This is a genomic window from Bradyrhizobium sp. BRP23 (genome assembly GCF_020194135.1).
Taxonomy (GTDB): Bacteria; Pseudomonadota; Alphaproteobacteria; order Rhizobiales; family Xanthobacteraceae; genus Bradyrhizobium; species Bradyrhizobium yuanmingense.
In genome coordinates this window covers 57,191-169,572 of the sequence record NZ_JADYVW010000010.1, presented here as the reverse complement: position 1 = coordinate 169,572, position 112,382 = coordinate 57,191, and the positions used below count along the sequence as shown (strand labels likewise).

The following is a 112,382-nucleotide window of genomic DNA, read 5'->3' as shown; positions in this document are numbered from 1 at the left end:
TTGACGCCGAAAGCCGGCAGCGCGAACGCATGGATGACGTCCGCACCCGTGGTCTGGACGCGAATCACCTTGTTGACCGGCACCACCATCTCGTTGTCGACGCCGAGCAGACGGGGCTGCTTGTCCTGCGCCATCAGCGAATCGAATTCGAACTTGCCGTTATCCGGATAGGCATAGGACCAGTACCACTGCTTGCCGGTCGCCTTCACGGTCAGGTCCGCTTTCGGAATGTCGAGCTCCAGGAACAGCAGCCGGAACGACGGCACCGAAATGCCGACCAGGATCAGCACCGGGACGAGCGTCCAAGCCACCTCGATCAGCGTGTTGTGGGTGGTCCGCGACGGCACCGGATTGGCCTTCGCGTTGAACTTGACGACCACGATCACGAGCAGCGCCAGGACGAACAGCGTGATCAGAGTGATCAGCACGAAGAGGAAGTTATGGAACCAGACGATGTTGTCCATCACCGGGGAACCGGACTGCTGAAGCGTCCACTCCCACGGCGCCGGCTGCCCGAGCTCGGCCAATGCCGCACCACCCGTCGCCAGCGTGACTCCAGTCGCCACCAAGGCGATGGTGGCCAATCCCAGCAATTGCCGGCCCACCCGACCCATCGACATCCTCATGTCGTTCGCGCTCCCCTTCCGAGATCACCCCACGTGCATTCCCCTGCTTGCGGGAAACGCTTATTCGATCCGCCAGTCCGACAAACCGCCACGCAAGAATACCTCTAAGAGGAATTGGGGCCAGATCGCTAGAACGCGAAATCAAGCCTCTCAAACCATAATTCTTGATCTATCGCAATGCAGTCTTGAGCCCCGCCTGCCAGCCATCACCGGCAAGATATTTCCCAGCAAGATCAGACAAAAATACCGTTTCCCGGGACGCTGCGGCTTGACAGCGGAATTGCCCGCGGTAGGCACTGGAAGACTGCCACGCGGCAGCCTGATTCGTGCGGGCAATGGCGGTGTGGGCGGCGCGGAATTTGCTTGGGAATCGCCTTCAAGACGCCGTCATTCCGTATCAGTCCGCCAGATCAGTCCGCCAAGCGCGAGCAACCCAGGCGAGCAGAGGGACCGACCCGATGGGGCTTTCGAGATCGATGGCAAGGCCGGCGAACGGCCTCCCGGCGCTCGCCGGCCTCGTGGCTGCGATGGTCCTGCTGGCGCTGCCGGGGCTCGCCCATGCGCAGGGCGCGGTGCGCTCCGTCCATGGCGACTGGCAGATCCGCTGCGACACCCCGCCCGGCGCCCAGACCGAGCAATGCGCCCTGATCCAGAGCGTGGTGGCCGAAGACCGCTCCAATGCCGGCCTGACCGTGATCGTGCTCAAGACCGCCGACCAGAAGAGCCGGCTGATGCGCGTGGTCGCTCCGCTCGGGGTCCTCTTGCCCTCCGGCCTCGGGCTCAAGCTCGACAACCAGGACGTCGGCCGCGCCGGCTTCGTCCGCTGCCTGCCCAATGGCTGCGTCGCCGAGGTCGTGCTGGAAGACAAGCTGCTCGGCCAGCTCCGCAGCGCCAAGACCGCGACCTTCATCATCTTCGAGACGCCGGAAGAAGGCATCGGCTTCCCGCTCAGCCTGAACGGACTGGGTGAGGGCTATGACAAACTGCCGTAGCAGCGGCTAACCTTGACAATCCTTTTGTTTCCGTAATGTGAGGCTTCGCGCTCTCGCGGAACCGATCCGAAACCATTATCTTGCCCCACATCCCCGGCTAATGGACGGACGCATGACCAATCCTGCCACGACCTCCCTGCTCGACCGTGCCAATCTCGATCGCGACCAGGTTCGCAGCGAGGTCGCGCGTGGGCTTTCCGGCGCCGACGACGGCGAGCTGTTCCTGGAATACAGCCAGACCGAAGCGCTGATGTTCGACAATGGGCGGCTCAAGCAGGCGACCTACGACACCTCGCAGGGTTTTGGCCTGCGCGCCGTCAAGGACGATGCGGTCGGCTACGCGCATTCCTCCGACGTCTCGCTGCCGGCGCTGATCCGCGCTGCCGATGCGGTTGCCGCCGTGCGCGGCGGCTACTCCGGCAGCTTCTCGGCGCCGCCGCCGCATACCAATGTCCGCCTCTATGGCGACAACAATCCCCTGGATGCCCCAGGCTTCGAGACAAAAGTAAAACTGCTCGCCGAGATCGACGCTTACCTGCGCGACAAGGATCCACGGGTGCGGCAGGTCAGCGTGAGTCTCGGCGCGACCTGGCAGGTCGTCGAGATCCTGCGGCCCGACGGTGAGAGCTATCGCGACATCCGTCCGCTGGTGCGCGTCAACATCTCCGTCGTCGCCGGCCAGGGCGACCGCCAGGAGAGCGGCAGCAAGGGCTATGGCGGCCGCGCCGGCTATGCCGAGTTCATCGAGAGCAGGAATTGGCGCGAGGCCGCCGACGGCGCGCTGCGCGAGGCGCTGGTCAATCTGGAGTCGATTCCGGCGCCCGCCGGCGAGATGGACGTCGTGCTCGGCGCCGGCTGGCCCGGCGTGATGCTGCATGAAGCGGTCGGCCACGGCCTCGAGGGCGACTTCAATCGCAAGAAGACATCTGCTTTTGCGGGCCTGATGGGCCAGCAGGTCGCGGCCAAGGGCGTCACCGTGGTCGACGACGGCACCATCGCCTCGCGCCGCGGCTCGCTGTCGATCGACGACGAGGGCACGCCGACCAATCGCACCGTGCTGATCGAGGACGGCATCCTGGTCGGCTACATGCAGGACCGCCAGAACGCACGGCTGATGAACATGAAGCCGACCGGCAACGGCCGTCGCCAGGGTTATGCCCATGTGCCGATGCCGCGCATGACCAACACCTACATGCTCGCCGGCGACCGCGATCCGGCCGAGATCATCGCCTCGGTGAAGAACGGCGTGTTCGCCGCGAATTTCGGCGGCGGACAGGTCGACATCACCTCGGGCAAATACGTGTTCCAGTGCACCGAGGCCTACAAGATCGAGAACGGCAAGATCGGGGCGCCGCTCAAGGGCGCCATGCTGATCGGCAACGGACCGACCGACCTGCATCGCATCCGCATGATCGGCAACGACCTCGCACTCGACACCGGCATCGGCACCTGCGGCAAGAACGGCCAGGGCGTGCCTGTCGGCGTCGGCCAGCCGTCGCTGCTGATGGAACGCATCACCGTGGGTGGAACCGGCGCATGAGCGTTGAAGACAAGGTCACGGTCAGCCCCAAGCGCAAAAGCAGCGGCTGGGGCGGACAGATCGCTCAGCTCGCCGGCATCGTCGCCGCGGTCTTCATCGCCAAGGGCGCGCTCGCCGAGCCGTTCTACGTGCCGTCGGGCTCGATGGAGCCGACGCTCCTGATCGGTGATGCGCTGCTCGCCTCGAAATTCCCCTATGGCTACGGCACCTCGTCGCTGCCGATCCAGATCAGCCTGCCGGAAAGCGGCCGCGTGTTCGCGGAGACGCCGAAGCTCGGCGACGTCGTCGTGTTCCGCTGGCCCGGCGATCGTTCGCAGGCCTGGGTCAAGCGCGTCGTGGGCCTGCCCGGCGACCGCATCCAGATGCGGCAGGGCCAGCTCTTCATCAACGACCGTCCGGCCGAGCTGAAGCCGGACGGCGTCGGCGCCGCCGAGAACGACAGCGGCGGCAGCGAGCCCGCCTATCGCTATGTCGAGACGCTGCCGAACGGCGTCTCGCATCTGATCTTCAAGATGCGCGACAGCGGTCCGCTCGACAACACGGCCGAGGTGACGGTCCCGACCGGGCATCTGTTCGTGCTCGGCGACAACCGCGACAATTCCGCCGACAGCCGCGTGCCGCTGCGCTCCGGCGGCGTCGGCCTGTTGCCGATCGATAATCTGATCGGCCGTGCGGACGCCGTGGTCGGCTCCTGGGACCTCGGCATGCGCAGCCAGCCGGTATGGACCTGGCTGTCCGGATTCAGGCTGTCGCGGTTCTTCACCGCCGTGCACTGACCGGTCGCAGGTGAGCAAGGACGAATTCCTCGCGCTCGCCTTACGCAATCCGGTCAACGCCGCGATCGTCCACGAGCTGCACCGGCTTGCACTACGGGATGCGTGGCTGGTGTCGGGGTGCCTGGTGCAGACGGTGTGGAACGTGGTCACGGGGCGCCCGATCGACCACGGCATCGCCGATTACGACGTGTTCTATTTCGACGCCGACACATCGTGGGAGGCCGAGGACGCGGTGATCCGCACCCTCCATGCGCGCCTCGCGCATCTCGGCGCCAAGATCGAGGTCCGCAACCAGGCCCGCGTGCACATGTGGTACCGGCCAAGCACGGCCTGCCGTATCCGCCGCTGAGAAGCTCGAGGGAAGGCATCGACCGCTTCCTCACGCAGAACACGCAGGTCGGCGTCAGGCGCGCAAGCGATGGCCACGAAGTCTACGCACCGCGCGGGTTTGACGACATTGCGGCACTGATCGCGCGGCCAAATCCAGGACCCAATTTTTCCGCGGCGAACTACGAAGCGAAGGCTAAGCGCTGGAAAGCGCTGTGGCCGGAGATCACGGTGATCGCGGCGGAGTGAGGTGCCTCCCGTGTCCCGTCTCTGCAGTGCGGCGCTGAAGAAGCGCCGCCATAGCGCGTCGAAGACGCGCGTAAACGCGCTGATGGCGTCCGGGGCACGAGTATGGATGCTACCGCACCACGCCCGACGTGAACCCCGCCTTCCTTCGCGGCGGCTTGATTTCCTTCTTCAGGAAGCAGCGCGCCTCGCGCCCGGTGTAGCCGGGGCGGGCATAGGTGAAGGCGCGGCATTTGTTGTCGGCGGTGCAGGCGGCCTTGCAGGCCTCGACGCTTTCGCCATCCTTGAGTTCGAAATTGCGCAAGTCGCCGCCGGGACGGTCGATCGACGTCTCGACGCCTTCCACGCGCGGCTCGATCACGCCGGCGCCGCGCACGCCCGAGATACAGCAGCTACCCGGCACGCGGGCCGGCACGGTGTTCTTCAGCCAGCACACCGCCGAGCCGCCTTCGACATCGGGATAGTTGAAGCTCCAGGAGCGGCAACGGCGATCGCGCTCGCACAGCAGCGCGCAATCCTCGGGATCGCCGGAGGTGACGGGCGTACTGAAATAGTCGCCGCCGGGCCGGTCGAACGCCGTCTGGGCAGGCGCCGGCGCGCTCGCAAACGCAAGCGAAAGCAGCGTGACACATGCCGCGGCGCTGGCCATGATGGCCCCGGACAGGCGGCCCTTCCACATCGGAACAGCTTTCGAGTTATTGACGACGCTCAGGTTTTTCAGCCGGTCATTTGATCGCCGCAAACCTGTATGGGCGATGAACGACTGAATCCTGGGTGCCCGGCTTCAGAGGTCTAGAACGCGTATTCCGCGTAGGCCGGTTCCACCGAACCCTTCCAGGGTCCGTTGAATTTATCCAGCATCTCCTCGGCTGGCGTCCGGCCGGAATCGATGATGCGATCGAGCGGTTCGAGATGCCGGGTTTCGTCGCGCCCGAGCTGGTCGATCCGGCCGCGCCGGCGCAGGCCGGCATGGGCAAGGACCAGGCATTCCTTGGCGACCTCGAACAAATATCGGTCCTTGATCCGCGCCTTGAAGCCGAGGCGTGGCACGTCGTCGCGCAGCGCCTGGCGCTCATGCGAGGTCCAGTGCTTCACCAGGTCCCAGGCGGCATCGAGCGAAGCGTCGTCGTAGAGCAGCCCGACCCAGAACGCCGGCAACGCCGGCAAGCGGCCCCACGGGCCGCCGTCGGAGCCGCGCATCTCGAGATAACGCTTGAGCCGCACTTCCGGGAAGATCGTCGAGAGGTGGTTGGCCCAGTCCGACAAGGTCGGACGCTCGCCGGGAAGGTTGTTGTTGCGGCCGTCGAAGAAGGCGCGAAACGAGGAGCCCGAGACGTCGATATATTCCTCGCCGCGCTTGACGAAATACATGGGCACGTCGAGCGCGTAGTCGACATAGCGCTCGAACCCCATGCCGTCCTCGAACGCCCACGGCATCATGCCCGCGCGAGCGTTGTCGGTATCGCGCCAGATTTCGGAGCGGAACGAGAGGAAGCCGTTCGGCCTGCCCTCGGTGAACGGTGAATTGGCGAACAGTGCAGTTGCGACCGGCTGAAGCGCAAGCGAGACGCGCAGCTTCTTGACCATGTCGGCTTCCGAGGAGAAGTCGAGATTGGTCTGCACCGTGCAGGTCCGGTACATCATGTCGAGGCCGTATTGACCGACCTTCGGCATGTAATTGGTCATGATCTTGTAGCGGCCCTTCGGCATCATCGGGATGTCGGCGCGGGACCAGGACGGCGTCATGCCGAGACCGAGGAAGCCGATGCCGAGCGGCGTTGCGATCTCGCGCACCTGCGCCAAGTGCGCCATCAGCTCGCTCTGGGTCTGGTGCACGTTCTCGACCGGCGCGCCGGACAGCTCGAACTGTCCGCCGGGCTCGAGCGAGATTGCGCCGCCGCCGGTGACGTCGTAGAGGCCGATGATGTTGCCCTGCTCCATGATCGGCTCCCAGCCGAGCAGGAGCTTCATGCCTTCGAGCAGCGCGCCGATGCCGCGCGCGCCCTCGTAAGGCACCGGACGATGGCCGTCGAGCGTGAACGGCGTTTTCTCGTGCTCGGTGCCCATGCGGAACTCGGACGGGTCCTTGCAGCCTGCCTCGAACCATGCGACGAGCTCGTCGCGTGATTGCAGCGGCGTCATGTCGATCTGGTCTCGCGCCATATCAAACTCTAATCAAAAGCGCTTCGACCGAACGCGCGCGGGTGACAGGGACGGCCCGCGAACCCACCGGTTGCACGGGCGAGCGGGATTGCCGCGCGATCATCGCGACGGCATGGTTTCGTTGGCGGCCGCGGGCGGCAGTTTCATCTCGCCGCACGAGCAGCCCAGGCGATCGAGCAGATTGCTGAGCTTGACGGCGTCGGCGTCCGACAGTTTCGAACCGACATATTTCTCGATCGCGGCCGAATAGGCGCCCCACATCCGCTTCTGCAGCTCGCGGCCGGCTTCGGTGATCTCGACGAACTGGCCGCGCTTGTCGATCTTGCATTCGCGCCGCGAGGCGAGGCCCTCGTCGACCAGGCGATCGATCAGGCGCGAGGTCGAATACTGCGGGATCAGCATCTGCCGCTCGAGCTCGACCGGCCGCAGCTCGCCCGAGGGCGCCCGCGACAGTTCGAGCAGCGCGTCATACCAGGCCAGCGGTGGGAAGCCGGCCTTCTTCAAGTCCTGCTCGACGCAATCGAGCACGCGGCTCTGCACCCGCATCAGGCGGATCCAGGCGGCGGTTGCCTCGGTCGATGGTTTGCGTTTCATGGTCCCGCTCAAGCTCGTCGCCCGTCTCTTACTCCATTCGATGCACCTGCATCAATCTTGACTATTTCAAGCAGGTGCATGTAGTCGTTCTTTCGGCCGAGCCAAGCGTCAGGGGAAGGAAACTCCTCGAAACCGGATGGTTTCCCCGGTGTGTGCCCGCCGTCCCCGCCTCGTGCTCCTGGAGGCCAGCCCGCTCTGTGGCCTGGTCGAGGTCGATAGCGGCGCAAAGAAGCCCGAAATGGTGAGGATTATCTGAAGTTAGGGCCTCCTTCGGGCCAAGCCCCTGCGCTGGGCCTCGACGGCAATCAGATCGTGACGGAAGGCCAAGTGATTGTCCAGATGATCGCCGATCAGCTCTGGTCCGCCGTTCGCGAAGCGTGACGGGCGGGGTCGACGAAGAGCCGGACCGATGATTCGGCTCTTTGCTTGCGTCATTCGCTAATCCGATGATTCGCGATGCGCTGACGGGGATTTTACGAGCATTGTCCGGGTTAACAATAACTCCGCCTTTTGCGCTCCGCGGACGTCGCCATCCTTGTGAGAGCAGTCCTCCTGTGCCTCAACTTCAGCGCGGGACAGGACGCTAACCGTCGGACCGGAAAGCTATTGTGACGACTGTAATCCTCCTCCTGCTCGCGAGCGCAATCACCGGCTTGGCGACGGGTCTATTCTTCCGAGTCTGGACTCTATTGCTGGTCTCGCCGGCGACTGCGATCCTTGCCGCGACGGTGCTTCAGACCTCGGGCTTTGGATTCTGGACGGGCGTTCCAATCGTCGTCGGCTGCCTGATTGCCGGCCAGGTCGCCTATTTGGCGGCGACGTTCTACGTGCACAGAGGTGAGCTTTCAGTGCAGGACGAGATCGACGGCGAACCAGGCAAGCACGGCCAGCGCAACATCAAAGACGAGGACGAGTAAGACCAGGCCAAACCACGAAGGAATTTTTCTGCGCCACCGGAGGAGCCTGCGGCGGCGCCACGGCCGATCCAGCAGCAACAAGGGGGCGTATCTTACCGCAACGCCGGCTGCGCTGTCTTGAGACACCGTGGGGATCATTGCGGGACACCTTCAATGCCAATGGGCCATCCGGCGGATCATCAGCAAGAGCGGTGCCAGGGCGAAGCGAGCGTGGCCGGGGTGGAGGATTGGGTGCTGGGGTGAGACGAAAGCGCATCAATCGATGTGACAAGGCTCAAGGCAGAGCGCCCAAGCGATGATCCAGCCCTTCCTTTTGTGAACCATCTGATCCGCGGCGACGTCGAAGGAGCATCTCCAGGAGACAATTGCCTCCATGAACATGATCGTCCTCATGACCGCCGCCGGCGCGCCGCTCGCGATGCTCGGGCTCTCGACGCCGGTCGCGTCGCAGCGCAATTGCATCTTCATGATCCATCCGCAGATCACCTCGGCTGTGTTCGAGAGCAAGGAAGGCAAGATCGTCTTTCCGGACCGGCCGACCGAATATCCCTGCCGCTACGCCAGGACGAAGAGCGGCGCGGACGTCGCCTTCACCAACCAGAATGGCTGGCGTTTCGAGGTGCGCATCGGCCGCGGCGACGAAGGCAGCTGGAAGGCCCGTCTCGACGACGATGTCGTCGGAGGGCGCGCCTTCTCGCCGTTCGGCGACGGAAAATGAAGAAGGCCGGATCGATGATCCGGCCTTTATTTGCGTAGCCCGGATGAAGCGAAGCGCAATCCGGGGTTCTCGCGTTGAAGGACTGCTCCCGGATTTCGCTTGCGCTCCATCCGGGCTACAAGCCTCTCGTCAGGCCGCCGCCTTCTTCGGCGCGAAGCGGCCGTAGAAGGTCTCGCCCTTCGCGGCCATCTCCTCGAGCAGCTTCGGCGGGGTGAAGCGCGAGCCGTACTTCGCCTCCAGCTTGTGGCAGAGCTCGACGAACTTCTTCGTGCCCATGAAGTCGATGTAAGACAGCGTGCCGCCGGTGAACGGCGCGAAGCCGAAGCCGAGTATCGAGCCGACATCGGCCTCGCGCGGATCGGTGATGACGTGGTCCTCAACGGTGCGCGCAGCTTCCACCGCCTGCACCACCAGGAAGCGCTGCTTCAGCTCCTCGATATCGAGCGTATCGGGATCGAGCTGCTTCGGCTGCAAGGCCGAGAGGCCCGGCCACAGGCTCTTCTGGCCCTTGCCCTTCTCGGGATAGTCGTAGAAGCCCTTGCTGTTCTTGCGGCCGAGCCGGCCCTGCTTCTCGACCATCTCCACCATCAGCTTCTTCTGCTCGGGATTGATCGCGTTGGGGCCGAGATCGGCTTCGGTCGCCTTCATGATCTTGAGACCGAGATCGAGCGCGACCTCGTCCGAGAGCGAGAGCGGGCCGACCGGCATGCCGGCCATCTTGGCGCAGTTCTCGATCATCGCGGGCGGCACGCCCTCCAGGAACATCTCGTTGCCTTCGGCGACGTAGCGGCCGACGCAGCGATTGGCGAAGAAGCCTCTGGAGTCGTTGACCACGATCGGCGTCTTGCCGATCTGGCGGACGTAGTCGAGCGCGGTCGCGAGCGCGACGTCGCCGGTGTTCTTGCCGAGGATGATCTCGACCAGCATCATCTTCTCGACCGGCGAGAAGAAGTGAATGCCGATGAACTTCCCCTGATCCTTAAAACTCTCGGCCAGCGAGGTGATCGGCAGCGTCGAAGTGTTGGAGGCGAAGATCACATCAGGCTTCAGATATTGCTGCGCCTTGGCAAAGGTCTCCGCCTTGACCTTGCGGTCCTCGAACACGGCCTCGATGACGAGGTCGACGTCCTTCAGCGCGGCGTAGTCTGTGGTCGGCGTGATGCGCGCGAGCAGCGCTTCGGCGTCCGCAGGCTTGGCGCGGCCCTTCTTGATCTGCTCCTCGATCACCTTCTGGGCATGCGCCTTGCCCTTGTCGGCGCTCTCCTGGTCGCGATCGATCAGGACGACGTCGAGGCCGGCGCGGGCCGAGACATAGCCGACGCTCGCGCCCATGAAGCCGGCGCCGATCACGGCGATCTTCTTCACCTTGGTGGCGGGCACATCCTTCGGACGACGCGCGCCCTTGTTGAGCTCCTGCATCGACAGGAACAGGCTGCGGATCATCGCAGCCGCTTCCTTCGAGCGCAGCACCGAGGTGAAGTAGCGCGACTCCACGCGCAGCGCCGCATCGATCGGCAGCTGCAGGCCTTCATAGACGCAGCTCATGATCGCCCGCGCGGCCGGGTAATTGTCGTAGGTTTCGCGGCGATAGATCGCGTTGCCGGCCGGGAACATCATCATGCCGGCCTTGGAGAACACCGGACCGCCGGGCAGCTTGAAGCCCTTCTCGTCCCACGGCGCGACGGCCTTGCCGCCGCCCTTGATCCAGTCCTTCGCCGCCTTGATGAGGTCGGCGGCGGGAACGATGGCGTGGATCAGGTTCAGCGCCTTGGCCTTGTCGACCGTGACGGGGTCGCCCTTGAGCAGGATGGTCATGGCGTCCTGCGGCGGCACCAGGCGCGGCACGCGCTGCGTGCCGCCGGCGCCGGGGAATAGGCCGACCTTGACCTCGGGCAGGCCGAGGCGCGTCTTGGGATTCTCCGCCGCGACGCGATAATGGCAGCACAGCGTGATCTCGAAGCCGCCGCCGAGCGCGAGCCCGTTGATCGCCGCCGCCCACGGCTTGCCTGAGGTTTCGATTCCGCGCAGCACCTGCGAGAAGCGCCGGCTCTGGTCGAACAGCATCTGGTTCGCCGCGATCTCGCCCTGCTCCTTGAAAACCTTCGCATAGGCCTGGTTCATGCCTTCGAGCATGGACAGATCGGCGCCGGCGCAGAACGCTTCCTTGGCGGAGGTGATGACCATGCCCTTCACCGCGGCATCCGCCGTGGTCGCCTTGACGATCGCCTCGAGCTCGTTGGTCGAGGTCTCGTCGAGCACGTTCATGGAGCGGCCCGGGATGTCCCAGGTGACGAGCGCGATGCCGTCCGAATCGGTCTCAACCTTGAAGTTCTTGTACGACATGTTGGTTGCTCCCTACCCTTAGACGCGCTCGATGATGGTCGCGGTGCCCATGCCGCCACCGATGCACAGCGTGACGAGGGCGGTGGACTTGTTGGTGCGCTCGAGCTCGTCGAGCACGGTGCCGAGGATCATTGCGCCGGTGGCCCCCAGCGGGTGACCGAGCGCGATCGCGCCGCCATTGACGTTGATCTTGGCATTGTCGATGTCGAAGGCCTGGATGTAGCGCAGCACGACCGAGGCGAAAGCCTCGTTCAGCTCGAACAGGTCGATGTCCGACTTCTTCATGCCGGAGCGCGCGAACAGCTTCTCGGTGACGTCGACCGGACCGGTCAGCATCATCGCCGGCTCTGAGCCGATGTTGGCGAATGCGCGGATCTTGGCGCGCGGCTTCAGGCCGTACTTGCTGCCAGCTTCCTTGCTGCCGAGCAGCACGGCGCCGGCGCCGTCGACGATGCCCGAGGAATTGCCGGCATGGTGCACGTAATTGACGCGCTCGATCTCCGGATGCGACTGCACCGCGACGCCGTCGAAGCCGCCCATCTGCGCCATCATCGTGAACGACGGCTGCAGCTGCGCCAGCGACTGCATCGTCGTCGAGGGGCGCATGTGCTCGTCCTTGGCGAGGATGGTGAGGCCGTTGATGTCCTTCACCGGCACCACGGATTTGTTGAAGCGGCCTTCGTCCCAGGCCTTGCCGGCGCGCTGCTGGCTCTGCACGGCGTAGGCGTCGACGTCGTCGCGCGAGAAGCCGTACTTGGTGGCGATCAGGTCGGCCGACACGCCCTGCGGCATGAAGTAGGCAGGCACCGCCATCGAGGGATCCATCGGCCAGGCCCCGCCGGAGGCGCCGATGCCGACGCGGCTCATGGATTCGGCGCCGCCGCCGATCACGAGCTCATGCTGGCCGCTCATGATCTGCGCCGCTGCGAAGTTCACGGCATCGAGGCCGGAAGCGCAGAAGCGGCTGATCTGCACGCCGGGCACGGCCTCCCCAAGGCCGGCCTTCAGCGCCGCGAAGCGCGCGATGTCGGAGCCGGCTTCGCCAACCGGATCGACCACGCCGAGCACGACGTCATCGACCGAATCCTCAGGCAAATTATTGCGGTCCTTCAGCGCCTTCAGCGGCACGGTCGCGAGCGCGAGGGCGGTGACTTCGTGCAGCGCGCCGTCCGGCTTGCCGCGGCCGCGCGGGGTACGAACGTGGTCGTAGATGAATGCCTCAGGCATGACGCCCTCCTGATGTGATGTTGTACGATTGGGAGCAGGCAGCGGAAGCAGGCTCAGAACGCTTCCGCCGGCAGTTCCATGATGGTGGCGCAACCGGCCTGGATGCGCGCGAGATTGGCGGCGGTCTCCGGCAGCATCCGCTCCACGAAGAAGCGGCCGGTGACGAGTTTTGTGGAGAGATAGGGCGTCGCCCCGCTCTCGGCAATCTTGGCATTCGTCACCTTGGCCATCCGCGCCCACATGTAGCCGAGCGCGACGAAGCCGAAGAGATGCAGGTAATCGGTTGCGGCGGCACCGGCATTGTCGGGCTTTGCCATCGCGTTCTGCATCAGCCAAGTCGTCGCCTGCTGCAGATGGCCGAGCGAGGTCGAGAGCGGCGTGATGAAGGGCTTCAGCGCCTCGTCGCCGCCGTTCTCCTTGGCGAACGCCATGACCTCGCCGAAGAAGGCCATGATGGCGCGTCCGCCGTCGCGCGGCAGCTTGCGGCCGACGAGGTCGAGCGCCTGGATGCCGTTGGCGCCTTCATAGATCATGGCGATGCGCGCATCGCGCACGAACTGCTCCATGCCCTGCTCGGCGATGTAGCCGTGGCCGCCATACATCTGCTGCGCCTGCACCGCGTTGGCGAAGCCGTAATCGGTGAGAAAGCCCTTCAGCACCGGGGTCATCAGACCCATGTGGTCGTCGGCGGCCTGGCGGTCCTTGGGGTCTTCGGAGCGGTGGGCGACGTCGCTCTTCAGCGCGGTCCACATCACGAAGGCTCGCGCGGCCTCGTTGAACGCGCGGATCGAGAGCAGCGTGCGGCGCACGTCGGGATGCACGATGATCGGGTCGGCCGGCTTGTCCGGCGCCTTGACGCCTGACAGCGCGCGGCCCTGGATGCGCTCGCGGGCATAGGCGACCGCGTTCTGGTAGGCGACCTCGGACTGCGCGAGGCCCTGCACGGCGACGCCGAGCCGGGCCTCGTTCATCATCACGAACATGCCCTGCATGCCCTTGTTCTCTTCGCCGATCAGCCAGCCGGTGGCGTTGTCGTAGTTCATCACGCAGGTCGAATTGCCGTGGATGCCCATCTTGTGCTCGATCGAGCCGCAGACGACGCCGTTGCGCGCGCCCACCGAACCGTCGGCATTGACCAGGAACTTCGGCACCACGAACAGCGACACCCCCTTGATGCCGGCCGGCGCGCCCTCGATGCGGGCGAGCACGAGATGGATGATGTTGTCGGCGAGATCGTGCTCACCGGCCGAGATGAAAATCTTGGTGCCCGTGATCTTGAAGCTGCCGTCCGCCTGCCGCACTGCCTTGGTGCGGAGCATGCCGAGATCGGTGCCGCAATGCGGCTCGGTGAGGTTCATGGTGCCGGTCCATTCGCCGGCCACCATCTTCGGAACGTAGGTCTTCTTCTGCTCGGGCGTGCCGTGCACCAAGAGCGCCGCGGTCGCGCCCATGGTGAGGCCGCCATACATCGAGAACGCCATGTTGGCAGAGATCTGGAATTCGTTGACGGCTTGCGAGAGCGTCACCGGCAGGCCCTGGCCGCCGTATTCGGTCGGCGCCGACAGGCCGAGCCAGCCGCCCTCGGCGACCTGCTTGAACGCCTCCTTGAACCCCTTCGGCGTGGCGACGCTGCCATCATCCGCGCGCTTGCAGCCTTCGAGATCGCCGACGCGGTTGAGCGGCTGCAGCACCTCTTCGGCGAGCTTGGCGGCTTCGCCGAGGATGGCCTCGCGCACGTCGCTGGACGCATCGGAGAAGCCGGCGAGATTGTCGTAGCGATCGATCTGGAAGACGTCGTTGAGCAGGAAGTTCACGTCTTCGACGGGGGCTTTATAGATCGGCATGGTGGTCTCCCGGCATGGGGCTTGAGGAGGATGTTGGGCTTATGATTGGGCGGCGGCAAGCTGCTCCGCCATCAGGCGGTGCAGCATGTTGATCGCCTTGAGCGGACGCACCATCACCTTGAAGTGGGTGATGCGCCCCTCGCTATCGAAGCTGATGATGTCGACGCCATTGATCTCGATGCCGTCGATGACATTCTTGAATTCGAGCACCGCGCCATTGTCGCTGCGCCACTCGCCGACATAGGTGAAGCCGGGGCCGCCGAGCACCTTCTCGGCGCTGGAGAGGTATTTGAAGGTGATGTCGCGGCCGCGCTGCGGCGTATGCACGACCGGGCTTTCGAACACGGCGTCGGGATGCAGGAGGTCCCAGAGCGCGGCGCGGTCGTGAGACTTCATGTAGGCGTACCAGGAATCGAGGCCGGTCATTGTCGGGTGCCTCCCTCAAGGCCAGGGCAAAAGTGCGAAAACAACCCCATGCACAGTAGCGAGGAGATTGATTTCACTTGATTATTCAGTCGGGCCTCTGGCCCGCCTGCACGCTGCCTCATATGCACATTGACGCATATGCGCCGATGCGCATAAAGTCAAGCAGCTTGGTCAAACCTAAAGAAGGGGGCCAGTCATGGCACTGGGCGACGCAATCCTCGCATGCCTGACGGAACGCCCGATGACGGGCTACGAACTCGCCAAGACGTTCGATTCCTCGATCGGCTTCTTCTGGAAGGCCGACCATCAGCAGATCTACCGCGAGCTCTCCAAGCTGCGCGACCGCGGCTACATCCAGGGCCGCGAGGTGGTGCAGTCGGGCAAGCCCAATAAACTGATCTATACGCTGACTCCCGAGGGCCGAACAGCACTGCGGCACTGGGCCGCGCGGCCAAGCACGCCGCCCTCGATCAAGGACGACCTCCTGGTGCGGCTGCATGCGCTCGACAGCATCGACATCGAGCCCATGCGCACCGACCTGATGGCCCGCCTGGAGCACCACCGCGACCGCCACGCCAATTACGAGCGCATCCTGAAGAAGCGCTTTCCCGACGGCACGGCGGAGGGACGGCTCGATCTCGGCAATCTGCTGCTGCTCCAGCTCGGCGCCCGCCACGAGCAGATGGTGGCCGACTTCTGCGAGGAGGCGCTGGAAGCGCTGTCGGCGATGAGCGGCAAGGCGACGGTGGTACCGCTGGAGGATGGCAAGCGCGAGAAGGGCTGAGGGCGCCGACGTTACGCGAGCCCTTTCCGCCTCCTCGCTGTCATCGCCCGCGAAGGCGGGCGATCCAGTATTCCAGAGACGGCGCGGCTAGAGCCGAGGAGCCGCGGCGTACTGGATGCCCCGCCTTCGCGGGGCATGACACCGGTTTGTTTCGGGACCGGATGAGCGACACAACACCGCCCCCCAGTTCCCGCCGCCCAACTTTAAGACAGCGGCTCCGCATTCCTTAACTCGTTATTTACCGTAACAGGAAAAAGTCGGTTTTCGAGGCAGACGACCCGCGCCAAATTCGATTGTCTTTGCAACCGGCACGCGTGGGGAAGCTGGAGGCGCCGGGGTGGGGTGCCGAAGTCGGAACCGGACAGAGTCATGAATTCGCGCGTATCGTGGAGTGTCGACGGCATCGATCCATCCGTCCGGGAGCGGGCCGAGGCTGCTGCGCGCCGTGCCGGCATGTCGCTCAACGACTGGCTGAACTCCACGCTCGGCGAAACTGCCCCGCCTAACTTCCGCGGATCCTACGATCAGCGTCCGCAGCACGTGCCGAGCCAAGGACCGAGTCAGGAGAGCCGCGAAGTCGCCGACATCCACCAGCGGCTCGACGCGATCACCCAGCAGATCGAGCGGATCTCGAAACCCGCGCCGCGCCAAGACTCCTCAAGACAAGACGCCTCAAGACAAGACTCCTCACGACCAGACGTCTCGCGTGAGCAGGGCGTCGCGCGCCAGCTCAACGATGCGATCTCGCGGCTCGACGCGCGCCTGTCGCAGATCTCCCGTCCACAGCGGCAAGCGCCGCAGCCGCAGGCCCCTCGCCCCACCCCGGCCGAGACGCGCCAGCGCCAGGCCGATGCCGTCGAGCGCGCCGCCGCGCAAGTCTATCGCGGCTCACCACCCCTGAGCCCGGCTTCGTTCGACGTCGCGGTCGCCGAGATCACCGCGCGCCAGAGCGAGCTCGACGGCTTTGCGCCGCGGCAGATGCCGTCGCGTGCCGCGCCGCCGCTTGCGCCAACGGCTCCATACGCGCCGCCGATGGCGCCGCCCGCGCCTGCCTATGCGCCACCGCAGCCGGGACCGGATTTTTCCTCGCTCGAGCGCCATCTGCTCAAGATCACGAGCCAGATCGAATCGCTGCAGCGGCCTGACAATACCGAACAGGCCATCAACGCCTTCCGCAGCGAGCTGGCCGAAATCCGCGCCGCCATCACCGAGGCGATGCCGCGGCGCGCGATCGAATCGATCGAGAACGAGATCCGCTCGCTGCACCGGCGGATCGACGAGACCCGCTCCAACGGCACTGACGGGCAGGTTCTTGCCGGCATCGAGCGCGCACTGTCCGACATCAAGCAGGTGCTGCGCACGCTGACGCCGGCCGAGCAGCTCACCGGCTACGACGAGGCGATCCGCAATCTCGGCGCCAAGCTCGACCTGATCCTGCGCGCCAATGACGATCCCTCGACCGTGCAGCAGCTCGAAGGCGCGATCTCCGCGCTGCGCGCCATCGTCTCCAACGTCGCCTCCAACGAGGCGCTGGCACGGCTATCCGAAGACGTACAGCTGCTGTCGTCCAAGGTCGACCAGATCACCCGCGCCTCCGGCCATGGCGACAGCTTCGCGGCGCTGGAGCAGCGCATCGCGGCGCTCACGGCGGCGCTGGAAACCCGCGAGCGGCCGCAGCCGTCCGAGAGCACCGAGCATCTCGAAGCTGCGATCCGCGCGCTGTCGGACCGTTTCGACCGCATGCAGGTCGGCAACGATTCCGCCTCGACCTTCGCCCATCTCGAGCAGCGTGTTTCCTATCTCCTGGAGCGGATCGAGGCCGCCGCCGATCCGCGCAACGGCAATTTGAGCCGCGTCGAGGACGGGCTGCACGACATCCTCAGGCACCTGGAACGGCAGCAGGCGACCTATGCGGCCCTCGCCGAGAGCCGCAGTTCCGCGCCGCCGCCCGATTCCGGCATGGTCGATCTCGTCAAGCGCGAGCTCTCCGACATCCGCTTCAGTCAGGCCGAGACCAACCGGCACACCCAGGACTCGCTCGAGGCCGTCCACAGCGCGCTCGGTCACGTCGTCGATCGCCTCTCGATGATCGAGGGCGATCTGCGCGCGGTACGCACCGCGCCGCCTCCTCCCGCCCCACAGCCGATGTCGACGCCGATGGCAGCGGCGATGGAGCCGGCGCCGATGGCGCGCGAGCCGCAGCCGCAACCGCCAGCACAGCCGCCGAAATACGATCCGAAGCCCGAGCTACCCAATCCAGCTGCCGCGCAGGCGCCGCCGGCTGCCTTCGTCGCCGCACCGCGCGAGTTCCACGCCGCCACCCCCGCCGCGCCGCCGGTTCCCCCGCGCGCGATCAGCGAGATCCTGGAGCCGCACACGGCGCGCGCTGCACTCGCGCCGGAGCTGCCGCCGGATCACCCGCTCGAGCCGGGCACACGGCCGGGCGGGCGCCTCGCCACGCCTTCGGAACGCATCGCCGCCTCCGAAAGCGCGATCAGCGGAATTGCCGCCGCACCGAAGGAGCCGGTGTCGTCGTCGAGCTTCATCGCGGCCGCCCGCCGCGCGGCGCAAGCTGCCGCCGCACAGCCGCCCGAGAAGCCGGCCCGCGGCGCCAAGGCCGCGATCGCCCGCGCCAAGGAGAAGGGCCAGGAAGGCGGCTCGACCATCACCTCAAAAATCCGCTCGCTGCTGGTCGGCGCGAGCGTGGTCGTGATCGTGCTCGGCACCTTCAAGATGGCGATGAACCTGCTCGAAGGCGGCAGCTCGTCACCGACGCCGCAGGCGATGCAAAACATCCCGAGCGAGCCGGCGCCGCAGCCAGCGGCGCCGCCGGTCGAGACCAAGCCAGCCGCGCCCGAGCAGATCACCCCGTCGATGACGTCGCCGACACCGATCGGACGGCAGTCGCAGAACAATGCCGCGCCGGCGCCTCTTCCCGGTTCCGGCGGCTCGGCCTCCGTTGAGATCCCGCAAGCGCCTGCCGCGGCGATGCCGCCGGCCTCAAGCGACGTCACCGGCGCGCTGTCGGGCACCAGTCGCGCCAAGCTCGGCGTCGTTCAGGTGCCGCCGAGCGAGAAGCTGCCTGACGGCATCGGCGGCCCGGCCTTGCGCACCGCGGCGATGAAGGGCGATGCGACCGCGGCCTACGAGATCGGCGTGCGCTTTGCCGAAGGCAAGGGCGTCGCCACCAATTACGACGAAGCAGCGAAGTGGTACGACCGCGCGGCGCAGGCCGGGGTCGTCCCCGCAATCTTCCGCCTCGGCACGCTCTACGAAAAGGGCCTAGGGGTGAAGAAGGACGCCGACATCGCGCGCCGCTACTACACCCAGGCCGCCGAGCGCGGCAACGCCAAGGCGATGCACAATCTCGCCGTGCTCGATGCCGACGGCGGCGGTCGCGGCGCCAATTACAAGAGCGCGGCGCAGTGGTTCCGGAAAGCGGCCGATCGCGGCGTCGCCGACAGCCAGTTCAACCTCGGCATCCTCTATGCCCGCGGCATCGGCGTCGAGCAGAACCTCGCCGAATCCTACAAATGGTTCAACCTGGCAGCTGCCCAGGGCGATGCGGATGCCGCCGGCAAGCGCGACGACGTCGCCAAGCGCCTCGACCCGCAATCGCTGGCGGCCGCCAAGCTCGCGATCCAGACCTTCAGCGCCGAGCCGCAGCCCGACGATGCCGTCAACGTTGCGACCCCGAACGGCGGCTGGGACAGCGCACCGCAAGCCAGCGCGAAGCCGGCTCCCAAGCAAGTGGCGACGAAACGCTCGGCCTCAGCGGCGCATTGAGCCGCATCGCATTCGATCCGACGCGGAGACACTCCCAACCCTCCCCCGCAAGCGCATGGCTAGCGCATATGACTTGTGGCAGCGGGCTGCGCGCACGCCTCGTCCTTCGAGACGGCGCTAACGCGCCTCCTCAGGATGAGGCTAATCAGCATCAGTGCTCGTTGAAACTGCTGCCGCGCACTCCGCCCTCATCCTGAGGAGCCCGCCCAAAGCGGGCGTCTCGAAGGATGGCCGCAGGAAAAAGCTCCCAAATGCGATAGCCCTGCGCAACCGGGAGACGGCTGGGGGTATTAGCTCGCAGCTTTTGCATTCTGCCGGGAAATCGCTATTTTCCGCGGCCCGGAGGCCCTTGATGTCCGTTATTGATCTAGCCGCAAACCCGAGCGAGTTGCGTGCGCTCGCCGAACAATCCAACGCCTGGCCGTTCGAGCAGGCGAAGGCCATTGTCGCGCGGCTGAAGAAAAGCCCGAAGGACGAGGTGCTGTTCGAGACCGGCTATGGTCCGTCCGGCCTGCCGCATATCGGCACGTTCGGCGAGGTGGCGCGCACCTCGATGGTGCGCCACGCCTTCCGCGTGCTCACCGAGGACAAGGTCAAGACGCGCCTTTTGGCGTTCTCCGACGACATGGACGGCTTCCGCAAGGTGCCCGACAACGTTCCGAACAAGGAGATGCTGACCGCTCATATCGGCAAGCCGCTGACGCGGGTGCCGGATCCGTTCTCCAACGAGTACCCGTCGTTCGGCGCGCACAATAACGCGCGCTTGCGCGCGTTTCTGGATCATTTCGGCTTCGACTACGAGTTCGCGAGCTCGACGGACTATTATACGTCGGGCCGCTTCGATGCGACGCTGCTGAAGATGCTCGCCGCCTACGATAAGATCATGGCGATCATCCTGCCGACGCTGGGACCGGATCGTCGCGCGACCTATTCGCCGTTCCTGCCCATCAGCAAGACCACGGGCGTCGTGCTGCAGGTACCGATGATCCGCCGCGACGTCGCGGCCGGCACGGTGACCTACGTCGATCCCGACACCAACCAGGAAGTGGAGACACCCGTCACCGGCGGCAACGTCAAGTGCCAGTGGAAGGCCGACTGGGCGATGCGCTGGGTCGCGCTCGGCGTCGACTACGAGATGGCAGGCAAGGACCTGATCGATTCCGTGAAGCTGTCCGGCGCGATCGCCAGAGCGCTCGGCAGCACGCCGCCCGAAGGTTTCAACTACGAGCTCTTCCTCGACGAGAAGGGCCAGAAGATCTCGAAGTCGAAGGGCAACGGCCTGACCATCGACGAATGGCTGCGCTACGCCTCGCCGGAATCGCTCTCGCTGTTCATGTACCGCGAGCCGAAGGCGGCCAAGCGGCTGTATTTCGACGTCATCCCGCGCAATGTCGACGACTACCAGCAATTCCTCGACGGCTTTCCGAAGCAGGACGGCAAGCAGCAGCTCGGCAATCCGGTCTGGCACATCCACAACGGCAAGCCGCCGACGGGCGACATGCCCGTCACCTTCCAGCTGCTCCTGACGCTGGTGTCGTCGTCGAACGCGGAGAACGCCGAGACGCTGTGGGGCTTCATCGGCCGCTACCGGCCCGGCGTGAGCCCGCAGACCCATCCGAAGCTGGATGCGATGGTGGGCTATGCCATCAACTATTATCGCGACTTCGTCGCGCCGACGAAGCAGTTCCGCGTACCCACGGACAGCGAGCGCGCCGCGCTGCAGGATTTGCGCGATGCGCTGTCGCAGCTTGCGCAGGACGCATCCGCCGAGGACATCCAGAACGTCGTCTACGAGATCGGCCGCCGCGAGCCGTTCCTCGACCAGGTCAAGAAGGGCAAGGACGGCCGCCCCGGCGTGACGCTGGACTGGTTCAACATGCTCTACCAGGTCCTGCTCGGCCAGGAGAAGGGCCCGCGCTTCGGCTCCTTCGTCGCGGTCTACGGCGTGCAGAACGCGGTCAACATGATCGACGGCGCCCTGGCGAGGAGTGCGTGAGCGGCGCCATCACTGGCTCGCCCAGAGGATCCGCGCAACCCAGGCGACATCGCTCGCCGCGACCGTTCGCGCCTCCTGTGACGCATCGAGGGGCGCCAAGTCCAGGGTCTTTGCCGTGCGGCGCTTCAGGGTCGCAATCGTGATCTCCTCCGTCTTGATCTTGACCACCACGCGATCACCCTTGCGGATCGGCGCCGCAGGCGAGACCAGGATGATGTCACCGTCGCGATAGGCAGGCAGTAGCGCAGCGCCGGAAATCTCCAGCGCAAAGACTTGACCGTCCTCTCCGATCGGAAGCGCGATCTCGGTCCAGCCCCTGCCGGTTGGAAGACCGGCCTCATCGAAGGCGCCGCTCATTCCGGCCTGTGCAAAGCCGAGCAGCGGCACCGAGCTGCGGCCGCTTCCACCGTCGTCATCAATCAGCTTCGCAAAGCTGTCGATCGAGGCGTCGGCCGCCGCCAGCGCTTTTGCGATCGATTCGGTCGAGGGCCAGCGCTCGCGGCCGTCGGCGGTGACGCGCTTGGACCTGTTGAAGGTGGTAGGGTCGAGCCCGGCACGCTTGGCAAGGCCGGACGGCGACAATCCGGCGCGCGCCGCCAGCCGGTCCAGCGCGGCCCAGATCTGGTCGTGAGTCAGCATCCTCTGCGCTTTGGCCTGTCTGACCATGGAAGGCCCAGCCCGTCGCAACTCAGGAAAACTGTCCTCAAATCAACCGGTTTTCCGTTTTTCGCGCAAGAGGCGACCGAGGCGGCGTTCGCAAACGAAACGGGTAGCCGTTCGCGTCAGGAAAACGCGCAAAACGGGAATCTGGAGCCCCGAGCCGATTTCATCGGCGCGGAAAAGGCTCTAAGCCTTGAGTTCGGAAGGGGCGGCCTTTACGGTCGCGCCGGGGTTTCGAGGACCCGCGAAAAGCGAAAAAACCCAAGAGACTCAAAGAACAAACAAGGCTGCGGTAGCGGTGGTCAAGATCTACAAAATCTGTCCGGCCTCGGCCTGGCGCGAGGCGGAACGGCAGGGTGTCTACCGGGGCAGCGCAGATGACGCGCGCGACGGGTTCATCCATTTCTCGACCGCGGCCCAGGTTCCCGAGACCCTGCGCAAGCACTATTTCGGGCAGCGCGCGCTGTTCCTGGTCGAGGTCGATGGCGACGCGCTCGGCAGCGAGTTGCGCTGGGAACGCTCGCGCAATGACGAGCTCTTCCCGCATCTCTATGGCGAGCTCGATCTCGGCGCGGTCCTTGCGGTGATGAACCTCAACATGCGCTCCGACGGCAGTCACGATGTTCCGGAGCTGTTGCCGTGATCCGCGCGTTCGACGCCTTTTCGCTGCCGGTGCTGCGCTGGCTCGATCCCGAGGACGCGCATCGCCTCGCGATCCAGGGCCTGCGCTTCCTGCCGCCGGTCAAGCCGCGCGCCGATGATCCCAAGCTCGCGGTGCGCGCCTTCGGGCTGAACTTTCCCAATCCGATCGGCATGGCCGCGGGCTTCGACAAGAGCGCCGAGGTGCCGGACGCGCTGCTGCGGCTCGGCTTCGGTTTCGTCGAGATCGGCTCGGTGACGCCGAAGCCGCAAGCCGGCAATCCGCGGCCGCGGCTCTTCCGTCTCGAGCGCGACGAGGCGATCATCAACCGCATGGGCTTCAACAATGACGGCGCGGAGGCGGCTCTGCGCCGGCTTGCCGCGCGCGCGCAGCACGGCGGCATCGTCGGCGTCAATGTCGGCGCCAACAAGGATTCGCCGGACCGCGTCGGCGACTACGTCAAGCTGATCGAGACCTTCGCGCCGGTGGCGAGCTATTTCACCGTCAATGTCTCCTCGCCGAACACGCCGGGCCTGCGCAACCTTCAGGAAGGCGCGCTGCTCGACGATCTGCTCGCGCGCGTGATCGAGGCCCGCGAGCGTGTCAGGCAGAAGGCCGGCGACACGCCCGTGCTGCTCAAGATCGCGCCGGATCTGAGCCTCGCCCAGCTCGACGATGTCGTGCAGGTCGCGCGCTCGCGCCGGGTCGACGGCATGATCGTGTCGAACACCACGGTCGCGCGGCCGAGCACGTTGCGTGAAGAGACGCGGGCGAAGGAGCAAGGCGGCCTGTCCGGCCGGCCGCTGTTCCGTCTGTCGACGCGCATGGTCGCGGAAACCTATGTGCGCGTCGAGGGCGCATTCCCGCTGATCGGCGTCGGCGGCGTGGATTCGGGCGGCGCCGCGCTGACCAAGATCCGCGCCGGCGCAAGCTTGATCCAACTCTATTCGTCGCTGGTCTACAAGGGCCTCGGCCTGGTCGACGAGATCAAGCGCGACCTGACGTCGACATTGCTGCGGACAGGGCGGGATTCGCTGTCGGAGATCGTCGGCGCCGACGCGGCGACGCTGACGGCGGAAGACTGGCCGGGGATGTGAGGCGTCCTTCGCCTCTCCTCGCCTGCGCAGACTTCGTAGCCCGGATGGAGCGCAGCGCAATCCGGGAAGCTATCGGCATGGACAAAGCCCCCGGATTACGCTGCGCTCCATCCGGGCTACGGTTCTTCTACGGCTTCACGAACGTCGCCCGATACAGCGCCGGATACCTCGCGCCCTGCAAGCCGCCGCGCGCGACGTAGAACGCGATCAGCGCACTCCACAGGCCGGTATTGCCGAACGATTGCAGCGCCAGCCAGGCGGCGAAGAAGATCGCGAGCGAGAGCAGCATCAGATTGCGCATCTCCCGCGCCCAGGTCGCGCCGACATAGATGCCGTCGAAACCGAAGGCGAACACGCCGGGGAGCGGCGCCAGCACGATGAAGGGCAGGAACTCGCGCGCGGCGCGGCGGACGTCCTCGCTCGCCGTCATGACGTTGATGATGTCAGGGCCGAAGGCTGCGAACAGCACGGCGACGACAATTGCGAAGCCGAGCCCCCAGAGCAGCACCAGCCTGGTCGAATCCGCAAATCCCTTGGCGTCGCGGCCGCCAAAGGCGCGGCCGCAGAGCTGCTGGGCCGCATTGGCAAGGCCGTCGAGGAAGAAGGCGCTGACCAGGAGGAAATTGTTGAGCACGGAGTTCGCGGCCAGCGTGACGTCGTCGGCCCGCGCGCCCTTGGCGGTGAAGAACAGGAACACGGCGATCAGCGCCGCGGTGCGGATCAGGATGTCGGTATTCACCGCCAGGAGCCGCATCAGCTTGTCGCGATCGAACAGCGTTGCGCGAGGTATGGCAAAACCGCCGAGTGCATGGCGCCTGCACACGATCACGCCGAGCATGAAGCCGATCGTCTCGGACAGAAGCGCGGCGATCGCCGCGCCGGCAATGCCGGTGTCGTAGACCAGCACCAGCAGGATCGTCGCCACCATGTTGATGAGGTTGATGACGACCTGGAGCGCAAGGGCCGGATTGGCGCGGGCCTGCCCCACCAGCCAGCCGAGGATGACGTAATTGGCGAAGGCGAAGGGCGAGGACCAGATGCGGATCATGAAATAGGTCTTTGCGGCCTGCGTCACGCCCTCGCTGCCGCCCATCAGGTCGAACAGTGCGCCTGCCAGCGGCAGCTGCAGCACGATCAGCGCCGCACCGATCAGGCCGGCGACGATGAAGCCGCGCACCAGGATCACGGTCTGCTCGCGCGTCTCGCCCGCGCCGAGCGCCTGCGCGGTGAAGGCGAGCGTGCTCATGCGCAGGAAGCCGAACAACCAGAACAGGCAGTCGAAGATGACGGAGGCCATCGCGACGCCGCCGAGCAGCGCGGCATCGTCGAGCCGCCCGATCGCGGTGGTCGAGACCACGCCGATCAGCGGCGTCGTGAGGTTCGCGACCATCGCCGGACCTGCGATGGCGAAGACCTGCCGGCTACCGACGCGGTGATGGACGGGTGCGTGCATCGTTCAGAACACGAGCACCATGCCGTCTTCGGCGGCGAGGTGCTCGACCTCGCCCAGGCGCGACAGCATGTCGTCACTCATATGGGTGAGGACGAGCCGCTTGGCGCCGATGTCGGGCAGATGCTGTTCCAAGGTCTTCAGGCTGAGGTGATTCTTGACCACCTTCTCGTACATATAGGCTTCGGCGATGAAAAGGTCCGCGCCATGCGCCAGCGGAATGAGCGTCTCCGTCCATTCGGTATCGGCGGTGTAGGCGAGCGTGCGGCCCTCGGCCGCGATGCGATAGGCGAGGAACGGTCCGCCTGATTCGCCGTGCACGACCGGATAGGGCGTCACATTCACCGCGCCGAAGCGCTGGCTTTGCCCGGGCGCGAGCTCGACCACGTTCAGCTCGAAGCGCGGCTTGGTGTTCGAGGAATGCTCGAACAGCGCCTCCATCACCTCGCGCAGCCGCCTGTCGATGCCTTGCGGGCCCGCGATCGTCAGCGGCCGCGTTCGCCGCGAGAATTGCGCGTCGAGCAGAACGAACGGCAGGCCGGCAAAATGGTCACCATGGAAATGCGTGATCAGGATCAGGTCGATGTCGCCCCGATCGATCTCGAGCCGCTTCAGCGCCGGCAGCGCCGACGCGCCGCAGTCGATCAGGAAGTTCGCTTTGCGCCCCGAGACGTGGAAGCAGGTGTTGAGCCTGCCGCCGGAGCCGAAGGCATCACCGCAGCCGACGAACCGCAATTGCATCGGCTGCGCACTCCCTCAGAGCATGATCCGGAAAAGTGTGAAGCGGTTTTCCGACAAGATCATGCTCAAAAATATGACTTACCTGCCGCGCGGCGCGCCGAACACGCGCGACAGCAGCCAGATCGGAATCACGATGACCGCACCGAGCAGGAAGTAGCGCCACAGCCAGTTCACCGCATCGAAGCCGAGGTCCCACAGCCGCTGGAACAACAGGCGAATGCTGTGGATGATGTTCCAGGGATCGAAGCCGATCGTCGCCAGCACGACGCCGACCAGGATCGAGAGCAGCACCAGGCGGAACGCGACCGCCAGCGGCGAGCCGCCGAGAAAGCGGTGCAGGCCGTCGCTGCGGCCGGCCGGCAAATCTCTGACGTCTTGGACCATCGCAAACTCCTGAAGCGGATTCGAACCCATTATAGGGCACGGCGGGGGACATGGGGAACCCGCAAGGGGCCGTCAATCGGGTTACGGGAGTTTAATTCGGGCGGAAGAGGGAGCGCACCGTCCTCGTGGCAACAGTTCACACCTCGATCTCTGCCGCCTCGGCCTTCAGCATCTTCTCCAGCGTCTCCAGCCGGTCGGCCTCGCGCGGCGGCTTGTCCCAGCGCAGGCGGCTGATGCGGGGGAAACGCATGGCGACGCCGGATTTGTGCCTGGGCGAGCGCTGCAATCCTTCGAAAGCGACCTCCAGCACCAGCCCCTTGTCCGCTTCGTGCACGACGTGGCGGACGGGGCCGAATTTTTCCGTGGTGTTGCGGCGGACGAAGCGGTCGATCTGCAAGAGCTCCTCGTCGGTGAAGCCGAAATAGGCTTTTCCGACCGGCACCAGCTCCTCGCCATTCTCGGTCTCGGTCCAGACGCCGAAGGTGTAGTCGGAATAATAGGAGGAGCGCTTGCCGTGACCGCGTTGCGCATACATCAACACGGCATCGATGATGTGCGGATCGCGCTTCCACTTCCACCATTGCCCCTTCGGCCGGCCCGGCAGATAAGGCGCATCGCGCCGCTTCAGCATGACGCCTTCGACGGCGTCCGCATCCTCGCCGGCGCCGGCGCTCGCAGGATCCGCGCGTGCGGCGGTCAGTGCTTCCCAGCTATCGAAGGGCACGGTAGGCGAGAGATCGATGCGGGGATCGTCGAGCTTGACGATGAATCGCTCCAGCCGCTCGCGCCGCTCGGCAAAACGCAGCTCGCGCAGATCGTTCTCGTCGTCGCCGAGCAGGTCGTAGGCACGCAGGTGAATCGGAAACTCCTTGATCAGCTTCGGCGACACGACCTTGCGGTTGAGGCGCTGCTGCAACACGTTGAAGCTCTGCACCCGGCCCTCGCGCAGGATCAAGAGCTCGCCATCGATCGCGCCCGGCAGGCGCAGCGACGGCACGAGATCCGGAAAGCTTCCCGTGATGTCCTCGCCAGTGCGCGAATAGAGCCGCGCGGTGATATGGCCGCGCTCGTCGCGCCCGGCCACCGCCTGCACGCGGATGCCGTCCCATTTCCATTCGGCGATGTAGTCGGCGGGATCGAGCGCGGCGAAATCGTTGTCCTCGATCGCATGCGCCAGCATCACCGGCCGGAACGGCGCGGGATCGCGATTGACGGGCTTGTCGCCGCGGCCTTCCAGCCAGGCGAACAGGTCGAGATAAGGCGGGACGAGCCCCGGCCAGATCAGCTCGATCTCGTGTGGGTCCTTGTCGCCGAGCGCTGCGGCCGCAGTCTTGGCAAGGCGCGCGGAGATGCCGATGCGCAAGCTCCCGGTGACGAGCTTCAGCAGCGCCCAGCGCCCGGTCTCATCGAGCTCGTCGAGCCAGCGCTCGAGCTGCCTGGGCAACTCGGTCTTGCCCAGCGTGCGCAGCGTGGTGACGACTTCGGTGAGGCTCGGCGGCGGCGGGTTGTTGTGAGCGGCGAGGGCGGCCTTCGGCCACATCAGCGCCACCGTCTCGGAGAGATCGCCGACATAATCGTAGCTCAGCCCGAACAGCACCTCATCCGTGCGTGCTGCGATGAGGTCGCGGATCAGCGCCGGCTTGGCGTGCTTGAAGCTGAGCGCGCCGGTCAGCGCAGCCAGCGCATAGCCGCGGTCGGGGTCGCCAACCTCGCGAAAATAGCCGGTGATGAGCCGCAGCTTGTTGTTGCGGCCGGGCTCATAGGCGAGGCGGTCGAGCAGCTCGGCGAAGCGGTTCATGCTTCGGCCTCGGCTTGAATCGGCGTCTCGCTCTCCTCCTCGTCGCCATAGCCGACGAGGTCGAGCGGCCGTGCCTTCAGGCCTTTGCTCCGGCACCAATGCACCAGCGCATCTTCCTGGCCGTGGGTGACCCAGATCTCGCCGGCGCCGGTCGCCGCGATGGTTGCGGTGAGGCCATCCCAATCGGCGTGATCGGAGATCACCAGCGGCAGCTCGACGCCGCGCTGCCGCGCCCGGGCGCGCACGCGCATCCAGCCGGAGGCGAAGGCGGTGACCGGATCGGGAAAGCGCCGCGTCCAGAGATCGGAGGTGGCTGAGGGCGGCGCCAGCGTGATGGTGCCGGCGAGCGCCGCCTTCTTCATGCCCTTCACTGGTTTGAGCTCGCCGAGGTCGATCCCGCGGCTCTGATAGTAATGCGTGATCGTGTCCATCGCGCCATGCAGGTAAATCGGCGCATCATAGCCGGCCTGACGCAGCAGCTTGATCACGCGCTGCGCCTTGCCGAGCGAATAGGCGCCGACGAGATGCGCGCGCTCCGGAAACAGCGCGACGGAAGCGAGCAGTTTCTTGACCTCGTCGCTCGCATCGCCATGCCTGAAGACCGGCAGGCCGAACGTCGCCTCGGTGATGAAGACGTCGCAGGGCACCAGCTCGAACGGCGCGCAGGTCGGGTCCGGCGCGTCCTTGTAGTCGCCGGAGGCGACGATGCAGGTGTCTTTGCACGAGACGGCGATCTGCGCGGAGCCCAGCACGTGGCCGGCCGGGTGAAACTTGATCTTGACGTCGCCGAGCCGGATCTCCTCGCCATAGCGGATGGCCTGGGTCGAACCGGCGAAGTTCTCGCCGTAACGCAGCCGCATCATGTCCAGCGTTTCCTGCGTCGCCAGCACCGCGCCATGGCCCGCACGGGCATGGTCGGAATGGCCGTGGGTGATCACGGCCCGCTCCACGGGGCGGACGGGGTCGATATGGAAGCCGCCGGGCTTGCAGCACAGGCCGGCAGCATTTGGCAGCAGGATGTCTTGCGGACGCATGCCTGTTATATAAGTCGAGCCATCACATCTTCGAGTCACTTACCCGTTTCGTTTCCTGGTTCCTCAATGCCGCTCCGCCTGTTCCTGACCTCCGGCGATCTCATGGCCGACCGCCGTTTCGAGTTCGCGCGTGATCTCCAGCTCAAGGGCGACCTTCCCGCCGCGGCCGACCTCCTGGAGCAGGCGATCGAGCTTGCACCTGATTTCACCTCGGCCTGGTTCACGCTCGGCGAGATTCGTCAGCAGTTCGGCGAGCGCGACAAGGCCATCGCGGCCTTTCGTGAAGCGCGGCGATGCGACCCCGGGGATCAGCACGGCGCCGGCCTGCACCTGATGCGGCTCGGCGATACCGAGATGGCGGAGATGCCCAAGGCTTACGTGCAGGCCTTGTTCGATCAATACGCCCCGCGGTTCGAGCACGCGCTGATCAACGATCTCGGCTATCGCGCCCCGACGCTGATCTTCAAGGCGGTGCTGGCGGCGCGCGTCGCCGCCAAGAAGCCTGCCTACTTCAAGCGCACCATCGATCTCGGCTGCGGCACCGGGCTCGCGGCCGCTGCCTTCGCCAAGCAGGTCGACCATTTCACCGGCATCGATTTGTCACCCGGCATGATCAAGGAGGCGCGGGCGACGAACCTCTATGCCGAACTCGAAGTCGCCGACATGATCGAGGGCCTGCGCGGCAAGGCCGACGCGAGCGCGAACCTCGTCGTGGCCGCGGATGCGTTCGTCTATCTCTCCGATCTCGCGCCGGTGCTGAGCGAAGTAAAGCGCGTGCTCGTCTCAGGCGGCGTGCTCGCCTTCACGCTGGAGACGCATGCGGGCGACGGCATCGTGCTCGGCGATGGCCTGCGTTATGCCCATTCGGCGGAATATGTGCGCGGCGCCATCGCGAAGGCGGGGATGAAGCTGCTGACGCTGGAGCCGGCCTCGCCGCGCAACGAGAACAATGAGCCGGTGCGTGGCCTCGTCGTCGTCGCCGAGAAAACTTGAGTCTAGGCGCTAACGTCTCATGATTTGAGCGTCATTGCGTCGCAAAGCTGCGACTTCCCACTTGCGAGCCGAGCTGCGATGTCAGCACAATGCGCGCATCAGGGAGAAAACAACAATGACCAAGAATCCATCGCGGCGCGATTTCAGCGCCGGCGCGCTCGCCACCATCGCCGCATCGACATTGCCCGCGCCCTACGTCTGGGCCGCGGAGAAGAAATACGATGCGGGCGCCAGCGACACCGAGATCAAGATCGGTCAGACCGTGCCGCATTCCGGCCCCGGCTCGCTCTACGGCGTGCTCGGGCGCGTCGGCGAAGCCTATTTCCAGATGCTGAACGAGAAGGGCGGCATCAACGGGCGCAAGGTCAAGTTCCTCACCATGGACGACGCCTACAGCGCGCCGAAATGCGTCGAGGCCACGCGCCGGCTGGTCGAGCAGGAGGAAGTGCTCGCATTGTACGGCTCGCTCGGCACCGCGCCGCAGACCGCCGTGCACAAATACCTGAACTCCAAGGGCGTGCCGCAGCTCCTGCTCAACACCGGCGCGTCGAAGTGGAATAATCCGAAAGAGTTCAAGTGGACGATGGCGGGCCTGCCGCTCTATCCGACCGAGGCGCGCATCCTGGCGCGGCACGTCGTCAGCGTGAAGCCGAACGCGAAGATCGGCATCCTCTACCAGAACGACGATTTCGGCCGCGACTTCCTCGGTCCGTTCAAGAAAGTACTGGCGGACGCCGGCGGCACCGCACAAGTGATCATGGAGCAGACCTACGATCTCACCGAGCCGACCGTCGATTCCCAGCTCATCAATCTCTCCAAGTCCGGAGCCGACGTCTTCTACAACATCTCGACCGGCAAGGCCTCGTCGCAGTCGATCCGGAAAGTGGCCGAGCTCGGCTGGAAGCCGCTGCACCTCCTCTCTGCCGGCTCCACCGGCCGCTCGATCCTCAATGCCGCGGGGCTCGAGAACGCCACCGGCATCGTCGCGATCCGCTACAACAAGGAGGTCGGCCTGCCCAAATGGGAGAAGGACCCGGACGTAATTGCGTTCGAGGAGCTGCGCAAGAAGTACACGCCGGCGATCGACCCCGACAACACGATCGCCTTCGCCGGCTACGGGCAGGCCGCCACGATGGCCGAGATCCTGCGCCGCTGCGGCAACGAGCTCACCCGCGCCAACGTGCTGAAGCAGGCATCGAACCTCCAAGGTTTTCACTCGCCCTATTTCCTCGACGGCGTCACCTACAGCTACACGCCCGAGGACTACACACCGATGAAGACGCTGTTCATCTCCACCTTCACCGGGAAAGACTGGGACATCTCCGACAAGCCGATGTCGGAGTAGCGAGGCGGGCCCCGTCGCCTTTTCCTTCTCCCCTTGTGGGAGAAGGTGGCGCGAAGCGCCGGATGAGGGGTATCTATCCACACGCGAGCTCGCGGAGAGAGACCCCTCACCCGTCTCGCCGCTTCGCGGCGAGCCACCCTCTCCCACAAGGGGAGAGGGTAAGACCGCACATCCACTGCAAATTAACCCAAGCGATACACAGCCTTGGCATTCACACCGAACGCCTTGTCCCGCACGCGCGGGCCGAGCCGCGCCAGGCAGGTCTCCAGCGCGGTCTTGATCTCGCCGTAGCTTCCGGCGAGCAGGCATACGGGCCAGTCCGATCCGAAGATCAGCCGGTCCTCGCCGAAACATTTTGCGGCGTGCGCGATGAACGGAAACAGCCGCTCCGCATCCCAGTCGTTCCAGACCGCCTCGGTCGCCAAGCCCGAGATCTTGCACCAGACGTTGCCGCAGGCAGCCAGCGCTGCGATGCGCTCGGCCCATTCCGCGCTCCCGCCGGCGGCAATCGGCGGCTTGGCGGCGTGATCCAGCACGAAACGCGCGTGCGGAAAGGCCTGCGCGGTTGCGACCGCGGCGGGCAGCTCGCGGCTGCGGACAAGGAAATCGTAAGCGAGATCGTGGGCGAACACGGCCGTGAGTCCGCGCTGGACGTCCTCGCGCAGCAGCCAATCCGCATCGAGCTCGTCGTGGACCTGGTGGCGGATGCCGACCAGCTTGTCGCCACCAGGCAGAGCGCGCAGCCGGTCGAGCGTCTCGCCGAGCGCCGCATCGGTGAGATCGGCCCAGCCGACCACGCCGACCACCGAGGGCGTCGCAGCCGCGATACGCAGAAACTCCTCGGTCTCCTCCAGCGCGGAGCGGCATTGCACCACGATACTGGCCTCGATGCCGTTCGCCTGGAGCAGCGGCGCGAGATCGGCCGGGCCGAAGGCACGGCGGATTGGCGCCAGCTCGTCCCCTTCCATCCAGGGATAATCGGCGCGCGCCGGATCCCAGAAATGCTGGTGTGCATCGACGATCATGCTTCAACCTCCGCCGGGAAGCGGCGCGCGCGTATCGACCAGCTTTCGTGCCCGCAGCTCCTGCCAGAATGCCGGCGGCACCGCCTTCTCGGACATCGCGATGTTGTCGGCGACTTCGGCGGCATTGCGCGCGCCCATCACGGCGACCGTCACCGCCGGATGGGCCATGCAGAATTGCAGCGCGGCGGCTTTTAGCTCGGTGCCGTGCCTGCGGCAGAGTTCGTCGAGCTCCAGCGCGCGTGCCACGAGCGCAGCATCAGCATCCTGATAGTTGAATTTCGCACTCGCCCGCGGATTGGCCAGGATGCCGCTGTTGTAGATGCCGCCGAGCAGGATGCCGATATTGCTGGCCTGGCACAGCGGAAACAGCGCATCCAGTGCGCCCTGGTCGAGCAGCGTGTAGCGGCCGGCGAGCAGGAAGCAGTCGACCGGCACGGCCTCGGCGAAGCGAGCCAGCATCCCCGACTGGTTCATGCCGGCGCCGATCGCCTTCACCGTGCCGTCCTCGCGCAGGCGCTGGAGCGCGCGGAAGGCGCCGGTGACGGCATCGTCATAGTGATCGTCGGGATCATGCACGAGCAGGACGTCGACGCGGTCGAGGCCGAGGCGCTGCAGGCTCTCCTCCACCGACCGCATCACGCCGTCATAGCTGAAATCGAACACCGGCCGCTCGCGCGGCGTGCCCTTGTAGTGCTCGTCCTCCGGCGCAGCATTGTCCGGTGCGCGCAGCAGGCGGCCGACCTTGGTCGAGATGACGTAGGAGTCGCGCCTCTGTTGCTGCAGGAAGGCGCCCAGCCGCCGCTCCGCGAGGCCGAAGCCGTAAAGCGGGGCGGTGTCGAAGAATCGGACACCGAGCGACCAGGCGCGTTCAATCGTCGCTTGCGCATCGGCATCGCTGACGGGCGAGAACAATCCGCCGAGCGGGGCTGAACCGAGGCCGATCGAGGTGACATCGAGAGCGCCGAGCCGCGACCTTTTCATTCCCATCGCCTTCCAGCAGTCGTCGTCCATTCCAAATCATCTCTCCCGCTTGCGGAAACCGCAAGCGGGAGAGGCATGCAGAAGCGCGGGGCTGGGCAGCGCTCCTACTTCAACATCTTCGCGACGTTGTCCTTGGTGACGAGATCGAGGCCGGTGTAGACGATCTCCGGCACCTTCTCGCCCTTCTTGATGGCGAGCAGCGTGTCCATCGCCTTCTCGCCCATCTCGAACGGACGCTGGCCGACCAGCGCATTGGCATAGCCGTCACGCAGCAGCTCGAGCTGCATCTTCAGCGTATCGGCGACGACCAGCGTGAACTTGCCGGAATCGATGTCCTTCTTGTTCCTGCTGGCGAAGGCCTTGAAGCCTTCGGGAGCGAACATCGGCCAGCCGCCGATCGGAACGATGGCGGCGAGATCCGGCGTTGCGGTGCGCATGTCCGTCATCTGCTGGACCGCGAGCGCGGGATCGTCGTTGCAGAAGCTCGGCGAACCCGCGACCTCGGTCCATTTCGAGCCCTTCAGCGCCTCGCGCACGCCGTCGACACGCTCGGCCAGGTTCTTTGCGCCGGGACCGCCGGAGACCATCGCGTATTTGCCGCCGTCAGGCCGCAATTTCAGCAATTCCTTGCCGAGGGCCAGGCCGAACTCCTTGTTGTTGGTGCCGATATAGGCGATGCGCTTGGAGCCCGGCGCGTCGGCATCGAAGGTGATGACCGGAATGCCGGCGGCGGTCGCCGCCTCGATCGACTTGGTCATGGCCGCGACGTCCGCGACCGAGATGGCGAGACCGTCGACCTTCTGCGTGATGAAGTCCTGGATGATCTGGGCCTGGTTCGCCGGCTCATGCTCGACCGGTCCCTTGTAGATGCACTCGATGTTGCCGAGCTCCTTGGCGCGCTTCAGGCAGCCGTCGCGCGAAAAATCGAAGAACGGATTGTTCATCGCCTTCGGCACGATGACGAAGCGGTAGTTCGCAGCAAATGCCGGCGTCGCCATCATCGCGACCGCGATGCCGGCAAGAAGCAGTTTCCTCATTGTCTCCTCCACTCTTGTTGGTGCCTATCCCCTCGAAAGCCCCCGGGAAGCGGATAGGCGACGTTTTCCTTGCCTTCCCGAGATGTCGTCATTTCAGGTCATCCGCGAGCGGACGCGGTCGACCAGCACAGCCAGAATGATGATCACGCCGACCAACGTCTGCTGCCAGTACGAGGAGACCTGGGCCAGCACGAGGCCGTTGCGGATCACCTCCAGCAGCACGCAGCCAACGATGGCCCCGAGCGGACCGCCGATGCCGCCGGCGAGATTGGCACCGCCGATCACGGCCGCCGCGATCACGTTGAGCTCGTAGGACATCGCCATGTTGGCCGGCGCCGATCCGAGCCAGCCGGAGATGATGATGCCCTGCAGGCCCGCGGCGAGCGCGCAGATCACGTAGACCTCGATCTTCACCCGCACCACCGGAATGCCGGTGAGCTCGGCCGCCTTCTCGTTGCCGCCGAGCGCAAAGACGTGGCGGCCGAACGAGGTGTGGTGCAGCACCACCGCCATGGTCAGCGCCAGGATCACGAGATAGATGAACGGCGCCGGCACGCCGAGCACGTCACCGGACGTGAGCGCATAGAAATAATCGGCGTCCGGCCCTCCCGGGAAGCTGCCGCGTCCGTTGGAGACGACATAGCCGAGCCCGCGCACGATCGAGAGCATGCCGAGCGTGGTGACGAAGGGTGACAGGCCGAGCACGGCGATGCAGAAGCCGTTAACGAGGCCGGCAATCAGCGCGGCGCCGAGGCCGGCGAGGATCGAGACAAGCAGGATCAGCCCCGGAACATTGGCGAGCACGGTCTTGCCGTCGGCCGCCATGTGCACCAGCGGCGAGCCGGGCGCCGACAGCTCGGTCATCACCATCGAGGTGATCATGGCGGAGAAGCACATCATCGATCCCACCGACAGGTCGATGCCGCCGGTGATGATCACGAAGGTGACGCCGAGCGTCGCGATGGCGATGAAGGAAAAGTTCTTCGCCACGTTCTGCATGTTGCCCTGGGTGAAGAAGTAGGGGCTGGCGAAATGCATGATCACCAGCAGCACCGCCAGCGCGAGCAGGACGTAGCCGGTCTGCGAGGCGAAGATGCCGCGCTGCCACCACCTGATCTTGCCGACATTGGTGAAGCTGATCGGGGATTCCAAGGGCATGGCCATCACGCCGCCTCCTTCGCACCGGTGATGAGGGCGGTGACCTCCTCGGGGGAGGTCTGGTGAATCGACTTGTCGGCGCGCTTCTCGCCGCGCCGCATGACGACGACGCGGTCGCATACGGCGAACACGTCGGGCATGCGGTGCGAGATCAGCATCACGGCGACGCCCTGCTCCTTGAGCCGGTGGATCAGGCCGAGCACCTGCTCGACCTGGCGCACCGAGATCGCGGCGGTCGGCTCATCCATCATTACCAGCCGCGCATTGGACAGCCGGGTGCGCGCGATCGCGACCGCCTGGCGCTGGCCGCCCGACATCTGTCTGACGAGATCGTCCGGGCGCGTCTCCGAACGCAGCTCGCCGAACAGCTCCAGCGCGCGCGATGCCATCGCCTTGTGGTCGAGCAAGGCAATCGGTCCGAACCTGCGCTTCAACTCGCGGCCGAGGAAGACGTTGGCGGCGGCCGTGAGATTATCCGCCAGCGCGAGGTCCTGGTAGACGACCTCGATGCCTACGGCGCGGGCATCGACCGGCCGGTTGAAATGCACCGCGCTGCCGGCAAAGCGCATCTCGCCATGCGTGGGACGGAAATTGCCGGCGATGATCTTCACCAGCGTCGACTTGCCGGCGCCGTTGTCGCCCATCAGGCCGACCACCTCGCCGGGCCAGATCTGCATATCGACGTCGTGCAGCGCGCGGATCGCGCCGAACTCCTTGCCGATGCCGGTGAGCTCGAGCACCGGCGTCGCGTCAGTCTTCGTCATCAGCGGCGTTTCCTCAGACATAGCGGTTGACCAGGGATTCCAGATATTCCTGCCGGCCCGAGCGCGGCTGCGGATCGAACCCGGGAGACATCGCACGGTCGGCGAGATCGGCGAGCGAGCGCTGGCCGCCGAGAATGGCGCGGCCCTCCGGGCTCGCCCAGCCCTCGTAACGTTTTGCGAGCGGCGCACTCAGCGTGCCGGCGTCGAGCATGTCGGCGGCGGCGAGGAAGGCCCGCGCACAGGCATCCATCGAGCCGACATGGGCATGGATGAGATCATCGGGATCGATCGACTGGCGGCGGATCTTGGCATCGAAATTGAGTCCACCCGTGGTGAAGCCGCCACGGTTCAGGATCTCGTGGAACACCAGCGCCAGCTCCGGCACGTTCATCGCGAACTGGTCGGTGTCCCAGCCGAGCAGATCGTCGCCGCGGTTGATGTCGAGCGAGCCGAACACGCCGAGCGCCTCGGCCAGCGCGACCTCGTGATGGAAGGAATGGCCGGCGAGGATGGCGTGGTTCTGCTCGATGTTGAGCTTGACGTCCTTGAGCAGGTCGTAGCGTTCGAGGAAACCGTAGCAGGTGGCGACGTCGAAATCATATTGGTGCTTGGTCGGCTCCTTCGGCTTCGGCTCGATCAGCAGCGGGCCCTTGAAGCCTATTTTGTGCTTGTGCTCGACGACGAGCGAGACGAAGCGGCCGAGCTGGTCGAGCTCGCGCTTGAGATCGGTGTTGAGCAGCGTCTCGTAGCCCTCGCGTCCGCCCCACAGCACGTAGTTCTGCCCACCGAGCCGGTGCGTCACCTCCAGTGCGGCACGGACCTGGCCGGCGGCATAGGTGAAGATGTCGGGATCCGGATTGGTCGCGGCGCCCGCCATGTAGCGGCGGTGCGTGAACAGGTTCGCAGTGCCCCAGAGCAGGCGGACCTTGCTCGATGCCATCTTCTGCTCGAACAGATCGGCGATGGCGTTGAGGTTGGCGACGGACTCGGCGAGCGAAGCGCCCTCCGGCGCCGCATCGACGTCGTGGAAGGTGAAGAAGGGGACGTCCAGCAGGCGGAACAGCTCGAAGGCGGCATCGGCCTTGGCGCGCGCCATCGTCATCGCGTCGGTGCCGTGGTGCCAAGGCCGCAGGAAGGTCTCGCCGCCGAAGGGATCGCCACCCGGCCAGCAGAACGAATGCCAATAGCAGACCGCAAAGCGCAAGTGATCCTCGAGCCGGCGGCCATGCACCAGGCGGTCCTTGTCGTACCAGCGGAAGGCGGGCGCACCTTCGGCCTCCTTGCCGCCGAAGGCGACGGGTGCACTTGCATCGAAGAATTTGGCTGGCGCGTTCACTTAAGGCTCCTTCAATGCGGGATAAAGCGCGCGCCATCGCCGATAGGCCTCGTCATAGGCCGCAGCGACGGACGGGCGGGGTGTGAAGCTTGCGAGCCTGCGCGGGCGCGTGCAGACGTCCGCGGGGTTCTCGCCGGTCGCGGCGAGCCGGCCGAGCCGCGCAGCGCCAAGCGCGGCGCCGACCTCGCCTTCCTCGACGCGGTGGACGGGCATGCCGAGCACGTCGGCGCAGATCTGCGCCCATAGCGGCGAGCGCGAGCCGCCGCCGACGAGATCGACCTCGCCGATCGGCCCGCTGGCTGTGCTCAGCGCCGCCAGATTGTCGCGCGCGGCAAAGGCGACGCCTTCGAGCACTGCCTGCACGATCTCTGAGCGCCCGGTCGCGCCGCGCAGACCGACGAAGGCACCGCTGGCGGCGGCATCGTTGTGCGGCGTGCGCTCGCCGTCGAGATAAGGCAGGAACTGGACCGTGCCAGGTGCATCGACGCGCTCGCCGAGCGGCGCCAGGAGCGCTGCGGCCGGCGTCTCCATCACGCCGGCCAGCCAGGCGAGCGAAGCTGCGGCCGACAGCATCACGCCCATCTGGTGCCAGAGGCCGGGCGGCGCGTGGCAGAAGGCATGCACCGCCGAAGCCGGCGCGGGGGCGAAGCGATCGGTGACGCGGAACAGGACACCCGACGTTCCCAGCGACAGGAAGGCATCGCCCGGCGCGATGGCGCCGAGCCCGATCGCGCTGGCCGCATTGTCGCCGGCGCCGCCCGCGACCACGACATTTTTCGCCATGCCCCAGCGCTGCGCGTATTCAGGCGCGAGCACCGCGCTCACCGCACTGCCCTCGACGAGGCGCGGCATGTGGTGCAGATCGAGCCCGGTGGCATGCAGCAGCAGCGCGGACCAGCGCCGCAGGCCGACGTCGAGCCACAGCGTGCCTGACGCGTCCGACATGTCCTCGACCATCTCGCCGGTGAGGCGATAGCGGACATAGGCTTTCGGCAGCAGCACCTTTGCCACGCGGTCGAAGATCTTCGGCTCGTGCCGTGCCACCCAGAGCAGCTTCGGCGCGGTGAAGCCGGGCATCGCGAGATTGCCGGCAATCGCGTGCAGCGAGGGACAGCGCCGCTCCAGCGCGGCGCATTCGGCCTGCGAGCGGCCGTCGTTCCAGAGGATGGCCGGACGCAGCGGCCGGCCGTCCTCGCCAAGCAGCGTCGCGCCGTGCATCTGACCCGACAGCCCGATGCCGCGCACCTGCGCAACCTCGCGCGGATGGCGCGCGGCGAGATCGTCGACGGCGCCGACGGCCGCATCGACCCAGGCGTCGGGATCCTGCTCGGACCACAGCGGCGCCGGGTGCGACAGCGCAAGCTCGCGCGCCGCCGTCGCGACAACCGCGCCGGCTTCGCTCACGAGCACCGCTTTCACACCGGACGTGCCGATGTCGATCCCGAGATACAAATCGTCCTCCCTTTCGCCTGCCGCGGGAGAGCGATCTTGCGTCGCTTTTCCCCGCTGGCGGTCCCGTTTCCAAGTTCAGCTGCCGCTAGGGCAGATTGTCCCGCATCACGATGTCGATCCGGATCTTCTCCTGTTCACTCAAGATCGGCTCGCCGCGGGCGAGCGCGAGCAGCACGCGGACGGCCGCGCGCGCTTCATGTCCGGGGTTCTGCGAGATCGCGGCATCCATCACGCCCTGCAGTAGCAATCGGCGGGTCAGCGCGGTGACGTCGTGTCCGACGAACACCACCTGCTTGTCACGCCCGGCCGCGCCAGAGGCCTTGTCGTTCAACGCCTTGCTGTTCAGCGCTTTGGCGACGCCCTGCGTGCCGGCGCCGACGTTGTAGAGACCGACGATGTCGCCATGCTTGCCGAGCAGCCGCGCCAGCAGCTGCTCCGAACGATCATCTTCATCGCGCCCTTCCAGCACCGGCAGCACGCTGAGATCGGGGAATTCCGTCGCCATCACCTGGTTGAAGCCGAAGATGCGCTCGGCATGGTCGCGCAGGCCCTGCGAGCCCGCGATGATCGCGACCTTGCCGGACCTCTGGCCGACCAGGCGCCCGACCAGCGCGCCGGCGGTGCGGCCCGCGGCGATATTGTCGATGCCGACATAATGGTGGCGGCGCGAGGACGGCACATCCGAGACCAGCGTCACGACCTTGGCGCCGGCATCGACGAGGTCATTGATGGCGGCGCGGACGCTCGGATGGTCCAGCGCCACCACGGCGACGCCGTCATAGTCGCCGGACAGCGCCTCGAGCGAGGCCGCGAGCGCGGCGGGCTCGAACACGTCGGTTGCGATCATCTCGACATTGAGGCGGCGGGCCGACAGCCAGCCCGCCATCTCGCCGAGATAGGCCTCGATCTGCTGCATGAACGGGTTCGAGCCCGACGGCATCACGAAGGCGAAGCGGCGGGCCCGGCCGCGCGCGAGCTCGGCGGCCGCCACATGCGGCTGGAACGAATTGCGGGCGATGGCGTCCTTGACGCGCCGGACCGTATCCGGGCGGACCCCCGGCCGGTTGTGCAGCACGCGATCGACCGTGGCGAGGCTGACACCGGCCTCGCGGGCGATGTCCTTCAGCGTCAGCACAGTCGGGGCGAGGGTCTCGGCCATGGCTGAAGGCTAGCAGAGGTGTTTTGAGGTACGCAACTCATTTGATGAGGGGATCGGTCTTTTTGCTTCCCCTTCCAGGAACGGCTTCCCCGGCGGGCCGTTGCCGGGGCGTGCGTAACGACATCACCCATGATTCCGGCGAGGGGCTGAGCCCGACGCTCGAGCGCAACATCCAGGCGCTGGTGGCGCGGCGGCGCCGCGAGCAGCAGGCGGCAAGCGGGCAGGACAAGGTCGCGGACGCGATCACGGCCTTCACCGGCAGCATGATCTTCGTCTACCTGCACCTCGCCTTGTTCGGGTTCTGGATCATTGCCAACCTGCATTGGATTCCGGGAATTCCGGCCTGGGACGAGAGCTTCGTCGTGCTGGCGATGATCGCCTCGGTGGAGGCGATCTTCCTCTCCACCTTCGTGCTGATCTCGCAGAACCGCATGACCGAGGCGGCCGACAAGCGCGCCGATCTCGATCTCCAGATCAGCTTGCTCGCCGAGCACGAACTGACCAAGCTTGCCCGCCTGCTCACCCAGGTCGCCGAGCGCCTCGAGGTCAAGCCGGACGCGGAGCGCGACCTGCAGGAGGCGGCCCGGGACATCGCCCCCGAGCGCGTGCTCGACAAGATCGAGGAGACGCGCTCCTAAGCCGATTCGTGTGCCGGCGCCGACAGGTCCAGCGTCAGGTACAGGCTGTTGGGATCCTCGACATAACCTTCGAACGGGCCGCATGCGACGAAACCGTGCGCCAGATAGAGTGCGTGCGCCGGCTTGAAATAGTCCCACGAGCCGGTCTCGAGGCTGAGCCGCGTCATCCCGCGCCCACGGGCCTCCGTGATGATGTGACGCAGCATCTGGCCGCCATAGCCGCGCCGCCGCGCGGTCTGCAGCGTGTGCATCGACTTGACCTCGCCGTGGCCAGTCGAAAGCGTCTTCAGCGCGCCGGTCGCGACCAGCGTCTCGCCGTCCCAGCCGGTCCAGAATGCGACGTCGGGTGCACGCAGGCCCGCGAGATCGAGCGCATGGGCACTGCCCGGCGCCGTCTGCGCCCGCGCAGCAGCAACGTGGTGATCGAGCAGCGCGACGACGCGCGGATCATAGGTGTCGCCGGTCCGGATCTGCATCGTGCTCGTCTCCACGCTTTGCCTTCACATCTTGCCGTAGGACGCGCCGCGCCTGACGATGATGACGTAGCGCGCGTCCTGCTTGGTTTCGTTCTCGAAGATCACGGCGCGCATCACGTCGAAATCCAGACAATCGCCCTCGCGCAGCCGCACCGCCTTGGCGTCGATATGCACGGCGATGGCGCCCTCCAGCATCAGGAGCTGCTGGGTGAAGGCGTTGCGGCCCCAGGGGCTGTAGGAGACGCGCGCGCCGGCGGGAAGGTCGACCACGATGATCTCGATGCCGCTGGCCGCATCCGGCGGCGAGGCGTGCCGCCGGCGATAGCCGCTGTCGGGGTCGCGCCAGAGCGGCTGGTCCGCCAGCCGCACCAGGCGCTCCGGCGGCTTCTCGGCGAGCGCGACGACATCGCTGAGCGTGACGTCGAGCGCCGCGCAGAGCTTGTTCAGCAGCGCCGCCGTCGCACTGCTCTGCGCCCGCTCCACCCGCCCGATCATGGCCCGGCTGACGCCGGAGCGGCCTGCAAGCTCGTTCAACGTCATGCCCGCCTGCGTCCGCAGCGTCTTCAGCCGCCGACCGATGGCGCGATCGAGTTTCTGCTGGTCCATGGGTTTCATCCGAATATGGCCCGACAGGAGGACCGCACCCCGCCAAAGCATGAGGGAGTTTAAGCCAACGAGTGGCCAATGCGGGGTCTCCAAGACCAATATATTAGAATCTTGATCCTGTTCGCGAGCGCGGCGTCATTCGCCCCTTGCTCGCCCCTGCGCGGAGGCATCGCCCATCAGCCGGTGATACTCGCGAATACAAAGGTCGAGATCGGACCGTAGGCGCTGCGCGGCTTCGATGTCGAAGTTCATATAGTTGACCGGCTCCCCTTCCGGGCCTGCATAGGCGTCGGGGCGCATTCTGAGAGCGACGAAATATTGGTCACCCTCAACGCTCTTCTTGACTCGCCATTGAAGGAAAGAGCGTGGATATCCGCCTTTGATTTCAGGCGTTTCAAACACGACGTCGCCCAGGGCCTGATTCAGGAGATTGGATTTCGCCAGAATCTTTTTGACGGATGCCCACATGGACCAACACCTTGAGGCCAGTTGCAGTTCGCCTAGCTCCGACTGCTGGATAGGATACGGCCGATGCTATCTTTTCAGGAGCTTGGAGCGGGCGAAGGGAATCGAACCCTCGTATGCAGCTTGGGAAGCTGCCGTTCTACCATTGAACTACGCCCGCGATGTGCGCTTTGCGCCCCTCTTGATTAGCCGAGACGGCGCCTGCCGCCAAGCGGTTTGGCGCGACGAGCGGGGCGGTTGTTAACGTCCTGATAAGATTCCAGGTGCGCCGGATTGTGGCGGTGTTATGATCGCTTCTCCGGGGAGAAACGTGCACTGAGTGGGGCGTGTGCATGGTGGGGCGGGCTTACGCGATATTCGATACGGCCATCGGCCGTTGCGGCATCATCTGGAGCGGCACCGGCGTGGTCGCCGTGCAATTGCCGGAGGCGCGGGAGATCGACACCCGCCGCCGGATTTTCCAGGTCCATCCCGAGGCGCGAGAGCAGCGCCCGTCCGAGAACGCCGAGCTTGCGATCGAGGGCATCACGGGCCTGCTGCAAGGTCACGATCCCGACTTCTCCGAGGTCAGCCTGGACGCCGGCGGGGTGCCCGGCTTCGACCGGCGCGTCTACGAGTACACCTGCAGCATTCCGCGCGGAGAGACACGCACCTATCACGAGGTCGCCCGGGCGCTGGGCGCCACCGGCGCGTCCTATTCCGTGGCGCAGGCGATTGCGAAAAATCCCTTCATGCTGATCGTGCCCTGCCACCGGGTGCTGGAGGCTGGCAATTACACCGACCGGCTCTCGCCCTATGGCGGCGTGATCTCCAAGCGGCGGCTGCTGGCGCTGGAAGGGGCCCATCCCATCGCCAGCAAGACGCTGTTCGAGGTGCTGCTGCCGGTTGCTCCGCCCCGCGCGCCTACCTAAATACGCGGGATGCACGCCACCACGTTCCTGACGACGCCCTCGATCACGGCTTCCGAGTTTCGCTGCGATGCGGGACCGGACGACAGGCCGTTTGCGGAATGCCGCACCGGCCATTCCATCGCCTATGTGCGCTCCGGCAGCTTCGGCTGCCATTGCCGCGCCGGCTTCTTCGAGCTGGTGGCGGGCTCGATGCTGATCGGCGCCCCCGGCGAGGAATACACCTGCACGCATGAGCACGTGTCCGGCGACGTCTGCCTCGGCTTCTTCTTCAGCGAGGACCTGGTCGACGCCCTCGGCGGGCGGCGCGAGGTCTGGCAGATCGGCGCAACGCCGCCGCTGCCCGAGCTGATGGTGCTGGGCGAGCTGGCCCAGACGGCAGCAGAAGGCAACAGCGATCTCGGCCTCGACGAGATCGGCCAGATCCTGGCCGGCCGTTTTGTCGACGCCGTCTCGGGCAAAGCGCGCAAGCCGGCCACTCCCACCGCACGCGACCGCCGCCGCGCGGTGGAGGCCGCGCTGTGGATCGACGACAACTCGCATGCCGAGCTCGACCTCGAGCAAGCAGCCAAGCAGGCGGGATTGAGCCCGTTTCATTTCCTGCGGCTGTTCTCGGCCGTGCTCGGTGTCACCCCGCATCAATATCTGGTGCGCTCCCGGCTGCGCCACGCGGCACGGCTGCTCGCTGACGAGGACATCGCCGTCACCGATATCGCCTATGACGTCGGCTTCGGCGATCTCTCCAATTTCGTCCGCACCTTCCATCGCGCCGCCGGCGTGTCGCCGACCAAGTTCCGGCAGGCGTCGAAGGGGGAGCGCAAGATTCTCCAAGAGCAGCTTGCCCTCAACTGACTAGGGTCGTCTCCGGCGCGTGCCCTTCGCGGCACGCTTCTTCGCAATGGAGACGAACATGTACGACCACATCGGATTGCGCGTTGCCGACCTCGACGCCGCCACGCGCTTCTACAGCGCGGTGCTGGCGCCGCTCGGTTTTGTCCTGTGCTCGAGCGGCGACGGTTATGCCGGTTTCGGGCCGAAGGGCGAGCCGGCGCTGTGGCTGCACCTGAACAAGGGCCGCAAGGCAGATGGTGCGCATATCGCGTTTCGCGCCAAGGATCACGACGCAGTCAAGGCGTTCCATAGCGAAGGGCTGAAGAGCGGCGGTCGCGACAATGGCGGCGCCGGCCCACGCAGGGATTACAGCCCGACCTACTACGCCGCGTTCCTGATCGACCCTGATGGCAACAATGTCGAGGCGGTTTGTGTGTGAGCGCTAGCCACTCGCTCCGTCATTGCGAGATCGCGTAGGGTGGGCAAAGCGTAGCGTGCCCACCAATTGCTCGCGACAACGCCCGATGAATGGTGGGCACGGCGCGCGAAGAGCGCGCCTTTGCCCACCCTACGCATTCCAGGAGAGATCATGGCCTCCATCCACAACGACATCTCCCTCCCCGCCTCCGCGCGCGACGTCTGGGACGCGGTGCGCGATTTCGGCGCGCTGCATCGGCGGCTGGTGCCGGGCTTCGTCACCGCGTGCACGCTCGACGGCGATGCGCGCATCGTCACCTTTGCCAACGGCTCGGTCGCGCGCGAGGTACTGGTCGATTGCGACGATACGCGGCGGCGCCTCGTCTATGCCATCAGCAACGAGCGGCTGAGGCATTACAGCGCCTCGGTGCAGGTCATTGCCGAGGGCGAGGCGAGCTGCCGTCTCGTCTGGATCATCGACATGCTGCCGAACGAGCTCGCGCCTTACGTTCAGGGGCAAACCAAGGAGGCGGTGGCCGCCATGCACAAGGCGTTTCCGCCCGCTTCGGCCTGATCATTCACTGTGAGTTGTCTCACAGAAGCCCGTCCTCGACCGCCCTAACCATGCCCCTCGTGCGTCCGGTCGGCTCCGCTCTCCCGGCGGCGCCACGCACGCGAGGAGCATGCCATGAGAGGTGCGGACAAGGTGATCTGCCAGGCGGCCGCGGTGCTGCTGCTGTTTTCAATCTCGAGCGTGCCGGCAAAGGCGCAATTCCTCGGCGGCGGAGGAGCCGGCGGCGAGGACATGATGACCCAGATGGCGCCGATGCTGGAGATGATGAAGGCGAAGATGGGCAAGCGCCGCTTCGCCATGCTGATGCAGACCATGGGGCCGATGATGAGCCGCATGATGGAGAACGGCGGCGGCGGGCTCGGCGGCTTGATGGGCGGCGGCAATTTCGGCGGCGGATTGGGTGCACCGAGCTACGGCGGCTACACGCCGATGGGCGGCGGCACCATGCCGGTCGGGATCGGCAGCATGGGCGGCGGCGACATCATGGGCATGCTCGGCGGCAGCGGCGGCAGCGACATGATGGCGATGATCCCGCAATTGATGCGTCTCGCCAATACCGGCGGCGGCCATCGCCGCCACAAGCGTCGCTAGTCCGCAGCCGAAAGCGCCGGCTTGATCGCAGGCTTCGTCTCGCGCGGTCCCCAGCGTGTCAGCACGACGCTGGAGCACGACAAGAGGCCGAGCACGACCATCGAGCTCGCGGCGAGCCAGAAGAAGCTCTGCGCGCTGGCGCCGTGCCTCGACAGCCACCAGCCGATTCCGGCGATGTAGATCAGCCGCGCGGTCTGCGCCAGCACGGGCCCGATCACCTTGGCCGCGCCTTGCGAGGAGAAATACATCGTCGTTGCCAGGCCGAAGAAGGCGTAGAACGGCCCGACCGTCGAAAGATATTGATGGCTCGCCGCGCGCACCGCCACACTGTCGGTGAACATGTTGACCCAGAGATCGGGGAAGATCGCAACGAGGCACGCCGGCACGCCGACCGCCACGAAAGCAGCAACGCTGGCGGTCCAGGCGATGCGCCGGGCCCGCGCGATGCGGCCGGCGCCGATCGCCATCCCGACCATCGGCACGCAGGCGATGCCGAACGAGAATGCGATCGAGGTCAGCAGGAATTCGAGCCGCGCGCCGACGCCGTAGCCGGCGAGGATCGCAGTGCCGAACTGCGCCAGCATGTGCGTGAAGATCGAGATCGTCAGCACCGATTGCAGCGGCGAGAAGCAGGCGATGGCGCCGACCTTGAGGATGTCGAAGAACATCGCCCATTGGATGCGCAGGCCGCGCAGCTTCAGCGTGATCCGCGCGCGGCCGGAGAACAGGTACCAGCTCATGATGCCGATGTTCATAGTGTAGGCGATCAGCGCGCCGGCGGCGACGCCGCGCATGCCGAACTGCGGCACTGGCCCGAGCCCGAGACCGAGCGTGCCGCCGAGCACGATCTGCCAGGCCGCGGAGTTGAGGATCAGGAACGACGGCAGCTTCATGTTGCCGGTGCCGCGCAGGATGCCCGCCATGGTGTTGAGCAGCCAGGGCAGCACGGCGCCGCCGAAGAACACCTGCGTGTAGGCGATCGCATGCGTCAACACATCGCCGCGGCCGCCGAGCATCTCGAGCAGCCTCGGCCCGAAGATCAACACGCCCAGCATGAAGACGAATCCGAAGCTGATGCCGATAAGCATCGCGTGCACGGCCAATGTGCCGGCGCGCTCGCGATTGCCGGCGCCGAGCGCACGCGCGATGGCCGAGGCCACCGCGCCGCCCATGGCGCCGCCGGACATCGTCATGGTCAGAATGATCGTCGGAAACACCAGCGCCATCGCCGCCAGCGCCTCGACGCCGAGCCGGCCGACATAGGAGGTCTCGGCGATCACCACGCAAATGCCGGCCGACAGACCGATCGCGTTCGGCCAAGCGAGCGAGAGCAGCGTCCGCAGGATCGGCCCATCCGTCAGAGCGCTTCTGATCGGCGCCGGAGGCGGCGGCAGCGGGCGCTCTTGCTCATCGACCGGGATTTCGGCGATGTCGGACATGTCCTCTCCCGGGCGCAGGCGCCGTTTGCAGCGCAGCAATCACTTGGTGTGCCAATGGCGTCGTTCGCGCGAATGGCGCGGCTGAGGCGTGTTAGCACGGCGTGCTCCGATTCTGCCTGCGCCCGATGCAGGCGTGCCCTGCGGCAGCGCATTTCAAGCGGTGGAATTCGTTCTTCTCCCTCTCCCCGTTCTTACGGGGCCGCGACGAGCCTTGCTCGCGCCGAGAGCGTCGGGGTGAGGGGCTCTATCCGCGAAGACGGCGAGAGCTGGACTCGCGGAGACTCCCCCTCACCCCGGATTGCATCTTCGATGCAATCCGACCTCTCCCTGCAAGCGGGGCGAGGTGAAGTCCGTTGCGGCCGTCGCCTAACCGATGGTCCACACCAGCGGCGGGCGCCCGCCTACCGCGGTGCGCATCTGCACGCCGATATGCCGTCCGCAGCCTGCGGCGAGACCCTCAAACAATCCCTCCAGCACCTTCGCGCAGGCGCGATGATAATCGGCGATGTCGTCCATCAGCTTCCAGCTCTGCTGCCGGATCTCGAACGTGCCTTCCGATTGCGTAATCTCGGCCGCATCATCCTGCGCGGCGAGCAGCGCGTTCAGGAACGATGCGAATTCTCGCGCGCCGCCGCGGGTCGTCGCCAGCGCCGCGGCGACCTCGTCGAAATATTGCATGCCGATCAGCTTGCCGGTGAGGTGCAGCAGATAGCCGGCATCCTCCGGACCGAACAGCTGCACCATCACGGGCGCGGCAGTGCGGACATATTCCATCGCGTAATTGCGATAGGCCTTTTCCAGCCGCGGTCTTGGCCAGCTCGCGACCGGCAATGCGGGCGCCGTCGTCGCATCGAACAAAGGCGCCTCCAGGTGCCGCGCGAACACCAGGCGCTCGTCGAGCTCGAGCGGATGGTCGTAAAGATGGTAATAGCCTTCGAGCCCGTCCTGGCCGTCGACGCTCTGCTTGGTGCAGACGAAGCCGAGCCTGAGATTGCCGAGCGCAACTCCGTTGTTGGCGTGCCAGCCGCGCAGCATGGCGCGGGAGACTTCGCCCGGCACACCACAGATCGCGGTGCCCTTCCAGATCCAGCGCGGCGGCGGATAGCGGATCCAAGCCTTGGTGTCGCTCTCGTACATGTATTCGACATGCACGCCGCCGATCCAGTTGGAGAGATAGTGGTATTGCGCAGCCGCGACCGCCGGCGGCAGATGGTCGATCCCGAGCTTGCTGAGCCCCGGCAGGAAACGCTCCTGCTGCTGGCGACGAAACACGCGGAAGACGAATTCTGCGGCATCCGCCGTGCCGCGGCGCGTGACGACGGTGAGGATCAGCCCGGTGAAGTAAGCGTGATAGAGATCGGCGACGGCGCGCCAGCGCTTCCATTGCGCGTGCTGCGCGAGGTCTGGTGCGATAGTCATGTTCGCTCCCTGATCATGGTTTTGATCGAGTGTGTCACCGCCGCCGGTGACAGGCAACATGACGCGCGTGCAGGCCTCCCTGCGCGGCTTTCCGTCAATTCCGCATCACGAATTTTGCGCCGCCTTGGCCGCCCGTTCGCGCTCAACGCGCTCCGTGACGTCGCGAGCCATCGCCACCGATCCCTGCACCGCGCCATCGTTGTCTCGCACCAATGCGAAGGTCATCTCGATGTAGAGCTTGCGCCCGCTCTTGTGCAGCGCGCGGGTCAGCGTCGGCTTGCCCGCAAGCTTCATGGTGCCGCTCGCGAGCGCGGCGTCGAAGCCTTTCCAGTGCGCGGCGCGAAGATGTTCGGGAATGATCAGATCGAGGTTCTGGCCGAGCGCTTCGTCGGCCGTGAAGCCGAACAGCGCGGTCGATGCGCGATTCCAGCGTGTGATCGTGCCGGAGCGATCGGAATAGATCAGCGCGTCCGCGACGTCGTTGATGATCTGTGCGTCGAGTTGGGATGGCTCAATCATGTCACCACCTTGTAGCCCGGATGGAGCAAAGCGTAATCCGGGATCGCGCCACAAGTGAGACCTTCCCGGATTACGCTTGCGCTCCATCCGGGCTACAGGATCGGGCTACACCCGAAAATGCTTCGAGAGCTTGAGGCCTTGCGCCTGGTAGTTGGAACCGATGCGCTGGCCGTACACCGCGTCGGGGCGGGCCAGCATCTTCTCGTAGACGAGGCGGCCGACGATCTGACCGTGCTCGAGGATGAACGGCACCTCGCGCGAGCGCACCTCCAGCACGGCGCGCGATCCCAGCCCGCCAGCGCCGGCATAGCCGAAACCGGGATCGAAAAAGCCGGCATAGTGCACGCGGAATTCGCCGACCAATGGATCGAACGGCACCATCTCCGCGGCGTAGTCGGGAGGCACCTGCACCGCTTCCTTGGAGGCGAGGATGTAGAACTCGCCGGGGTCGAGGATCAGGCTGCCGTCGGGACGCGCCGAGATCGGCTCCCAGAAATCCTCCACCGCGTAGCCCGCGCGGCGGTCGACATCGACGACGCCGGTGTGGCGCTTGGCGCGATACCCGACGAAGCCGCTCGCCTTCTCGCCGGAGAGATCGACCGAGACGGCAACGCCGCCCGAGAGATCGGCATGGTCGATGTCGACGAGACGCTCGCTGGCGTGCAGCGCATCGAGCTCGTCGGCATTGAGGATGGCATCGCCGGTGCGGAAGCGCACCTGGCTGAGACGCGAGCCCTCGCGCACCAGCACAGGAAACGTCTTCGGGCTGATCTCGGCGTAGAGCGGGCCGTGATAGCCGGCGCCGATCATGTCGAAGCGGCGGGTGCCGTCGGCGATGACGCGGGTGAAGACGTCGAGCCGGCCGGTCGAGCTCTTCGGATTGGCGGCAGCGACGATCTCCGGCGGCAGCGCGAGGCTCTCGAGCAGCGGCACGATGTAGACGCAGTTGGTCTCGAGCACCGCGCCGTCGGCGAGGCTGAACTCGTGCAGCTTCAGCTCGTCGATGCGCTCTGCCACGGTGGCACCGGGCCCGGGGAGGAAGCTGGCGCGGACCCGATAGGCGATGTCGCCGAGGCGCAGATCGAGGCTCGCCGGCTGGATCTGGCTCTCGACGAAGTCGTAGGTGGGCAGGATGAGACCTTCTTCCGCCATCGCCGCGATCATGCGGTCGGGCAGGATACCATTGGCGTCGGCGGCGACCGTGAACGTCAACCGGGGGTCCTCATCAGGGGCCGAATGCATCCGGACATGCCGGAAATACAAGTCTTTTACGGCTATCCGATGGACGCCTTGACGGAAAGGGCATTGCGGAATATGAGCATCACTTATCCCGTGGTGATTTGAGCCGGCCGGCTTGCAGCCACGTTAAATAAGTCGCTAAACAGGCCGGGGACCTCTGTGATCCCGGCCCGTGGAGATATCCAGGCCGGTTTTTTTGTGACCGTTTTCGCCTCGACGGTCATGTCGGAGAGGGTCCTATGTCGAAGTCGTCTGCTGCCTATCGCCCCGAAACCCGCCTGGTCCATTCCGGCACCCTGCGCTCGCAATATGGCGAGACCTCGGAGGCGCTGTTCCTGACGCAAGGCTATGTCTACGCCAGCGCGGAGGAGTGCGAGGCGCGCTTCAAGGGCGAAGATCCCGGCTTCATCTATTCGCGCTATTCCAACCCGACGATTGCAATGTTCGAGCGCCGCATGATCGAGCTCGAAGGCGCCGAGGCCGCGCGCTCGGCGGCAACCGGCATGGCGGCGGTGACGACCGCGATCCTGGCGCCGCTCAAGGCCGGCGATCACGTGGTCGCCTCCCGTGCGCTGTTCGGCTCCTGCCTCTACGTCATCCAGGACCTGTTGCCGCGCTACGGCATCGAGGCCACGCTGGTCGATGGGCTCGATCTCGACCAGTGGCAGCGGGCGCTGAGGCCCAACACCAAGACGTTCTTCCTGGAGAGCCCGACCAACCCGACGCTGGACGTGCTCGACATCCCTTCGATCGCCGAGATCGCGCACAAGGGCGGCGCGCGGCTCGTCGTCGACAACGTGTTTGCAACCCCGATCTGGCAGAGCCCGCTCGCGCTCGGCGCCGACGTCGTCGTCTACTCCGCGACCAAGCACATCGACGGCCAGGGCCGCTGTCTCGGCGGCATCATCCTGTCCTCCGAAGCCTTCATCGCCGAGCACATCCACAATTTCATGCGCCAGACCGGCCCGTCGATTTCGCCGTTCAATGCCTGGGTCCTGCTCAAGGGCCTGGAGACGCTGGGCGTGCGCGTGCGCGCGCAGACCGACAATGCCGCGCGCATCGCCGAGGTGCTGGCGAGCCATCCCAAGATCTCGCGACTGGTCTATCCCGGCCGGGCCGATCATCCGCAGGCGGCGCTGGTGAAGAAGCAGATGCGCGGCGGCTCGACGCTGGTCGGCTTCGAGGTGAAGGGCGGCAAGGCGGCGGCCTTCCGTGTGCTCAACGAATTGAAGCTTGCCAAGATCTCCAACAATCTCGGCGACGCCAAGAGCCTCGTCACGCATCCGGCGACGACGACGCATCAGCGCCTCAAGCCGGAGGACCGCGCCGCGCTCGGCATCAGCGAGGGCTTCATCCGCTTCTCGGCGGGGCTGGAGCACGCGGATGACCTGATCGAGGATCTCACCGCGGCGCTGGAAAAGGCGTGAGGGAAGCGAGGTCTCGTAGGGTGGATTAGCCGAAGGCGTAATCCACCTCTTCTGCATTCGCGGAGATAGACAGCGGTGGGTTACGGCTTCGCCTAACCCACCCTACGTCGATGACCTCTACATCGGCCGGTACGTTCTCACATCGGCGGGCACGCTCACACCGAGCTTGATCTGGCCGACGGAGCGGATGATGTCGTCGCCGAGCAGCTGGGCGAAGCAGGCATAGCCCCAATCGTTCATGTGCAGGCCGTCGGCGATGACGAAGCTCTCGACCGGGATCGACTGGTTCTCGTGCCAGTCGCGCATCACCTCGAAGCGGGGGAAAATGCCGACCTTGCGGAGCTCGGCGACGTTGCCGAGCAGCTTGATCATCTTGCCGGCGCTCTCCTTGCGCTGGTTGACGGCCGGCGAATATTGCGGATCGACCAGCACGATGTCGGTGCCGCCGGCGGCCTGAATGCGGCTGATGCCGTCCTCGACCAGCTTGGCCGTATCGGCAGGATCGAGATTGCGCAGCACGGCGTTGGTGCCGACCTGCCAGATCACGAGATCCGGATGCCTGTCGATCACCTGCGTCTGCAGACGCTTCATCATCTCGGGGGCGTCCTCGCCGCCGACGCCGGCATTGATGACGCTGATGTCGGCGGTCGGATAGTGCCGGCGCAGCTGCGCGGCGAGACGATTGGGGTAATTGAACTCCGGCGAGCTCGCGCCGAACCCCTGGGTCGACGAGGAGCCGAAAGCGACGATGACGACGGGCTGGCCGGCGACCAGCTTGCTCGCAACATGCGGCAGCGAGCCCATCGCCTTGGAGCCGCCCTTCGGCGGCAGGCAGGGCACGCGGCTGAAGATGTCGGCGGCGGACTTTGCGACCTCCTTCACCTTGTCGATGGCGCGCGAGGTGACGCCGCGCTGCTCGGGCGACCTCGCGGCGACGGTGGTCTGGGACGGCGTAGCGGGCGCGGGATCAGGCGACTGGGCGGGTGCGGGGGTCGCCGGCTGTGCAGCCGGCGTCTGCGCATGCGAGGCGGGCGTCAGCAACAACAGCACTGCTGTTGCAGGCACGGCCAGCCATGACGTCAGGCAAAAAGGGCGGAGAGAACTCATTAACGCTAGACCTCAATTTTGCTGCTGGGCCGGCTCCAGATGAGCAGCGTCAATCACGAACTGTGCCAACGCCCGGCCAAGGCAATCATGGACCTGCTTCGCCAGCTCAGGCCCGCGGGACGGGTTGAACAGGTCGAACTGACCCTGTTCATTCCACTGCCGCATGATCGCGAAACGATCGAACAGCGGGATGTCGTGCTCCTGTGCCACGACGCGCATATTATCGAGAAAAGGCTGCGCCGAGATCATGGTCTCGGTGCGCGGGCTATATTGCAAATTCATCAAGACGACGTCCGCCCCTGCCTTTTGCAACGCAACAACCCCGTCGGTCACCGCGCTACGAAATTCGTCGGGATCGATGGATCGGATAGCATCCACGGTCCCGGTCTGCCAGATGACCAAAGTAGGCGTTTTTGCTTCCATCAGCTTAACGAAGGTGGACGCGGTCTCCTCTGCCGTTTTCTTGCTCTGTATTTCTACGGAGACGTGCACCGGCTCGGAGGGCGGCAGTTTCTCCTTGAGGATCGCCTCCATGCGCGCCGGATAGGAGCTGCTCTCCGACGACGGAATCGTGGTCGAGCGGCTGCCGATCACCAGGATGTCGAGCGGTTTGCCGGCCTTGATCGCCTCGGCGACCTTGGGCAGCTGGCTTTCGCTGGTCAGCAGATAGGACGGCAGTTCGCAGGCCGCAGGCATAGGGGATGCGGCAGACGCGGCATCGCCCGCGCGCGCCGTGGGCGCGGCGAGGTTACCGCATAGCAGGACCAGGCTCAGGAGAACCTTCGCCTTCATCAGCCCCCTCCCGCCAGATCGGCGTTGCCGACGGCGTTTTTGGTTTTCGCACCGCTCTTGTCAGCCACACGCTTGTACCACGAAATGACCCAGGCCACCCCCCACATGATCAGGATTCCGGAGAGGCTAATCAACGCATGCATGACCGGCCCGCCGGAGATTTCGGCGAGGACGAAATGGCCGGCAAAGGCCAGGAAGACGCCGAGGCAGAAGATCTCGAGCGAATGCTGACCACATAGAATCAATGGTCGCAGCCAGCGCGATTTCAAGCCCGGCCAGTCGCGGGGCAGGAAGCGTACGGTCAGCGCCGCCAGCGCCAGGAAGTGCGCGAAGCGCAGCACGTCGAGGTCGGTCTTGTCGATCGGATACATCCATTGTTCGATCTGCTTCGGCATGAACTGGGAGAGCTGGGGCACGTACCAGGTCAAGGTCACGTAGAACGCCGCGATGAGATAGGCGATCGAGATCCACATCGTCACGGGCGAGGCCAGGATGCCCGACATGCGACGCGCACCTCCGAGCGCGCACCAGGCACCAAACACGAACAGCAATTGCCAGGCGAACGGATTGAAGGCCCAGAAGCCGTTCGGATAGGCCGACAGGTAAAGGTCGTACTCCCAGGTCACCGCGTAGAGCAGGACCGACAGCCCGAGCGTGACGTCCGGCCGCCATTTCATCGACCACAGGATCAGAGGCAGCGCCAGCATCAGCACGATGTAGAGCGGCAGCACGTCCATGTTGACGGGACGGAAGCGCAGCAGCAGCGCTTGCACGATGGTGACGTCGGGCTGCTTGAGGAAGTCCATGATGCCCATCTCTTCGGTGTAGAGCGGGTTCTCGAACCTGGTCGCCACATAGGAGATCTCGGCGAGAAAGATCGTGAACAGGAAGACGTGGGCGACGTAGATCTGCCAGACCCGGCGCAGGATGCGCGCGGTGGCGATGAGAACGCCGCTCTCCAGCATGGCCCGGCCATAGACGAAGGCCGCGGTGTAGCCGGAGATGAAGATGAAGATCTCGGTGGCGTCGCTGAGGCCGTAATTGCGGATCGTGAACCAGGTCAGCAGACTGGGCGGCAGATGGTCGATGAAGATCAGCCACAGCGCGAGGCCGCGGAACAGATCGAGCCGGAGCTCGCGCTCGCCGATGGCGGGCAGCGTGATGGCCGGCGCTGCGGCGCGCGCCTTGGTCCCTGCGGGCTTGGCGCCCGCGGTTCCTGCGATGGTCGATCCCGTCACTTGGTCGGCAATGGTCATCGGGGCCTGGAAACCCTTCCGCAAATCGCGACGTTGAAGCAGTGTAATGGTCCGGCTGTCGTCTCGCAAAGCGTCCGGATCACATCAGGGTGTCTCCCTCGGTGGTGTGCTTTCCCGCCAATTCTGGCGGGACGATGTCGCCAAGGCGCCCGCGGGGGTTTGGTTCCCGGGGCGGATTTCGGTATGATGACAGCCATGTACCGCGCCGTGACCCGCCAGATCGAAGTGACCGTCGAGCCGAACTTTGTTCCGGAGCAATCGTCGGCCGACCGCTCGCGCTACTTCTGGTCCTACACCATCGTCATCACCAATTCGGGCGAGGAGACCGTGCAGCTCAAGACGCGGCACTGGATCATCACCGATGCCTCCGGCCGCCAGCAGGAGGTGAAGGGCGAAGGCGTGGTCGGCGAGCAGCCGATCCTCGCCCCCGGCGAGCGCTTCGAATACACCTCCGGCGTGCCGCTCTCGACCGCCTCGGGCTTCATGACCGGCCGCTACCAGATGGTCAGCGAAACCGGCGAGCGTTTCGAGATCGACGTGCCGACGTTTTCGCTGGACAGCCCCGACAACAAGCGGGTGTTGAATTAGAGAGGCGAGTTCGCCGTAACACTCACAACTGTCATGCCCCGGCTTGACCGGGGCATCCAGTACGCCGCGGCCTCTCGTTTCGATCAGCATCGTCTCGGAGTACTGGATCGCCCGATCAAGTCGGGCGATGACACCGCGCGTGTGGCACTGCTCCACTCGACATTGCGAGTGCAGCGACGCGGGTAGGCTCAGGCGTCCTCGACGCCCGCCTCGTGCGGCGTGAACTGGTACACCGACGAGCAGAACTCGCAGGTGACGACGACCTTGTCGTCCTTGACCATGGCGGCGCGGTCGTCGTGCGAGAAGCTCTTGAGCATCGCGGCGACCGCATCGCGCGAGCAGGAGCACCGCGCCTCGAGCACCTGCGGATTGAACACGCGCACGCCGCGCTCGTGGAAGAGGCGGTAGAGCAGCCGCTCGCCAGAGAGCTCGGGATCGATCAGCTCGACGTCTTCGACCGTCTCGATCAGCGAGCGTGCCTCGACCCAGGCATCGTCTTCCGCGACGCTGTGCACCTCGGTGCCGTCGGGCGCATCGCCGGGATGCAAGTCCGCCTGCCGCGCGCGCTCCGGCGCCTTCGGCAGAAATTGCATCAGCATGCCGCCGGCGCGCCAGCGATGCTTGCCGCCGTCGCTCGAGCGCCACTCCTCGCCGACCGCGAGGCGCACGCGCGTCGGGATCTGCTCGGAGCGCAGGAAATATTCGTGGGCGGCGTCTTCCAGGCTGCCGCCGTCGAGCGCAACCAGGCCCTGGTAACGGCTCATGTCGGGGCCCTGGTCGATGGTCATGGCGAGATGGCCGCGGCCGAGCAGCGTGCCGGAATCCTTGGCCGTGCCCAGGCGCGAGGCGTCAAAGCGCGCATAGGCGCGCAGGCGGTCCGGGGCCTTGTAGTCGACCACCAGGAACGACACCGGACCGTCGGTCTGGGCCTGAAGAATGAAGCGGCCCTCGAATTTCAGCGTCGAGCCGAGCAGCGTCGTCAGCACGATGGCCTCGCCGAGCAGCTTGCCCACGGCTGCGGGATAATCGTGCTTGGTGAGGATGTCGTCGAGCGCGGGGCCAAGCCGCACCAGGCGCCCGCGCACGTCAAGCGCGTCGACCTCGTAAGGCAGCACGGCGTCATCGATCGGAACCGATGATGGCGCGCGAACCGGGCCTTCAGGCCCGGTGTTCATGTCAGGAGACTGGGAAACCATGGCGCTTTATCTGGGGTCGGAGGGCGGAAATGGAAGGGGGCGCGTTCCGGATGCGATGAGGGTGCACAACGCTACAGCAAGCTCGGTGTCGTCCCGGGGCGCGCAACGCGCGAGCCCGGGACCCATAACCACAGGACCACGTCATCGAGCGAGATGGCAACTCCGAGTCTTCGCCAAACGACTTCCTGCGGATCTGCGCGCGCTTTTGGCGCGCTTGTCCGGGACGACAATTGCGTGTGAGGCCGCAGCCGGGCTTCCAGCGCGCCTACTTCACCGCGTCGAAGCACCAGGCCAAAATGCCCTTCTGCGCGTGCAGGCGGTTTTCGGCCTCGTCGAACACGACCGATTGCGGCCCGTCGATCACCTCGTCGGTGACCTCCTCGCCGCGATGGGCCGGCAGGCAATGCATGAACAATGCGTCCGCCTTGGCCAGCGACATCAGCTTGGCATTGACCTGGTAGGGCTTGAGCACGTTGTGGCGGTGCTCGCCCTCCTTGTCGCCCATCGACACCCAAGTGTCGGTGACGACGCAATCGGCGCCGCGCACGGCGGCTTCCGGATCGGTGCCGAGCACGATCGGCGCGCCCGTCGCCTTGATCCAGTCGCGCATGGCCTTTTTCGGTGCGAGCTCCGGCGGCGTTGCGACATTGAGCTGGAATTTGAAGCGCTCGGCGGCATGGGCCCAGGACGCCAGCACGTTGTTGTCGTCGCCGGTCCAGGCCACCGTCTTGCCCTCGATCGGGCCGCGATGTTCCTCATAGGTCATGAGGTCGGCCATCACCTGGCAGGGATGCGAACGCCGCGTCAGGCCGTTGATGACGGGCACGGTGGCGTTGGCCGCAAGCTCCAGCAGCGCATCATGGTTGAGGATGCGGATCATGATGGCGTCGACATAGCGCGACAGAACCCGCGCGGTGTCGGCGATGGTCTCGCCGCGGCCGAGCTGCATCTCGGCGCCGGTGAGCATGATCGCCTCGCCGCCGAGCTGGCGCATGCCGACGTCGAACGAGACGCGGGTGCGGGTCGAGGGACGCTCGAAGATCATCGCCAGCGTCTTGCCCTCGAGCGGCCTGACCGGCTGCTGCGCCTTCTGCTTCGCCTTCATGGCGGAAGAGGCGGCGAGCATGCTCTTGAGCTCCGAGAGCGGCAGCTCGTTGATGTCCAGGAAGTGCTTGGGAGCTTTGTTGGGCGTCGTGCTCATCAGCTTGCCGCCCGCTTGGTCTGGCTGGAGGAGATCGCAGCGCAGGCGCGCTCTAACCGGCCGACGCTGTCCTCGATCTCCGCTTCCGTGACGATCAGGGGCGGCAGGAAGCGCACGACATTGTCGCCGGCCCCGACGGTGAGCAGCTTTTCGGCGCGCAGCGCCGCGACGAGATCGCCCGAGGGCACCACGGCCTTGATGCCGATCAGCAGGCCCTCGCCGCGCACCTCGCTGACGATTTCGGGATGACGATCGATCACGGAGGCGAGCTTCTGCTTGAGCAGCAGCGACATCTTCTGCACGTGGTCGAAGAAGCCGGGCTTGAGCATGACATCGAGCACGGCGTTGGCAGCCGAGATCGCGAGCGGATTGCCGCCGAAGGTGGAGCCGTGCGAGCCGGGCCCCATGCCGGCCGCCGCGTCCGCGGTCGCCAGCACCGCGCCGATCGGAAAGCCGCCGCCGAGCGCCTTGGCGAGCGACATCACATCCGGTGTGACGCCGGTGCGCTTGTAGGCAAAGAGCTCGCCGGTGCGGCCCATGCCGGTCTGCACCTCGTCGAAGGCGAGCAACAGGCCGCGCTCGTTACAGAGTTCGCGCAGCGCCCTCAGGAAGGTGTGAGGTGCAGAACGAACGCCACCCTCGCCCTGGATCGGCTCGATGAGAATGCCGGCGGTGTGCGGACCAATCGCCTTCTTCACGGCGTCGAGGTCGCCGTGCGGCACCTGATCGAAGCCGTCCATCGGCGGACCGAAGCCCTCGAGATATTTCGCAGAGCCGGTGGCGGCGAGCGTCGCCAGCGTGCGGCCATGGAAGGCACCCTCGAAGGTGATCATGCGGTAACGTTCCGGATGCCCCTTGGAGAAGTGATGGTGGCGCACCAGCTTGATCACGCCTTCCAGCGCCTCGGCGCCGGAATTGCAGAAGAACACGAAGTCCGCAAAGCTCTCATTGCAGAGGCGGCTTGCGAGCTTCTCGCCGTCAGGGCTCTGGAACAGGTTCGACATGTGCCAGAGCTTGGTCGCCTGCTCCTGCAACGCCTTGACCAGCGCGGGATGGACATGGCCGAGCGCATTCACCGCGACACCCGAGGTGAAATCGAGATAGCGATCGCCGTTGGTCGCGATCAGCCAGCAGCCTTCGCCGCGCTCGAAACCGAGGTCGGCCCTGGCGAAAACGGGGAGCAAATGCGGCGCTGCGCTGTTAGTCATGACGTCACTTGAATGTTGCGGACGGTGTGAGACATGCATTGCGCGACGCACCATCGACCGGCCCCGGAAAACGAAACGTGCCGCCTTTTAAGGGCGGCACGTGGCACTATCTTATGCCTGGCAAGACGGGTGTCAATGCCGCCCGGAAAGCCTCGCGAAACGCTGATTCCGTAGTCTTGCGGTGCCGATTTTGCGGGTTTTTCACCACGGAACATGTGGAAGCGAGTCGGCGGACTCTTGCGCGGGAGTCACGCCATATTGTAGCGTTTGGACTGTCAGATACGACATCTCGTGCAGCAGTTCTGATCCCAGAAGTCCTCATGTACCGGCGTAAACGTTCGGGCGTCTTGAGCGCGCCCGGCGAGCCTTAAGGGATTCTGACGGCACGGGTTTTTCAAGGCTAAAGCATTCGCTGCGAAGGCCCCAGGATGGCAGGCGCGCAGCGAGGGAAAGGGTGCAATGACGGTTTTGACCTGGTCCGATGATCGCGTCGAGCAGCTGAAGAAGCTCTGGGAGGCCGGACTTTCGGCCAGCCAGATCGCGGCGGAGCTCGGCAATGTGACCCGCAATGCCGTGATCGGCAAGGTGCACCGGCTCGGCCTGTCCGGCCGCGCCAAGAGCCCTTCATCGGCAGCGCCGCGGCCGCGCAAGGCACGGCCCGCGCAGCATATGATGCGGGTGACCCGCCCCGTCGCGCGCGGCAACACCGCGTTGGCGCAGGCCTTCGAGGTCGAGTTGGAAGCCGAGCCGGTTACCTACGACAACGTGGTGCCGATGAGCCAGCGGCTGTCGCTGCTGGAATTGAACGAGGCGACCTGCCACTGGCCGGTCGGCGATCCCTCGAGCCCGGATTTCTTCTTCTGCGGCGGCAAGGCGCTCTCCGGCCTGCCCTATTGTGCCCAGCATTCGCGCGTGGCCTATCAGCCCGCAGCGGATCGCCGTCGCGCAGCACCGAAACCGGGCACGCGGTGAGCTTGCGGAATTCCCTGATCGCCAAGCTTTGATCGCCAAGCTTGATCGCCAAGACTGCAGCCGTCATACGATGACGGCTCCCAATCGCCCGGTGTCATCCCCGCGAATGCGGGATCCGTAACCGCGGGGCGCAATCGTTGCGCGAGATGGTCACTCCGAGTCTTCGCCAAACCACGTCCTGTGGCTAATCGCGAAGAGCGCAAGCGCTCGCGCTGAGATCCCGGGCTCACGCTGCGCGCGCCCCGGGATGACGGCCGAGATCGGCGCCGCAGTTCGCCAAACCAGCTGTCGCTGGCGCCTTACGTCTGCTCAGCCTTCGCGAAGCGATCGTCCAGCGCGTAGCCGGCGCCGCGGACGGTGCGGATCGGGTCCTGCTCGCGGCCAAGATTGAGCAGCTTGCGCAGGCGGCCGATATGGACGTCGACGGTGCGCTCGTCGATGTAGATGTCGCGGCCCCAGACGCTGTCGAGCAGCTGCTCGCGCGAGAACACGCGGCCGGGATGCTCCAGGAAGAACTCCAGCAGGCGATATTCGGTCGGACCGAGATCGATCGGCCGGCCCGAGCGCGCCACGCGGCGCTTGTCGCGGTCGAGCTCGATATCGCCATAGGCGAGCACGGTGGCGAGGCGCTCGGGACTCGCACGCCTGAGCAGGCCCTTCACGCGCGCAAGCAGCTCCGGCACCGAGAACGGCTTGACGATATAATCATCCGCGCCGGTCGCGAGCCCGCGCACCCGTTCGCTCTCCTCGCCGCGCGCGGTGAGCATGATGATCGGCAGCTGCTTGGTCTCGGGGCGGGTCCGAAGCCGCCGGCACAGCTCGATGCCTGACAGGCCCGGCAGCATCCAGTCGAGCACGATCAGATCGGGAATGTGCTCCTTGAGGCGGGTGTCGGCGTCATCGCCGCGCATCACCGTCTCGACGTCATAGCCGTCGCCTTCGAGGTTGTAGCGAAGAAGCTCGGTGAGAGCTTCCTCGTCCTCAACCACCATAATGCGTGCGCCCATGTGGTCGTAGCTCCTTAAGTCGTCAGGTGTTCGGCACCGTCGTGGCGAAGGTCGTCATGTCGCCCTTCGGCCGCTTGTCGGTGATCGCCTGGCCCTCGATCATGTAGAACACGGTCTCGGCGATGTTGGTGGCGTGGTCGCCGATCCGCTCGATGTTCTTGGCACAGAACATCAGGTGGATGCAGAACGAGATGTTGCGCGGATCCTCCATCATGTAGGTGAGGAGCTCGCGGAACAGCGAGGTGCAGATGGCGTCGACTTCTTCGTCGCCCTTCCACACCGCCATCGCCGCCGGCAGGTCGTGCGCGGCATAGGCGTCCAGCACCGACTTGACCTGCTGCTGCACGAGGTCGGTCATGTGCTCCAGGCCGCGGAACAGCTTGAGCGGATGGAAATCCGTCTCCAGCGCCGCGACGCGCTTGCCCATGTTCTTGGCGAGATCGCCGATGCGCTCGAGATCGGTCGCAACGCGCATCGCGCCGACGATCTCGCGCAGGTCGACGGCCATCGGCTGGCGGCGGGCGATGGTGAGCACGGCGCGCTCCTCGATGCGCTTCTGCAGCGCGTCGAGCTCGACGTCGGTGGCGACGACGCGCTGGCCGAGCGCGACGTCGCGGCGGATCAGCGCGTCGACGGAATCGACGATCATGCGCTCGGCGATGCCGCCCATCTCGGCGACCAGGCGGGTGAGCTCCTGAAGGTCGCTGTCGAAAGCCTTTACGGTATGTTCAGAACCCATGTTCCGTCTCCTCAGCCGAACCGGCCGGTGATGTAATCCTGCGTGCGCCGATCGCTCGGCGACGTGAAGATCTTGCTGGTGTCGTCGAACTCGATCAACTCGCCGAGATACATGAAGGCGGTCTTGTCGGAAACGCGCGCCGCCTGCTGCATGTTGTGGGTGACGATCGCGATCGTGTAGTTCTCGGACAATTCCTGGATCAGCTCCTCGACCTTGGCGGTCGAGATCGGGTCGAGCGCCGAGCAGGGCTCGTCAAACAGGATCACCTCGGGCCGCACCGCGACGGTGCGGGCGATGCAGAGGCGCTGCTGCTGGCCGCCGGAGAGCGACAGGCCGGAGGCATTGAGCTTGTCCTTGACCTCGTTCCACAGCGCGCCACCACGCAGCGCCTTCTCGACGCGGTCGTCCATCTCGGACTTGGAGATCTTCTCATAGAGACGAATGCCGAAGGCGATGTTCTCGTAGATCGTCATCGGGAACGGCGTCGGCTTCTGGAACACCATGCCGACCCGGGCGCGGAGCAGGTTGAGGTCGAGCTTGGGGTCGAGGATGTTGGTATGGTCGAGTAACAGCTGACCGTCGGCGCGCTGGCCCGGATAGAGGTCGTACATCCGGTTGAAGATGCGCAGCAGGGTGGACTTGCCGCAGCCGGACGGGCCGATGAACGCCGTGACGCGGTTGGTGCCGAGCGCCAGGTTGATGTTCTTCAGCGCGTGGTGGTCGCCGTAGTAGAAGTTGAGGTTGCGCGCCGTGACCTTGGCGGGCGCCTCGGGCAGGGGCTGCGAGCCGGGATGAACGGACGGTGCGCTGACGGAAACAGACATTTCACTCATTTTGCAGTCCTCTCGGCGCCAAGGATGCGCGCGCCAATGTTAAGGGCAAGCACGGTCAGGGTGATCAACAGCGCACCGCTCCAGGCGAGTTGCTTCCAATACTCGTAGGGGCTCTGCACGAAGTTGTTGATGGTGACAGGCAGGTTCGCCATCGTCTTGTTCAGGCCGAGGCTGAAGAACTGGTTCGACAGTGCCGTGAACAACAGCGGCGCGGTCTCGCCGGCGACGCGGGCGGTCGCCAGCAGCACGCCGGTGATGAGGCCGGAGCGCGCGGCACGATAGGCGATGCGCTTGATCACCAGCGAGCGCGGCAGGCCGAGCGCGCTGGCAGCTTCGCGCAACGGATTCGGCACCAGCAGTAGCATGTCTTCGGTGGTGCGCACGACGACCGGGATCACGATGACGGCAAGCGCCAGCGCGCCCGCAATCGCCGAGAAGCCGCGCATCGGCACCACCACCGCGCCATAGATGAAGAGGCCGATGATGATCGAGGGTGCCGACAGGAGAATGTCGTTGATGAAGCGGATCACCGAGGTCAGCTTGTCGTTGCGGCCGTACTCGGCGAGATAGGTGCCGGCGAACAGGCCGAGCGGCGCGCCGATGCCGACGCCGATCACGGTCATGATCAACGAGCCGACGATGGCGTTGCGCAGGCCGCCCTCGGTCGATCCGGGCGGCGGCGTGTCAGCTGTGAAGACCTGGAGGTTGAGCCCGGCCAGGCCGTTGTAGAGCAGCGTGACCAGGATCAGCGCGAGCCAGGTGACGCCGAAGGCGGCGGCTGCGATGCAGAGGCCGCGAATGACGATGTCCCAGCGGCGGCGGCGCGAATAGATCGGGTTCATGGCTTCACTTCCCGGCCTTGGTTTCGAGGCGCAGCAGCATCAAACGGGCGGCAGCGAGCACGAAGAACGTCAGCACGAACAGCAGGAGGCCGAGCAGGATCAGGCCGGACTGGTGCAGGCCGTCGCTCTCGGCAAATTCGGAGGCGATCGCCGCCGAAATCGTCGTGCCCGGCGCGAAGATCGACGAGGAGATCCGGAACGAGTTGCCGATGATGAAGGTCACCGCCATGGTCTCGCCGAGCGCCCGGCCCAGCGCCAGCATGACGCCGCCGATGATGCCGACGCGGGTGTAGGGGATCACCACGCTGCGGACGACCTCCCAGGTGGTGCAGCCGACGCCGTAGGCGGCTTCCTTCAGCACCGGCGGCACCGTCTTGAACACGTCGACCGAAATCGAGGTGATGAAGGGCAGCACCATGATGGCGAGGATCAGCGCGGCGTTGAACAGGCTGAGATAGGACGGGGGCCCTGCGAAGATCGCGCCCAGCACGGGGACGCCGTCGAACACCCTGATCATGAAAGGCTGGAAGGTGTTGGCCAGGAACGGGCCGAGCACGAAGAAGCCCCACATGCCGTAGATGATCGAGGGGATGCCGGCGAGCAGCTCAACCGCCATGCCGATCGGGCGCCGCAGCCATTGCGGGCAGAGCTCGGTGAGGAAGATCGCAATGCCCAGACCGACGGGAATGGCGATCAGCATCGCGATGAAGGAGGTGACGAGCGTGCCGTAGATCGGCCCGAGCGCGCCGAGCACCGGCGGATCGGCCGAGGGCGCCCAGCGCTGCGTCCACAGGAAGGAGATGCCGAACTCCTGGATCGCCGGGAAGGCGCCGACGATCAGCGAGATGATGATGCCGCCGAGGATCAGCAGCACCGAGATCGCGGACAACCGCGTGATCCAGTAGAAGGTGACGTCGCCGAGCTTGAACGCGCTCAAGGCCTTGGCGCGATCATATGGACCGGCAGCATCAATCACATTGCTCTCAACAGCCATCTCAGCCACGCCGATCCCCTATACCCGTTTTATTTACGCTTGTTGTTGGTGGCGCGCTCCGGATGCGGCAGGAGGCCGATCCGGAGCGGAGATCTTGCAGCGTCCCGGAACCGTGTCCGGGACACATATAGCGCCTTAGCTCTTGATCTCGGCAGCCCAGGTCTTCTCGATCTGCTGGACGACGCTGTCCGGCATCGGAATGTAGTCGAGCTCCTCGGCCATCTTGCCGCCGTTCTTGAAGGCCCAGCGGAAGAACTTGATCGCTTCCTGCGCGGCCGCCTTGTCGGTGGCGGACTTGTGCATGAGGATGAAGGTCGCCGCCGTGATCGGCCAGGACTTCTCGCCGGGCTGCTCGGTCAGGATGACGTAATAGCCGGGAGCCTTGGACCAATCGGCGTTGGAGGCGGCCGCCTGGAAGGCCTCGACGGTCGGCTGCACCGGCTTGCCGGCCTTGTTGACGAGACCGGTGTGGGTGAGCTTGTTCTGCTTGGCATAGGCGTATTCGACATAGCCGATCGAGTTCTTGGTCTGGCTGATGTTGCCCGACACACCCTCGTTGCCCTTGGCGCCGACGCCGACCGGCCACTCGACCGCGGTGCCCTCGCCGACCTTGCTCTTCCAGTCCGCGCTGGCCTTGGAGAGATAGTTGGTGAAGTTGAAGGTGGTGCCCGAGCCGTCCGAACGACGGACCACGGTGATGGCCTCTGACGGCAGCTTCGCGTTGGGATTGAGCTTCTTGATCGCGGCATCGTCCCACTTGGTGATCTTGCCGAGATAGATGTTGGCCAGGGTCTCGCCGTCGAAAACCAGCTCGCCCGGCTTCACGCCCTCGATATTGACGACGGGGACGATGGCACCCATCACCATCGGCCACTGGACGAGGCCGTCCTTCTCGAGCTGCTCGGCCTTGAGCGGCGCGTCGGTGGCGCCGAAGGTCACGGTCTTGGCCTGGATCTGCTTGATGCCACCACCCGAGCCGATCGACTGGTAGTTCAGACCGTTGCCGGTCTCCTTTTTGTAGGCGTCAGCCCACTTCGAATAGATCGGGAACGGGAACGTCGCGCCGGCACCGGTGATGTCGGCCGCAAAGGCTACCGTCGTCGATGCGGCGACCAAGCCGGCAGCGACCATGGTTTTGAGGAAATTCATGCTGGTCTCCATACAGGGGAGCGAAGCGCCATCCGCGCCCGATCGCGCTCCCCGCGCCGCCGCTTTAGGGGCGGTCGGCTGTGCTTTTACGAAGGTTTCGTGACAGTTGGATGACGACACCAAGCAATTGAAATTGCTTGCGTTTCCGATCAAGCCGGAGTCTTGATCTGGGGAAAACAGGCGGTGAAGGTGGCGCCCTGCCTGGGCACGCTTTCGATCAAAAGGCGGCCGCGATGACGGTTAAGGATATGTTTCACCAGCGATAACCCGAGCCCGGTGCCGCCTTGCGAGCGGCTGTCGCCGACGTCGACCCGATAGAAGCGCTCGGTCAGCCGCGGCAGGTGCTCCGGCGCGATGCCCGGGCCGAAATCGCGGACCATGACCCGGATTTCCTGAGTTCCGTCAGCGGCGGCGCTCGAGGTCAGCGACACGATGACGCGCCCGCCGGAGGCGCCGTATTTGAGCGCGTTCTCGATCAGGTTCTCGAACAGGCGGAGCAGCTCCTCGCGGTCCCCCGCGATCATCACCGGCGGCTCCGGCAGGTGGATGTCCACCTCGACCTGACGCTCGCGCGCCAGCGGCTCGAGCCCGTCGGCGACCTGACGGATGATCGGGACGAGATCGACCAGGGTGTCGGGCCGGACATGGGCCGACAGCTCGACCCGCGACAGCGACAAGAGATCGTCGATCAGGCGCGCCATGCGCGTGGCCTGGTTGTGCATGATGCCGAGGAAGCGCTCGCGCGCCTTGGGATCGTCCTTGGCCTGACCCTGGAGCGTATCGATGAAGCCCGACAGCGCCGCCAGCGGCGTGCGCAGCTCGTGGCTGGCATTGGCGACGAAGTCGGCGCGCATCTCCTCGACCCGGCGCAGCGGCGTCTGGTCGTGGAAGGTCATCAGCATGCATTTGTCGGCGCCGCCGAAGCTGGTCGGCACCGGTACCGGCGTGATGATCAGCTCCATCCAGCGATCGACCGGAACATGATCGAGATAGGTCGCGCGCCGCGGCTCGGTGGTCGCGATGGCCTCGCGCAGCGCGGTGATGATCTCCGGCGAGCGCAGCGCGAACTGGGCGAGCTCGTTCTTGCGTAGCGCCGGCGCGAGCTGGGCGGCGGCGGCGTTGAGGTGGATGACGCGGCCGGCCCGGTCGAGCAGCACCGCCGGATCCGGCATGCCGGCGACCACCGCGGCCACCGCCGCGCTCTCGACCGGGTTGATGCGTCTGACGTCGTCGCGGGAGGTGGCGGGATCGTGCAGCCGCCACGGGATCAAGGCAGCCGCCGCGATGCAGAGGAACACGATTGCAGCGTGCAGCGCCGACAATTCGCCGAGCGAGACCACGACGGACAGCGCCAGCGCCGCGGCGATCAGGATGATGGTCGAGTGCCGCAGCCGATCGGACCAGGGCTGGGCGGAGGGAGAAGAGGGGGCGTCGATCGCCATCGGGGCGGACTTCTCCTGGGGACTGTCCTTAAGGACCTGACACCGGTCAGGCGCCGCTGTCGCTGCGCTCTCTCACATAGGCGGCTTCAGGCGCCGGGCCGGGGTCCAGCTTGAGCGCCGCCTGTTGCAAGCGCTTCGATCGGGCGCCGATTATAACCTCTCGAAACGTCAGCAAGATTACAGATAAGACGAACGGAGACAGATAATAGAGGACGCGGAACAGGAGCATGCCGCCCAGCAGCTCCTCGCGGTCCATCTGCCAGAGCCCGACCAGCATGGCGGCATCGAACACCCCCAAGCCTCCGGGTGAATGGCTGGCGAAGCCGAGCAGGGTCGCCGAGACGAAGATCACCGCGACCATCACGAAGCCGAGATTGGGCTCGTCGGGGACCAGCACATACATCGCCAGCGCGCAGAAACCGAGATCGACGATGCCGATCGCGATCTGGAGCAGCGTCAGCGGGCCGCCCGGCAGCACCACCGTCCAAGGGCCGCGGCCGACCACCCGCGGCTGGCTCCAGACCCAGATCACGTAACCGATCAGCGCCACGATGATCATCAGCGCCAGTGTCCGGTTCAGCCAGACCGGCAGCTGGTCGATCGAGGCTGCCGCCTCCGGATGGTAGGCGATGCCGAGGCCGAGCACCGCGGCATTGCCCAGCCAGAAGGTCAGGCCGGCGAGAAAGCAGATTTTTGCGACGTCGATCGCGTTGAGCCCATAGGCCGAATAGATGCGGTAGCGCACCGCCCCGCCGGTGAAGACGGAGGCGCCGACATTGTGGCCGATCGAATAGCTGGTGAAGGCCGCGAGCGCGTTGATGCGATAGGGCACATGGGCATGGCCGATCGCGCGCGTGGCGAAGAGGTCGTAGAAGGTCAGCGTGAAATAGCCCGCAGTGACGAATAGCGCCGCCATCGCAATCTGGCTCGGCTCAGTGCTCTTGATCGCTTCGAGGACCTCGTTGAAATCGATGCCGCGCAGCATGTGGTAGAGCACGTAGCAAGCGATGCCGATGACCGCGATGCTGATCACGACTCCAAGCTTATGCAGGACTTGCTTCTGGCGCAGAAACGTCGTCGCCCTGCGTATGGCTTCCAGCATCTAGACCTCGAACAACGCTTCAGCGGCCAGGGTGGCCGGCGGACAGGCGGACGCGCAGGCATTCAACGAACCCTCGCCGCCGGCGCCGGAATCGCGCATGTCCCCTGCCCCTCCACTAGCGCGTTTTCGGCCGAAGTGGAATTCGCCAATTCGAACAAAAACACGTGCCTTCAATATTTTAGGCAGGGTTGCAGCTCCCAGTGCAGAATTTGGCGCTTTCGTCGGCAAGGCTTGGCGCGAATCTCCAGGCGATCCTGCGCAGGGGCCATGAAGTTTTGATGATTTCGGCCGCACAATGTTCCGTCACGCCTTAAGCCAACGTCAATCTATGGAGCCGGCCTGCCTGTTGAAAGAGGGGTGACTGGAGCGGCCAGGTCCCGGTTTTCCAATGCGCCGAAAGGCCGCGGCGGAGCACACCCCGCCCCGCGCGTGAGGGTGCATAGCAACATCACACAGCGGCTGGCGGCGCGGTACGCGAGACCACCCGATCGCGCAGCCACGCTCCGATCGTGCCGCCGACGAGATAGCAGGCGAACATGATCAGGCCGAGGTCGAGCCAGTAGCCGAAGCGACCGGGGACCACATGGGTGAGAGAGGCCGCGACCAGGGCGGCGGCAAGCACTGCGAGCCACCGCGCAATCACCTTCGAGGTGCCGTTGCCGCGCTGGACCACCGAGATCCAGCCCATGCAGAAGCCCAGCAGCAGCGAGCCGATCAGCCAGCCCAGATGGAACGAGACGAGATAAGGCATCGTCACCTCACCAGAAATTCGATGCGGCGGTTCTGCGCCTTGCCTTCATCGGTGTCGTTGCCGGCGACGGGCTGCGTGCTGCCATGGCCGACCGCGGTGAAGCGGCTGGCAGGAAGCCCCGCCTTGACCAGATAGTCGATCACCGCCTGCGCGCGCTTTTCCGAAAGGGCCTGGTTGAAGGCATCCTCGCCATCGGCGTCGGTATGTCCGACGACCTCGATATTGGTGGTGGGGCAGCGCAGCGCAGTCTCGATGAGGCGATCGAGAATGCCGGCCGAGTCAGGATCGATGTCCGCGCGCCTGTTCGCGAAGCGGATCTTGCCCTTGGTCAGAAGCTCCGAGAACAATTGCTGGCACACGGTGCCGTCGACCGGGCCTGCGGCGGGCTTCACCGTGATCTCCGGCTTGTACTGCCAGTTCTTCGGGAAGTCCTTGCCGAGGCCTGCGCGGATCTCGTTGGCGGCGCCCTCGTAGAGCGCATCGCCCGAGAGCTTCACCTCGCGGTCGGAGACGACCAGCGTGCCGGTCGACAGCCGCGACAGCGCGCCGAGCGCGGCGATAACAGCCGAGCTGAAGGAGCCGGGGGCGCCGATGCTGGCCTTGAGATTGTCGACGACCTTTTCGGTGAAGAACTTTCGCGAGGCGCTGGTGCCAATCGCGGCGTGGACGTTGTTGTCCGGAACATAGCCGGTCAGCGTCACCGTCGCAGCCACCGGATCCTTGTAGGCCTGGAAGATGTAGGGCGGCGCCTTGATCTCGTTGGCCGCAATCGAAAAACCCTCGGGCAGGTTCTTCAGCGCAGCCGCGATCGCCTCACGGCCGCCGAGCTCACGCGCCATGCCCGACAGATTGACCTTGGTGTCGGTGATCGTGATCTTGCCGTCCTTCAGCTTGCCGATTTGATCCAGCAGCAGCATCGCGGCGGCTTCGAACCGAGGCGGCGCCCCGCGCGCCAGCCCCATCTGGTCGGCGACCTCGACGCCGCCGACTTCCTTGCGGGCCGCCTCGGTCAGCCGGGCCCTCATCGATGGCAGCGGCGCGGAGCCCGACAGCGTCACCCGCACCACGTCGCGCTCGGCATTCCACACGAAGGGCTTGGCCTCGGGAACGAGGCGGGTCCGGTCGTCGACCAGCCGCACGCCGGGCACGGTTTCGACCGCCATCACTGCGTCGCGGCGCCCCTCCTCGGAGAAGGCGTCCGCGGCCAGGCTGACGTCGCGGCCGTCGACCGCGATCCGGGTCTTGTCCAGAACGGTGTCCTTGAGCGCAGCCGAGCTGCGGGCCGACAGATCAGCCTCGACCGGTAAGGTATTATTCCAGGCCGCAAATCCCCACATGACGGCAAGGGGGATCAACCCCGGCCACCATTTGCTGGCCCACGAGAAAAGCTTCTGCATTCGACGACCCGACCTCTGGAAACGGAGACAAAACAAACCCTTGGCAGGCTGTCAAACCGGAAATGGCCCTGGTCCCAAGGCCCGGGCGGGACAATCGGAATAACTTTTTCTTCAAGGGTTCTTCCGTAAGTTGAGGCCGGAATGCCAAAGTCCCCCACCCGGTCATGAAACAACTGCGTAACAACGTCATCCGCGCCGGGCTGGGAGCACTCTATCTCAGCGGGGCGCACCACCTGTTGCGCCCGCTTTTGTCGGGCGTCGGCGCCATTTTCATGCTGCACCACGTGCGGCCGGCGCGCGAGGCCGAGTTCCAGCCGAACCGGCATCTCGAGGTCACCCCCGACTTCCTGCGCGCCACGCTGTGCCATTTGCGCTCGCGCGACATCGACATCGTCAGCATGGACGAGCTGCATGAGCGGCTGGTGCAGGGCCGGTTCGACCGTCGCTTCGCCGCCTTCACCCTCGACGACGGTTACCGCGACAATCTGGATTACGCGCTGCCGGTGCTGCGCGAATTTGACGCGCCGCTGGCAGTCTACGTCACGAGCGATTTTGCCGACGGCACCGGGCGATTGTGGTGGACGGCGCTGGAGGCCGTGATCGCCAAGGCCGAGCAGATCGACATTCAGATCGGCAATTCCGCCCTGCGGCTCGATGCGACCAGTGTCGCGGCGAAGCAAGCGGCATTCGACCGCCTGCACGACTGGCTGCGCGCGCTGCCGGGCGAGCAGGATCTTGCGCGCGAGATCGGGGCGCTGTGCAGGACTTACGGCGTCGACATGGAAGCGCTGTGCCGCGGCTTGTGCCTGTCCTGGGCCGAGCTCAAGTCCTTTGCCGCCGATCCACTGGTCACGATCGGCGCGCACAGCATCAGCCATTGCAATCTCGCCAAGCAGACGGAAGACATCGCCGCGCAGGAGATGGCCGCAAGCCGCGCGCGGATCGAGCAGGTGCTGGAGCGCCCCGTGCTGCACCTCGCCTATCCCTATGGCGACCGCGACGCCGCGGGCGCGCGCGAATTCGCCCTTGCCGCATCCGCCGGTTTCAAGACCGCGGTGACGACGCGGCCCGGCATGCTGTTCGCCGAGAACGCCGGCCACATGACCGCGCTGCCCCGCGTCTCGCTCAATGGCAATTATCAGGACGCGCGGATCCTGCCGGTGCTGACCTCGGGTGCCGCGACCGCGATGTGGAACGGCTTCCGCCGCATCGCGGCGGCGTAGGCCTCAATCTGCACTGGTCGAGGACAAGCGTGCCTTCCTTGACACCCCTCCCCGCTCCGCCCACAACCGGCGGCAACCAAGGGAGGGACGCATGTTCAACGATCTGTTCTCGCTCAAAGGCCGCATCGCGCTGGTAACCGGCGGCTCGCGCGGCATCGGAAAGATGATCGCGGCGGGATTTCTCAGCGCCGGCGCGGCAAAGGTCTACATCACCGCGCGCAAGGCCGGACCGTGCGAGGCCACCGCGAAGGAGCTCAGCGCGCAATATGACGGGGAATGCATCGCGCTGCCGATCGACATGTCCACGGTCGCCGGCTGCGAGCTGCTCGCGGGCGAATTCAAGAAGCGCGAATCCAGGCTCGACATCCTCGTCAACAATGCGGGCGCGGCCTGGGGCGCAGAGTTCGACGAATTCCCGGAGAGCGGCTGGGACAAGGTGATGAACCTCAACGTCAAGGCGCCGTTCTTCCTGACCAAGGCGTTGGCGCCGACGCTGCGCACGTCAGCGAGCGCGGAACGGCCGGCGAAGGTGATCAACATCGCCTCGATCGACGGCATCTTCGTCAATCCCGGCGAGACCTATTCCTATGCCGCGAGCAAGGCCGGGCTGATTCATCTGACGCGGCGCATGGCGGTGAAGCTCATCCCGGACCACATCGTGGTCACCGCAATCGCGCCGGGCCCGTTCAAGTCAGACATGAACCGCGCCGCGCGCGACCACGCCGACGAGGTCGCAACGCGCGTCCCCGTGGGCCGCATCGGCACCGACGAGGACATGGCGGGCGCTGCGATCTACCTCGCCTCCCGCGCCGGCGATTACGTGGTGGGAGCGACCATCGCGGTGGATGGCGGCATCGTCTATGCGAACCCGGGGATCAAGGGCAGCGGGTGGGACAGCGATTGATGCGGCGATCTCCCGTCACGTGCATCGGGACTCAAAACCAAAACGTCGAAAACAACCCCATGCACAGTAGCGGGCCCCTTCATCGATAAGGGATCTTTCGAGCGGCCTGGAGACAACATTTGCAGCCGCCATGCAGTTGACACGTCGGGCAAAACACGCGTCGAGCTGGCGCGTGTACTCAAAATCTATGGATGCGAGAGCTAGCGTCGCGGCGTTCGTCCGCGTATCCGGTCGAATCCTTGCTTGATCGCTGCGAAGCGCTGCTCGATGAATGGTTCGTGCTCAGTATCGGTGAAAATGTAGGGCCAGTCGTTTTCGATGGCCTCGCGAACCAGCTCGCCTACGTAGAGCGGATCAACGCCGTTGTTGATCCGTTCATGCAATGCCTTGATGATCTCCGCGCGTGGTCCTTCTGTCGGCGGAGGGTTGCCGACAGCCCCGGCAAATCGGTGCGGCACGTTGCGCCGAGAGTTCATGATCTGCGTGCGGATAAAGCCCGGACACAGAACGGAGACCCCAATCTTCCTCGGCGCGAGCACGTTACGCATCCCCTCGGAGAGCGCCACCACTCCATATTTGCTTACATCGTATGCCGGACTTGGTCCCGTAATCAGTCCGGAGACGGACGCCGTGGAAACAACCTGCCCTCCTTCGCCGTGCGCTTCGATCAGCGGACCGAATATCTCGAAGCCCCAGATCACCGACATCAGATTGACGCCGAGGACCCAGTTCCAGCCTGAATCAGTCCACTCACCAAAGGTGCCGCCGCCACCCACGCCCGCATTGTTGACCAATATGTGGATTTTGCCGTACCGCGCGACGGTCGCGTCCGCTGCCGCCTGAAGTTCGCCCTTGAGCGAAACGTCCGCTTTCACGCCATCGACATCGGCTTTGGTTCGTGTCTTCAGGTCCGCGACCACTTTTTTCAGCGCCTCCTCCTCGATATCGCAGAGCATGACCCTCACGCCCGCCCGCGACAGCACGGTCGCGATCCCCAGTCCGATGCCCGAGGCAGCGCCAGTCACGAATGCGGTCTGTCCAATCAAGTCTCTCATGCGCGTTCCATCTTGCTTTCACTCAACCAGTTCGCCCGGGAAATTGCGCCGCGGGGCGCTGGCTCCGCGCCTGCGATGACCGAGGCAGCCGGCGAGGGCGCTGCGGAAGCAGTTGGTGATCTAGACCGCATGGCCGAGCGATCGTGAACTGAACGGAGAGGCGATGGAGAGGCTGTTCCAAGCGAGTGCTTCGGGCTTCGATACATGGTCGCCAATCCGCTGGGCTACCTCTGCAGCGCGCGTGCCCAGCATACAGTGGGTTGCCCCTGCTATCGTGCATAGCGAAGCATTCGCCAACGCACGGGTCAGGATTTCCGCGCTTCGCTGCAACGCTTGTTTGCTGCGCTCGCCGCAGATGACGCGGGTTGGGAGCAGGATGTTGGCGAAAGCCGACAATGGTGGATCGAATGCCGAACGCATGTCCAGAACCTGGGTCGCAGTCGTCCTGACGATGTATTGCCGCGTCCGGGACGGCTGGGCATCGAAGCTGCCCTCGCCGCCGAGATAATCGACCACCCGAAGCGCGGCTTCCTTCTCGCCGTTTTCGAACGCCTGGAAGTACGCATCGCGCATCGCCGTAAACTGCTCATACAGCGCAAGCTCGTTCTCCCGGCGCAGCAGGCCGAAAGCCAGCGGCTCTATCAGGGTCAGGCTCATGAGCCGCACTAGCCCGCACAGCGCGACGTCGATACACGCGAGCGCGCCGAAAGAATATCCGACGAGATGCACCGGACCGCCGGCCCGGCGGATCACGGCTTCGACAATCTCCGCCTGCCGACCGATCGATGTATCGGCAGCTGTCCGTCGGTCCCTTGTGCCGCCATAACCCGGAAGGCTCGTCGTCACCGTCCGGAAACGACCGCCGAGCGCCTCGATCACGCCCCGCCAGGTTGACGCGGTCGCCCACGATCCCGGAACGAACACGATGGTGGGGCCCGTGCCCTCCTCGCCATAGTCGATGGGGCCGTGCCTATCCTGCAGCATTGTTGAGGCTGTGTTCATCGCCATCACCTCCAGTCTCGAGGGTTTCGCCTGGCAAGGATGCGCGAAGCGCGACCTCAACACTTTACTGACCACTTACATTTTCATTATCGACGGCTGATTTCGCACACTCCCCGCTTGCTAGGCTGTGCTACGCTCGTGCTGCTGGAGGAACGGACGAGCTGATGCGCTATCTGTTTGAAGATTTTGCGCTCGACGCCGACAAGCGGGAGCTACGCAGGGGGATTGATGCGGTTTCGGTGACGCCGCAGGCCTTCGACGTGCTTCTCTACCTGATCCGCAACCGCCAGCGCGTGGTTAGCAAGGACGATCTGATTTCCGCCATTTGGGGCGGCCGCGCCATCTCGGATGCCGCGCTTGCGACCCGCCTCAATGCAGCGCGCGCTGCAATCAACGATGCCGGCGATCAGCAGCGCCTCATTAAGACGCTACAGAGGAAGGGCTTTCGCTTCATTGGCAGCGTGCAGGAAATCGGCGGACAGGATGATGCTGCGGTCCCAAATGACGCACTTCAACCCCCGACACCAGCTCCCGGGCCGTCCGACAAACCCGCGATTGCCGTGTTGCCGTTCCAGTCCATGCCGGCCCGTCCAGAACAAGAATACTTCGCCGATGGGTTGGTTGACGATATCATTACTGCTCTCTCGCGCTTCAGGACGCTCTCTGTCATCGCTCGCAACTCCTCGTTCACCTACAAAGGTAAGGCTGTCGACATCAAGCGCGTCGGCCAGGAGCTTGGCGTGCGATACGTGCTCGAAGGCAGTGTGCGCAAGGAAGGGTCGCAGCTAAGAATCAATGCACAATTGATCGATGTTGCAACTGGCGCGCACCTTTGGGCCGATCGGTTTGAAGGCGCTTTGGGAAACGTTTTCGATTTACAGGACAAGGTCGCGCTACACGTGGTCGGGGCCATCGCGCCAGAAGTCGATCGTGCCGAGATCGACAGAGCCAGTCGAAGAAGGACCGGTAACATCGATGCGGTGACAGCGTATTATCGCGGTTTGCCTCATATTCGTTTCCCAACCACTCCACAGAATAATGAAGCTGCTTCGAGGCATTTCGAGCAAGCGATTGCTCTTGATCGCAGCTTTGCGCCTGCGTATGGCGGTGTTGCAACTTGCATAGCGTGGCGAAGGGCCAACAATTGGCCTGGAGACTTTGTCGAAGACAACGCTCAGGTCTTGCAGATTGCCGAACGTTTAAAGGAGCTTGGGGCAGACGACGCAATGGCCTTAACCGTTGTGGGCTTTCTCCTGTTCTGGTTCGCGCTCGACCTCAATGGCGGGGTTGAATTGGTTGAGCGCGCCATCCACTTCAATCCAACCTATGGACCCGCACTTCACGCGCGGGGCCTCATTCGAGGTTGGCAAGGCGAATCCGATGCCGCCGTTGCGGACCTTGAGCTGGCTCTGCACCTAAGTCCGCGCGATCCTTTCAACTACAACGCAATGCTGGGACTTGCTCTAGCGCATCACAACGCCGGCAGACATGCCGAAGCGGGTGAGTGGGCTGACAAAGCCGTTCGAGCCTTCCCCCCGGCGTTCAATGTAGGAATGGCTCAGGCCATCCTCTGCTACGTGGGCGCTGGACGATTGGACGACGCTCAAAAGCTGATGGCAGAAATTCTCCGCCGATCTTCTGGCTCTCGACGATCAACTGTGGCTGCCCCGCACTATTCGCCCAAGCTTAGAGCGGAACTCTTGGAAGCGATGATCAAGGCGGGACTACCCGAATAGCTTTGTTCTTGGGGCAAGCAGGCGGTGGGCAGGCTGGCGTGTGAGTACGCCGCGGCGCCTCGCGTCTATCACACCGCCTCTGGAATACTGGATCGCCCGGTCAAGCCGGGCGATGACGCTGTGGGTGTGGAACGGTCGTGGTGCGTCGCAAGCGCCCTACGACTCGATCTTCACGTACTCGAAATCGCCGGGCTTGTTGTCGATGCCGACCTTCGGCGGCGAGATCCAGGAGGCGAACTGGCCGATCTCGGTGACGGGCTGCATCAGGGAGGTGATGAAGTCGCCGTCGCTGGCCGACGGCAGCCATTCGTCCTTGCGCCTGGCCCAGGTCGCATCGTCGATCAGGATGCCGTCGGGCGTCGCGTGCACGTCCTTGAACTCGCCGATGTGGCGGTGGAAGGCGACGTTGGGCAGCGTCAACTTGAAGTCGTAGCCGGCGGTCGAGATCACCTTGTTCCAGCGCAGCATGCCCTTGACGCAGTCCTGGCTGTAATCGTCACGCAGGCGCATGTTGAGCGCGGTCAGCGCCGGCTCGTCGACCAGCTTGACTTCGCCGTTGATCAGCTTGAGCACCGGATAGGTCGAATTCTTGAGCTGGTGATCGTCGTCGATCTGGGTCTCGTGGTAGCGGCCCTTGATGCCGGCGTTGAACGCGTTGGCCGCATTGGTCGAGACTTCCGAGCCGAACAGGTCGAGCGACAGCGTGTAGTGCAGGTTCAGCTTCTTCTGGATGGTCGGAAGATCGATGACGCCGAGCGCGCGGACCTTCGCGACGTCGGTGGGATCGGTGATGCCGGCCGCCTTCATCGCATCGCAGGTGCGCTGCACGACGCGGGTGATGCCGGTCTCGCCGACGAACATGTGGTGCGCTTCCTCCGTCAGCATGAAGCGGCAGGTGCGCGACAAGGGATCGAAGCCGGACTGCGCGAGCGAGTGCAGCTGCATCTTGCCGTCGCGGTCGGTGAAATAGGTGAACATGAAGAAGGACAGCCAGTCCGGCGTCGCTTCGTTGAACGCGCCCAGCATGCGCGGCGCGTCGGCATCGCCGGAGCGGCGGCGCAAGAGATCGTCGGCCTCCTCACGGCCGTCGCGGCCGAAATACTTTTGCAGCAGGTAGACCATCGCCCAGAGGTGACGGCCTTCCTCGACGTTGACCTGGAACAGATTGCGCATGTCGTAGAGCGAGGGCGCGGTCTTACCGAGATGGCGCTGCTGCTCGACCGAAGCGGGCTCGGTGTCGCCCTGGATCACGATCAGGCGGCGCAACATGGCGCGATGCTCGCCCGGCACTTCCTGCCAGGCCGGCTCGCCATAATGCTCGCCGAACGGCACGACGCGGTTCTCTTCCTGCGGCGCAAGGAGAATGCCCCAGCGATATTCGGGCATGCGGACATAGTCGAACTTGGCCCAGCCGCGCGGATCGACGGAGTAAGCGGTGCGCAAATAGACCAGGGATTCCTGGAAGCCCTCGGGGCCCATGTCGCTCCACCAGTCCATGTAGCCGGGGTGCCAGCCCTCCAGCGCCTTCAGCACCTGGCGGTCTTCGGCGAGATTGACGTTGTTGGGAATCTTGGTCGAGTAGTCGACGTTCATGATATTCATGTTCATGTGGACCTCCCGTGGGGGATTGGATGAGGTGATCGCAACCTGCGAAGTCCGGGCTGGCGAGTGGCGAATCGCGAGTAGCGAATAGATTCTTCTCGATTCGCCATTCGCTACTCCCCATTCGCCTTCTAAACCCGCGTCATATCGAATTTCGGTTTCTGGCCGCTGCCGTAGCGGCGCAGCGCGCCTTCTTCGCCGACGGCGTTCGGGCGCTGGAAGATCCAGTTCTGCCAGGCGGTGAGGCGCGCGAAGATCTTCGATTCCATCGTTTCCGGGCCAACGAAGCGCAGGCTGGCTTCCATGCCGGTGAGGCTGTCGGGCGAGAAGCTGGCGCGCTCCTCGAGGAACACGCGGACCTCATCGTCCCAGTCGATGTCGTCGAGCGCGAAGGTGACGAGGCCGAGCTCTTCGGCCTGCTCGGCGTCGAGGCTGGTGCCGAGCGTTGCTTCCACGCGCTCCAGATCGGACGGGTCGGCCTGGAAGCGCGATTCCAGCCGTGTCAGGCCATGGCTCATCGGATAGGGGCCGAAATTCATGGCGGACAGCTCGATCGACGGCGGCGGACGATTGTCGCCCTGGCGGGTGCCGATCAGCATGTAGGAGCGGTCGGCGGCGAAGACGAGTTCGGCGAGCGTGCCGGCAAAGCAGGAGCCGGGCTCGACCAGCGTCACCAGCGTGCGCGAAGTGACGTCAACGCGCTTGAGCACGCGCTTCCAGTAATGCCTGATCTCGTTGACCAGCCAGTGCGCCTTGTTCGCTTCGAGGAACGTATCGCTGGCGAGCACATGGGCGCGGTCGCCGTGGCTCTTGAACACCAGCATCGCGATCTCGAGCTCGTTGATGCGTAAGTGCAGGATGGCGTCGTCGAGCTCGCGCGCCACTTGCAGCGGCCAGAACGAGGCGCCTTGCGCCATCATGCCGTCGATGTCGGCGGGGGGCGCCGTCTCCGGCGCCTTGATCAAGATGGTGGCGATGCGGGCGGTGCGATCGATGTCGACGGTGACGAAGCCATAGCGGATGCTGTTTTCGTCGATCAGGCGCCTGAGCGGCGTCAGCGCGATGCCCTTGCCGCTGCCCTTGCGCGTCGAGGCCGCAGCAAATTCCTTGGCGCGCTCGGCGATCTTGGCCTCGAGCTTGGAGTTCGGTGCGATCTCGTCGACGAGGCGCCATTGCACGGCGCGCTTGCCCTTCACGCCTTCCTCGATGGTGCAGAAGACATCGGCGTGATCGCGCCGCACCTTGCGCTTGTCGACCACCCGCGTGAGGCCGCCGGTGCCCGGCAGCACCGCGAGCAGCGGCACTTCGGGCAGCGCGACGGCGGACGAACCGTCGTCGGCGAGGATGATGTGATCGGTCGCGAGCGCCAGCTCATAGCCGCCGCCGGCAGCGGAGCCGTTCACGACCGTGATGAAGCGCTGGCCGGAATTCTCCGACGAATCCTCCATGCCGTTGCGGGTCTCGTTGGTGAACTTGCAGAAGTTCACCTTGTGGGCATGGGTCGAGCCCGCGAGCATGCGGATGTTGGCGCCGGCGCAGAACACGCGGTTCTTGGCCGAGCGCAGCACCACGACCTTTACTTGCGGATGCTCGAAGCGCAGGCGCTGGATCGCATCGGCCAGCTCGATGTCGACGCCGAGATCGTAGGAATTGAGCTTGAGCTGGTAGCCCTCGAACAGGCCGCCATTCTCGTCGACGTCCATGGTCAACGTCGCGACGTCGCCGTCGACCGCGAGCTTCCAATGCTTGTAGCGGGACGGTTCGGTCTGGAAATCGATGAATGTCGCGCCGCCTGCGAGGCGCCGATCTTCCCCGGCCATGAGCCACCCTTAAGCTTGGTTATGCATTTGGAGCGTTAGATGCACAATAGTGCATCTTGTTAGGTTAGTCTAGCCCGAATCGCGGATTCACATGCACTTTGCTTCATCTCGGCGCGCATGGGCTTCATGCAGCCTGAAGCCCCGGATCGTCCCGCAAGGCGGCCTTTGCGAACTGCACGATGGCATCGAGGGTCGGCCCCGCGGCCTCGCGATGCGGGGAATGCGCCGCCCCAGCCATGATCTTCAGGTCGACCGGGCAGTAACATTCCTCCTGCGCGATCTCGGCCTGGCGCAGCGTGCCGTATTGATCATCTGTGCCCTGCACGATCATGACGGGCACGCGGATGTATGCGAGGTATTCGGAGATATCCCAATCGCGGAACTTTGGATCGAGCCAGGCGCCGTTCCAGCCGTGGAAGGCGTTGTCGACGTCCTTGTGCCAGCGCGCCAGCTTTGTCTTGAGGTCCGTGGTCTCGAACGTCGTCTTGATCGCGGCGATGGATTTGATCGAGATGTCCTCGACGATGAAATGCGGCGCGATCAGCACGAGGCCGCTCAGGCGATGATCCTGATGCGCCCCGGCATAGATGGTGGCGATCGAGGCACCGTCGGAATGGCCAAGCAGCAGGCCGCGCTTGAAGCCGATCATGTCGAGCAGCTTCGGCAGCACGTCCAGCGCCTCGCGATGCATGTAGTCGAGCGGCCGCGGCAGCGCGACCGGGCTGGACTGGCCGTAGCCTGCGCGCGAATAGGCGAAGATGCCCGCGCCCGTGGCCTGCTGCAGCTTCTCCGGAAAATCACCCCAGAGGCCGACGGAGCCGAGGCCCTCATGCAGCATCACAATGGTGGGCGCGTCGGGGGCTAGCGGAGCGAGCCATCTGTATTCGAGGCTGGCGCCACCGATGCTGAGGAAGCCGCTGGGGGTGAGATTGGTCATGGTCGAATTCCCATTTCTAGCCAATGCCGAGATGCCCACCCTCCCCGGGAGGGGGAGGGTCGATTCACAGCGAGCGCAGCGAGATGTGAAGCGGGGTGGGGTGACAGGTTCTCCACGGATGCGGTGCCCGTGGAAAGATCACCCAACCCGTCACGCGTCTCGCTACGCTCGATCGCGTGCCGACCCACGGGCGAGCTACGCTCGTCCCGGACCCCTCCAGGGGAGGGTAAGGAAGCCAGTCCGCCGCCTGCACCATCAATGCGCGCCCTCGCGCAACTTGAACCGCTGGATCTTGCCCGTCGCCGTCTTCGGCAAGGACTCCACCACATCGATCCAGCGCGGATATTTCCAGGGGCCGATCTTCTGCTTGACGTGCTCCTTGAGCATCTCCTGCAAGTCCGTCGTCTTTGCGCCTGGGCGCAACACGACGAAGGCTTTCGGCTTCAGGAGGCCTTCCGGATCGGCCTCGGGCACGACGGCAGCTTCCAGCACGGCCGGATGCGTGATCAGCGCGCTCTCCACTTCGAACGGCGAGACCCAGATGCCGGAGACCTTGAACATGTCGTCGGCGCGGCCGCAGAACGTGAAGCGGCCGTCGGCGTCACGAATGTATTTGTCGCCGGTGCGGGTCCACGGCCCCTCGAAGGTGCGGCGGCTCTTGTGACGCTGGTTCCAGTAGCCCTCGCCGGCGGAGGGCGCATCGACCAGCAGCTCGCCGACCTCGCCGTCGGCGACGTCCTGGCCCGCCTCGTTGACGAGCCGCACCGCATAGCCCGGCACCGGCTTGCCGGAGGAACCGTATCTGATGTCGCCGGGCGCGTTCGACAGAAAAATGTGCAACAGCTCGGTCGAGCCGACGCCGTCGAGAATGTCGACACCGAACCGTGCCTTCCAGCTGTGGCCGACGGATTCCGGCAGCGCCTCGCCGGCGGAGGTGCAGATGCGCAAAGCCTTGCCGCCGCGCTCGCTCTTCATGGTCTCGTCGTTGAGCATCGCGGCGAACAAGGTCGGCACGCCATAGAAGATCGAGGGATTGTAGCGATTCATCAGGTCGAACATGCGCGCCGGCGTCGGCCGCTCGCTGTTGAGGATCACGCTGGCGCCGACCGACATCGGGAAGGTCAGCGCATTGCCGAGGCCATAGGCGAAAAACAATTTCGCCGCGGAGAGACACACATCGCTCTCACGGATGCCGAGCACCTGCTTGGCATAGGTGTCGGCAGTGGCCTGCAAATTGGAATGCAAATGGCGCACGCCCTTCGGCATGCCCGTCGAGCCCGACGAGTACAGCCAGAACGCCGGCTCGTCCGGATGCGTCACGGCGGTGGTGAACTGATCGTTCTCGCCAGCGAGCTCTTCGGCAAGCTGCTTGTGGCCGTTCTGCTTGGCGCCGGAGACCACGACATGCTCGAGATCCGGCATGCGGCCGACAACGTCCTTGATGACGGGATAGAGCGCTTCGGACACGAACAGCACGCGCGCGCGGCAGTCGGCGAGGATGTAGGCGTATTGGTCCGCGGTCAGCAGCGTGTTGAGCGGCACCGGCACGATGCCGGCGCGGATCGCGCCCAGGAACACGATCGGGAAATCGACCGTATCCTGCATGATCATCGCCACGCGCTCCTCGCGGCGGACGCCGAGCCGGCGCAGCATGTTGGCGGCGCGCCGGGTCTGTTGCTGGAGCTCGCCATAGGTGAGTCGCGAGACGGTATCGTCGAAGGCGAGCTTGCTGCCCCTGCCTTCGTCGACGTTACGGTCGAGCAGCCAGGTCACCGCGTTATAGGATCCCTCGCTCACGGACATCTCCCCAGAATTTAGAATTATAATTCATAGAAAGACACCACGGCGGCTTGCTGTCAATGCCAGCAGGCACTATGTTTCATTAAAACGCGCCGCAGGACCCCTGTAAAGAAGACTCATGACCGAAAGTCCCGACGCCGAATCCCGCTTCCTCGAACAACTCGGCCAGCGTGTGCGCACCATGCGCGCGCTGCGCGGCATGTCGCGCAAAGTACTCGCCAAGGTGTCGGGAATTTCGGAGCGCTACATCGCGCAGCTCGAGAGCGGCAAGGGCAATGTCTCGATCGTGCTGCTGCGCCGCGTCTCCGATGCGATGGGCGCGCATCTCGAAGATTTGCTCCCCTCGCCCGATCCGACGCCGGACTGGCAGATGTTTCGCGACCTCCTGCGCAAGGCGACGCCCGCGCAGATTGCTCAGGCCAAGGATCTGCTCTCCGGCGGCAGCGCAAGCGCGCCCCGGCGCGCGCCGTTCTGCGGGATCGCGCTGATCGGCCTGCGCGGCGCCGGCAAGTCCACACTTGGGCGGATGCTGGCGAAGAGGATCGGCTGGAGTTTCGTCGAGCTCAACAAGGAGGTCGAGCAGCAGAACGGGCTCTCGGTCGCCGAGATCATCGCGCTGTACGGCCAGGAAGGCTTTCGCCGCATGGAGCAGGCGGCACTGCAACAGCTGCTCGCGCGCAACGAGCTGATGGTGCTGGCAACCGGCGGCGGCATCGTCTCCGAACCCCTGACCTTCGACCAGGTCCTCTCCTCGTTCTACACGATCTGGCTGAAGGCCGAGCCCGAGGAGCACATGGCGCGCGTGCGTCGCCAGGGCGATCTACGCCCGATGGCGGACGATCGCTCGGCGATGACGGAGCTGCGCAACATCCTGCTCAGCCGCGAGCCGTTGTATTCGCGCGCGACCGCGGTGGTGGATACCGCCGGCCTCTCCGTCGATGCCGCCGCCGCACGCCTGATCGATGCGGTGCGGCCGGTGCTGCAGAACGAAGCCCGCAGCTTCGGCCTGCGCAGCGTGGCGCTGTAGCGATGACGTCCACCGACGTCGCCACCTCCATGTTCGAGCGGATCGGCGGCAGCGCCACGATCGACGCCCTCGTCGACCGCTTCTACGACCGCATGGACACGCTGCCAGAGGCGAAGATCATCCGCGTCATGCATGCGGACGACCTTGGCCTGATCAGGGACGTGCTGAAGCGCTATCTCACCGAATGGACCGGTGGCCCGCGGCTCTATACACCCGAGAAAGGTCATCCGCGGCTGCGCCAGCGCCATTTCGGCTTCGCCATTGGGGACGCCGAGCGCGACGCCTGGATGCTCTGCATGCGCGGCGCGCTGGAGGAGACGATCACCGACGCCGCCGCGCGCCAGGATCTCGACAAGGCGATAGCGGGCCTGGCCGACTGGATGCGCAACCGGCCGTGACGGGGCGGCAGCGCTTCGGCGCAATTCGACGGCCACGCACCGGGTCATTTGAGTTCCGCTGCGATCGCCTGCTAAGCTCCAGGCATGACCGACATGCTCTGCGACACCATACGCATGGAGCGCGAAGTGACGGAGCGTTAGCGCGTGATGGACGCACCTCCCGATGTCATCCGTCGACCGCCCTCGCCGCGTCTTGCGCGGCTGATCTCCAGCATTTCCTTCTACCGCGAGCGCGGGATCGGCTTGGCCGCCTTCCGCCACGCCGCGCCGCTTGCACTGCCTCTGCTGGTGAATTTGGGAACGCCCTTCCGCATTGCGCTCGGACACCGACCGGACACCGCCGATGCGCGGCCGAGTTTCGCAGCGGGTCTGTTTCCTGGGCCGGTCGTGATCGAATCCGACGGCCGCGCCGAATGCGTTCAGGTCGATTTCACGCCGCTCGGGGCGTATCGCTTCTTCGGAGGCGCCGTGCCCGATCTGACCGCGCGGATCGTCGGGCTCGACGACATTCTGGGACGGCACGGCAGGGAGCTCCGCGCCAGGGTGGCCGAGGCGGCCGGCTGGCAGCGACGATTCGAGATCGTCGAAGACTTCGTGCTTCGCCGCGCCGTACACGAGCCCTCGCCTGAGGTCGCCTTCGCGCTGGAGACGCTGTGGCGAGGCGCGGGCGCGGTCAGGATCGCCGACATTGCCTCCGACATCGGCTGGAGCCGCAAGCATCTCACACGCCGCTTCCACCGCGAGATCGGCGCTCCGCCAAAGACGCTGGCCCAGATGCTGCGCTTTCATCGCGCTTGCGTCCTGGCCCGGACGGATGGCGCAGGCGGCTGGGCGGCCATTGCCGCGGACGCCGGCTATGCCGACCAGGCACATCTTGCTCGCGATTTCCGGATGTTCAGCGGAGAGACGCCGACCGGATGGGCCGCGCGGCTCGATGTCGTCGATTCACGCCTGATGCGGGACGGCGGGGGCTAGCGCCAAAACAGCGGCAAGACGGCGCGAGGCACGGTCAGGTCCCATTTGTTCAAGCCGGCCGCCATGATCCGAACTAGGGTCGGCTTCGCAACAAGCTTGCACCGAACCTGGAGAGTGTCATGAACCAGCCGAACGGCTACGAAGCGCCGCGCCTCTACCACACCATGCGCTGCAAGGATGCCGAGGCGATGATCGCCTGGCTGAAGGACGTTCTCGGCTTCACCGAACGGGTGGTGTACCGCAAGGAGGGCACGGTCGTTCACGCCGAGCTGGCGTTCGGATCGTCGATCCTCATGCTGGGCGCGCATCGCGACGATGCCTACGGCAAATTGGTTGGCGACATCGGCGGCCGGCGGACGGATGCCGTCTATCTGGCTGTCGATGATCCCGACGCGCTCTATGCGAAGGTGAAATCCGCTGGTGCAGAGATCGAGATGGAGCCCTACACGACCGATTATGGCAGCCGCGATTTCGCCGCACGCGATCCGGAGGGCGGGCTCTGGAGCTTCGGCACCTATTGGCCCAAGGTCGGCGAGCCGCCGCTCGCGGGATAGCGGGCGCTCGCGTCAAATACTGCTCCGCGGCCGAACCGTCTTGCTCGCTAGACCGACCAGTAATGCGGATGCGGGTAGGGCCGCGAGCGGTCGCCCCAGTCGAACGCGTCGCCATCGAACTCGCACGGGCCGCTGCTGAGTTCGTCCAGCGTCTGCTCGGTCTGGAACGCCTGCCGTGCTGGATCGTATTTCAGCGCGCTCCACTGCAGCGGATAATGGTGACGCGTACCGAGCAGCCCGCCGGTCTTGATCACGGCATAGGCGACCGTTCCGCTCATCTTGTCGAGCATCAACCGCTCGATCGTGCCGAGCTTCGTGCCGTCGCGTCCGTAGACGGCGACGTGCTCCACGCGATCACTGGGAACCATGGTGTGGTTCATGGTGTCCTCCCTGTTCTCGTCTGTTCACGATATTATAGCACCGGTTTCGCGGCGGCGGGAGCAGCTACAACTGCTGTAAGCGGCCCGCCCCGGCCACCAGAGCGTCACTTCAGCCGAATCGTGTCGACGCGACGGCACTGGACGCAATGATAAACGTGCTCCGCAGGCAGCGTGACTATTCCAGGTAGTGTCGCCAGGAACTTCATTGGCCGCCTGCATTTTGAGCAGATGAGGATCGGCGGATCGTCTTGGCGATCGGAACTCATACAATAACCGGGGCTGAGGCGCCCGCACGTTACTGCCGCGCTGCGGGCGCTTCATCCCGGGAGAACTACCGGCCTTGATCGGAATCCGATCGGCCCCGCTCGGCGCGCTGCTTCACGCCCGCGTGAGGCGACTTCTTCCGGACTGTTGCGACGACATCGCGCCGCCCCCGGACGAAGCCATTTTCCTCACCCGGCGAAAAACGCCGGAAAGGCAGGCGGTCTAGAATTCTCTGCATTGATCAACAACGGAGTTCGGTCATGTGGGGTCAACTTTTCAGCCTGATCTATCGCCTGTCCTGCCGGACCACCCTGATCGAGATCGGCACGCACCGCCTCGCGCGTTAGGTCCATGAAGCCCAAGGGAATTGGGTAAGATCGATTGACCAGATGACGGGGATTGCCATGAGCAAGCTGATCCTGATCGCCGCGATGTCGCTGCTCGCAAGCCAGGCCAATGCCGGAGGCTCGCGGAGCCTCAGCCTGGCGGCGGCCGATTCGAAGCAACCGGCCACCGAGCAGCCGGCCGCGCCGGCCGCCGTGCCGCCGCAGGCGACGCAAGCGTCACCGGCAAACGTCCAGACGCCGACCGCACCCGCCGCAACGGCACCAACCGCCGCAGCTCCGGTGCAATCAAGCACGACGCCGGCAAAGACGACCGAAGCGCCAAAGCCGAAACGCCGGCAGCCATCTGTCGAAGCCCGCGTGATCCGCGAACTGCACCGCCACGGGATCTATTGGTAATTGTCCGGCGACGTCCGCCCGGCAGCTCCGCTCACCAGCGATAGCCGAGCGTGGCGATGACGGTCAGCGGCGCGCCCCGGTAGCAGTAACCGACCTGACACGTCGTGTAGTGCACATTGAACAGGTTCTTGGCGTTGACCTGGAACGTGAGGCCCTTCAGCTCCTTTGCGGCCTGGCTGAAATCGTATTTCAGCGCGGCATCGACCAGGGTCACCGAGCTGTTCTTGAACGTGTTCGCGTCGTCGCCATAGCTCCAAGACATGTAGCGCGCGCCGGCACCGACGCTCAGGCCCGCGAAGGGACCAGCCAGCGGCAGGGCGTAATTGCCCCACAGCGTCACGGTGTGCGGAGGATTGCCCGACGGAAACTTGCCGACCAGCGCGCTGTCGCCGGCCTGCTTGGTGACCATGTCGAGATAGGTGTAGGACGAGGTGATGTCGAAACCATTGCCGAGGCTTGCAAGCCCCTGCAATTCGAAGCCGCGGCTTTGAATTTCGCCGCGCTGGACCGTCACGCCGGTGCCCGTCGTCACCAGGCCGCCATCCTGCGTCAGGTCGAACACGGCAGCGGTAATGAGGCTTCGCGTCCCCGGCGGCTGATACTTCACGCCGATCTCGGTCTGCTTGCCGGTGGTCGGCTTGAAGAAGGCGCCTGAGGGATCGACGCCGAGATTGGGAAAAAACGACGTCGAATAGGCGATGTAGGGCGCCACACCGGAATCGAACAAATAGGTCAGGCCTGCCCGCCCACTATAGGCCTGATCAGATTGCGTCTGTCTTGTCAGCGCGAACCGGTCCTCGCCGGTGGTGCGGACCCAGTCGCTGCGGCCGCTCAGCGTCAGGATCCAGTGGTCGAGTTTGGTCTGGTCCTGAATGTAGACGCCGGACTGGGTTTGCCGCTGCGCCGTGGACGAGGAGATCGCGGGATCCGGAATGGATTCCGGCGCATAGACCGGCGCAGCCAGATTGAGATCGGACACGCCGAAGCCGAACCCCTGCTTGTCGGTGAACTTCGACGATGTGTAGTCGGTGCCGACCAGAAGCGTGTGCTGCACCGGGCCGGTGGAGAGCTTCGCCTCGACCTGGTTGTCCATGATGGCCGATTGCAGCGTGTCGTGGACGTAGCCGGTATAACGCGACACGACGTTGCCGACGGGAGCACCGAGAAAGCCGACATAGCGCGTGACAGCGTCGAGATCGACGTAGCGGAATTTCTGGCGGACGGTCACGGCGTTGTCGAACGCGTGCTCGAACAGATAGCCGATGCGCCCCTGCTCCTGGTCGAGCGAATTGTAGGACGGGCTGCCCGTGAAGATGTCCGTCGTCGTCCCGATGCCCGAAGAATAGGTGAACATCGAGCCCGGCGTCTTCGATTTCTGATAGGCGCCGAGAAGCGTGAGGGTTGTCGATTGGTCGGGTCTCCAGGTGACGGCGGGAGCGACATAGGTGCGGTTGTCCTTGCCGCCCGGTACGAACACGTCGGCGTCTCGCACCATGCCGGTCAGCCGATAGGAGAATTGGCCGTTGGGATCGATCGGCCCCGAAAAATCGAAATTGCCCTGAACGCGTTCGCGATCGCCGAACAGCGTCTGCACCTCGTGGAAAGGCTGGCTGGTCGGCAGCTTGCTTTGCAGATCGATCAGTCCGCCTGGCGAGCCGAGGCCGTAGAGCGCCGAGCTCGGGCCGCGGACCACGGTGATGCTGTCGACCCCATAGGGCTCCGTCTTGAACACGCCAAGGCCAGCGCCGACGAGACGCAGGCCGTCGAGATAGATGCCGTTATAGGTGATGTCGAAGCCGCGGATCGAGATGGCGTCGAAGCGCGGATCGTAGCCCGAGGCATCGATGCGCACGCCCGGCTCATAGCCGACTGCCTGCGTCAGCGTCTGCACGGCGCGGTCGTTGAGCTCCTTGCGCGTCACGACCGAGATCGACTGCGGCGTCTCCAGCAGGGGCGTGTTCGTCTTGGTGCCGGCGGAGCTGCTGCTGGCAACGTAGCTGTTCTCGCTCGATATCGTGGCGCGACCGCCACCTGCCTCGCGCGCATCCTGGCTTGCGGCTTGCCTGGAGGCGGCATTGCGTTGCGCCGCGACACGGCCGCGTTGCGACGGTGAATTGCGCTGGGCAGACACGGCGCGCGGGCGCACCTGATTCGGCGCCTCCACGGTGACGGGCGGCAATGACGCGGCCGTCGATCCCGAATTGGTCCCGGAGACCTGTGCAAGGGTCGGTGTCACCTGCAAAACCACGCCCAGACCGGCCGCCCCCAGACCAGCCTTCATCAACCGTTCCCAACCGAACGTCTGTCCGTCGCCACGCCTCATTGTCTTCCCCAAGCTCCGTCTTTGGACCACCCGGGAGTAATCAGATCGAGACGCACGACGCCTTTGCGACTGCGCAAATCGCCTTTGAGTCCACGTGGAGGCTTTCAAGACTGAGGCGTGAGGCGGCGCATCGCCTGCTGCCGTTACTCGCAGCGACTGGGCGAATGACCGAAGCGCCTGCGAAAGGCCGTCGCGAAGTTCGCCGGATGAGTATAGCCGACCCGATAGGCCGCCTCGGTGACCGACAGGCGCTGGTGAATCAGAAGGGCTCGTGCAGTATCGAGCCGGCGCGCCCTCAGATAGTCGATGGCGCTCTCGCCATAGGCGATCTGGAATTTCTGATTGAAAGATCGCCGGCTCAGGCCTGCGTTCCGCGCCAGCTCGTCGATGCTCCAGGGATAGCCGAGGTCGGCATCCATCCGCTCCTTGACCGATTGCAGGCGCATGCGCTGGAGGTCTGTTGCCGGATCGACCGCGATCCGGCTGCACTCGCCGAACAAGGCATGGACGACGATCTCGGCGGCATGCGCCGACATCAGCAATCGCGCCGCGTTTCCGGCGACCGGCGGCGAGAACATTTCCGCCGCGACGGCCCGCACGCGCGCTGATGCGGCCAGCGAGAGGACGACGGCGCCAGATCCTTCGTCCTTGAACAGCGCCCGAAACGCGGCGCCAAGTCCGAGCTGATCGATGGATGCTCCGGGCAACGCAAGGCCGATGGCGCACCGCATTGAGCGCTTCACGGCGAGGGACTCGCGCACCGCGATCACCCCCATCCGCCTCTCGCCGATCGAGCGCGTCAGAGTGCCGGGGCCAGCACCGGCTTCATCGAACGCCACCGAGATGAACAAGCCCGGCGCTGCGATTGCAGGCCCCTCGGCGTCGGCTCGGAACTCACCTTGGACGACCACGCAGCCCGGATAATCCAGCCATTGGGCTGCCCCTCGCTGTGCGGAACCGACGTCGTCCTCAGGCAACCCGACAATTTGCTCGTAAAAGTCCCGCATCGAATCCACAACGCCGCGTCTTCTTTGACGGCTGACGGCGGCACGCTCAAGAGCTCAGCGCGCTGTTTGGAGGATTTCGAATTTGGATTTGCTCGAAGAGTAGCTCGCATTGCCGCGGCGAAGGGGACGAACGCGTTTAGATTCCCAGATATTTGTGCTGCAGGTCCGGCGCGGCCATCAGCTCGTCGGAGGTGCCGCTCCACACCGTCTTGCCGCGCTCGATGATGTAGTGGCGATCGCAGATGCGGGCGAGATGGTCGACGTTCTTGTCGACGACCAGGATCGACTGTCCGCGGCTCTTGAGTAGCGACAGGCAATTCCAGATCTCCTGCCGGATCAGCGGCGCGAGGCCTTCGGTCGCCTCGTCCAGGATCAGGAGCTTTGGATTCGTCATCAGCGCGCGGCCGATCGCGAGCATCTGCTGCTCGCCGCCGGAAAGCTGGTTGCCCATGTTGGACGCGCGTTCGGCGAGGCGCGGAAACATCACGTAGATCGCGGCGAGCGTCCAGGGATTATCGCTGTTGAAGCGATCCGCCGCGGCCGCGACCAGGTTTTCGCGCACGGTGAGGTTCGGAAAGATCTGCCGGCCCTCGGGCACGAGACCAACACCGAGTTTCGCAATCCGGTAGGACGGAAGCTGCCGCACCTCCGCGCCCGCGAAGCGAATGGTGCCCGCGCGCGCCGGCGTCAGGCCCATGATGGAGCGGATGGTGGTGGTCTTGCCCATGCCGTTGCGGCCCATCAGCGAGACCATCTCGCCCGGCTTGATCGACAGCGACAGGCCGAACAGCACCTGGGACAGGCCGTAGCAGGTCTCGATGCCGTCGACCTCGAGCAGCGTGTCAGCCATGATGCGTCACCACATGCTGATCGCCGAGATAGGCGCGCTTGACGTCCTCATCGGCCCGGATCGCGGCCGGGTCGCCGGAGGCGATGACGCGGCCATAGACCAGCACCGTGATGCGGTCGGCCAGCGCGAACACCGCCGGCATGTCGTGCTCGACCAGCACGATCGAGACCTCTTTCCGCAGCTCCTGGAGCAGCTTCACCATGCGCTGGGATTCGGTCACGCCGAGGCCGGCCATCGGCTCGTCGAGTAGCAACAGCTTCGGCTTACTTGCGAGCGCGACTGCGAGCTCCAGCTCGCGGCGTTCGCCGTGGCTGAGCCTGGAGACCACGATATCGGCGCGATGGCCGAGGCCGACGCGATCGAGCGCCGCCTGGGCGGCATCGCGCAGACCCTTCTCTTTCCGCGCATTGGCGAAGAATCGGAACGAGGTGCCGGCATGCGCCTGCGCCGCCAGCGCGACATTGTCCGCGGCGGTGAAGTCGAGCAGCAGCGAGGTGATCTGGAACGAACGCGCCAGGCCCAACGCGCAGCGGCGATAGGCCGGCAGATAGGTAATGTCGCGCCCCGCCAGCGAGACGCTGCCGGAATGCGGTTCGAGATGCCCGGTGAGCTGGCTAATCAGCGTGGTCTTGCCGGCGCCGTTCGGGCCGATGATGGCGTGCAGCTCGCCGGATGCGACGTCGAGCGAGACGTTGTCGGTGGCGACGATGCCGCCGAAGCGGCGCACCAGCTTTTCGACGCGGAGCAAGGGTTCAGCCACGGCCAGCCCTCCCGAGTGCGCCCATGATGCCGCCGCGGCCGAACAGGACGATGAGCAGCAGCAGCGGGCCCAGGATCAGCGCCCAATATTCGGTGATCTGCGACAGCAGTTCTTCCAGCAGCAGGAACACCACCGCACCCATGACCGGGCCGAACAGCGTGCCCATGCCGCCCAGGATCACCATCACCATGAGGTCGCCGGAACGGGTCCAGTACATCACGGCCGGGCTTACGAAATCGGTGTTGTTGGCGAGCAGCGCGCCGGCAAGGCCGCACATCGTGCCTGATATGACGAAGCAGACCAGTTGGTAGCGCTTGGCCGGGAAGCCGATGGCCTGCATGCGCTGCTCGTTGGAACGCAGGCCCTGCACGACAAGACCGAAGCGCGAGTTGACGATGCGCCATATCAGGAGCATGACGCCGAAAAGGCAGGCGAGGCAGAGATAATAGAACTGCGTGCGGTTGCCGAGATCGATCAGACCCGAGAAGTCGCTGCGCGTGTAGATGGTCAGGCCGTCGTCGCCGCCGTAACGGGCCAGGCCCGAGGCGACATAGTAGGCCATCTGGGCGAAGGCCAGCGTGATCATGATGAAGTAGACGCCACGGGTGCGCAGCGACAGCGCGCCGATCACCAGCGCATAGATCGCCGACGCCGCAATCGCGACCGGAAACTGGATGAAGCCGGACCCAACGCCTTCCTGCGCGAGCATGCCGACGGCATAGCCGCCGATGCCGAGATACGCGGCATGGCCAAAGCTCATCAGGCCCGCAAATCCCATGATGAGGTTGAGGCTCGCAGCCGCCAGCGCCAGGATGATGATGCGGGTGAACAGCGTCAGGATGAAGACGTTGCCGGTCAGCTGCGAATAGAGCGGCAGCAGCACGAGGCCCGCCAGCATCAGGGCCGTGACGGCCTTGCTCACGCTCAAACCCTTCATCGACGATTGGCCGGAAACAGCCCCTCCGGCCGCACCACCAGCACGATCGCCATCAGCAGATAGATCAGCATGGAGGACAGCGCGGGCGCGGCGGTGGATGCGGCGGCGCCGCTCAGCACCTGGCGGAGCAGGTTCGGAAGGAAGGCGCGGCCGAGCGTGTCGATCATGCCGACGAAGATCGCGGCGAGGAAAGCGCCGCGGATCGAACCGATGCCGCCGATCACGATGATGACGAAAGCGAGGATCAGGATGTTCTCGCCCATGCCGATCTGCACGGTCAGGATCGGCGCCTGCATCAGCCCGGCAAGGCCCGCGAGTGCGGCGCCCAGGCCGAACACCAGCGTGTAGAGCAGCTTGATGTTGATGCCGAGCGCGCCGATCATCTCGCGGTTGGATGCGCCGGCCCGGATCAGCATGCCGATGCGGGTGCGCATCACGCCGAGATAGAGCAGCAGCGCGACCAGCAGCGCTACCCCAATGATGGCGAGGCGATAGGCGGGATAGTGAATGCCGGGCAGGATCGGCACCGGCACGGTGAGCCAGGCCGGCAGCGGCAACGCCAGGCCCGCGGGGCCCCAGATCAGCCGCACGGCTTCGTTGAAGAACAGGATCAGGCCGAAGGTCGCGAGCACGTGGTCGAGATGGTCGCGGCCATAGAGATGCCGCAGCGCGCTCACCTCCAGCACGATGCCGAGCACGAGCGTCGCGCCCAACGCCATCAGCGCGCCGAGCAGGAAGCTGCCGGTCCAGGCCGCGAAGGTGGCGGCGAAATAGGCGCCCATCATATAGAGCGAGCCGTGCGCGAGGTTGACGAGATCCATGATCCCGAACACCAGCGTCAGGCCCGCGGCGAGCAGGAACAGCAGCAGACCGAACTGCAACCCATTCAAGAATTGTTCGACGACGAGCAGCATCAGGACTCTTTCAGGCGCATACAGACGCGCGCCGATGTTCGAACACTGTCGCCATCAGTGAAAGAGCTCCCCCTGCCTCTTCAAGGCCGAAAAATGGGTAATGGCAGTATCGTTCCGAGGCAAGAGCGATTCGACATCAAACATGCACTTTGTTGCATCTCGGCACGTGCGGCCGGGACGCGCCCCGCAATGCAAAAAGGCTGCCGCGCGGCATGAGGCAACCTGCCGCAGCGAAACGGCATCACCCTCTCACCGGCTGGCGGTGAGAGGGTACGATCGTCGTAAAATCGAGCAGGGCTGCGTCTAGTGCGACGTCATCTGCCGGGGGAGCTCGTCCGGCTCGGCGAGAACGCTGTTGGCCGTCGACGCCTCCAGGGCCGCCATCCGAAACAGATAAGCGAGCGTCGTCAATCCGGTGTCCTCCGCCATTTGCGCCAGTTCGAGCGCCATGTCGGACATGTAGCCGAGATCCTCGTCTTTCATTTGCGCCATGATCTGGCTGTCCCGCATCACGTTCGACATCTCAGGCGCTCTTTCGTTGCGCGGCAACATGACCGCAGAGGTTGGCACGGGCGATGGCATCGAGACGAGGGCCGTCCTGCTGCACGACCGAAGCCGTGCCGATCCGATGATGCAGGGCATCGAGCGTCTCCCGACGAATGTCGATGGTCGCCGCCATGGTCCATGCGTTCTCGACCAGAGCCGGTAGGCCGAGCGGCGTCACGACGAAGCCGGCTTCGTGGAAGCGCGGCAGCCACCAGGTCTCCATGATCGCGCTGACCTGCGCGATTCCCTGGTCGAGGCAGAACTCCTGCACCGCAGCCATCAGTTGCAGGTTGAGCGCGCCGTCGCGGCGATCGCGCACGACGAAGTAGCGCGACCATTCCCACACTAGCGGATCGGCGGGCCAGCCGCGAACCGCCGCCAGATGCGGAAACACCTCACTCATCATCGAGGGCTTGGTGGTCGGATAGAGCCGATGACCGCCCACGACGCGGCGGCCTTCCAGCGCCAGCAGGTAGACGGTGTCCTCGTCGTCGTAGGAATCGATCTCACGGCCATCCGGCCTGCGCAGCGTCTCCCAGCGCCGCTCCTCGACGAAGATGTCGTGACGCAGCCGGAAATGCTGCTCGATTACGTCTTCATAAAGGTGACGATTTACCGCGGAAACTGCGTGAATCATGAAAACCCCCATTCATCCTCAATGGGGGGAGATTCTGCGAAAAGACGCAGCTTCGGTATTGGGAAATTTCCCAGTAAGGCGGCTTAAGGATTGATGATCTTGTTCCGAATCGCCAGCGCGACCGCATGCGTACGGTTGACCGCGCCGAGCTTGCGCGCAGCAGTTGCAAGATGCTCTTCGGCGGTGCGCTGGGTGATGTGCAGGATCTCGCCGATTTCCCAGGCCGACTTCCCCTGCGAAGCCCAGGCGATCACCTCGCGTTCGCGCGGCGTGAGGCGCGTCGACGGATGCGGCATCGGCTCGAGCAGACGGCGAATGTGGTCGAAGCCATACATCGCCATCAGATGCAGCGCCGGCTTGCTGCGGGCATTGAGGTCGAGATGGACACCGCCGAGCGAGACCGCCGCCTCGTAGCCGGTGAGGCCGTGGATCGGCACGATGAAGCCGCGCGACATGCGGAACTCGCTGGCACGGTTCATCACCTCGGCCGCATTCGGCTCGAGTTCCGCATCATAGGGCGCTTCCGACCACTCGAACGGATTGACCGACTGCCGGCACAACCGCACCACGGGATCGAAACGATCGTAGTTTTTCTCGGTGTAGAGGCTGAACCATCCCGCAGGCCAGCGTTTGGCGAGCACCATCTGCGCAAACTGCTGATCGGGATTGGGCAACCCCGTCACGATGATGGTTTCGAAGCCGAAGCGACCGAACGCCGCTTCGAGCGCGTTCATGGCCTCTGGTACCTTGCGGTAGGTCTGCAGGCCTTCGATGAAGTCGAGCGCCTCCCGGCCATAGTCTACGGCGGACATCGTACGTTTCCTGACCCTCGCGCTTCCGTATAGCACGTATTCACAGACCGCCTCAATTCGCTGTGGCCGTAGTTTCCCGGTGCTCATGCGCTCTGAGGATTTAACTACTTGTGGCAGAATTGACGCCACGATACACCTGAGAACATCCGAAGCGGGAAGCCAACGATGGAAGACGAGGACATCGCCCTCAACAGCGTGCTCGGCCTGGAATTGAACCGCGTGTTTTTTGCCGTCCGCGAAACGGCGAACAAGCAGAAGATCATCGAGTTTGCGCGCGAGGTGCTGCAGAGCGAGCGCGCGGAGCTGGCCGAGAGCGTGTCGCCGGAAGGGCCGGCGAGCTAGAACGCCGCTGCAAAGACGACGCCGGAGCAACAGATCGCGTCACGAGGACGCCTCTCCATCTGACCGCGCGGGTTTTAGTCGAAACACTCTGACTGCGAATTTTGGCTTCCCTTCTCCCCTTGTGGGAGAAGGTGGCGCGAAGCGCCGGATGAGGGGTCTCTCTCCGCGAATCCAACTCCCATTTGAAGTCGCGGAGAGAGACCCCTCACCCGTCTCGCCGCTCTGCGGCGATCCACCCTCTCCCACAAGCGGAGAGGGAAAGCGCCAGCCTCCGGCCACATCGGCGCACACTTGCCGCTGGATGACAGCGCATCTCTCGTGAGATGATCGCCGCGATCTCTTGTCGATGCCAGGGACGGTTCAAGGCCATGATGACGCTGCGCCAGGTCGAAGTGATCCGTGCCGTGATGGTGACGGGCACCATCGGCGGTGCGGCGAAGCTGCTCAACGTCTCGGCGCCGGGGATCAGCCGCCTCGTCAAATACACCGAGCGCTCGCTCGGCATCCGCTTCTTCCAGCGCCAGAACGGGCGCTACTTCCCGACGCCGGAAGCGGAGAACATCTTCGAGCAGATCAACGGCGTCTACAAGAAGGTCGACGACCTCTCCGAGATCATCTCCAAGATCGGCCGCGGCGGCCTGTCGGAGCTGCGCATCGGCTCGGTGCCGAGCATCTCGCAGGTGATGGTGCCGCGTGCGATCGAGCGCGTCCGCCGCCGCTATCCCGATCTCGGCATCGACATCAACATCCTCAAGCTCGAGGAAGCCATCGACTACCTGATGCTCGGCCGCGGCGAATGCGTGGCGATGAGCTATCGGCTCGAGCATTCCGGGCTCGACTTCATGCCGCTCGCTTCGGGCGAGCTCTATTGCATCGTGCCGCCCGGCCACGAGCTCTCCGGCCGCAAGCAGGTCTCCGCCGCCGAGATCACGCGCTATCCGCTGATCGGCATCGATCCCAACGACCCCTACGGCCGGATCATGGCCGGGATCTTCGCGCGCCACCGGCTCGACTACAACATCACGATCCGCGCGCGCTTCGGCACCACCGTCTGCGCGCTAGTGAAGGCGGGACTCGGCATCGCCATCATCGACCAGTTCACCGTCGCCCATGGCGGCTATCCCGGGATCGAGCTTCTGAAGATCGCCGAGCCGACGCGGTTTGACACCTACATCGCAGTCAAGCGCGGCACGCCGCTGTCGCTGCATGCCGAGTATTTCATCGAGGCCCTGCGCGCCGAGATGCGCGCGGTCGAGCCCTCCCGCGGCAGTGGCAAGACCGCCCCTGCCCGCGGGCGCAGGAAATAACATGATGTTAGGTTTGCCAGATAAAAGGGTAATTGTGTTAGGCGGGGGAAAGGCTATCGTCGCAGCTGGAATTGCACGGATTTCCCCGCTAATGGCCGGGGCCGGACGCTCCCTTGAGACGATAGCGAACCATGTCGAAACGCGGATACGCCGCCAGCAAGAAGCTCCTCACGGGCCTGATCGGCGCCCCGATCGCGCATTCCGCCTCGCCCGCCATGCATGAGCGCGCCGCCGAAGCGCTCGGCCTGCGCGGCCATTACCAGCTTATCGAGGTCGCCGGCGCCGATGCGGCCGGGCTGCGCTTGATGCTCGAGGGCGTCCGGCGGCTCGGCTTTGCCGGCGTCAATGTCACCTACCCCTACAAGGAAGCGGTGGTGCCGCTGCTCGACGCGCTGGCGCCGGGCGCAGCCAGCATGGGCGCGGTCAACACCGTCGTCGTCAGGGATGGCCGGCTGACCGGCCACAACACCGACACCACGGGTTTTTCGCGGGCGGTGACGCCGTTGCTGGCGCCCTCCGGCAACGCCATCGCCCTGATCGGCGCCGGCGGCGTCGGCAAGGCCATCGCGTTTGCGCTGGCGAGCCTGAACGTGGCCGACATCCGCATTTTCGACAGCGAGCCGGCGCGCGCCGAGAAACTGGCCGCCATGCTCGCCCCGCGCGGCGCCCGCGTTGCCGCCAGCGTCGAGGATGCGCTCGAGGGTGCGACCGGTCTCGTCAACGGCACGCCGGTCGGCATGCTGCCGAACCGTGACACGCCGGTGCCGGCGGGACTGCTCAGGGCGGACCTATGGGTCGCCGACGCCGTCTATTCGCCGCTGATCACGCCGCTGCTGGCCGCAGCGCGAGAGAAAGGCGCGAAGATCATGACCGGCCGCGACCTCGCGATCTACCAGGCCGCCGACGCCTTCGAACTGTTCACAGGCCTTGCCCCATCCACCGAGATCATGGGAGAGGCTTTCGACGCCGTGATGGCAGCGCGCAGCGCCGCCTATCAGGCAGCTTGAGGCGAAGCGGCCGGATACAAGGCCGCTTGCAAGATTTGAAACGGGAGGAGAGAACGATGAAATCAACGCTAGTGGTGGGCGCATTGCTCACCGTCATGACCGCAACGGGCGCCTTTGCCCAGGCAATCAAGCTCGCCAACGTCGCGGAGCTCTCGGGCGGCGGTGCCACCGTCGGCACGAACTGGAAGAACGGCATCGACCTCGCGATCGAGGAGATCAACGCCAAGGGCGGCGTGCTCGGCCGCAAGCTCGAGGTGAGCCACGCCGACTCGCAGTCCAACCCCGGGGTGGCGCGCGCCCAGGTGCAGAAGGCGCTCGACGCCGAGCCCTATGTGCTGCTCGGGCCCGGCTATTCCGGCTCGGTGAAGGTGACCGCGCCGCTCGCGGCCGAAGCCGGCATCGCGCAGATCATGGGCGGCGAGGCCGCCGAGCTGACGCAGACCGGTAACAAGTTCCTGTTCCGCACCTCCTTCGGCCAGCAATCCTCAATGCCGAAGGTCGCAAAGTACATCCACGACGAGATGAAGGCGAAGACGGTCGCGGTGGTCTGGGTCAACAACGATTTCGGCCGCGGTGGCCGCGACGTCGTGGTCAAGGAGCTCGACCGGCTCGGCTCCAAGGTCGTCGCCGATCTCTCCACCGAGGCGGGCCAGGCCGACTTCGCCGCCGACGTCGGCAAGATCAAGGCCGCCAATCCCGACGCCGTGTTCGTCTACCTGAACGAGGAAGAGAGCGCGCGCATCCTGAAAGAGCTGAAGCGCCAGGGCGTCACCGCGCCGCTGATGGGCGAGACCACGCTGATCGGCCAGAAGGTGATCGAGCTCGCCGGCGATGCCGCCAACGGCGCGCGCGGCCATGTCGGCCTCACCACCGACGCGCCGGTCGATCTGGTCAAGGCGTTCCGCGAGAAGTTCTCCAAGAAGTACAATTACGTCCCCGATCATAACGGCCTGAAGGGCTACCTCGCCGTCTACATGGTGAAGGCCACCACGGAAAAGATGGGCAAGGTCGACCCGAAGAAGTTCGCCGACACGCTGCACGGCCTCACCATCAAGGCCGCGGACGAGCCGGGCATTTTGATGGACGTCACCTTCAGCGACACCGGCGACATCGACCGCCAGAGCTTCCTGGTCGAGGTGGTCGAAGGCAAGCAGGTGGTGAAGCAGGTGCTGCCCAAGGTGAAGTGAAGCGTGGCCCTTCTCCCTCGCCCCGCTCTACGCGGGGAGAGATCTTTCGTCTCCCTCTCCCCGCCCCTTTGCGGGGAGAGGGCGGGGTGAGGGGCTGCTTCCGCGACGACGGTGACAATCGAGTACGCGGAGACAGCCCCTCACCCCAACCCTCTCCCCGTAAGTACGGGGAGAGGGAGAAGAAAGAGAGCGGGGAGAGGGAGAGGAAAGAGGGGAACATGTCCAACCTATTCGATCTACTGGTCGCGGGGCTCGCCACCGGCGCCATCTACGCGCTGGTCGCGGTCGGCTTCACGTTGCTGTGGCAGACCTCGCAGACTATCAATTTCGCGCAAGGCGAGTTCGTGATGCTGCCGGCGTTCCTGATGCTGGCCGCGATGCATGTGGGCGCGCCGTTCTGGCTCGCGATCATCCTCGGCATCCTGCTCTCGCTGATCCTGCTCGGGCTCGCCTTCAAGATGCTGCTGGTGGACCCGATGATGCGTCACGGTGTGCTACCGCTGGCGATCGCGACCATGGCGCTCGCGATCGGCATCAAGGAATCGGTCAAGCAGTTCTACAGCGCGGAGGCTTCGCCCTTCCCCTCGATCGTGCCGACCGGCGACATCTCCATCCTCGGCCATGCGGTGTCGCTGCAGAGCATCGGCGTGCTCACTGTTGCCATCCTCGCCGTTCTCGGTCTGACCACGCTGCTGAGCCGTACCTCGCTCGGCCACCAGATGCAGGCGGCGGCGCAGAACCCGACGGTGGCCCGCATCATCGGCGTCCCGGTCGAGCGCATGATCCTGCTGACCTTTCTGATCAACGCCTTTCTGGTCGCGCTGGCCTCGCTGCTGATCACGCCGATCTACCTCGCAAAATTTTCGTCCGGCGAGGTGCTGGGCCAGGCCGCCTTCATCGCCGCGATCGTCGGCGGCTTCAACCAGGTGCGCGGCGCGATCGCCGGCGGCCTGTTGATCGGCGTGCTCGACAATCTCGCGGCGGCCTATGTCTCGACGCAGTATCGCGCCGCCGTGCCGATGATGTTCCTGATCGCCGTCATCCTGTTCCGGCCGCAGGGCTTGCTCGGCCGTGCCGAGGAGCGCACCGTATGAGCGGCATCGCCAAACCCCTGAAGATCGCGCTCGGCCTTGCCATCATCGCCGCGCTGATCATCGTCCCCATGAACTTCAACCGCTACGGCCTGTTCATCCTGAGCCAATGGGCGGTGATGAGCATCGCGGCCATGGGGCTCAATCTCACGCTCGGCTATGCCGGCCAGGTCTCGCTGGCCCAAGGCGCCTTCGTCGGCATCGGCGCCTATGCCGCCGCGATCATGACCACACATGGCTGGCCGCTGCCGGCGGCGATCCTGGTGGCGATCGTCTTGAGCTTTGCGATCGGCTGGGTGCTCGGCTATCCCGCACTGCGCGTGCAGCACCATTACCTCGCCTTCGTCACGCTGGCCTTCTCCACGCTGGCCTTCCTGGTGTTCCGCAACGAGAGCTGGCTGACCGGCGGCATCTACGGCATCTCCAACATCCCACGTCCGCACATCTTCGGCATCGCGACCAACAAGCCGCTGCCGTTCTACTATGTCTGCCTCGGCTCGCTCGCGATCGTCTCGCTTGCGGTGTGGTGGCTGATCCGTTCGCCCTGGGGCCGTGCCTTCATGGCGCTGCGCGAGAATCCGTTGCGCGCGCAATCCCTCGGCGTCGATACCCGCCGCTACACGCTGATGGCCTTCGCGATCGGCTCGGCACTCGGCGGCGTCGCCGGAGCGCTCTATGCGCCGCTGACGCAATATATCGATCCCGTGCCGTTCAACCTGTCGCTCTCGCTCGACCTCCTGCTGATGGTGATCGTCGGCGGCGCCGGCTTCTATTTCGGTCCGTTCCTGGGAGCGATGATCGCGGTGCTGCTGCCGGAATGGCTGCGCTTCACGGAAGGCTACTACCTGATGCTCTACGCCGTCGCCGTGATGCTGCTGCTGATCTGGTCGCCGACCGGCATTCTCGGAATCCTCGACCGATATCTCGCCGAGCGCCGCACCAAGGCGGCGTCCGCGCTGCGCGCCGTCGCAAAGTCGCGCCTGGAGACGGCGCAATGAGCGCGGTCCTCGAAGTCACCGACATCAAGAAGAGCTTTGGCGGCATCCACGCCGTCAACGGGGTCTCGTTCGACGTGCGCGAGGGCGAGATCCTCGGCCTGATCGGGCCGAACGGCTGCGGCAAGTCCACGCTGTTCAACTGCATCCTCGGCCAGCTCACGCCGACCGGCGGCGAAGTCAAGCTCGACGGACAGGTCGTCACGGGCCTGCGTCCCTCCGAGCTCAACAAGCTCGGGGTCAGCCGCACCTTCCAGCTGTTGCAGGTGTTCCCAAAGCTCTCGGTGCGCGAGAACCTGATCCTCGCCGGACAGGAGCACCAGGGCAACATGGCCTCGCGCCTGGTCGGCCGCTCCGATGCCGGGCTGACGGAGGCCGCGAACCAGATGATCGGCTTCTTCAAGCTCGACCATCTCGCCGACGAGCCGGCTGGGGGTCTCTCTTATGGTCAGCAAAAACTGCTCGATGCCGCCATGGCCTTCATGGGCGGCTCGCGCCTGGTGCTGCTCGACGAGCCAGCCGGCGGCGTCAACCCGTCGATGCTGGCGGACCTCAAGGAGCGCCTGGTCGCGATCAACCGCGAGAAGAACGCCACCTTCGTCGTGATCGAGCACAACATGGAGTTCGTGATGTCGCTGTGCTCGCGCGTGATGGTGATGGCGGAAGGCAAGGTGCTGGCGATGGGCCGGCCCGACGAGGTCCGCAAGAACCCCGCCGTGATCGAAGCCTATCTCGGACATTAGGAGCGCGCAATGAGCGATCCCATTCTCTCGGTCCACAATCTCGTCGGCGGCTACGGCAAGATGACGATCTTGAACGGCACGACGTTTGCCGTGCCGTCAGCCACGATCACGACGATCATCGGCCCGAACGGCGCCGGCAAATCGACGGTATTCAAGGCCATCTTCGGCCTGCTCAAGCTGCGCGAAGGCAAGATCAGCTTCGCCGGCCGCGACGTAACCAATTTGAGCCAGCGCGCGCTGCTCAACGCCGGCATCTGCTACGTGCCGCAGGGCCGCAACATCTTTCCCGAGCTGTCGGTGCGCCACAATATCGAGCTCGGCGGCGTCGCCGCCGACAAGGGCCTCGACCTGCCCAAGCGGATCGAGGCGGCGCTCGACCTGTTTCCGGCATTGCGGCGCAAGTCCGCGCAGCAGGCCTCGACGCTGTCAGGCGGCGAGCAGAAGCAGCTCGAGATCGCCCGCTCGCTGCTGCTCGAGCCGAAGCTGGTGCTGGTCGACGAGCCCTCGATCGGTCTGTCGCCGCTGATGGTGCAGCAGACCTTCGACATCCTCAAGAGCTTGCGCGATCGCGGCGTCACCATCCTGATGATCGAGCAGAACGCGCGCTCGGCGCTGGAGATCTCCGACATCGGCATCGTGCTCGAGCTTGGCCAGACCCGCATGGTCGATGACGCCAGGCGCATTCTGAACGATCCGCGCATCGGGCAGCTCTTCCTCGGCGGCGCCATGGAGGAGAGTGCAGCATGAGCGCGAGAATGCGGATCGCCGTGGCCGGCGCCGGCCTGATCGGCCGTCGCCATATCGGGTTGATCGAGTCCTCCCGGGATTGCGTGCTCGCCGGCATCGCGGACCCCTCGCCCGCCGCGAAGGAATATGCGCTGGCGCATGGCGTGCCCTGCTATGCGGACCATCGCGCGCTGCTGGCAGAAGAGAAGCCCGACGGCCTCATCATTGCCTCGCCCAACACGCTGCACTTGCCGATGGCGCTCGACTGCGCCGAAGCCGGCGTGCCGGCTTTGGTCGAAAAGCCGGTGACCGAGACGGTTGCCACCGCGCAACGCCTGTGCGCGGCGGTGAGACGCACCGGCGTGCCGATGCTGGTCGGCCATCATCGGCGGCACAATCCCGTCATCAAGTCGGCCCGCGAGGCCGTGACGAACGGAAAGCTCGGCCAGCTCACGGCCGTGGTCGGGCTGTGGCTCCTCAAGAAGCCCGACGATTATTTCGAGGTCGCCTGGCGGCGTGAGGCAGGCGGCGGGCCACTGCTGATCAATCTCATCCACGACATCGACAATCTCCGCTTCATCTGCGGCGAGATCGTCGAGGTGCAGGCGCTGACCTCGAACAAGGTGCGCGACTTTCCGGTCGAAGACACCGCCGCGCTGCTGCTGCGCTTTGCGAGCGGCGCGCTGGGCACGGTGACCGTGTCGGATGCGACGCCGGCGCCGTGGAGCTGGGAGCTCTCCTCGGGCGAGAACCCGGCCTATCCCAGGCAGGATCAGCCCTGCTACATCTTCGCAGGGACTGCGGGTTCGCTCTCCGTGCCGAACATGGAGCTGTGGTCATACACTGAGCAGCCCGGCTGGTACGCTCCGCTGTCGCGCGCGACCATCGCGCCGCCCGCGTTCGATCCGCTGGTCGAGCAGCTCCGGCATTTCTGCGCAATGATCGCCGGCCGTGAACAGCCGCTGATCTCGGTCGAGGACGCGATGGGGACGCTCGCCGTCGTCGAAGCCGTCAGCGCGGCCGCGCGTACCGGGCAAACGATCTCGCCGGGGCAGATCATGGAGCAGGCCGCATGAACAAGCGCTCGATCGCCACCGTCTCCCTCTCAGGCAGCCTCGACGAAAAGCTCCGCGCCATCGCCGCCGCGGGCTTCGATGCGGTCGAAATCTTCGAGAACGACCTGCTGTCGTTCGGCGCCGGCCCACGCGATATCGCGAAGATGTGCACGGACCTCAATCTCGAGATCTGTGCGTTCCAGCCGTTCCGCGATTTCGAAGGCATGCCGGAGCCGCAGCGCGCGCGCAACTTCGCCCGCGCGGAGCGGAAGTTCGATCTGATGCAGGAGCTCGGCACCGATCTGTTGCTGATCTGCTCCAACGTCTCACCCGCCGCGCTCGGCGGCATCGACCGCGCGGCTGACGATTTTCGCGAGCTTGGCGATCGCGCCGCGAAACGTCGTTTGCGCGTCGGCTATGAGGCGCTGGCCTGGGGCCGCCACGTCAACGATTATCGCGACGCCTGGGAGATCGTGCGCCGCGCCGATCATCCCGCGATTGGCGTCATCCTCGACAGCTTTCATGCGCTGGCACCTGGCTTTCCGACCCGCGCCATGGCCTCGATCCCCGGCGACAAGATCTTTCTGGTGCAGCTCTCCGACGCGCCAAGGCTCGAGCTCGACATCCTGTCATTGAGCCGGCACTTCCGCTCCTTCCCCGGCCAGGGCGACCTGCCGGTCGGCGCGTTCATGGCGGCGATCGCAGCGACCGGCTATGCCGGACCGCTGTCGCTGGAAATCTTCAACGACCAGTTCCGCGCCGGCTCGGCCGCACAGACCGCGGTCGACGGCCTGCGCTCGCTGATCCTGCTGGAGGACCAGCTCGCACCGGACTGGCCGAATTTCGCCGGCAAGGCGCTGGCCCCGAAGGCGAAGAGCCGCGGCACCGGCTTCATCGAATTTGCCGTGAACGAGAGCAAGGCCGGCGAGCTTGGCCGCCTGTTTTCACAGCTCGGCTTCCGCAAGAGCGGCCAGCACCGCAGCAAGGCGGTGGAGCGCTGGTCGCAGGGCAAGGTCGAGCTCGTCATCAATTGCGAGACCGACGGCTTTGCGCATTCGCACTATGTCACCCACGGGCCCGGCGTCTGCGCCATCGCGCTCGACGTCGACGACGCCGACCGCGCCATGCAGCGTGCCGAGACGCTGAAGGCGCGCACCTTCTACCAGCCGGTCGGACCGGGTGAACTCGAGATTCCCGCGATCCATGGCGTGGGCGGCAGCCTGCTCTATTTTCTCGACCAAGCCGGCAAGAACTGGGACACCGATTTCGAGCCTGTTGCAAGCGATTCAAGCGCCGATGCGCTGGTCGCGGTCGACCACATCGCGCAGTCGATGCCCTATGACGAGATGCTGACCTGGCTGTTGTTCTACACCGGCATTCTCGATCTGAAACGCCTGCCGCAGATGGAGATCGCCGACCCCAGAGGCCTCGTGCAGAGCCAGGCCGTCATCAACGCCGACCAGAGCCTGCGCTTCGTGCTCAACGGCTCCTCCGCCAACCGCACCCTGCCGGCACGCTTCATCTCGGAGTTCTTCGGCTCGGGCGTGCAGCATGTCGCCTTCGCGTGTCAGGATATTTTTGCGACCGTCGCCGCGATGCGCCAGCGCGGCGCGGGCTTCCTGGACATCCCCGACAATTACTACGACGACATCGAAGCCAAATACGATCTTTCGCCCGAACTGATGGCGCAGCTGCGCGCCAACCACATCCTCTACGACCGCGAAGGCGACGGCGAGTTCTTCCAGGTCTACACCCACATCTTCGACGAGCGCTTCTTCTTCGAGATCGTCGAGCGCAGGAACTATCAGGGTTTTGGCGCGGCCAACGCCGGCATCAGGCTCGCAGCGCAAGCGCGCGAGGTGCGCCCGGCAAGCATGCCGAGGGTGTAGGCAATTCTGCTTCCCCTCTCCCCTTGCGGGAGAGGGTGGCTCGCCGCAAAGCGGCGAGACGGGTGAGGGGCCTCTCTCCTCACGGACAATCTTGCAAGGGGAGAGAACAACTCATCCGGCGCTTCGCGCCACCTTCTCCCACAAGGGGAGAAGGGGCTACGTCGCTTGTGGCTCACTTCATCTTGCACTTCTCGTGGAAGCGATCCTGATCGTTCTCGACGATGGTGGCGACGGTCTTCAAGGCGAGCTGGCCTTCGGAATCCTTGACCACGTCCTGCAGATAGAAGTTCTGGATCGGGATGTGGTTGTTGCCGAACTTGAACGCGCCGCGCACCGACTTGAAGTTGGCCTTCTCCATCTCGGCCTTCATCTCGTCCTTCTTGGAGGTGTCTCCCTTCACGGCGACGACGGCGCTGTTGATCAGGTTCGCGGCGTCATAGGACTGCGCGCCGTAGAAGGTCGGGCGCAGGCCGGGGTACTTCTTGCGGTAGTCGGCGACGAAGCGCTTGTTCTGCTCGTTGGGGAGGTCGTTGACCCATTGCTGCGCGCCGGGCACCCCGAGCGCGTTCTCCTTCTGGAGCGGCAGCGAGAGCTCGTCGATGGTGAAGGCGGTGTAGAGCGGCATCGTGCTCTTCAGCCCGGCCTGTGCATATTGGTTCAGGAATTGCACGCCAGCAGCACCCGGGTAGAACACGAAGATCGACTCGGCGCCGGAGGCACGCGCCTTGGAGAGCTCGGCGGAGAAGTCGAGCTGGCTCGGCCACACCGTATATTCCTCACCCACGACCTGACCCTTGAAGGTGCTCTTGACGCCGGCCAGCATGTCCTTGCCGGCGGCATAGTTCGGGCCGATCAGGAACACCGACTTGACACCCTTCTGGTTCATATAGGTGCCGACCGCCTGCGGGGTCTGGTCGTTCTGCCAGGAGGTCGAGAACACGTAAGGCGAGCACAGCTCGCCCGCGAGCTGCGACGGCCCGGCATTGGCCGAGATCAGGAAGGTCTTCGAATCGACCGCGGTCTTGAGCGAGGCGAGCAGCACGTTCGACCAGATATAGCCGACGATGAAGTCGACCTTGTCCGACTGCACCAGCTTCTCGGTCTTCTGCTTGCCGACGTCGGGCTTCTGCCCGTCGTCCTCGTAGAGCACCTCGACCGGCTTGCCGGCCATCTTGCGGCCGAGATGATCGAGCGCGAGCTCGAAGGAATTGCGCATGTCGTTGCCGATCACGGCGGTCGGGCCGCTGAAGGTCGAGACGAAACCGATCTTGATGGTGTCTCCGGCGAATGCCTGATTTGCCAGCACCAGCGCCGCTGCGCCCGCCAGCCAGAATGCCGTCCTCATAACACTCCCTCCTTAATTATCGGTCCTGGAAGCGGGGTGATCGCCGCTCCAGGCCTGTCTCTATTGAACGCAAAATATGCCGCGCCGCCAATGGCTCAGCGCCCGCCCTGCACCATATTTCGCCCCGATCTGAGGTGGCAAGAATTATAATTCTACTCACTTCGGCCGAGGCCGGCCCAGGGCCGGTCCGGGAGGCTGCGGCGCTTTTCGCGCCGGATCGATACATCAGGCCTATGCGACGATTGATGACCTCTATTGGACCGCGGCGCCCAATCCGCACTTAAATGAAGGCGAGCAGCAGCGAGATTCGAGGGTTAAATCATGGCCGCAAATCCCCATCGCGTCGTCATCGTCGGCGCCGGCTTCGGCGGGCTGGAGGCGACTTACCGGCTTGCGGGCGCTCCCGTCGAGATCACGCTGATCGACCGCCGCAATCATCATCTGTTCCAGCCCCTGCTCTACCAGGTCGCGACCGCCTCGCTCGCAACCAGCGAGATCGCCTGGCCGATCCGTCATCTCATGCGCGACCGGCGCGAGGTGACGACGCTGTTCGCCACCGTGAGCGGCGTCGATGCCGAACGACGCTGCGTGCTGATCGACGACGGCAGCGAGGTGCCCTACGACACGCTGGTGCTGGCCACGGGCGCGCGGCACGCCTATTTCGGCCACGATGAATGGGAGCAGTTCGCGCCCGGCCTGAAGACGCTGGAGGATGCGACCACCTTGCGCCGGCACATCCTGGTGGCGTTCGAGCGCGCCGAGCGCGAGATCGATCCAAAGCGGCGCGCGGCACGGCTGACCTTCGTGATCGTCGGCGCCGGCCCGACCGGCGTCGAGCTCGCCGGCACCATCGCCGAGATGGCGCATCACACCCTGCCCGCCGATTTCCGCAACATCGACACGCACAAGGCCCGTGTCGTGCTGATCGAGGCCGGCCAGCGCGTGCTCGCCGGCTTTCCCGACGAGCTATCAGCCTATGCGCAGGCCTCGCTGGAAAAGATCGGCGTCGAGGTCGTGCTCGGGCAGGCCGTCACCGAGATCAATCGCGAGGGCGTCGTGTTCGGCGGCAAACTGCTCGAGGCCAAGACACGGATCTGGGCCGCCGGCGTGCGCGCCTCGCCCGCTGCCGAATGGCTCGGCGCAGCGCACGATCGCGCCGGGCGCGTGCTGGTCGAGGCCGACCTCACCATATCAGGCCATCCCGAGATCTTCGCGATCGGGGATACCGTCAGCATCAACGCCTGGGACGGCAAGCCGGTGCCCGGCATCGCGCCGGCCGCCAAGCAGCAGGGCCGTCACGTCGCGGAGACCATCAAAGCGCGCCTGCGCGGCGCTGCAGCGGGTCCGTTCCGCTATAAGCATTCCGGTAACCTCGCGCAGATCGGCAAGCGGCTCGCAATCATCGATTTCGGCAAGATCAAGCTGCGCGGCACCATCGCGTGGTGGATCTGGGGCATCGCCCACATCTACTTCCTGATCGGCCTGCGCCACCGCCTCAGCGTCGCGCTGAGCTGGCTGTGGATCTACGCGCGAGACCAGCGCGCAGCGCGGTTGATCACGCAGGGGTCGAGCAAGGTGGTGTAGTCTTACTTCCTTCTCCCCTTGTGGGAGAAGGTGGCATAGGCGGCCTTCGGCCGCCGTTCTTAAGAACGCCGAAGCAGAGCTTCGGCTACGGCGCCGGATGAGGGGTTCTCTCAACTCTCGCGATTGTTCGTGAGGAGAGAGACCCCTCACCCGGCTTCGCTTCGCGAAGCCACCCTCTCCCACAAGGGGAGAGGGTGCAATTGCGCGCTCGCCGCTCCTACTTCACCAGCTCGCACCCGCCTTCCGCCAGCGGGCGGAACGCCTGGTCTGCGGGAATCGTCGCGACCAGCTTGTAATAATCGTACGGATATTTCGACTCCTCCGGCTTCTTCACCTCGAACAGGTACATCGGATGCACGACGCGACCGTCCTGACGGATCGCGGTGTCGCCGAACAGCTTGTCCTTGCCCTTGAACTTCTTCATCTCGGGCACGACCTGCTTGGCATTGTCGCTGCCGGTGGCGGCGACGGCGTTGAGATAAGCGAGCGTGGAAGCATAGACTCCGGCCTGATTGCCGCTCGGCATCTTGCCGTTCATGCCGGGCCGTGCAGCAAAACGCTTGGCGAACGCGCGGGTATCATCGTTCATGTCCCAGTAGAAGGCTTCCATGAGCTGGAGGCCCTGCGCGACTTTGATGCCCATGCCGTGAACGTCGTTGATGAAGAGCAGGAAGGCGACGAGCTTCTGCCCACTCTGCTGGATGCCGAATTCGGCGGCCTGTTTCACCGCGTTGATGGTGTCGCCGCCTGCATTGGCGAGCCCGATGACCTGCGCCTTCGAGCTTTGCGCCTGCAGCAGGAAGGACGCGAAATCGGAGGTGCCGAGCGGATGCTTGGACGAGCCGATCACCTTGCCGCCGTGACCCTCGATGTATTTCTGCGCCTCCGCCTCGATGCCCTTGCCGAGCGCGTAATCGACCGTGAGGAAATACCAATCCTTGCCGCCGCGCGACACCATGGCGGCTGCGGTGGTGTTGCCGGTCGCCCAGGCGTCGTTGACCCATTGGATCGTGTTGGGCGAGCAGGCCTTGCCGGTGAGGTCCGAGCTTGCGGTCGAGGACGCCAGGAAGGTCATGCGGCTGTCGCGCAGAAGCGCGTTGATGGAAAGACCGACGGCCGAGTTCGGCACGTCGACGATGGCGTCGACGCCTTCGACGTCGAGCCATTTGCGCGCGATGGCGTTGCCGACATCGGCTTTGTTCTGGTGATCGGCATAGACGATCTCGACCTTGATGCCCTTGCCGCCGCCGTTGAAATCCTCCGCCGCCATCCGCGCGGCCTCGACCGAGCCCATGCCATTGGTGTCCTGGAAGATGCCGGAGATGTCGTTGAGCACGCCGATGCGCACGACGTTGTCCGATATTTCGGCATTGGCCGCGCCGGTCACCAAGCTCGCAGCCAGCGCGAGCGTCCACTTCAGATGTTTCATCATTCCCTCCCTGTTTGATATTTTGCGAAGATCCGACGGCTTGGCAGATCAGACCTGCCGCTCTGGCAACTTCAGGACGAGCCCATCGAGATCGGGCGTGATCGTGATCTGACAGGACAGTCGGCTCGTCGGTCGCCGCTCAGCGGCGGTGCCATCGAGCAGCGCATCCTCGTCGTCGGCCATCGCTGGCAGGCGCGCGAGCCAGCTCTCGTCGACATAGACATGGCAGGTCGCGCACATCGCGTTGCCGCCGCATTCGGCCAGAATGCCGTCGAGGCCGTGACGGGTCGCGGCCTGCATGACGCTCTCGCCGCCTGCGGTCTCGACGCGATCGGACTTGCCGTCGGGATGGATGAAGGTAATGGCAGGCATCAAGCTCCTCGTCAGGCCGGGGTGATCGTCACAGGCAGGCTGTCGAGCCCGCGCAGCGTGTTGTTGAAACGGCGCTTCGGCTCGCCCGTGATCTCGAGCTTTGCGATGCGCCGGGCCAGCGCGGTCAGCATCACTTCGCCTTCCAAGCGGGCGACGAGCTGGCCGACGCACATGTGGATGCCGGAGCCGAAGCCGACATGGCCGGAGGTGCGGCGGGTGATGTCGTAGCGGTCGGGGTCGTCCCAGCGCCTTGGATCGCGATTGGCTGCGGCAAGGAACATCAGCACCTTCTCGCCCTCACCGATTCGCGCACCGGAGATCTCGACCTCACGGGTGGTGGTGCGGAAGAAGGTCTGCACCGGGCTCTCGAAGCGAACCGCCTCCTCGAAAGCCCCACGGGCGAGTGAAAGATCCTCGCGCAGGCGCTGCCACTGATCGGGGAAGCGCGCGAGACAATAGACGGCGGCGCCAATGCCGTTGACCGTGGTGTCGAGTCCGGCCGACAGCAGCGAACGCACCAGCAGCGGCGCTTCGGCGGCCGTGATGGCGCCCTCGTCGACCTGTGCATGGATGCAGGCGCCGAAGCCGCCGGGCGCCAGATTCTCGCGCTGGCACTGCTCGGCGACATAGGCCTGATGCGGCGCCGATCGTTCGATCGCCTGCTGGCGCAACTGGTTGGGTGGGCCGAACGCGTTGAATACCACGCTTGCGTAGGGAATCAGATGCTCGCGCCCTTCCGGTTTCAGGCCCAGCGCATCCGGAAAGATCGACAGAGGATAGGCCTCGGCGAGATCCGCGATCGCATCGAAGCTGCGCATCTGCAGCAGGGCATCGACACGCGCCTCGGCCGCCTCGGCAAAGCGGTCACGAACCTGCTTCATCACGGTCGGCGACAACAATTTTGACAGGACGGCGCGGGTGCGGGTGTGCGCCGGCGGATCGGCCTCGAGGATCAGGCTCGGCGGTCGCCACGGCGCCTCCTTCTTGAAGTCGGAAAGGCCGACGCCGCGGCTGGAGCAGAAGGTTGCGGGATCGTTCAGCACAGCGTGGACCTCGGCATAGCGCGCCACGCCATAGACGTTCCACTTGTCGAGATAGACCACGGGGCCGGCTTCCCGCAGCAGCTCATGCGCCGGATAGGGGTCGGCAAAAAAGCTCATGTCGAAGGGGTCGACGTCGACATGCGGGACACCCGATCCCGCGCAGCCGGATGCGGTCATGGAAGACCTCCCTCATTTTGATCTTGTGAAAGGACGACGCATGCCCTTAGGTCTTTGGGCCCGCCGCGAGTCAGAAACCCGATATGCCGCCGTCCTCGACCAAAGCCCGCCACAAGCCCGCGCCCCATGATGCAGGGCCGACGCTCGATCTCGACCGTTACGTCCCGGCGTTCATCACCTTCATCGCCAACAAGCTCTCGAACAGCGCGACCGCGTTCTATCAGCGCGAGTTCGGTGTCAACGTCACCGAATGGCGGATCATGTCGCTGTTGGCGATCGAACCCGGCATCCCGGCCTCGCGCATCTGCCACGTCATCGGCTTCGACAAGGGGCCGGTGAGCCGGACGCTTGCCGGCCTCGAAAAGCGCGGGCTGGTGTCGATCCGCACCGACCCGAACGA

Annotated in this window: 106 protein-coding genes, 1 tRNA gene, 1 pseudogene and 1 riboswitch (2 of these 109 running past the window's edge); of the genes and pseudogenes, 42 read left to right on the top strand and 66 right to left on the bottom strand. The window is 65.2% G+C overall.

What is annotated here, in order from left to right; genetic code table 11:
• On the bottom strand, positions 1–626 hold the 5' portion of the coding sequence (gene coxB, locus I6F24_RS26095; protein WP_035996579.1) for a cytochrome c oxidase subunit II. 229 nt of this gene lie to the left of the window's left edge; the window shows 626 of its 855 coding nt (coding positions 1–626); it begins with the start codon at positions 624–626; its stop codon lies off the left edge, out of view.
• Between the two features lie 458 nt (positions 627–1,084).
• Between coxB and I6F24_RS26090 the strand changes: the two genes are divergently transcribed.
• From I6F24_RS26090 to I6F24_RS26075, 4 genes and pseudogenes are all read left to right on the top strand, one after another.
• Positions 1,085–1,618, top strand: a complete 534-nt coding sequence (locus tag I6F24_RS26090; protein WP_035996576.1) for an invasion associated locus B family protein — start codon at positions 1,085–1,087, stop codon at positions 1,616–1,618.
• A gap of 112 nt (positions 1,619–1,730) precedes the next feature.
• On the top strand, positions 1,731–3,158 hold the full coding sequence (gene tldD / locus I6F24_RS26085; protein WP_225152120.1) for a metalloprotease TldD: 1,428 nt from the start codon (positions 1,731–1,733) through the stop codon (positions 3,156–3,158).
• Positions 3,155–3,934 carry a signal peptidase I gene (gene lepB / locus I6F24_RS26080; RefSeq protein WP_225152117.1) on the top strand — a complete coding sequence of 260 codons (780 nt, stop codon included), beginning with the start codon at positions 3,155–3,157 and terminating at the stop codon, positions 3,932–3,934. The genes tldD and lepB overlap by 4 nt, the downstream gene beginning before the upstream one ends.
• Before the next feature lie 10 nt (positions 3,935–3,944).
• Positions 3,945–4,510, top strand: a pseudogene (locus I6F24_RS26075) (nucleotidyltransferase family protein).
• 109 nt (positions 4,511–4,619) lie between these two features.
• Here the strand turns inward: I6F24_RS26075 and I6F24_RS26070 are convergent.
• From I6F24_RS26070 to I6F24_RS26060, 3 genes are all read right to left on the bottom strand, one after another.
• Positions 4,620–5,186 carry a PAN domain-containing protein gene (locus tag I6F24_RS26070; RefSeq protein ID WP_225152115.1) on the bottom strand — a complete coding sequence of 189 codons (567 nt, stop codon included), beginning with the start codon at positions 5,184–5,186 and terminating at the stop codon, positions 4,620–4,622.
• A 113-nt stretch (positions 5,187–5,299) separates the two neighbouring features.
• Entirely contained in the window at positions 5,300–6,670 is a 1,371-nt protein-coding gene (locus I6F24_RS26065) for a glutamate--cysteine ligase (protein WP_225152113.1), read from the bottom strand.
• Between the two features lie 99 nt (positions 6,671–6,769).
• Positions 6,770–7,264: a MarR family winged helix-turn-helix transcriptional regulator gene (locus tag I6F24_RS26060; RefSeq protein WP_035996519.1), complete on the bottom strand. Its 495-nt coding sequence runs from the start codon at positions 7,262–7,264 to the stop codon at positions 6,770–6,772.
• 608 nt (positions 7,265–7,872) lie between these two features.
• Between I6F24_RS26060 and I6F24_RS26055 the strand changes: the two genes are divergently transcribed.
• Positions 7,873–8,181: a hypothetical protein gene (locus I6F24_RS26055; protein WP_225113003.1), complete on the top strand. Its 309-nt coding sequence runs from the start codon at positions 7,873–7,875 to the stop codon at positions 8,179–8,181.
• A 373-nt stretch (positions 8,182–8,554) separates the two neighbouring features.
• Entirely contained in the window at positions 8,555–8,899 is a 345-nt protein-coding gene (locus I6F24_RS26050) for a hypothetical protein (protein ID WP_225152110.1), read from the top strand.
• Positions 8,900–9,028: 129 nt separating this feature from the next.
• Here the strand turns inward: I6F24_RS26050 and I6F24_RS26045 are convergent, their stop codons facing one another.
• From I6F24_RS26045 to I6F24_RS26030, 4 genes are read right to left on the bottom strand one after another with little or no spacing between them, the layout of a single operon-like run.
• Positions 9,029–11,242 carry an FAD-dependent oxidoreductase gene (locus I6F24_RS26045; protein WP_225152108.1) on the bottom strand — a complete coding sequence of 738 codons (2,214 nt, stop codon included), beginning with the start codon at positions 11,240–11,242 and terminating at the stop codon, positions 9,029–9,031.
• Between the two features lie 18 nt (positions 11,243–11,260).
• Positions 11,261–12,469 (bottom strand): acetyl-CoA C-acetyltransferase, encoded by a 1,209-nt coding sequence (locus I6F24_RS26040; RefSeq protein WP_036020547.1) that lies wholly within the window; start codon positions 12,467–12,469, stop codon positions 11,261–11,263.
• A gap of 53 nt (positions 12,470–12,522) precedes the next feature.
• Positions 12,523–14,313 carry an acyl-CoA dehydrogenase C-terminal domain-containing protein gene (locus I6F24_RS26035; RefSeq protein ID WP_225152106.1) on the bottom strand — a complete coding sequence of 597 codons (1,791 nt, stop codon included), beginning with the start codon at positions 14,311–14,313 and terminating at the stop codon, positions 12,523–12,525.
• Positions 14,314–14,352: 39 nt separating this feature from the next.
• Complete coding sequence (locus tag I6F24_RS26030; RefSeq protein WP_035996505.1) at positions 14,353–14,739, bottom strand: nuclear transport factor 2 family protein; 387 nt, start codon at positions 14,737–14,739, stop codon at positions 14,353–14,355.
• A gap of 196 nt (positions 14,740–14,935) precedes the next feature.
• Between I6F24_RS26030 and I6F24_RS26025 the strand changes: the two genes are divergently transcribed.
• From I6F24_RS26025 to I6F24_RS26015, 3 genes are all read left to right on the top strand, one after another.
• Positions 14,936–15,523: a PadR family transcriptional regulator gene (locus I6F24_RS26025; protein WP_035996500.1), complete on the top strand. Its 588-nt coding sequence runs from the start codon at positions 14,936–14,938 to the stop codon at positions 15,521–15,523.
• Positions 15,524–15,892: 369 nt separating this feature from the next.
• Positions 15,893–19,309: a tetratricopeptide repeat protein gene (locus I6F24_RS26020; RefSeq protein WP_225152104.1), complete on the top strand. Its 3,417-nt coding sequence runs from the start codon at positions 15,893–15,895 to the stop codon at positions 19,307–19,309.
• A gap of 352 nt (positions 19,310–19,661) precedes the next feature.
• Positions 19,662–21,305 carry a lysine--tRNA ligase gene (locus I6F24_RS26015; RefSeq protein WP_225152102.1) on the top strand — a complete coding sequence of 548 codons (1,644 nt, stop codon included), beginning with the start codon at positions 19,662–19,664 and terminating at the stop codon, positions 21,303–21,305.
• A gap of 9 nt (positions 21,306–21,314) precedes the next feature.
• On the opposite strand, the gene I6F24_RS26010 is transcribed toward I6F24_RS26015, so the two are convergent.
• Positions 21,315–21,971: a helix-turn-helix transcriptional regulator gene (locus tag I6F24_RS26010; RefSeq protein ID WP_225152100.1), complete on the bottom strand. Its 657-nt coding sequence runs from the start codon at positions 21,969–21,971 to the stop codon at positions 21,315–21,317.
• Positions 21,972–22,263: 292 nt separating this feature from the next.
• Between I6F24_RS26010 and I6F24_RS26005 the strand changes: the two genes are divergently transcribed.
• Positions 22,264–22,608, top strand: coding sequence for a DUF952 domain-containing protein (locus tag I6F24_RS26005; protein WP_035996479.1), 345 nt, complete (start codon positions 22,264–22,266; stop codon positions 22,606–22,608).
• A complete protein-coding gene (locus I6F24_RS26000; RefSeq protein ID WP_035996478.1) occupies positions 22,605–23,702 on the top strand; it encodes a quinone-dependent dihydroorotate dehydrogenase in 1,098 nt (365 codons plus the stop codon). The genes I6F24_RS26005 and I6F24_RS26000 overlap by 4 nt, the downstream gene beginning before the upstream one ends.
• A 127-nt stretch (positions 23,703–23,829) precedes the next feature.
• Here I6F24_RS26000 and I6F24_RS25995 read toward each other — a convergent pair whose 3' ends face one another.
• The 5 genes from I6F24_RS25995 to I6F24_RS25975 all read right to left on the bottom strand — a co-directional run bounded on the left by I6F24_RS25995 (position 23,830) and on the right by I6F24_RS25975 (position 29,109).
• Positions 23,830–25,155, bottom strand: coding sequence for an MATE family efflux transporter (locus I6F24_RS25995; protein ID WP_225152098.1), 1,326 nt, complete (start codon positions 25,153–25,155; stop codon positions 23,830–23,832).
• A 3-nt stretch (positions 25,156–25,158) separates the two neighbouring features.
• Positions 25,159–25,893, bottom strand: coding sequence for an MBL fold metallo-hydrolase (locus I6F24_RS25990; RefSeq protein ID WP_225152096.1), 735 nt, complete (start codon positions 25,891–25,893; stop codon positions 25,159–25,161).
• A 78-nt stretch (positions 25,894–25,971) separates the two neighbouring features.
• Entirely contained in the window at positions 25,972–26,277 is a 306-nt protein-coding gene (locus I6F24_RS25985; RefSeq protein WP_035996474.1) for a DUF6460 domain-containing protein, read from the bottom strand.
• A gap of 136 nt (positions 26,278–26,413) precedes the next feature.
• Complete coding sequence (locus I6F24_RS25980) at positions 26,414–28,075, bottom strand: ATP-dependent DNA ligase (protein WP_225152094.1); 1,662 nt, start codon at positions 28,073–28,075, stop codon at positions 26,414–26,416.
• The gene (locus tag I6F24_RS25975) at positions 28,072–29,109 is read right to left on the bottom strand and encodes a ligase-associated DNA damage response exonuclease (RefSeq protein WP_036020502.1); all 1,038 of its coding nucleotides are present in this window, start codon (positions 29,107–29,109) and stop codon (positions 28,072–28,074) included. The genes I6F24_RS25980 and I6F24_RS25975 overlap by 4 nt, the downstream gene beginning before the upstream one ends.
• Before the next feature lie 66 nt (positions 29,110–29,175).
• On the opposite strand from I6F24_RS25975, the gene I6F24_RS25970 reads away from it, so the two are divergent.
• Positions 29,176–30,102 (top strand): methyltransferase domain-containing protein, encoded by a 927-nt coding sequence (locus I6F24_RS25970; RefSeq protein WP_225152092.1) that lies wholly within the window; start codon positions 29,176–29,178, stop codon positions 30,100–30,102.
• Positions 30,103–30,217: 115 nt separating this feature from the next.
• Positions 30,218–31,447, top strand: coding sequence for an ABC transporter substrate-binding protein (locus tag I6F24_RS25965; RefSeq protein WP_128265970.1), 1,230 nt, complete (start codon positions 30,218–30,220; stop codon positions 31,445–31,447).
• A gap of 182 nt (positions 31,448–31,629) precedes the next feature.
• Here I6F24_RS25965 and I6F24_RS25960 read toward each other — a convergent pair whose 3' ends face one another.
• The 8 genes from I6F24_RS25960 to I6F24_RS25925 form a co-directional block, all read right to left on the bottom strand.
• Positions 31,630–32,472, bottom strand: coding sequence for an amidohydrolase family protein (locus tag I6F24_RS25960; protein ID WP_225152090.1), 843 nt, complete (start codon positions 32,470–32,472; stop codon positions 31,630–31,632).
• A 3-nt stretch (positions 32,473–32,475) separates the two neighbouring features.
• Complete coding sequence (locus I6F24_RS25955) at positions 32,476–33,453, bottom strand: aldo/keto reductase (protein WP_225152218.1); 978 nt, start codon at positions 33,451–33,453, stop codon at positions 32,476–32,478.
• 104 nt (positions 33,454–33,557) lie between these two features.
• Entirely contained in the window at positions 33,558–34,490 is a 933-nt protein-coding gene (locus I6F24_RS25950; protein ID WP_057028437.1) for a sugar-binding protein, read from the bottom strand.
• 93 nt (positions 34,491–34,583) lie between these two features.
• Positions 34,584–35,654, bottom strand: coding sequence for an ABC transporter permease (locus I6F24_RS25945; RefSeq protein WP_192893049.1), 1,071 nt, complete (start codon positions 35,652–35,654; stop codon positions 34,584–34,586).
• Complete coding sequence (locus tag I6F24_RS25940) at positions 35,654–36,412, bottom strand: ATP-binding cassette domain-containing protein (RefSeq protein WP_225152088.1); 759 nt, start codon at positions 36,410–36,412, stop codon at positions 35,654–35,656. Before I6F24_RS25940 ends, I6F24_RS25945 begins: the two co-directional genes overlap by 1 nt.
• A gap of 13 nt (positions 36,413–36,425) precedes the next feature.
• Entirely contained in the window at positions 36,426–37,748 is a 1,323-nt protein-coding gene (gene xylA / locus I6F24_RS25935) for a xylose isomerase (RefSeq protein WP_036020473.1), read from the bottom strand.
• A complete protein-coding gene (gene xylB / locus I6F24_RS25930; protein ID WP_225152086.1) occupies positions 37,749–39,200 on the bottom strand; it encodes a xylulokinase in 1,452 nt (483 codons plus the stop codon). It lies immediately after the preceding gene.
• Between the two features lie 85 nt (positions 39,201–39,285).
• A complete protein-coding gene (locus I6F24_RS25925; protein ID WP_225128498.1) occupies positions 39,286–40,359 on the bottom strand; it encodes a LacI family DNA-binding transcriptional regulator in 1,074 nt (357 codons plus the stop codon).
• Positions 40,360–40,469: 110 nt separating this feature from the next.
• Here I6F24_RS25925 and I6F24_RS25920 point away from each other — a divergent pair, with 110 nt between their 5' ends.
• Positions 40,470–40,997, top strand: coding sequence for a DUF1003 domain-containing protein (locus tag I6F24_RS25920; RefSeq protein ID WP_036020463.1), 528 nt, complete (start codon positions 40,470–40,472; stop codon positions 40,995–40,997).
• Here the strand turns inward: I6F24_RS25920 and I6F24_RS25915 are convergent.
• The 4 genes from I6F24_RS25915 to I6F24_RS25900 all read right to left on the bottom strand — a co-directional run bounded on the left by I6F24_RS25915 (position 40,994) and on the right by I6F24_RS25900 (position 42,704).
• A complete protein-coding gene (locus tag I6F24_RS25915; RefSeq protein WP_225152084.1) occupies positions 40,994–41,473 on the bottom strand; it encodes a GNAT family N-acetyltransferase in 480 nt (159 codons plus the stop codon). The two genes, I6F24_RS25920 and I6F24_RS25915, sit on opposite strands and share 4 nt — an antisense overlap.
• Positions 41,474–41,497: 24 nt before the next feature.
• Positions 41,498–42,079: an XRE family transcriptional regulator gene (locus I6F24_RS25910; protein WP_074447667.1), complete on the bottom strand. Its 582-nt coding sequence runs from the start codon at positions 42,077–42,079 to the stop codon at positions 41,498–41,500.
• 135 nt (positions 42,080–42,214) lie between these two features.
• Positions 42,215–42,547: a hypothetical protein gene (locus I6F24_RS25905; RefSeq protein ID WP_225152082.1), complete on the bottom strand. Its 333-nt coding sequence runs from the start codon at positions 42,545–42,547 to the stop codon at positions 42,215–42,217.
• Between the two features lie 83 nt (positions 42,548–42,630).
• Positions 42,631–42,704: transfer RNA gene (locus tag I6F24_RS25900), tRNA-Gly, on the bottom strand.
• 172 nt (positions 42,705–42,876) lie between these two features.
• On the opposite strand from I6F24_RS25900, the gene I6F24_RS25895 reads away from it, so the two are divergent.
• From I6F24_RS25895 to I6F24_RS25875, 5 genes are all read left to right on the top strand, one after another.
• Positions 42,877–43,455, top strand: coding sequence for a methylated-DNA--[protein]-cysteine S-methyltransferase (locus tag I6F24_RS25895; protein ID WP_225140688.1), 579 nt, complete (start codon positions 42,877–42,879; stop codon positions 43,453–43,455).
• Between the two features lie 9 nt (positions 43,456–43,464).
• Positions 43,465–44,304: a helix-turn-helix domain-containing protein gene (locus I6F24_RS25890; protein WP_225152080.1), complete on the top strand. Its 840-nt coding sequence runs from the start codon at positions 43,465–43,467 to the stop codon at positions 44,302–44,304.
• 58 nt (positions 44,305–44,362) lie between these two features.
• On the top strand, positions 44,363–44,722 hold the full coding sequence (locus I6F24_RS25885; protein WP_035996395.1) for a VOC family protein: 360 nt from the start codon (positions 44,363–44,365) through the stop codon (positions 44,720–44,722).
• 150 nt (positions 44,723–44,872) lie between these two features.
• Positions 44,873–45,274, top strand: a complete 402-nt coding sequence (locus tag I6F24_RS25880) for an SRPBCC family protein (protein WP_036020433.1) — start codon at positions 44,873–44,875, stop codon at positions 45,272–45,274.
• Between the two features lie 114 nt (positions 45,275–45,388).
• Positions 45,389–45,865: a hypothetical protein gene (locus tag I6F24_RS25875; RefSeq protein WP_036020431.1), complete on the top strand. Its 477-nt coding sequence runs from the start codon at positions 45,389–45,391 to the stop codon at positions 45,863–45,865.
• Here I6F24_RS25875 and I6F24_RS25870 read toward each other — a convergent pair.
• From I6F24_RS25870 to I6F24_RS25855, 4 genes are all read right to left on the bottom strand, one after another.
• A complete protein-coding gene (locus I6F24_RS25870; RefSeq protein WP_036020448.1) occupies positions 45,862–47,304 on the bottom strand; it encodes an MATE family efflux transporter in 1,443 nt (480 codons plus the stop codon). The two genes, I6F24_RS25875 and I6F24_RS25870, sit on opposite strands and share 4 nt — an antisense overlap.
• Before the next feature lie 366 nt (positions 47,305–47,670).
• Positions 47,671–48,723 (bottom strand): hypothetical protein, encoded by a 1,053-nt coding sequence (locus tag I6F24_RS25865; RefSeq protein WP_225152078.1) that lies wholly within the window; start codon positions 48,721–48,723, stop codon positions 47,671–47,673.
• 105 nt (positions 48,724–48,828) lie between these two features.
• A complete protein-coding gene (locus I6F24_RS25860) occupies positions 48,829–49,242 on the bottom strand; it encodes a PAS domain S-box protein (RefSeq protein WP_035996379.1) in 414 nt (137 codons plus the stop codon).
• A gap of 105 nt (positions 49,243–49,347) precedes the next feature.
• Positions 49,348–50,454, bottom strand: a complete 1,107-nt coding sequence (locus I6F24_RS25855) for a 2'-deoxycytidine 5'-triphosphate deaminase (protein ID WP_036020430.1) — start codon at positions 50,452–50,454, stop codon at positions 49,348–49,350.
• Between the two features lie 110 nt (positions 50,455–50,564).
• A riboswitch (SAM riboswitch) is annotated at positions 50,565–50,644 on the top strand.
• A gap of 76 nt (positions 50,645–50,720) precedes the next feature.
• Here I6F24_RS25855 and I6F24_RS25850 point away from each other — a divergent pair.
• Positions 50,721–51,908, top strand: coding sequence for an O-succinylhomoserine sulfhydrylase (locus tag I6F24_RS25850; protein ID WP_036020428.1), 1,188 nt, complete (start codon positions 50,721–50,723; stop codon positions 51,906–51,908).
• A gap of 117 nt (positions 51,909–52,025) precedes the next feature.
• Here I6F24_RS25850 and I6F24_RS25845 read toward each other — a convergent pair whose 3' ends face one another.
• Genes I6F24_RS25845 through I6F24_RS25835 form a run of 3 tightly spaced genes read right to left on the bottom strand, consistent with a single transcriptional unit; the run spans position 52,026 to position 55,063 of the window.
• On the bottom strand, positions 52,026–53,015 hold the full coding sequence (locus tag I6F24_RS25845) for an SGNH/GDSL hydrolase family protein (RefSeq protein ID WP_036020425.1): 990 nt from the start codon (positions 53,013–53,015) through the stop codon (positions 52,026–52,028).
• A gap of 12 nt (positions 53,016–53,027) precedes the next feature.
• On the bottom strand, positions 53,028–53,807 hold the full coding sequence (locus I6F24_RS25840; RefSeq protein ID WP_036020422.1) for a lipolytic enzyme: 780 nt from the start codon (positions 53,805–53,807) through the stop codon (positions 53,028–53,030).
• Positions 53,807–55,063, bottom strand: a complete 1,257-nt coding sequence (locus tag I6F24_RS25835) for an OpgC domain-containing protein (RefSeq protein WP_036020420.1) — start codon at positions 55,061–55,063, stop codon at positions 53,807–53,809. Before I6F24_RS25835 ends, I6F24_RS25840 begins: the two co-directional genes overlap by 1 nt.
• 195 nt (positions 55,064–55,258) lie before the next feature.
• Between I6F24_RS25835 and apaG the strand changes: the two genes are divergently transcribed.
• Complete coding sequence (gene apaG, locus I6F24_RS25830; protein WP_024337101.1) at positions 55,259–55,651, top strand: Co2+/Mg2+ efflux protein ApaG; 393 nt, start codon at positions 55,259–55,261, stop codon at positions 55,649–55,651.
• A 188-nt stretch (positions 55,652–55,839) separates the two neighbouring features.
• Here the strand turns inward: apaG and I6F24_RS25825 are convergent, their stop codons facing one another.
• The 3 genes from I6F24_RS25825 to I6F24_RS25815 form a co-directional block, all read right to left on the bottom strand.
• Positions 55,840–56,847 (bottom strand): Hsp33 family molecular chaperone, encoded by a 1,008-nt coding sequence (locus I6F24_RS25825; protein WP_109142180.1) that lies wholly within the window; start codon positions 56,845–56,847, stop codon positions 55,840–55,842.
• 265 nt (positions 56,848–57,112) lie between these two features.
• Positions 57,113–58,048, bottom strand: a complete 936-nt coding sequence (gene argF, locus I6F24_RS25820) for an ornithine carbamoyltransferase (RefSeq protein ID WP_036042744.1) — start codon at positions 58,046–58,048, stop codon at positions 57,113–57,115.
• The gene (locus I6F24_RS25815; protein WP_225152076.1) at positions 58,048–59,256 is read right to left on the bottom strand and encodes an aspartate aminotransferase family protein; all 1,209 of its coding nucleotides are present in this window, start codon (positions 59,254–59,256) and stop codon (positions 58,048–58,050) included. The genes argF and I6F24_RS25815 overlap by 1 nt, the downstream gene beginning before the upstream one ends.
• A gap of 459 nt (positions 59,257–59,715) precedes the next feature.
• Here I6F24_RS25815 and I6F24_RS25810 point away from each other — a divergent pair, with 459 nt between their 5' ends.
• Complete coding sequence (locus I6F24_RS25810) at positions 59,716–60,228, top strand: GcrA family cell cycle regulator (RefSeq protein WP_036001664.1); 513 nt, start codon at positions 59,716–59,718, stop codon at positions 60,226–60,228.
• A 299-nt stretch (positions 60,229–60,527) separates the two neighbouring features.
• Here I6F24_RS25810 and phoB read toward each other — a convergent pair whose 3' ends face one another.
• From phoB to I6F24_RS25760, 10 genes are all read right to left on the bottom strand, one after another.
• Entirely contained in the window at positions 60,528–61,235 is a 708-nt protein-coding gene (gene phoB, locus I6F24_RS25805; protein WP_008143479.1) for a phosphate regulon transcriptional regulator PhoB, read from the bottom strand.
• Positions 61,236–61,257: 22 nt separating this feature from the next.
• Positions 61,258–61,974, bottom strand: coding sequence for a phosphate signaling complex protein PhoU (gene phoU, locus I6F24_RS25800; protein ID WP_036001670.1), 717 nt, complete (start codon positions 61,972–61,974; stop codon positions 61,258–61,260).
• 11 nt (positions 61,975–61,985) lie between these two features.
• Entirely contained in the window at positions 61,986–62,807 is an 822-nt protein-coding gene (pstB, locus tag I6F24_RS25795; protein ID WP_036020413.1) for a phosphate ABC transporter ATP-binding protein PstB, read from the bottom strand.
• A complete protein-coding gene (pstA, locus tag I6F24_RS25790) occupies positions 62,804–63,649 on the bottom strand; it encodes a phosphate ABC transporter permease PstA (protein ID WP_036001676.1) in 846 nt (281 codons plus the stop codon). The genes pstB and pstA overlap by 4 nt, the downstream gene beginning before the upstream one ends.
• 4 nt (positions 63,650–63,653) lie before the next feature.
• On the bottom strand, positions 63,654–64,643 hold the full coding sequence (gene pstC / locus I6F24_RS25785) for a phosphate ABC transporter permease subunit PstC (RefSeq protein WP_036001678.1): 990 nt from the start codon (positions 64,641–64,643) through the stop codon (positions 63,654–63,656).
• Between the two features lie 135 nt (positions 64,644–64,778).
• Complete coding sequence (pstS, locus tag I6F24_RS25780) at positions 64,779–65,792, bottom strand: phosphate ABC transporter substrate-binding protein PstS (RefSeq protein WP_036001732.1); 1,014 nt, start codon at positions 65,790–65,792, stop codon at positions 64,779–64,781.
• Between the two features lie 149 nt (positions 65,793–65,941).
• Entirely contained in the window at positions 65,942–67,234 is a 1,293-nt protein-coding gene (locus I6F24_RS25775; protein ID WP_036001680.1) for an ATP-binding protein, read from the bottom strand.
• 46 nt (positions 67,235–67,280) lie between these two features.
• Positions 67,281–68,336, bottom strand: a complete 1,056-nt coding sequence (locus I6F24_RS25770; protein ID WP_036001683.1) for a lysylphosphatidylglycerol synthase domain-containing protein — start codon at positions 68,334–68,336, stop codon at positions 67,281–67,283.
• Between the two features lie 448 nt (positions 68,337–68,784).
• The gene (locus tag I6F24_RS25765; protein WP_036001688.1) at positions 68,785–69,087 is read right to left on the bottom strand and encodes a hypothetical protein; all 303 of its coding nucleotides are present in this window, start codon (positions 69,085–69,087) and stop codon (positions 68,785–68,787) included.
• Between the two features lie 2 nt (positions 69,088–69,089).
• Positions 69,090–70,484 (bottom strand): OmpA family protein, encoded by a 1,395-nt coding sequence (locus I6F24_RS25760; RefSeq protein WP_225140674.1) that lies wholly within the window; start codon positions 70,482–70,484, stop codon positions 69,090–69,092.
• A 164-nt stretch (positions 70,485–70,648) separates the two neighbouring features.
• Between I6F24_RS25760 and I6F24_RS25755 the strand changes: the two genes are divergently transcribed.
• The gene (locus tag I6F24_RS25755; RefSeq protein WP_225152074.1) at positions 70,649–71,707 is read left to right on the top strand and encodes a polysaccharide deacetylase family protein; all 1,059 of its coding nucleotides are present in this window, start codon (positions 70,649–70,651) and stop codon (positions 71,705–71,707) included.
• A 91-nt stretch (positions 71,708–71,798) separates the two neighbouring features.
• Complete coding sequence (locus tag I6F24_RS25750; RefSeq protein ID WP_225152072.1) at positions 71,799–72,611, top strand: SDR family oxidoreductase; 813 nt, start codon at positions 71,799–71,801, stop codon at positions 72,609–72,611.
• Between the two features lie 200 nt (positions 72,612–72,811).
• Here the strand turns inward: I6F24_RS25750 and I6F24_RS25745 are convergent, their stop codons facing one another.
• Both I6F24_RS25745 and I6F24_RS25740 read right to left on the bottom strand, forming a co-directional pair.
• The gene (locus I6F24_RS25745; RefSeq protein WP_225152070.1) at positions 72,812–73,666 is read right to left on the bottom strand and encodes an SDR family NAD(P)-dependent oxidoreductase; all 855 of its coding nucleotides are present in this window, start codon (positions 73,664–73,666) and stop codon (positions 72,812–72,814) included.
• 120 nt (positions 73,667–73,786) lie between these two features.
• Complete coding sequence (locus I6F24_RS25740; protein WP_225152068.1) at positions 73,787–74,668, bottom strand: alpha/beta hydrolase; 882 nt, start codon at positions 74,666–74,668, stop codon at positions 73,787–73,789.
• 164 nt (positions 74,669–74,832) lie between these two features.
• On the opposite strand from I6F24_RS25740, the gene I6F24_RS25735 reads away from it, so the two are divergent.
• Positions 74,833–76,404, top strand: a complete 1,572-nt coding sequence (locus I6F24_RS25735) for a winged helix-turn-helix domain-containing protein (protein WP_074447645.1) — start codon at positions 74,833–74,835, stop codon at positions 76,402–76,404.
• A gap of 156 nt (positions 76,405–76,560) precedes the next feature.
• Here the strand turns inward: I6F24_RS25735 and boxB are convergent, their stop codons facing one another.
• The 4 genes from boxB to I6F24_RS25715 all read right to left on the bottom strand — a co-directional run bounded on the left by boxB (position 76,561) and on the right by I6F24_RS25715 (position 82,560).
• On the bottom strand, positions 76,561–78,012 hold the full coding sequence (boxB, locus tag I6F24_RS25730; RefSeq protein WP_225152066.1) for a benzoyl-CoA 2,3-epoxidase subunit BoxB: 1,452 nt from the start codon (positions 78,010–78,012) through the stop codon (positions 76,561–76,563).
• A 125-nt stretch (positions 78,013–78,137) separates the two neighbouring features.
• Complete coding sequence (gene boxC / locus I6F24_RS25725) at positions 78,138–79,826, bottom strand: 2,3-epoxybenzoyl-CoA dihydrolase (RefSeq protein WP_225152065.1); 1,689 nt, start codon at positions 79,824–79,826, stop codon at positions 78,138–78,140.
• A gap of 124 nt (positions 79,827–79,950) precedes the next feature.
• Positions 79,951–80,763: an alpha/beta hydrolase gene (locus tag I6F24_RS25720; protein ID WP_225152062.1), complete on the bottom strand. Its 813-nt coding sequence runs from the start codon at positions 80,761–80,763 to the stop codon at positions 79,951–79,953.
• 255 nt (positions 80,764–81,018) lie between these two features.
• Complete coding sequence (locus I6F24_RS25715) at positions 81,019–82,560, bottom strand: benzoate-CoA ligase family protein (RefSeq protein ID WP_225152060.1); 1,542 nt, start codon at positions 82,558–82,560, stop codon at positions 81,019–81,021.
• Between the two features lie 121 nt (positions 82,561–82,681).
• Here I6F24_RS25715 and I6F24_RS25710 point away from each other — a divergent pair, with 121 nt between their 5' ends.
• The 4 genes from I6F24_RS25710 (at position 82,682) to I6F24_RS25695 (ending at position 85,517) form a co-directional block, all read left to right on the top strand.
• On the top strand, positions 82,682–83,590 hold the full coding sequence (locus tag I6F24_RS25710; protein ID WP_225152058.1) for a helix-turn-helix transcriptional regulator: 909 nt from the start codon (positions 82,682–82,684) through the stop codon (positions 83,588–83,590).
• 2 nt (positions 83,591–83,592) lie between these two features.
• The gene (locus I6F24_RS25705; RefSeq protein WP_225152057.1) at positions 83,593–83,988 is read left to right on the top strand and encodes a group II truncated hemoglobin; all 396 of its coding nucleotides are present in this window, start codon (positions 83,593–83,595) and stop codon (positions 83,986–83,988) included.
• Positions 83,989–84,135: 147 nt separating this feature from the next.
• The gene (locus I6F24_RS25700) at positions 84,136–84,963 is read left to right on the top strand and encodes a helix-turn-helix domain-containing protein (RefSeq protein ID WP_074447644.1); all 828 of its coding nucleotides are present in this window, start codon (positions 84,136–84,138) and stop codon (positions 84,961–84,963) included.
• A 119-nt stretch (positions 84,964–85,082) separates the two neighbouring features.
• The gene (locus I6F24_RS25695) at positions 85,083–85,517 is read left to right on the top strand and encodes a VOC family protein (protein ID WP_109142172.1); all 435 of its coding nucleotides are present in this window, start codon (positions 85,083–85,085) and stop codon (positions 85,515–85,517) included.
• Between the two features lie 47 nt (positions 85,518–85,564).
• Here I6F24_RS25695 and I6F24_RS25690 read toward each other — a convergent pair whose 3' ends face one another.
• Positions 85,565–85,897 (bottom strand): PRC-barrel domain-containing protein, encoded by a 333-nt coding sequence (locus I6F24_RS25690; protein ID WP_036001758.1) that lies wholly within the window; start codon positions 85,895–85,897, stop codon positions 85,565–85,567.
• A 668-nt stretch (positions 85,898–86,565) separates the two neighbouring features.
• Here I6F24_RS25690 and I6F24_RS25685 point away from each other — a divergent pair.
• Entirely contained in the window at positions 86,566–86,904 is a 339-nt protein-coding gene (locus I6F24_RS25685) for a hypothetical protein (protein ID WP_036001763.1), read from the top strand.
• 31 nt (positions 86,905–86,935) lie between these two features.
• Here I6F24_RS25685 and I6F24_RS25680 read toward each other — a convergent pair whose 3' ends face one another.
• The 9 genes from I6F24_RS25680 to I6F24_RS25640 all read right to left on the bottom strand — a co-directional run bounded on the left by I6F24_RS25680 (position 86,936) and on the right by I6F24_RS25640 (position 95,690).
• Positions 86,936–89,185, bottom strand: a complete 2,250-nt coding sequence (locus tag I6F24_RS25680) for a TonB-dependent siderophore receptor (RefSeq protein ID WP_036020373.1) — start codon at positions 89,183–89,185, stop codon at positions 86,936–86,938.
• A 185-nt stretch (positions 89,186–89,370) separates the two neighbouring features.
• Entirely contained in the window at positions 89,371–90,138 is a 768-nt protein-coding gene (locus I6F24_RS25675; RefSeq protein ID WP_225128460.1) for a helix-turn-helix transcriptional regulator, read from the bottom strand.
• A gap of 232 nt (positions 90,139–90,370) precedes the next feature.
• Entirely contained in the window at positions 90,371–91,084 is a 714-nt protein-coding gene (locus I6F24_RS25670; protein ID WP_036001768.1) for an ABC transporter ATP-binding protein, read from the bottom strand.
• Complete coding sequence (locus tag I6F24_RS25665) at positions 91,077–91,844, bottom strand: ABC transporter ATP-binding protein (RefSeq protein ID WP_225152053.1); 768 nt, start codon at positions 91,842–91,844, stop codon at positions 91,077–91,079. Before I6F24_RS25665 ends, I6F24_RS25670 begins: the two co-directional genes overlap by 8 nt.
• Entirely contained in the window at positions 91,837–92,781 is a 945-nt protein-coding gene (locus tag I6F24_RS25660; protein ID WP_036001776.1) for a branched-chain amino acid ABC transporter permease, read from the bottom strand. Before I6F24_RS25660 ends, I6F24_RS25665 begins: the two co-directional genes overlap by 8 nt.
• Positions 92,778–93,695 carry a branched-chain amino acid ABC transporter permease gene (locus I6F24_RS25655; protein ID WP_036001780.1) on the bottom strand — a complete coding sequence of 306 codons (918 nt, stop codon included), beginning with the start codon at positions 93,693–93,695 and terminating at the stop codon, positions 92,778–92,780. The genes I6F24_RS25660 and I6F24_RS25655 overlap by 4 nt, the downstream gene beginning before the upstream one ends.
• Positions 93,696–93,998: 303 nt before the next feature.
• Positions 93,999–94,217 (bottom strand): hypothetical protein, encoded by a 219-nt coding sequence (locus I6F24_RS25650; RefSeq protein ID WP_036001783.1) that lies wholly within the window; start codon positions 94,215–94,217, stop codon positions 93,999–94,001.
• A gap of 1 nt (position 94,218) precedes the next feature.
• Positions 94,219–94,878, bottom strand: coding sequence for an acyl-homoserine-lactone synthase (locus I6F24_RS25645; protein WP_036020350.1), 660 nt, complete (start codon positions 94,876–94,878; stop codon positions 94,219–94,221).
• Between the two features lie 83 nt (positions 94,879–94,961).
• Positions 94,962–95,690 carry a LuxR family transcriptional regulator gene (locus I6F24_RS25640; protein ID WP_036001794.1) on the bottom strand — a complete coding sequence of 243 codons (729 nt, stop codon included), beginning with the start codon at positions 95,688–95,690 and terminating at the stop codon, positions 94,962–94,964.
• Between the two features lie 165 nt (positions 95,691–95,855).
• On the opposite strand from I6F24_RS25640, the gene I6F24_RS25635 reads away from it, so the two are divergent.
• The 10 genes from I6F24_RS25635 to I6F24_RS25590 all read left to right on the top strand — a co-directional run bounded on the left by I6F24_RS25635 (position 95,856) and on the right by I6F24_RS25590 (position 106,032).
• Positions 95,856–96,032 (top strand): hypothetical protein, encoded by a 177-nt coding sequence (locus tag I6F24_RS25635; protein WP_036001797.1) that lies wholly within the window; start codon positions 95,856–95,858, stop codon positions 96,030–96,032.
• A gap of 368 nt (positions 96,033–96,400) precedes the next feature.
• Complete coding sequence (locus I6F24_RS25630; protein WP_036001799.1) at positions 96,401–97,339, top strand: LysR family transcriptional regulator; 939 nt, start codon at positions 96,401–96,403, stop codon at positions 97,337–97,339.
• Positions 97,340–97,470: 131 nt separating this feature from the next.
• Positions 97,471–98,346 (top strand): shikimate dehydrogenase, encoded by an 876-nt coding sequence (locus I6F24_RS25625; protein WP_225128457.1) that lies wholly within the window; start codon positions 97,471–97,473, stop codon positions 98,344–98,346.
• Between the two features lie 56 nt (positions 98,347–98,402).
• Complete coding sequence (locus I6F24_RS25620; protein WP_036001805.1) at positions 98,403–99,533, top strand: ABC transporter substrate-binding protein; 1,131 nt, start codon at positions 98,403–98,405, stop codon at positions 99,531–99,533.
• A gap of 218 nt (positions 99,534–99,751) precedes the next feature.
• Complete coding sequence (locus I6F24_RS25615) at positions 99,752–100,627, top strand: branched-chain amino acid ABC transporter permease (RefSeq protein WP_036042799.1); 876 nt, start codon at positions 99,752–99,754, stop codon at positions 100,625–100,627.
• A complete protein-coding gene (locus I6F24_RS25610; protein ID WP_036020342.1) occupies positions 100,624–101,622 on the top strand; it encodes a branched-chain amino acid ABC transporter permease in 999 nt (332 codons plus the stop codon). Before I6F24_RS25615 ends, I6F24_RS25610 begins: the two co-directional genes overlap by 4 nt.
• Positions 101,619–102,362, top strand: coding sequence for an ABC transporter ATP-binding protein (locus I6F24_RS25605; protein ID WP_036001814.1), 744 nt, complete (start codon positions 101,619–101,621; stop codon positions 102,360–102,362). The genes I6F24_RS25610 and I6F24_RS25605 overlap by 4 nt, the downstream gene beginning before the upstream one ends.
• 9 nt (positions 102,363–102,371) lie before the next feature.
• On the top strand, positions 102,372–103,109 hold the full coding sequence (locus I6F24_RS25600; protein ID WP_036020339.1) for an ABC transporter ATP-binding protein: 738 nt from the start codon (positions 102,372–102,374) through the stop codon (positions 103,107–103,109).
• Entirely contained in the window at positions 103,106–104,164 is a 1,059-nt protein-coding gene (locus tag I6F24_RS25595; protein ID WP_225152051.1) for a Gfo/Idh/MocA family oxidoreductase, read from the top strand. Before I6F24_RS25600 ends, I6F24_RS25595 begins: the two co-directional genes overlap by 4 nt.
• Positions 104,161–106,032, top strand: coding sequence for a sugar phosphate isomerase/epimerase and 4-hydroxyphenylpyruvate domain-containing protein (locus tag I6F24_RS25590; protein WP_225152049.1), 1,872 nt, complete (start codon positions 104,161–104,163; stop codon positions 106,030–106,032). The genes I6F24_RS25595 and I6F24_RS25590 overlap by 4 nt, the downstream gene beginning before the upstream one ends.
• Positions 106,033–106,204: 172 nt before the next feature.
• Here the strand turns inward: I6F24_RS25590 and I6F24_RS25585 are convergent, their stop codons facing one another.
• Positions 106,205–107,377, bottom strand: coding sequence for an ABC transporter substrate-binding protein (locus I6F24_RS25585; protein ID WP_036001824.1), 1,173 nt, complete (start codon positions 107,375–107,377; stop codon positions 106,205–106,207).
• 321 nt (positions 107,378–107,698) lie between these two features.
• On the opposite strand from I6F24_RS25585, the gene I6F24_RS25580 reads away from it, so the two are divergent.
• The gene (locus tag I6F24_RS25580; protein ID WP_036001827.1) at positions 107,699–108,961 is read left to right on the top strand and encodes an NAD(P)/FAD-dependent oxidoreductase; all 1,263 of its coding nucleotides are present in this window, start codon (positions 107,699–107,701) and stop codon (positions 108,959–108,961) included.
• Positions 108,962–109,178: 217 nt separating this feature from the next.
• Here the strand turns inward: I6F24_RS25580 and I6F24_RS25575 are convergent, their stop codons facing one another.
• The 3 genes from I6F24_RS25575 to I6F24_RS25565 are packed head-to-tail and all read right to left on the bottom strand — an operon-like array spanning position 109,179 to position 111,982.
• Positions 109,179–110,390: an ABC transporter substrate-binding protein gene (locus tag I6F24_RS25575; protein WP_036001888.1), complete on the bottom strand. Its 1,212-nt coding sequence runs from the start codon at positions 110,388–110,390 to the stop codon at positions 109,179–109,181.
• 48 nt (positions 110,391–110,438) lie between these two features.
• Positions 110,439–110,762: a 2Fe-2S iron-sulfur cluster-binding protein gene (locus tag I6F24_RS25570; RefSeq protein ID WP_036001831.1), complete on the bottom strand. Its 324-nt coding sequence runs from the start codon at positions 110,760–110,762 to the stop codon at positions 110,439–110,441.
• Positions 110,763–110,773: 11 nt separating this feature from the next.
• On the bottom strand, positions 110,774–111,982 hold the full coding sequence (locus tag I6F24_RS25565) for a cytochrome P450 (RefSeq protein WP_225152047.1): 1,209 nt from the start codon (positions 111,980–111,982) through the stop codon (positions 110,774–110,776).
• An 83-nt stretch (positions 111,983–112,065) separates the two neighbouring features.
• Here I6F24_RS25565 and I6F24_RS25560 point away from each other — a divergent pair, with 83 nt between their 5' ends.
• Positions 112,066–112,382, top strand: the 5' portion of a protein-coding gene (locus tag I6F24_RS25560; RefSeq protein WP_036001836.1) for a MarR family transcriptional regulator. 190 nt of this gene lie beyond the right edge of the window; only the first 317 of its 507 coding nucleotides appear in the window; it begins with the start codon at positions 112,066–112,068; its stop codon lies beyond the right edge, outside the window.

Excerpts from the sequence above, each read along its gene's own strand:
- I6F24_RS26090 (WP_035996576.1), top strand. The coding sequence starts at position 1,085 with ATGGGGCTTTCGAGATCGATGGCAAGGCCGGCGAACGGCCTCCCGGCG.
- tldD (WP_225152120.1), top strand. The coding sequence starts at position 1,731 with ATGACCAATCCTGCCACGACCTCCCTGCTCGACCGTGCCAATCTCGAT.
- lepB (WP_225152117.1), top strand. The coding sequence starts at position 3,155 with ATGAGCGTTGAAGACAAGGTCACGGTCAGCCCCAAGCGCAAAAGCAGC.
- I6F24_RS26070 (WP_225152115.1), bottom strand. The coding sequence starts at position 5,186 with ATGTGGAAGGGCCGCCTGTCCGGGGCCATCATGGCCAGCGCCGCGGCA.
- I6F24_RS26065 (WP_225152113.1), bottom strand. The coding sequence starts at position 6,670 with ATGGCGCGAGACCAGATCGACATGACGCCGCTGCAATCACGCGACGAG.
- I6F24_RS26060 (WP_035996519.1), bottom strand. The coding sequence starts at position 7,264 with ATGAAACGCAAACCATCGACCGAGGCAACCGCCGCCTGGATCCGCCTG.
- I6F24_RS26050 (WP_225152110.1), top strand. The coding sequence starts at position 8,555 with ATGAACATGATCGTCCTCATGACCGCCGCCGGCGCGCCGCTCGCGATG.
- I6F24_RS26045 (WP_225152108.1), bottom strand. The coding sequence starts at position 11,242 with ATGTCGTACAAGAACTTCAAGGTTGAGACCGATTCGGACGGCATCGCG.
- I6F24_RS26040 (WP_036020547.1), bottom strand. The coding sequence starts at position 12,469 with ATGCCTGAGGCATTCATCTACGACCACGTTCGTACCCCGCGCGGCCGC.
- I6F24_RS26035 (WP_225152106.1), bottom strand. The coding sequence starts at position 14,313 with ATGCCGATCTATAAAGCCCCCGTCGAAGACGTGAACTTCCTGCTCAAC.
- I6F24_RS26030 (WP_035996505.1), bottom strand. The coding sequence starts at position 14,739 with ATGACCGGCCTCGATTCCTGGTACGCCTACATGAAGTCTCACGACCGC.
- I6F24_RS26025 (WP_035996500.1), top strand. The coding sequence starts at position 14,936 with ATGGCACTGGGCGACGCAATCCTCGCATGCCTGACGGAACGCCCGATG.
- I6F24_RS26020 (WP_225152104.1), top strand. The coding sequence starts at position 15,893 with ATGAATTCGCGCGTATCGTGGAGTGTCGACGGCATCGATCCATCCGTC.
- I6F24_RS26015 (WP_225152102.1), top strand. The coding sequence starts at position 19,662 with ATGTCCGTTATTGATCTAGCCGCAAACCCGAGCGAGTTGCGTGCGCTC.
- I6F24_RS26010 (WP_225152100.1), bottom strand. The coding sequence starts at position 21,971 with ATGGTCAGACAGGCCAAAGCGCAGAGGATGCTGACTCACGACCAGATC.
- I6F24_RS25995 (WP_225152098.1), bottom strand. The coding sequence starts at position 25,155 with ATGCACGCACCCGTCCATCACCGCGTCGGTAGCCGGCAGGTCTTCGCC.
- I6F24_RS25990 (WP_225152096.1), bottom strand. The coding sequence starts at position 25,893 with ATGCAATTGCGGTTCGTCGGCTGCGGTGATGCCTTCGGCTCCGGCGGC.
- I6F24_RS25985 (WP_035996474.1), bottom strand. The coding sequence starts at position 26,277 with ATGGTCCAAGACGTCAGAGATTTGCCGGCCGGCCGCAGCGACGGCCTG.
- I6F24_RS25980 (WP_225152094.1), bottom strand. The coding sequence starts at position 28,075 with ATGAACCGCTTCGCCGAGCTGCTCGACCGCCTCGCCTATGAGCCCGGC.
- I6F24_RS25975 (WP_036020502.1), bottom strand. The coding sequence starts at position 29,109 with ATGCGTCCGCAAGACATCCTGCTGCCAAATGCTGCCGGCCTGTGCTGC.
- I6F24_RS25970 (WP_225152092.1), top strand. The coding sequence starts at position 29,176 with ATGCCGCTCCGCCTGTTCCTGACCTCCGGCGATCTCATGGCCGACCGC.
- I6F24_RS25965 (WP_128265970.1), top strand. The coding sequence starts at position 30,218 with ATGACCAAGAATCCATCGCGGCGCGATTTCAGCGCCGGCGCGCTCGCC.
- I6F24_RS25960 (WP_225152090.1), bottom strand. The coding sequence starts at position 32,472 with ATGATCGTCGATGCACACCAGCATTTCTGGGATCCGGCGCGCGCCGAT.
- I6F24_RS25955 (WP_225152218.1), bottom strand. The coding sequence starts at position 33,453 with ATGAAAAGGTCGCGGCTCGGCGCTCTCGATGTCACCTCGATCGGCCTC.
- I6F24_RS25950 (WP_057028437.1), bottom strand. The coding sequence starts at position 34,490 with ATGAGGAAACTGCTTCTTGCCGGCATCGCGGTCGCGATGATGGCGACG.
- I6F24_RS25945 (WP_192893049.1), bottom strand. The coding sequence starts at position 35,654 with ATGGCCATGCCCTTGGAATCCCCGATCAGCTTCACCAATGTCGGCAAG.
- I6F24_RS25940 (WP_225152088.1), bottom strand. The coding sequence starts at position 36,412 with ATGACGAAGACTGACGCGACGCCGGTGCTCGAGCTCACCGGCATCGGC.
- I6F24_RS25925 (WP_225128498.1), bottom strand. The coding sequence starts at position 40,359 with ATGGCCGAGACCCTCGCCCCGACTGTGCTGACGCTGAAGGACATCGCC.
- I6F24_RS25915 (WP_225152084.1), bottom strand. The coding sequence starts at position 41,473 with ATGCAGATCCGGACCGGCGACACCTATGATCCGCGCGTCGTCGCGCTG.
- I6F24_RS25910 (WP_074447667.1), bottom strand. The coding sequence starts at position 42,079 with ATGGACCAGCAGAAACTCGATCGCGCCATCGGTCGGCGGCTGAAGACG.
- I6F24_RS25905 (WP_225152082.1), bottom strand. The coding sequence starts at position 42,547 with ATGTGGGCATCCGTCAAAAAGATTCTGGCGAAATCCAATCTCCTGAAT.
- I6F24_RS25895 (WP_225140688.1), top strand. The coding sequence starts at position 42,877 with ATGGTGGGGCGGGCTTACGCGATATTCGATACGGCCATCGGCCGTTGC.
- I6F24_RS25890 (WP_225152080.1), top strand. The coding sequence starts at position 43,465 with ATGCACGCCACCACGTTCCTGACGACGCCCTCGATCACGGCTTCCGAG.
- I6F24_RS25885 (WP_035996395.1), top strand. The coding sequence starts at position 44,363 with ATGTACGACCACATCGGATTGCGCGTTGCCGACCTCGACGCCGCCACG.
- I6F24_RS25880 (WP_036020433.1), top strand. The coding sequence starts at position 44,873 with ATGGCCTCCATCCACAACGACATCTCCCTCCCCGCCTCCGCGCGCGAC.
- I6F24_RS25875 (WP_036020431.1), top strand. The coding sequence starts at position 45,389 with ATGAGAGGTGCGGACAAGGTGATCTGCCAGGCGGCCGCGGTGCTGCTG.
- I6F24_RS25870 (WP_036020448.1), bottom strand. The coding sequence starts at position 47,304 with ATGTCCGACATCGCCGAAATCCCGGTCGATGAGCAAGAGCGCCCGCTG.
- I6F24_RS25865 (WP_225152078.1), bottom strand. The coding sequence starts at position 48,723 with ATGACTATCGCACCAGACCTCGCGCAGCACGCGCAATGGAAGCGCTGG.
- I6F24_RS25860 (WP_035996379.1), bottom strand. The coding sequence starts at position 49,242 with ATGATTGAGCCATCCCAACTCGACGCACAGATCATCAACGACGTCGCG.
- I6F24_RS25850 (WP_036020428.1), top strand. The coding sequence starts at position 50,721 with ATGTCGAAGTCGTCTGCTGCCTATCGCCCCGAAACCCGCCTGGTCCAT.
- I6F24_RS25845 (WP_036020425.1), bottom strand. The coding sequence starts at position 53,015 with ATGAGTTCTCTCCGCCCTTTTTGCCTGACGTCATGGCTGGCCGTGCCT.
- I6F24_RS25840 (WP_036020422.1), bottom strand. The coding sequence starts at position 53,807 with ATGAAGGCGAAGGTTCTCCTGAGCCTGGTCCTGCTATGCGGTAACCTC.
- I6F24_RS25835 (WP_036020420.1), bottom strand. The coding sequence starts at position 55,063 with ATGACCATTGCCGACCAAGTGACGGGATCGACCATCGCAGGAACCGCG.
- apaG (WP_024337101.1), top strand. The coding sequence starts at position 55,259 with ATGTACCGCGCCGTGACCCGCCAGATCGAAGTGACCGTCGAGCCGAAC.
- I6F24_RS25825 (WP_109142180.1), bottom strand. The coding sequence starts at position 56,847 with ATGGTTTCCCAGTCTCCTGACATGAACACCGGGCCTGAAGGCCCGGTT.
- argF (WP_036042744.1), bottom strand. The coding sequence starts at position 58,048 with ATGAGCACGACGCCCAACAAAGCTCCCAAGCACTTCCTGGACATCAAC.
- I6F24_RS25815 (WP_225152076.1), bottom strand. The coding sequence starts at position 59,256 with ATGACTAACAGCGCAGCGCCGCATTTGCTCCCCGTTTTCGCCAGGGCC.
- I6F24_RS25810 (WP_036001664.1), top strand. The coding sequence starts at position 59,716 with ATGACGGTTTTGACCTGGTCCGATGATCGCGTCGAGCAGCTGAAGAAG.
- phoB (WP_008143479.1), bottom strand. The coding sequence starts at position 61,235 with ATGGGCGCACGCATTATGGTGGTTGAGGACGAGGAAGCTCTCACCGAG.
- phoU (WP_036001670.1), bottom strand. The coding sequence starts at position 61,974 with ATGGGTTCTGAACATACCGTAAAGGCTTTCGACAGCGACCTTCAGGAG.
- pstB (WP_036020413.1), bottom strand. The coding sequence starts at position 62,807 with ATGAGTGAAATGTCTGTTTCCGTCAGCGCACCGTCCGTTCATCCCGGC.
- pstA (WP_036001676.1), bottom strand. The coding sequence starts at position 63,649 with ATGAACCCGATCTATTCGCGCCGCCGCCGCTGGGACATCGTCATTCGC.
- pstC (WP_036001678.1), bottom strand. The coding sequence starts at position 64,643 with ATGGCTGTTGAGAGCAATGTGATTGATGCTGCCGGTCCATATGATCGC.
- pstS (WP_036001732.1), bottom strand. The coding sequence starts at position 65,792 with ATGAATTTCCTCAAAACCATGGTCGCTGCCGGCTTGGTCGCCGCATCG.
- I6F24_RS25775 (WP_036001680.1), bottom strand. The coding sequence starts at position 67,234 with ATGGCGATCGACGCCCCCTCTTCTCCCTCCGCCCAGCCCTGGTCCGAT.
- I6F24_RS25770 (WP_036001683.1), bottom strand. The coding sequence starts at position 68,336 with ATGCTGGAAGCCATACGCAGGGCGACGACGTTTCTGCGCCAGAAGCAA.
- I6F24_RS25765 (WP_036001688.1), bottom strand. The coding sequence starts at position 69,087 with ATGCCTTATCTCGTCTCGTTCCATCTGGGCTGGCTGATCGGCTCGCTG.
- I6F24_RS25760 (WP_225140674.1), bottom strand. The coding sequence starts at position 70,484 with ATGCAGAAGCTTTTCTCGTGGGCCAGCAAATGGTGGCCGGGGTTGATC.
- I6F24_RS25755 (WP_225152074.1), top strand. The coding sequence starts at position 70,649 with ATGAAACAACTGCGTAACAACGTCATCCGCGCCGGGCTGGGAGCACTC.
- I6F24_RS25750 (WP_225152072.1), top strand. The coding sequence starts at position 71,799 with ATGTTCAACGATCTGTTCTCGCTCAAAGGCCGCATCGCGCTGGTAACC.
- I6F24_RS25745 (WP_225152070.1), bottom strand. The coding sequence starts at position 73,666 with ATGAGAGACTTGATTGGACAGACCGCATTCGTGACTGGCGCTGCCTCG.
- I6F24_RS25740 (WP_225152068.1), bottom strand. The coding sequence starts at position 74,668 with ATGAACACAGCCTCAACAATGCTGCAGGATAGGCACGGCCCCATCGAC.
- I6F24_RS25735 (WP_074447645.1), top strand. The coding sequence starts at position 74,833 with ATGCGCTATCTGTTTGAAGATTTTGCGCTCGACGCCGACAAGCGGGAG.
- boxB (WP_225152066.1), bottom strand. The coding sequence starts at position 78,012 with ATGAACATGAATATCATGAACGTCGACTACTCGACCAAGATTCCCAAC.
- boxC (WP_225152065.1), bottom strand. The coding sequence starts at position 79,826 with ATGGCCGGGGAAGATCGGCGCCTCGCAGGCGGCGCGACATTCATCGAT.
- I6F24_RS25720 (WP_225152062.1), bottom strand. The coding sequence starts at position 80,763 with ATGACCAATCTCACCCCCAGCGGCTTCCTCAGCATCGGTGGCGCCAGC.
- I6F24_RS25710 (WP_225152058.1), top strand. The coding sequence starts at position 82,682 with ATGACCGAAAGTCCCGACGCCGAATCCCGCTTCCTCGAACAACTCGGC.
- I6F24_RS25705 (WP_225152057.1), top strand. The coding sequence starts at position 83,593 with ATGACGTCCACCGACGTCGCCACCTCCATGTTCGAGCGGATCGGCGGC.
- I6F24_RS25700 (WP_074447644.1), top strand. The coding sequence starts at position 84,136 with ATGGACGCACCTCCCGATGTCATCCGTCGACCGCCCTCGCCGCGTCTT.
- I6F24_RS25695 (WP_109142172.1), top strand. The coding sequence starts at position 85,083 with ATGAACCAGCCGAACGGCTACGAAGCGCCGCGCCTCTACCACACCATG.
- I6F24_RS25690 (WP_036001758.1), bottom strand. The coding sequence starts at position 85,897 with ATGAACCACACCATGGTTCCCAGTGATCGCGTGGAGCACGTCGCCGTC.
- I6F24_RS25685 (WP_036001763.1), top strand. The coding sequence starts at position 86,566 with ATGAGCAAGCTGATCCTGATCGCCGCGATGTCGCTGCTCGCAAGCCAG.
- I6F24_RS25680 (WP_036020373.1), bottom strand. The coding sequence starts at position 89,185 with ATGAAGGCTGGTCTGGGGGCGGCCGGTCTGGGCGTGGTTTTGCAGGTG.
- I6F24_RS25670 (WP_036001768.1), bottom strand. The coding sequence starts at position 91,084 with ATGGCTGACACGCTGCTCGAGGTCGACGGCATCGAGACCTGCTACGGC.
- I6F24_RS25660 (WP_036001776.1), bottom strand. The coding sequence starts at position 92,781 with ATGAAGGGTTTGAGCGTGAGCAAGGCCGTCACGGCCCTGATGCTGGCG.
- I6F24_RS25655 (WP_036001780.1), bottom strand. The coding sequence starts at position 93,695 with ATGCTGCTCGTCGTCGAACAATTCTTGAATGGGTTGCAGTTCGGTCTG.
- I6F24_RS25650 (WP_036001783.1), bottom strand. The coding sequence starts at position 94,217 with ATGTCGAACGTGATGCGGGACAGCCAGATCATGGCGCAAATGAAAGAC.
- I6F24_RS25645 (WP_036020350.1), bottom strand. The coding sequence starts at position 94,878 with ATGATTCACGCAGTTTCCGCGGTAAATCGTCACCTTTATGAAGACGTA.
- I6F24_RS25640 (WP_036001794.1), bottom strand. The coding sequence starts at position 95,690 with ATGTCCGCCGTAGACTATGGCCGGGAGGCGCTCGACTTCATCGAAGGC.
- I6F24_RS25635 (WP_036001797.1), top strand. The coding sequence starts at position 95,856 with ATGGAAGACGAGGACATCGCCCTCAACAGCGTGCTCGGCCTGGAATTG.
- I6F24_RS25630 (WP_036001799.1), top strand. The coding sequence starts at position 96,401 with ATGATGACGCTGCGCCAGGTCGAAGTGATCCGTGCCGTGATGGTGACG.
- I6F24_RS25625 (WP_225128457.1), top strand. The coding sequence starts at position 97,471 with ATGTCGAAACGCGGATACGCCGCCAGCAAGAAGCTCCTCACGGGCCTG.
- I6F24_RS25620 (WP_036001805.1), top strand. The coding sequence starts at position 98,403 with ATGAAATCAACGCTAGTGGTGGGCGCATTGCTCACCGTCATGACCGCA.
- I6F24_RS25615 (WP_036042799.1), top strand. The coding sequence starts at position 99,752 with ATGTCCAACCTATTCGATCTACTGGTCGCGGGGCTCGCCACCGGCGCC.
- I6F24_RS25610 (WP_036020342.1), top strand. The coding sequence starts at position 100,624 with ATGAGCGGCATCGCCAAACCCCTGAAGATCGCGCTCGGCCTTGCCATC.
- I6F24_RS25605 (WP_036001814.1), top strand. The coding sequence starts at position 101,619 with ATGAGCGCGGTCCTCGAAGTCACCGACATCAAGAAGAGCTTTGGCGGC.
- I6F24_RS25600 (WP_036020339.1), top strand. The coding sequence starts at position 102,372 with ATGAGCGATCCCATTCTCTCGGTCCACAATCTCGTCGGCGGCTACGGC.
- I6F24_RS25595 (WP_225152051.1), top strand. The coding sequence starts at position 103,106 with ATGAGCGCGAGAATGCGGATCGCCGTGGCCGGCGCCGGCCTGATCGGC.
- I6F24_RS25590 (WP_225152049.1), top strand. The coding sequence starts at position 104,161 with ATGAACAAGCGCTCGATCGCCACCGTCTCCCTCTCAGGCAGCCTCGAC.
- I6F24_RS25585 (WP_036001824.1), bottom strand. The coding sequence starts at position 107,377 with ATGAGGACGGCATTCTGGCTGGCGGGCGCAGCGGCGCTGGTGCTGGCA.
- I6F24_RS25580 (WP_036001827.1), top strand. The coding sequence starts at position 107,699 with ATGGCCGCAAATCCCCATCGCGTCGTCATCGTCGGCGCCGGCTTCGGC.
- I6F24_RS25575 (WP_036001888.1), bottom strand. The coding sequence starts at position 110,390 with ATGAAACATCTGAAGTGGACGCTCGCGCTGGCTGCGAGCTTGGTGACC.
- I6F24_RS25570 (WP_036001831.1), bottom strand. The coding sequence starts at position 110,762 with ATGCCTGCCATTACCTTCATCCATCCCGACGGCAAGTCCGATCGCGTC.
- I6F24_RS25565 (WP_225152047.1), bottom strand. The coding sequence starts at position 111,982 with ATGACCGCATCCGGCTGCGCGGGATCGGGTGTCCCGCATGTCGACGTC.